The following is a 111,708-nucleotide window of genomic DNA, read 5'->3' as shown; positions in this document are numbered from 1 at the left end:
CCCAGTAGTGATGAAGACTGACGTTGTGTATTCCTTCTTTGAAAGCTCATTAGCTGTCGAGAGAACCTTGTCCGGCTCGGTGTCTACGCCTACAAGAGCAACACCGTTGTAGCCCACCTTCTTTGGCTCGACTACTATCGTGTATTTTTTGATTATTCCGTCTTTTTCAAGCTTCTTTATTCTCTTTTTCACCGCTACATCTGTTATGCCTACTTTCTCGGCTATCTTGGTTAAAGGCAATCTCGCATTCTCGATTAGCAGGCGTAATATTGTGATGTCCTTTTCGTCCATTTTAAACCTCTACCTCCTACAAGAAATAGAATAAAAGCATTGCTTTATAAAGATGCTTTAGAATTCAACTTGTAAAATTTAAGGTAAACTTTTTAAGAAAATTTTCTATGGTACAGCCTTTTCAATTTCTAAAATCAAACCCATTGTTATGTCTTCAAATACTGAACCTTTAGCCTCCTCTATTGCCTTGCTACGCATTGATTGTGCTATTTCCTCGACACGTGGATAACTGTTACGCATGTACCTAAGAGCTTGAAGATAAGTGGCAACCGCGTCTGCCACATGTGCGATTCTAGACTCGATTGATCTTTTACTCAACCACTCCTCAATAATCTCTTTAACTTCTAAATCCACCTGTAGTTCCCTGAGCGCCTTCCTCTCGAGATCGTTTTTGACTTCTCCTAGAAGGCTTCCTACGTATCTTGGTATATCCCCTATAATACCTTCAAGGAGGTCATGAAAAAGCGCTATGGTGGCAGCTCTGTAAGGGTTTACTTCCACTCCTCTACTTTTCGTCCTAGAGGCTATGAGGAATGCGATAACAGCAGCCTCCCACGAGTGTTGTGAGACTGTTTCAGCGTCTGAGCCGGGAATACCGCGCATCATCCAACCTGTACGCGTTAACCATTTAGCAGCCTCCAGTGTATCCCACAAGCTCACGGGGTAAAAGGACTCATATGGATATTTAAGCATGAGGCTGTATAAAAGAAAAAACATATAGTTTTCTATATCATTCTTTCCGTGTGCCTGTCCTGGTTAGCTTTTGGGGGAAGGGGGGCGTAGGGAAAACAACCATCTCGTCGGCTTTCGCATTAAGACTGGCACAAAAGGGCTTCAGAGTTTATCTCATTTCGACAGACTTTGTACCCTCGTTATCAGATGTACTGGACGTGGATCTCTCAGATGGCCCAAAGGAGGTTTCCAGGGGACTTATAGTTGAACAGCTAACAGAGGAAAAAATTGTTGAACTATGGAAGGAAAGGTTCGGAGAAGAGGTATACAGGGTTGCCTCCAGCATATTCCCTGTGGATCGCGAAATAATTGATTACGTTGCTAGGGCGCCAGGAATAGTTGAAGAGTTCACCCTGTACTATGTATGGCATAGATTCTCAACGATGAACGTCGATGTTGTAGTCTGGGATACGATGGCAACAGGGGGTGGTATCAGAATGCTCAGAATCGAGAAAGAATTCTATGACCATCTTGGCGAGGCTGCTAAGCTATACCTGAAAGTAAAGGGTGTATTAGACAAGATAAGGAGGGGGGAAAGCGAGCCTCTCGTACTCATTGAGTCCTGGAGGAGGCTTGCCGAAGACGTTTTTAGCTTCCTTCGCAGCAAGGAACATAGGGCTGTCCTCGTCTCAAGACCCTTACGTATAGATTTAAACGTAGCAAGGAAGATATATGCTGAGCTTAAAGACACAGGAATTCCTTTAAAGGCGCTCATAGTAAACATGGTGAGCAATCAAAACAAGGACATCCTTCTAAGCTTTGAGGAAGAGTTCAAAAGTAAATTGGGCTTGATCACAATACCTCAAAGGGATTCCTCACCTCTAGGGCTAGACGCATTGAGCCAACTATTCTCTCCCGAAGTCTGGAATATGCTCCAAGAGTTGGTCCTATTTTCTTGAATAGTTTTTAACCCCTAGAATAGCCGCTACTCCACCCAGATAGTCGAACAGAATCCTAACCTTTACTAGGGATATCCGTTGCGCGTACAAAATTGAAACTGTTAGGCTTAGAGTCACCCTTATATCTATACCCTTCACCTTCTTGTCGTACCCCAATGTCCAGTGAAAAAAATTGGCACTCGATGCCAGTTGAAGAAGTCTTCAAGATGCTAGATACTTCTCCTAGTGGACTTTCACAGGAAGAGGCCCGCAGAAGGCTGGAAGTTTACGGTTATAACAGGCTCGAGGAGGAGAAAAAGGTAAGCCCTTTAAAGCTATTCATTGAGCAATTTAAGAATCCTCTCACGGCTCTATTACTTTTTGCTACAATTCTATCCCTCCTTATAGGGGAGACGCTTGACGCCGTGGTCATAATTGTCCTAGTGCTTGCCGGGGCGCTATTAGGGTTTTACCAGGAATATAGGGCGGAAAGAGCCCTGGAAGCGTTGAAAAAGATGTCTTCCCCCCAGGCAACAGTAATAAGAGATGGCGTGATCAAGGTGGTTAGCTCCGAGGAAGTTGTCCCCGGAGACATCATAGTTTTAAGCGCTGGAGACAAGATAGCAGCGGATGCAAGGCTAATAGAAACTGTGGATCTACGCGTGGATGAGGCAATTCTGACCGGCGAGTCTGCTCCTGTCGACAAGGAAACTGGGATCTTGGAGGTTGATACTCCTCTAGCTGAAAGGACTAACATGGTTTTCGCAGGGACGGCTGTCGTCTACGGGAAGGGGAAGGGTGTTGTTGTAGCAACAGGCACAAACACTGAGCTAGGGAAGATAGCTGAGTCTCTTCAAGAAGTAAAAACTGAGAAAACCCCTCTAGAAAAACAGCTTGACATGCTTGGTAAAGTCCTCCTGATATTAATGGTGATCGTCGCAACCATAGTATCACTCGTGGGGATGTTTTACTGGAAAATGAGACTCATAGACTTAATTCTCTGGGCTGTAAGCCTAGCTGTGGCCGCTGTCCCAGAGGCCTTACCCGTAATCGTGACAGGTTCTCTAGCCATTGGAGTTTACAAGATGGCTAAGAGGAAAGCCATAGTACGCAAGCTCCCGGCAGTCGAAACACTAGGCTCAACAACCTACATTTGCAGCGACAAAACCGGCACAATGACGAAGGGAGAAATGACCGTTGTTAAAGCCTGGATATTCGATCAGGAAATCGAGGTTACCGGTACGGGATACCAGCCTGTTGGCAAACTCTTGAGCAACAAAGAGCCCGTTAACATTTCAGAAAACAAGGCTTTGGAGCTTCTCCTACTTAATGCATTTAACAATAATGATGCACAGCTAGTCCAGGAAGACTCCAAGTGGACATTAAGGGGGGATACTACGGAAGGCGCTCTGAAGGTTTTTGCTCTTAAGGCTGGCATTAACCAGAGCCTTGAACGTATAGGCGAGATCCCCTTCTCGTCTGAGAGAAAGAGAATGAGCACCCTACATCCATGGAGAGAGTTCAACGTGATGTTTGTCAAGGGTGCGACTGAAATTATACTTCAGCTCTCATCAAAAATAATGTTGCCAAGTGGTAAGCTCTTTGACATCAATGAGGATATTCGTGAGAGGATAATGAAGGTAAACGATGATTTTGCAAGGCAAGGATTAAGAAACATTGCTTTTGCCGTGAAGTTCTTCCCATCCGAGAAGAATGTGATAAAGGAGGAGGATGAAGGGGATCTCATATTTTTAGGTATTGCCGCCCTTATTGATCCTCCACGCCCCGAAGTCTATCCGGCTCTTGAAACGTGCCGAAGAGCCGGTATCAAAGTAGCTATGATAACCGGTGATCATAAGCTCACAGCCGTCACCGTCGCGAAGCAGCTTGGTTTGCTCGATGAGGGCGATGTGGTGATTACTGGAACTGAACTCGAGAAACTCAACGACAATGATCTTGAGAACATGGTTGAGAAGATAAGGGTGTTTGCCCGAGTTTCCCCCGAGCATAAATTAAGGATAGTTAGAGCACTGAAGAAAAAGAATCACGTTGTAGCCATGACGGGTGACGGTGTGAACGACGCCCCCGCTTTAAAGGCTGCCGATGTAGGAATCGCTATGGGTATCACAGGCAGTGAGGTTGCGAAGGAGGCAGCAGCTATGGTCTTAGCCGATGATAATTTTGCAACAATTGTAGAGGCTATTAAGCTAGGACGCGAGATATTCGAGAACATAAGAAAATATCTAATATACTTATTATCCGCTAACATAGCCGAGTTGCTGACACCATTATTTGCAACTTTCCTAGGTCTCCCCATACCCTTCACAGCGACACAACTGCTCTGGATTAATTTGATTACAGATGGCGCACCCGCAATAGCGTTAAGCCTCGAGCCGGGCGAGCCCGACTTATTAGAGAGAAAGCCCCGTAAGCCCAACTCTCCTATCTTTACGCGAGAAGAAATCATCGGTTTTCTGGTAACCACACCGTTGATTCTAACCATCAGTCTGACATTGTTGTTCAAGAACCTCATAGATCTTGGTATCCCCGAAGTAGAGGCCCGCACAACGCTCTTCACAACCATGATCCTAACAGAGTTATTGCTAGCTTATCTCTTAAGATCCCTGCGTAGACCAATATATGAGCTCTCGCCGCTCCGCAATAAGACTCTAATCTTAGTCTTGATACTGTCCTTCGTTATACAACTCGGGATGCTCAGCATTCCTATTGTACAAGCAGCCTTAAACATCTCGAAGATCTCAATTGATGACTTTGAAAAAGCCCTAATTGTCTTAGCTTTAATATTTGTCACCGTGGAGACTTCCAAGGCAATTATTAGGATTTTGGAAAAAAGACAATATCCGTGAAATTTATCGGCTTCGCCTAAAACAAATCTCGCAATCTATTCTGAGAATTTTGAAGAAAATATATTAGAATAGTTTCTTTCTTGAAGTTTATTGTAAGGAATTTTTATAAGTATCCTATTCAGTAATAATACTAAGTATGAAAATTACTGTATCCCTTATAAAGGCGGATATCGGCGGCATGGCAGGACACATAACTGTACATCCTGGACACGAAGAACTAGCAAAGAAGAAGCTCGCCGAAGCAAAAGAAACCGGGTTAATACGGGATTTCTATGTCTTTCACGTAGGAGACGACCTTCAGCTTTTAATGACTCATACTAGGGGTGAGAATAATCCTGAGATACACAAGCTTGCTTGGGACGTTTTTGTAGAAGCTACTGAGAAAATTAGCAAGCCACTTAAGCTCTACGGGGCTGGACAGGATCTTCTCAGTGATACGTTCTCGGGCAACGTGCGTGGGCTTGGACCCGGCGTCGCTGAGATGGAATTTGAGGAAAGGAGAAGCGAGCCGTTACTAGTGTTTGCGGCTGACAAGACGGAGCCGGGGGCCTGGAACCTCAAGCTGTATAAAATCTTTGCTGATCCCTTCAATACGGCGGGTTTGGTTATCGACCCAACGATGCATGAAGGTTTCATCTTTGAAGTCCTGGATCTTATTGAACACAAAGCCGTCAAGCTGAAAGCCCCAGAGGAACTCTATGATCTCTTGGCACTCATCGGTACACCAGGTAGGTATGTTATTAGGAGGATATGGCGGAAAAGCGATAACGAGGTGGCTGCCACAGCTAGTGTTACTAGATTATCGCTAATTGCTGGAAGATATGTGGGAAAGGATGACCCCGTCCTGGTAGTAAGGGCACAACATGGGTTCCCAGCTACAGGCGAGGTCCTCGAGGCTTTTGCTTTTCCTCATCTCGTATCAGGGTGGATGAGGGGATCGCATACAGGACCCTTGATGCCTGTGAGTCTTCGCGATGCCAAGTGTACACGCTTCGACGGTCCTCCCAGGTTGGTTGGGTTAGGTTTTCAGCTTCATGATGGTTACCTAGAGGGCCCTGTTGATTTATTCGATGATCCAGCCTTTGAGCACACAAGGAGGTTGGCCACTGAAATTGCAGAGTATATGAGAAGACATGGTCCATTCATGCCACACAGGCTTGGGCCAGAGGAAATGGAATACACAACCCTTCCACAAGTATTGAAAAAACTGCAAGATAGATTCGTGCCAGCGGAGTAGAAGGTCTTGAAGAATACCTATCGCTGCATAAAGTAACTTATAAGCTCCACTTTTCGAGCCCAGCCTCCTCCTCAAAGGACAATGGGTTCACTTTCTGGCTGCCTATTAGCCACAGTCTGTTATCGATTCTCTCTACGGGTGTTAAGACACTGACTCGCTTTTCCCGCGCGTTGAACCCTGTTATTATTCCTATGCCTTCACAGTACCGCTCTTTACTCATGAAACCCACGACGCTGTGTAACAGCTCATATCCCTGAAGGAGCCTAAAATGCCTTACAGAGAATGCGTTTTTTGCAAAGTCAAGGGCCTGTGGTATCGGAGAAGACCCTACAATGGCGCCTAGGTAGTCATCCGCTTTTTCAGCATATAGTACTTCTACGCCCAAAATACTCTGGAGCTTGAAGGTTTCCTCAGAATCTAGAGGCCTCCCGCTAAGGAAATATGAATAAGCGGTCCTTATATTGTTCAAGCTGATACTTTTAACACTGGCACCTGTAAAATAGCGGCTATACATGTATCGTCGGTACTCCTTCCTATCCTGTTTATCCCTGCTAGCTATAAAGGCAGGCTTAGGTACTCTAACAATCTCGACTAGAGCCTCCAGCTCACGTTCTATCTGTACGAGTTGAGAGGGGGCTCCTACAAGAACTACGAGATCGGGTTCCGTTATAAGGGTCTTGAAGAACTTGAGCTCTCGACCTTCTCCTTCAGTCACCCACCCCGTAGAGTCTATTATTAGCCTGTCCACCAACTTTTCAGCTTTTCTAGCGAGAAGAGCGGCTCCAACTATACTCCTGTGAATAACCGATGCTGGAGAGTTGGAGCCGGTAAAGAATGCGTCGTAAAGCGGGATACTAGAGAGAGAGTACACGCTTTTCTCGGTGACACCTAGACCAATTGTTCCTGGAGGACCTATGCTTTTTTGGCCAACATCCGCGTCGATGACTGCGACTTTATTCCCCCTGTTTGCAAGCACGTTCACTAGTAGAGTCACAAGGGACGTTTTCCCGCTATCGACGTCTCCGATTACGAGAACACGCCTTATATTGCTGCTGGCAAGCTTCTCGGCGAGCTCGTACCACTCCCCAGGAGTGGTATCTCCAATATGAAAGGTGAAGCTACCATACTCAACGTTGATAACAGCATTTTGATGCGCGTAGAGGGGAAGGGCTCTGGTGGGTTCCACGTTAAACTCTTGTCCATCGCTAAACTCTGCCCCGAAAACCCTTAGTACTCCTTCGAGCACCTTAAGTTTGGCAGGACCATAGACTATCAGGGTGTAACCCTCAGGTATTTTAATCTCTGGCAAGCCCAACCCCATGTTTTTAACCTCTAAAAATTAAATAATACTGTATGCCGCAAAGGGTCTTCCATATTAACGGAATCACGGTAGAATTATGTGAGGGCGACCTTACTGAGGTCGTGGCTGACGCCATCGTAAACGCCGCTAATAGCTTCTTGAAGCATGGAGGCGGCGTGGCACTCGCAATAGTGAGAAAAGGGGGTGAGGAGATACAACGTGAGAGTGACGAGTACGTGAAAAGACATGGTCCAGTGCCGACAGGTCAGGTTGCAGTCACGGGGGCCGGAAAGCTAAAGGCTAGATTCGTAATACACGCTGTGGGCCCGAGGTTCGGAGAGGAAAATGGGGACGCAAAGCTAGCATCCGCATTTAGAAATGCCTTGCTCAAAGCCGAAGAACTCCGGCTGCAAAGTATAGCTTTCCCTGCAATTTCAACTGGTATTTACGGGTATCCCTATGAGAAGTGTGCCATGATAGCTGTTAAGACACTCAAGGAAATGTATACCTCGCTTAAGAACGTGAAGAGAATAATCTTTTGTCTGTATGGTTCCGAGGCCTATACAACTTTTCAAGAGGTATTCCAAAAGGAGTTAGGGCATTAAACTTCATCTCCTTGAGTCGAAGCCTGCACTCTCCGCGCAATGACCCATGCCGCGAACAATGAGGCAAAGACTGCTATATAGAGTATAAGCCTGATATCCGAGACCATTTTTAGCTCCATCGTAATTATCTCTCTAATAATGAATATTAGGGCCGCCTCAAGTACGACAATCACAGAGATTTTCTTCTCGATGATGCCTCCAACCAGTGTACGCATTAGATCTACCGCTACTATCATTAGCAGGGATTCATCGAGAAAAGTCACGAAGTGCTGTCTATCGAAGACTGCCTCCGTGGCCAGCTTGGCGGCCTCGCCGATAAGCTTTGTCAGCGATAAAATAACGGCTAAGGCTAAGAGAAGCGCAATAAAGACCTCCAGGATAACTATAAGGCCTCCAGCTGCCTTCTCTACGTATCGCTCCACACTTTTTGTCGGTATTGTGATATTTTAAATATAACTGTTTATTTGTCATGCAGAAAGGTGCCTTGGGTGGAGGTTGCTCTACTTGCAGGCGGCTTCGCGAAAAGACTGGGAGGCATGTATAAGCCATTGATACGAATTTGCGATAAACCTGTTCTCGCAGCATTAGCCATGCGTCTCAGCTCAGCCTTCGAGAAAATCATCGTCGTTGTACACACAAAGGAGCAGGAAGAACTTGTTTCCTCGGCGTTGGCAAATATCCCGGGGGAGATTATTATAGCAGTGGATGAAATAAGGGAGACCGCCCCCATTGTGGGCTTGTACACTGCTGCGAGAAACTCCACTACCAGCGCGTTTGCCGTTCTCCCCGCGGATGCTCCGTTCTTAAAAGCAGAAACAATTTTAAATATTCTAAAACATCTCGAGACATTTTATGATGCTGTCGTACCTAAATGGCCTAACGGATACCTGGAACCTCTAATAGCGTCTTACAGGCGTGAAGCTCTAATACGAGCGTTGAACGGGCTTGACAATTATGGGAAGAGCGTCACCTGGCTCCTAGCCAAAATCAGGACAAAATATGTGGATATCAACGCTTTAACTCCACACCCTAATTTGGAGTTCTTTAACCTTAATACTCCTGAGGATCTTGCCAAGGCAGAAGAAATTTGTAGAAGACTAGACTATTACTAGGTCTATTTCCCGCAGCTGCAAGTCATAAGTCCACGCCCTGATGCCTTTTGGGGAAACTATGATCCAGACCTCTCCGGGACACTCAGACATCCTCAAGGTGTCTAGTGGCGAGGGTATGGGACGACCATAGCTATGACTATGCAGAATTCCAATGTATTTCAATCCTCTAATCTTGAAGCTTTGTACAGCTTCATACCATTCCCGAAAATCTATTCGAAAAGTACCAGCTGAATAGATTCCCTTAATCTCTTTAACCTCATTAACTAGCGTCTCTTCATCCTTGATATCTCCTCCTAGAACAGCAAGCCTCTCTTCCTCTATTACCTGGAAACTCTTGAGTATATGGGAGGAAATCACAACCCTACGTATCGGGGACTCTGGACCTATAATGCTGGAGGATGTATGCATCGTTTCACACAGGGAAAGGATCACTAATAATCTCTTTTAAAGCCTGAACCGTGAAATCTATATCGGATTTAAGGGCCATAGAGACGGGGGCATGTATGTATCTAACTGGAACAGAAACAGCAGTTACCTCTGCCCCCCAAAGGAGGAAACTACCGCTGTCCGTGGCACTGTAGGGTGAAAGTTGTAGTTGGAAAGGAATATCCTTCTTTGCTAAAAGCTTCTTGATGTGATTGAGAAGCCTTTGGGAACCTATGATGCTTCTGTCCATGACCCTTATAGCAGGGCCTGCTCCCAGTCTTGTCACCACTTTGTCTGGCGAGGATAACGGCACGTCATTGGCAATCGTTCCCTCAACGGCTATTGCGAAGTTTGGCTCAAGATTTTTTGCCAGGACAGATGCCCCACGCAACCCAACTTCCTCCTGTACTGTAAACGCCACTACTACTGAACCATGGTCTGGCGGTGAGACAGCTTCGACAGCTTTAAGCATGGCATAGCAACCCACTCTATCATCAAGCGCTTTACCAAAGACGTGTTTCTTTGTTTCTTTGAAGTTCCCGGGGAATGTTCCGGGTGTACCGGGTGATATCCCGTAGTCCAAAACCTCTTGACGCGAGGACGCTCCGATATCGATGAACAGATCCTCTATTGTGGGAGCGGTAGGAGCCTGCTGCCCCTGTATATGTGGTGGGTTGGATCCTATCACTCCTGGAATCATGTCTTCTCCAGCCAGGAGGATCACTTCATGGCCTATTATTGAAAGCGGGTTTAGGCCTCCGAGAGCTGTGAATCTGATGAAACCATTATCGTCTATGTAGCGTACCATGACACCTACTTCGTCCATGTGGGCTGCCAGGATTAGGGAGGGTTTGTCTTCACCAAGAATAACATATACGTTCCCGATATTGTCAATCAGGGGTTCTAGCCCTAGTGAGCGTAGACGCTTCACAATCAACGAGCGTACCCTCTCTTCAAAGCCTGAGGGTGAGGGCGCGTTCACAAGCTCTGCGAGAAGTCCTGAGTCAAGCATATGCGATCCGTTTAGAATACCATACCAGGGTTAAGTATTTTGTGGAAACTATGACTTTAGAAATATATAATTTTTATTCGATATTTTTATTTAAAAATATCGTAAAGTATTTATTGTACATTTGTAAAAATAGTAATGACTAAGATGAAAGGAGGATACATAGGCAAAATTCTTTTTGTAAACTTAACGGATAAAACAATTCGAACAGAACCCATCGACCCCCAGGTGGCTGAGAAATACATAGGAGGTAAGGGATACGCGCTCTATCTTCTCTACTACAGGTACCTGAAGGAATACATGGCAAAAGGCATGTCCCCAAAGGACGTCAATCCCTTAGGGCCAGAAAACGTACTTATCTTCGCCACGGGACCTATCACCGGGGTTGCCGGAGTACCTTCACCTGGAAGATACCACGTCATGGCTCTCAGATCCCCATTAACCGGATCTGTAGGAAGTGCTAATAGTGGAGGCGAGTTCGGACCCTACATGAAGTTCGCAGGTTACGACATGATAGTGGTCGAGGGAGCCTCAGAGAAACCAGTATACTTAGAGGTCGTCAACGGACATGCAGAGATCAAAGATGCCTCAGATATCTGGGGTAGAAATGTCTTTGATACGACACGTGTCTTGAAGAACAGGGTGAAAGCTAAGAATGTCAGCGTTGCTTGCATAGGTCCCGCTGGAGAAAACCTCGTTTTGATGGCTAATATAATGAACGATGATCATAGGGCGGCCGGTAGAACGGGTCTTGGAGCTGTTATGGGGAGCAAGAAATTAAAGGCAATCGTCGTCGCTGGTGAGGAGAAACCCCAGGTTGCTAAGCCGGATGAGTTTAGAGAGCTATCAAGGAATCTGATAGAACGAATGAAAAAGAATCCCGTGACGGGTGAGGGACTACCCACTTATGGTACAGCCGTGCTGGTGAATATCATAAACCAGGCTGGAATGCTCCCGTATAAGAACTGGCAGTTCGGCTACAACCCTGAGGCAGACAAGATAAGCGGTGAAACACTTGCGAAAACCTTTCTCATAAAAAGGCGTCCATGCTGGGGATGCCAGATAGGATGCGGCCGAGTGGTTAAGGTCGAGAGCGGCCCCTACCAGATTCTCTACAGTGAAGGACCTGAATACGAATCCATCTGGGCTCTCGGCAACACTACAGGTGTAATGGACTTGGCTGCTGTCATCAAGGCGAACCACCTCTGCGACGAGCTGGGAATGGATCCTATATCGCTTGGCTCAACGATAGCCTGTGCAATGGAGTTACGTGAGAAGGGCTATATCCCTGAAGAAGACCTGCAAGGCATTGATCTAAGGTTCGGGAATGCTGCAGCCTTAGTGGAATCTATATGGAGAACGGCTTATAAGTCCGGCTTCGGGGCGAAGCTAGCACTCGGAAGCAAGAGACTAGCCGAGATGTATGGTGCTCCCGAGCTATCAATGAGCGTAAAGGGACTTGAAATGCCTGCCTATGATCCTCGTGGTGCTAAGGGTATAGGTCTGAATTATGCAACTGCCAATAGGGGTGGCTGCCACGTCACGGGATACACGATATCCCCCGAGATACTCGGCTTGCCGCAGAAAATCGACCCATTAACTCCGGAGGGTAAGGCGCAATGGGTAAAGATATTCCAGGATCTTACAGACGTTGTTAACAGCGCCGTCAACTGTTTGTTTGTAACATTCGCTCTGGGGGCTCAAGACTACGCCGACCTCTTCAACACGGTGGCCGGCTTCAACTTTACAACAGATGATGTTATGACTATTGGGGAAAGGATATACAACCTAGAGCGTTACATAATGTCCTATTACGGGTTCTCAGCCAAAGATGATACTCTGCCTAAACGCCTGACTCATGAGCCGATGCCCGAGGGTCCGGTGAAAGGACAAGTCGTTGAGCTAGACAAGATGCTCGCCGAGTACTACAAGCTACGCGGATGGGTTGACGGCGTCCCCACCAAGGAGAAATTAAAACAGCTTGGTATCGAACCTTAAAAGAAAAATTATAACTTTTTTACCCAGTAGTTTATCTTGATGTTTTATGCCACGGGTTAAGATTTTACTTTTCGCCTCTCTACGCGATAAGTACGGCGTAAAAGAGATTGAAGTCGACACAGATGGCAGTCTACGCAACGCGGTGGAAAACGCTTCAAAACAGCTTGGACGTGAATTTATAGACGAGTTCTTCGAAAACAGTAGTTACAGATCAGATAGGCTAATACTTGTTAATGGAAGGCATATTCAATTCCTAGGAGAAGTGCAGTTGAAGGACGGGGACATTATAGCAATATTTCCACCAATAGCGGGCGGGTAAGGATTCAATAGTAACATTGCGGGGGGTCGAGGACAACTGTCCTAAAAAAAGTTTGATTATAGATCGAATATTTTAAATGAAACCATGATATACCGTTTTTTATTCCTTGGTATTCTTTTTATGCTGTGTGTATTTTCCCGATTATTATTTATAGTCTCTATATATATAATGGCTTCAAAAGGAATATATGTGGAAAAAGTCATAGTTATAGCTTTAGGTGGTAACGCTCTCATAAGAAAAGGGCAGCGCGGAACTTTCCAAGAGCAGGTTGAAAACCTTATACGTATTACTCCTGAAATAGCGCGAGCATCGCGTAGCTACAGGATTGTACTTACTCACGGCAACGGTCCCCAGGTGGGAAACCTTTACCTTCAACAGGAACATACCAGAGACGTGCCACCAATGCCTTTACATGCATGTGTCGCCATGACGCAGAGCCTCATCGGTTACATGATACAGACGGCTTTTAGCAAATGCTGCCCCGAGCTCAGAGTCAATGTTGTGCCAACTCGAGTGATTGTCGACCCGGGTGACCTCGCTTTTTTGAACCCTACGAAACCTATTGGTCCTTACTATGATGGGGCACAGGTGGAAGACTTGAAAAAGAAGGGATGGAGCCTTGTTATGGTTCCCGGAAGAGGGTGGAGGCGCGTAGTGCCTTCTCCCAAACCCCGGGAGATCGTGGAACTTGAGCAGATACGGACGTCGGTCGAGAGGTTTGAAGTTACGGTGGCCGTGGGCGGCGGTGGGGTACCGGTTGTAAAACAAAATGGCTCCTTGGTGGGAGTGGACGCGGTTATCGATAAGGATCTTGCATCTTCAGTGCTAGCGGTCTCCCTTAATGCGGAGTCCTTCCTGATTCTAACAGATGTTGAAGGCGTCTATCTGGACTATGGTTCGGAGAAGCAGCAGCTCATCCGGGAGATCAGATTGCGGGAGGCACAGGAGCTGCTAGAAAAAGGATACTTTCCTCCGGGAAGCATGGGGCCCAAGGTGGAGGCTGTAATCGAGTTTGTCAGGGCTACGGGGAGAAAAGCGATTATAGGCCATCTTGACAAGTTGGAAGAGATTATACGTGGCGTGTCAGGAACTATATTTAAACCCTAGGAGGCTATTACTTATCACGTATATTGAAAAGCTGCGGGAATCCTTTACTCTGATGCTCATATAGAGGGACTTGAAGCTAAAACTCGGGGCGCGATAGCATTAATATTAACCCCCGCAGTTTTGTTCCCAGGTGCGTGTTTTGTTCAGGAAAGTTTGCTTGCTGATACTTCTATTAGTACTAGTAATACCTAGGCTTGAAGTTGGGATCAGTGAAACTGGATTAAAGGAGTCTTCTAAAGTAACTTATACTATCACGGGACGATTCCTACTCATGAACAATAACAATGTATCCGTTAACGATTATGTTTACATCTCCCTACCACAGAATACCACGTTTCAGAGAAGCTTTGTAATGAACATTGAACCCAAGCCCATCAGATTCCAGGTAGATGAGGATGGGAACGTTTTCGCTGTAACCTATATAGTAGCCAAGCCAGGGGAAAAAATATGGATAAACGTGACGTACAGGGTCACAGTCACTGGTTACTCAATAGACCCCTCAGCAAGCAGGGGTGTATGGCCGAACTTTAATATTCTTAAAAGGTATACAAGGTCCACCAGATACTGGGACATCTACAACACGACAATTGTAAAGTTAGCTTACGACGCGGCTTATAGTGACACCCCCCTAAAAACAGTCCAGAGGCTTGCAAGCTGGGTTGTGAGTAGAGTTAACTATCAGGTGAACCTTGGAAGGAGTGGCAGCGACCACGCATTAATTTACACGCCGAGAGGTTACAGGATTCAGGGCGACTGTGTAGAGGTTGCCGACGTCTTCATTACCATGGCTAGATCACTGGGAATTCCCGCTAGGGGCGCCTACGGCTTCCTGCTAACAAGCTACAAGGAGCACATGTGGCTCAACATGAGTACAGTTGCTGAGGAGGGAGACGCTATTCTAAACCATTGGGGTGGTCACATGTGGCCCGAGGTCTACGTGGAACCTTATGGATGGATAGATGTGGATATGCTTGACGGAATGACTACAAACGTGGGGTTGTTCAGTGCAAGACACGTAATCTTCGGCTTCGAGGAAACTAAATACTATGGCGCTACGCTGACGAGTAGCTGTATACCGAGCTATATGAGCTTGGAGTATATCGATTATGTATTCGATGGTGAGCTAGGATGAGGAATACATTTGCGTTTATATTATTGATACTTGTATCGTTGCTAGCCCTGCACGGAAACTATAGCAATGGACAGCCATCCTACTGGATAGCCCTCAACTTCAAAGTGACTTTTAATGGAGATGGCACTGTAGTCGTTGAGGCAAAGCTACACCCATTTACTGTCGAAGGTAAAAGCCTCTTCGGAGACAAGAGTGTTGAGAGCAGGATAAAAAACGAGTCGGCGCAGACTCTAGGATACATACTCTTAATGTTCTCGGATAACCCTCGCCTTCTCAGTTTCAGGGTTCTCGCAGATATGGAGAAGAGATATGGAGAAAGCGTTTTGTGCGACGTGGCTGGCACGGGTAAGATGACAAAATTTGACGGGGCTTATGTTTACTCTGTTATGGTTTACCTTAACACTAGCAATTATGTCAGCCTTATCAATGACTCTGTTTACCTAGTTAAGGTTAGGGACAGTTTTACAAGTACAGATCCTAGAAGCTGGATAGACGTCATAGAGTTCACTTTTAATGGGAGTGATCTCTTGGGGCTAGACTGGGAGCCAAAGTTTGCTCAGGGACCTACGTCGAGAAGTCTAAAAAGCCTTTTATGGATCAACTATAACGAGCAGGAAGCACCGGACATGTATATTTTCGAGGTTAAAATGCCCGGCCTCAAGCTTGTTGGTGAACCCCCAGAGGTCAAAGCTACAATAAAAGAGGTTGTTCTTGAGGGAACCCAGCTACGCGTCACAGTCCAAAACCTTGAATCTCCCAGCGGTTACGTGTACATTGTGGTTAAAGGTACTAATACTCAGGCAAGAAAGGTCTATCTCTTTAGTCGAGAGGTAAAGGAGGTTGTATTCCCATATGTGACGGATAGAAACGTTACGGTACTCCTTTATTCGGGAGATAAACTACTTGAAAATAGGATCGTTGAGGCTGCAGCTGAGCCCTCTCTTCCAGCGTTACGCAAGTATCCTAATGTGAATGGAGTGTACATAACGATAATAGCTATTGTTATTTTCACAGTTTTCGCGATATGGCTTGCGAGAAGAGGCATCAAAAAATAAAAAATTTAAAGGAAAAGATTTACGCTGTATGCTTGCTTGTCCCGAGATCCTTTACAAGGATATAGGGAGTTCTAGTTGGGGTATCGACCTCCCACCAGTACATGTCGTACTGGGTGTCCCCGAGAGCAATAATGTTTTGAAGTAACCGCGGGAACGAGTCAGCTATCCTCATCTTCTTGGCTGCTCCCACTATTTCTCCATTTTTGACTATGAATATGGCGTCCCGGGTTATGGTAGAAAAGATTCCTTCAACATAATTCTGTAATCGCGTATACCAGTTGTTCGTAACTATTAGACCGTTCTTCATCTCACTGAGAAGCTCCTCGAACTTGTAATCGCCCCTGTGAACTGTAAGCGACCATAGACGCGGGAATATTAAACCAGCGTTCCCAGTGGTCTGAGACCCGAACTTCGCGGCAGTCTTCGTATTATGTAAGAGTGTCTTCAGAACACCCTTCTCGATTATTGGCTTATCATAGGTGGGTATACCCTCATCGTCAAACGAGGTAGACCCAGGAAGCTCGGCATTCCGTGGAGTATCCTCGATGGTCAGTTTCTCAGCTGCTACTTTGTCTCCAGGCTTGGAGTTCATGAAGATAGAACTTCCCATCAACACACTGTGAGCTAGAGCCATGTCAGCTATGTAGTTGAAGAAATTTCCAGCCACCATGGGCGAAAGGAGGATGTTATATCTTCCTGGTGGGACCTCCTCCTGAACTCGTGACCGGAACGCAAAGTCTGCAGCGGTTTCTGCGACGTGCTCGACTTCCTTTATCTTCAGCTTCCGCGAGCCGAGAGACCATTGACCTGAGCCCTCACCCGCAAATGCCCGGATGTACATTTTCATGAATGTTCCCTCCTCGAAGAGCTCTGCGCCCTTGCTATTCACAAGTGCCCTCCTTTCGTGGGTAGCCTGAAACATGCCTGCAAAGCTGTCGATCTTGTATCTATTTACGGCCTCCACAATAGCTTCTGAGACATTTGAAGGCTCATTTATGGCGTCTATCAAGTGCTTATCTACAAGACCTGGAAGAGGATCAGGCTTCTTGGGCTCGGGTAGAGGTGCATACAGCATGCTTTGCGGCAACTGTGTATGCATAGTGTAAAGATTCGAGAGTATCTTGTATGCGTCGTCGAGGGAGCTTACGGGTGCACTCGTCCCTAGGATTCTCTGATTCTTTGTTACATAAACCCCTATCTCCGTGGAGCCCCAATTCTGGATTACACTCGGCTCACTATTAGCGAATTTAACCATTAGGCTGTCTGTAGACCTTACGTCAACGGCTGCTTCATCAAATCCCATTGACAAAGCTTTCTCAACAACTTTTTTCCCTATCTCTAACAGCTGTTCTTTCATCAGGCTATCACCCTTAACAAGACATTCCTAATTCTAACATTCGGTCCTCCAAACCAAACTGGTACGCCCTGCATGGGCTCTCCCTTCCCACATGTGCCGGCGTAGAACTCTAGGTTCTTGTCCGCAGCGTCTACACTGCTGTAAAAGGTTTTTGTCGTCAACTCGAGAACAGGATTCTTAACTAGGTGCCTCAACTCACCGTTCTCGATGAGGTAGGCTTCAAGGCCGCCATACCTTTGGCTCCACCTCTCGTCATCGATGTTCCACTCCATGTAGCTCTTTATGTAAACGCCAAACTTCACCCCCTCCACGAGCTCCTCAAACGTGTGGTCTCCCGGCTTAAAGTAAGTATTGGCCATTCTTATGATAGGTTCGCTCTCATAGTTCATCGCCCTTGCGGCGGCATTACTACTAACTCCGAAAACCTTGGCTGTCCACCTGTTGTGGAGAAATTCGTTTATCTTTCCCTCCTTGTAAAGATAACGTGGTCTGGCGGGAACACCTTCATCGTCATACAGGTAGAATCCATTGCTACCCGGTATTGTAGGGTCGTCTATCACAGTAGCATACTCGCTCCCTATTCTCTCACCTATCATGTTCGGCTTTATGAAGCTCTTACCCGCCTGTGCAGCCTCCCTACCCAGGATCCTGTCAGCCTCGCTTGGGTGCCCGGAGCTCTCGTGGACCATGAGGCCTACGATCTCGCTCCCCACCACCACGTCGACAGGTTTATCTGTTGGAGGAGACTTAGCCTCCAAGATTATCTGCTCAAACTTCCTTGTATCTTCTGGTAGATATCCTATCACGTTCCACTTCTTGAGAAGCTCGTATCCCCCTGAGCCAGCATGGGAGAAAAACCTTTGAATAGTGCCCTTCGAGGGTAGAGTGACAACAATATTGTAACCGAGTGACAGTCGGGGAATCCTGCTCCTTATAAAAGCACCGTCGCTATTTGCTATAACTTTCTCCTCCAGGCTTTCGCCAATCCATGTAGTTAGAGTTGCAACACGCGCAGTAGAGATAGATGAGCTCACTTGTTTCCATAGGTCTTTAATATAGGATACTTTTTCTTCGACAGAGGTGTTCTCGAAGGGCACAAGCTCATTTACCTCATAAGTGGCTCGTCCAAGCCTCTCGTGAGAATACTCAACAGGGTTCTTCATAAGCTTGGAGTGTGCCTGGGCCTTCCGTACAGCTTTTTGCACGGCATCTTGAACCCCCTCCCTGGTAAGCACGTTTGTAGAGGCAAAGCCCAGCGCGCCCCCCGCAATTACACGTACGGCTACTCCCTCACTGACCGAGGATTCCGCGCCTATTATCTCTCCGTTTCTCGCGGCAAGGCTGCTTCGTGAATGCTTGTGATACCGCGCCTCAACGTATTGAGCGCCTAGAGAAGAGCCTTTTTCAACAGCCAAGAGAACGAGATCCTCGTACTTCCACGTCATTCGTGTCGCGTTAATAAGCCCTTCTTCAATAAATTTTTAACTCTTTAAAGCTCTTTAATCGACAACGTGGTCTAGATGAAACTCGTATTCATAGGGCCTCCGGGTGTCGGCAAAGGAACATACGCAAATGCTGTTCGTGAGAAGTATGGAATACCACATATTTCAACCGGCGATATATTTCGAGAGGAGGTGAAGAAGGGCTCTGAGCTGGGTCTTAAAGTCAAGGAATATCTCGATAAGGGTCTCCTTGTTCCGGATGACCTGGTGATCGAGGTTGTGAAGAAGAGGCTTCAAGAGGAAGATTGTAGGAAGGGTTTTATATTGGACGGCTTTCCAAGAACGGTAGTCCAGGCAGTGGCACTTGAAAAGTTCGCGCCGCCGGACTTGGTAATTAATTTTGTAGCGAAGCCTGAGGTAATTATAGAGAGAGTAAGCGGTAGACGAGTCTGCTCCGTTTGCGGCGCTATATACCACGTAAAGTATATGCCACCAAAGGTACCAGGTGTATGCGACAAGTGCGGTGGACCACTAATACAGCGCAGGGACGATAAACCAGAGGTTGTTAGGGAGAGGTTAAAGATATTTGAGGAGCAGTTCACGCCCATCATACGCTTCTACTCTGAGAAAGGGAGGCTGGTCACCATCGAGGCGAATGAGCAGGCCGATGTCGTGATCCCGAGGATCCTCGAAATCCTCAAGAAGTATTTCTAGACGAGAGGTTGAGAAAGCGTGTAACCACGTAGAGGATGCCTGCTATAGTTACAGTTATCAAAGTTGCCGGTAGAAGATCCGACACATAGTTAGACAGAGCTCGTTGCATGTAGAGTCCCAGAAAAGATATCAATAGAGAAGCTACATATAACGGTATATACCAGTTCATCACGTACCATGTTCCTGAAAGCTTGCCGTCCTTGAGTACGTGCAGTGCGTCACGCGTCACTAGGAGGTACGCGTTTAATAGTAGAATAGTTGGCAGCAGGTCACGGTCAGACACGACGAGAACTGCAGATAAAAAGTAGATTGCCACGAAGGCCGACTCAATCAAAACATCTCGCAGATAAAGAAAACCCATGGCCATGACAAGGTTAAGTAATAGAATAACAGCCTTTGAAAAAATGGGTATGCTGGCTGCCAGATAAGAGACGCAGTTGAAAAGTATAAGAGTTATTCCCATGATTCTCTCATTTATCACGTGGACTCCACCAGGACGAGTTTCCTCCTCCTATCAGATAGCAGCTTCAAGACTCCCTTCTTCCAGGACTCCGTTAACAGTTGGTTAAGCTGTTGGTCTCGTGTCCATCTTATTGAAAAAGGATTCACCGCGACACAGGTTACCGGGTACCCCATGCTCTCAGCGAAGGACACAGTATCGTAGATTTCCTTCTCGGCGAAGGGAGATATGATTACAACAGAGGATCCAAGGGGACTAATAAGTAGAGAGATTCTCTTGAAGACCTCCTCGTATTCTATTATCTGTTTCGTGGATAGATATCTTACATCCGCCAGAGATGTCAACAGTCTAAACAACTGTTTTTTACCTGCACCCGGCCTAATCCAGTCTCTGTAGTTGCCAACTACGAGTAAGGCCACGTTATTGCCCGCACTTATAAAGGAGTATACTATCGAGGCGGCTATCCGCACAAGCTCATCTATAAAATCATCTATAACTTCTCCCAAAAGCCTTTTACCACTTACATCGAGAATAACCAGTATACTGGTTAGCCTTTCACCCTCGAAGGCGTTGATCATCCAGTGTCGGGTTCTCGCAGTTGCTTTCCAATTTACGCGTCGAAGTATGTACTCCTGGGCCTCCCGAACTTCAAGGAAGTCTCCACCATCGCCCGCTTGTTTTGAAGCTATTTCTCCCGGACGGGGCATCGTAAAGCGAGAAGTCACAGCTATACGATATTTTCTCAGGATGCGTGGAAAAACAGCTATCTCGTCTGGCTCCAGGGCGAATATCTCTTCTCGACGGAGTAGAAAAGGGTCGTAGGCTTCGACTCTCGTAGGGCCTAAATTAAAGTGGCCTCTCCTCTTGGCCGACACCTTATAGGAGAGTTTTCCTTCTTCTCCTTGTTTAAGCACGAAAAAGCCTCTTAAGCTTCCATCTATGACTTCTAAAGGAGGTTCGATTTCTTCCAGAATCCTTAAAAACAAAAGCCTCCCACTATCGTTCTTGATCAATAGAGTAACCGTAACGGTATCCCCTTCAACGACCCTTTTCCTCGAGACTTCTCTCCTAACCTTAACCCCGTATACTCTCAACAGTGGAAAAGCCATGCTTAACAGCAACGGGTAGAGCAAGGGCAGCTCTAACAAAAGCAAAATCCACGTCTGCGTTAACACAGCTATAAGTGACAGAACAAGAACTGTTAGACCAGTGACCAATCCCTTCATTGTAAGCACTCTTAACCCCTAAAACCACGCGGCACTTCTACCTTCTCTAATACATGTCTTATGATTTCTTCAGCCGTAGAGCCCCGCACAACACTCTCAACCCGTAGAACAAGCCGGTGCGCCAAGACTGGAATAGCGAGCTCTTTCACATCGTCAGGTATAACGTAGTCTCGGCCGCGTATCAATGCAAGTGCGCGTGAAGCCTTTAGTAACGCCTCTGAGCCTCTCGGGCTTACCCCTACTTCCGCCTCCTTTGCCTCTCTAGTCATCGAGGCTATCCTCACGATATAATCGAGAATAGCGTCGTCAACGTACACATCTTCAACCTTCCTTTGCATTGCAAGAATCTGGTCCCGACCCAGAACCTTGTTTATCTTGGGCTTATCGGATCTCCTTTCAATCCTTTTTCTAAGGATCAGCCTCTCTTCGGCAGGATCCGGGTAGCCCATCCGCGTCTTGATGATGAAGCGGTCGAGCTGTGCCTCGGGCAGGGGATAAGTTCCCTCGTATTCGATAGGGTTGAGGGTCGCTATAACCATGAAAGGCTCATTCAAGGGTATCGTGTTTCCCTCGATCGTAACTTGCCGCTCCTGCATAGCCTCGAGGAGCGCGCTCTGAGTCTTCGGGGGCGCCCTATTTATCTCGTCAGCCAGCAGTATGTTGGTAAATATTGGCCCCTTTCTAAGCTTAAACTCGCCGCTCTTCACATCCCAATAGTATCCTCCAGTGATGTCTTGAGGGAGCAAGTCCGGCGTGAACTGTATCCTCTTGAATTCGAGATCAAGAGCTGCCGCAAATGAAGAAGCTAATAGAGTCTTAGCCATGCCAGGGTAGTCCTCGATAAGAAGGTGCCCCTGCGCTAGAAACGAGACCAGGACCTTCTCGATCACGTCTTTTTTCCCGACTATGGCTTTTGCCAGCTCCTCGAATAGCCCATCAAAGGGAGACCCCTCGCTCATATCCGTTTAGCAAACAACCCGAGGCTAATATTTATTTGGTGGCAAAGTAGAAAATCCTCCGCTCTAATTCCTCGCTCTTCACGGTTTCCCCTCTACGTAGACGTCTACGAGTCTCCTCAAGTAAGCCCTCATAAGATTCCTCGGGCGCCTCTTCTGCGGGAGCCTTCCCTTTCCCTATCACGTTAGAGACTGCTTCCAGTAGAGTCATGGACACCAGTATCACGAGAAAAATTAATGATAGAGACCAGAGAAAGTAAACGTTGAACGTGTCATGAAACAGCGCTGATAAGCCTGCCAAGGCCAGGAGGCCTAAACGCAGGAGTTTATTTTTCTCAATTCGCACCATACCGCGCACCGCTCTCAAGTGAGCTAATGATCTGAAGGAGAGACCTCTCAGCCCTCACCTTGTCCTCGTCAAACATCTCATGATTGCTGTAGAGGGCTTTCTCAAAAAGATATGTTAACTCTACAAGAGGCTCGACTGGAACATGGGGGGCCAGGTTCATCGTTTCCCTCATTATTTCCCTTGCAGTCATTTCGCCGCTTATAGGAATCTTGCTTTTTTCCAGCTCTCGACAAAGAGAGTTGTACAACTCCACTATTATTTCCCTTAAATTCCTATTAGACTTCAAGCTTAGAAGCGCGTTCCTGCTCTCACGAAGCATATGAGCTTGAAAAGCACGAACCTCTTCCTTACCATTTTCCACGTCTTTCTCGCGGAACGCGAGGAGCACTGTGATCACTGTTATAGCCAGTATGGCAGCTAGTATTGCCGGTGTAAACTTGTAGAGGGTACCTTGCGTGGATGATATGTGACCCGCAGTCTGCTCGACCGAAACAGACGTAATGGAAGTATTAAGGAGCACTGGAGACTGATTCATAGTGGATCCTTCGCGTAGCATAATCCTTGAATTCTCGCCACTGGAGCCACGGTTGAAAATAAGGAAAACAATCAACAATAGGATAAGGTTGAATAGTATTGAGGATAGGAAGTTCCTGCTACGACCTTGAAGTTTTCTCTCATCTCTCCTTAGAAGTTCCCTAATCAACTCTACTATCTCGTGTCTCATAATGATGATATTGAAGGCCAGAAAGGACACAAGCAAGAGGAAAATTACTGCAAAAAAATCATCCCCAGCAAACGCAGGGAGAACGAGCTCTCTAGGAGAGGAAGACGCCGATAATAAGATGGCCAGTGTTAGTATTGGTATCAAGGGGATTTCAGGCCTAAGACGCAATTGACTTCACTAATTCACGTCTGCTTGTACGGGCAAAAATACTTTTCCTGTAGATTTAGATTGCGAGGCAACGCTTTTAACGCGAGTGACCATCAATATAAAACGTGTACTGCAAAACGTTCCGTTATAAGCTCAAACCCGACAAGCTCTCGTCTGTCATAGAGATCTCGAAAAGAATAGACTCCCAGATGAGGAGCTTCTCAGAGGACTTTCAAAAATACACTCTGATCCGTGAAATCCAGGATCACTTAGAAATACTGGAACTATACTTCTTCGAGGACTGGGACAGCTGGCGCCGCCTAATGGAGAAAACCTCAAGCGATTCAAGGCTCGAGGAGCTATGGGAAAACTTTGAAAGGCTTATAGAGGGCGAGGTCTCCGAGGAGGACTGGGAGCTCTTAGAGTAAAGCCTTAAACATACCAGCTCGGCAGGCCCTCGCTCTTCTCCCTCACTTTCTCCTCAACGCCGCTAAGCTCTCTCTCAAGTTCACGTCTCTTTGCCCGCTCCTCCTCTATCATCTTGTCTAGGCTTTCAAGGCTGATCTCTATCCCAAGAAGCTTTGAGACTATCCTTATTACTTCTCTTGAAGACTCAAAGTTAGGCTCGGGTGTAGTAGTACTCCCCATTATGACGATGCCCTCAAGCCCGTTGAGAGATGCCAGCGTTGGGAGGAGACCGCAAGCCCCGGTTATTGTACCCCCAATGCTCCTCCTCAGCCCGAGCGACTCAAGCTCGCCCAGTCTCATGGACTTGGCTACAGCATAGACCACCTCTATCTCAGGGGTCTCCGAGCTAGTGCCACATAAGCTGATCACGGACGAGCCTCCCACTGACCTAAAGAACTCTAGAACCACCTCCGCGACCTCATACTGGGCCCAGACTGCTGGCTGAACCTCGCTCGTCAGGAAGACTATGTCTCTAGAGGCTCCCTGGAACAAGTAAAACTTATAGGATGGAAGCTGCATTTGACCTGTCTGGTCTACGAATACCCCTGCGTTACCGACAGGTAGAAGTAGTCCCGGACCTATAAGCTCGGCGACCTTCTCAAGCTTAAGGGTACTCACGAGGTAGTCCACCGCTATCTTCCCCACGAGCCCTATGCCTGGTAGCCCCTGGACGAGGATACCCTCACGTGTCTTAAACTCCTTGTAAAGGAAGAGCTTATAACTCCCGTACTCTAACGTTTTCACAAGTCTTGTAATCCAGCGCGGGTTAAATTTCTTGCCAGCCTCAACACCCACCGCTACCCTAACAGAAAGAGATATAGTACCAGCATCAGACTCTCATACAGAGTTGATGAGCATCTGCGACTCTGAAAAGTGATGAGTACCAAACCGGCTGAAAATTCAGCAGGGTAAGTTTTCCTCACCCCTCAGGGCCGGGAGCACTCATCAACGCTCATGCAAGACGGACCCCTAATATAACCTTAACGCTCCCATCTTCACATCACATGAGAACCTCTAGCCGGAAAAACGTCAATAGTTAAACTAGAACAGCATATGACCGTTACCCGTTATTATTATAATGCCTTGAAAACCAGGAATGAAGTTAGGCTTGGGAAGTTTGCCTGTTTAAAGGAATGATGGGGGCTGGTTACGTGTTGACGAAAAGGGTTTAGTGTTTCTGGAATAGAGTTGTGATATTCTTGTGGATTTCCTGTGTGAGTTTTCCTTCCTCTATTCTCTTGAGGTTTGAGATGAGTTTTACTAGTCCTGGTATTAGGAGTGGTGATAGGTTGAGCCCTCTGTATGAGTATGGACCGTCGCTTTCCGTGAGGAGTAGGTGTAGTGGTGTGTTGCGGGCTATGTTTTTAGACTTTTCTTGGATGCTTGCAGAGGCATTGATGCTTATGTATAAGCCCTTCTCGGTTATCTCCTGTAGTAAGCTAATCGGCCCCGTGTACCAGTGAAATATTGCCTTCTTGGCCCCTCTCTGGACGAGCATCTCGAAGACTTGGCTCCAAGCGCCGGCGGCGTGCAGGTTTAGTGGTAGGGAGTGGCTTACAGCCATGTCGAGTAGGGCTTGGAATACCTGCTTTTGGAGGTTGAATGTGGTTGGGGTGAACTTTAAGTCTAGCCCTACCTCGCCTACGCAGTCAGCTTCTTTGAGAAGCCCGTTGATCTGTTCTAGTTGTCTGAGAGCGTCGGCTTCCTGTTTCACATTCCAGGGATGTAGGCCGACGCACGCCCTTACGTTCTCGGGGAATTCATCGCGTAGCTCGAGGTTTCGTATAGAGGAGTCGTAGTCCTCGGCGACTGCGACTAGTAGCATGTTTGAGCTTATGAAATCCTCTATTTCCTTGCGGTTGAACTCGTAGAGATGCACGTGTGCGTCTACGAGTGACGTCAAGGCTGCTTCACCAAGAGTATCTCTTCGGGGTTAAAGCCGAAGGTTTCCTTGAAGAGCCCATGGAGTTCGGCTCCGAGTTGATGTGTGGAGGAGGCTAATATTAGGAGTCTTTCTCGGAGGGATAGGGCTACCTTCTCGTTTTTGGACCCTCTTGTCTTTACCCAGGCGCCGGCTTCTCTTGCGATAAGGTATGCTGCGGCTATGTCTATGACCCTCATTGTGCCCCAGTAGTCTATGTACGCGTCTGCCCCGCCGGAGGCGACAAAGGACAGCTCTAGACTCGCGCTACCCAGGCTTCTAACGATGGCTCCCCTTGAGACAAGGTTTAGGGTGTATGTGTGGGGTAGGAAGACGGCCTTTGGGGAGGAGCCCACGAATACTATGCCGTCCTTTAGCGTGGTGTGCGTGGTCACGTGTATGAGGTTGCCGTTGAGGAATGCTCCTTTGCCTTTAAGGGCTGTGAACTCTAGGTTTAGGAGGGGCGCGTATATGGCTGCCGCAACGACGTCCTCTAGGGTTTCTCCCCTTGCTATGGCCACCGAGACCGCAAAGAATGGAAGACCCCGTTTATAGTTTCGGCTCCCATCTATAGGGTCTATTATGGCTGTTAACTCGGCTTCACCGTTATGCCGTCTTTCACCCATTTCCTCGCTGACTATCCTTATGGTTCCTAGATCCTCTAAGAGAGAATCCAGTATCATTTTCTCGGACTCGACGTCGCCTCTGAGAGAGTAGTCGCCTCCCTCTCCTCTACCAACGACGCTGGAACCCACTCCTTCCCTTATCGCCTTGACGGCTGCCTCTCCTCCGCGCCTGGCGGCCTTCCGTGCGGCTTCGAGAAGTAGGCTAGGATCCAATCAAGCTACACCTCTACAAGATCCACGCTGAACCGCTCCAGGTCTATGAGGGCAAACGTTCTCGTGCCTGCGAGGTAGCCTGAAAGTGTGCCGGGGTTTACTACGAGTGTGTTTCCGATCTTCCTGACGTCGGCTTTATGTGTATGCCCGTAGACTACTATGTCGAAGTCTCCGCTCTTGGCGAGGGCTTGGACTAAACGCTCGGTCTTCTCGGGCGTGGAAGCCCCGTGAATGACTGCTAATCGCTTATTACTGATCGTCGTGAACAGTGGTGGCTCCTCTAGTACTATACCGATGTCGTCAGCGACCTTCTTTAGTAAAAGTTTTTCACCATCGTTGTTTCCGTAGACAGCATATACCTTGTAGCCGTTGAGGGCTCTAAGAGTGAATGGGGAGACTATGTCGCCCGCATGTATTATAGTGTCTACTCTCCCCCTTATTTTTCCGATAAATGCTTGAAGAGCTTCCAGGTTGTCATGCGTGTCGGAGATTATTGCTACATGCATATAGCATCAAGATTAATAAACGAGAGTACATTAAAATTTAGCGTAATGTCAGGGAGTAATGCTTCGAAAATCGATGGTGTAGTGCGACAGAAAGAGATACCAATGGACAGTATTATAGCCAGGGCAGCATGGCTTCTAGCCGAGGGGCGCGTGGTAAAGGTGAGTCCCTACCTTTACTACGTCATGGGTCGCGTTGGGAAGCACCTGGTAAGGGTTGAGGGTGGAAAGCTTACGTGTACGTGTAAAGGCTTCCAGGAGAAGGGTATATGTTCTCACGTTGTTGCTGTGTCGACTTTACTGGAGTTGAAAGACGTTGACGCCTTTCTAGATGAACGAGTGAGGGAGAGGGTTAGGAGAGAGTTAAGGGAGAGGTTTAACAAGACATAGAAAAATCGTATTGGCTAGGAGAATAGCGGCAGTGAGAAACCATACTGTTTCACGATACTCCTTATGGTTTCTTTCAGTTCCTCAAAGTTCTTTTTTGAAAACAGTTTCTTCCCGTAGTAAAGACCTATCGGGTAAATCATGGACAAGGTTACTAGTATTGTTATACCTCGTCCTAGGAATGCTGCTGCGACAGCCTTCTCCTTTGGAACCCCGAGTAGTAAGTATAGAGTTATCAGTGCTACGTCTACGCTGCCAACCATGAATGGGACGCCTATAGATGCTAGCGAGAAAATCGTGAGAATAGTGTATCCAGGCGCTATGAGAATGGGGTTTATTTTTACGCCTATGCTTCTCAGCGAGTAATACGGTGTAAGCACACCACTTATCCACTGGCCCATTAGGGAAAGGACCGCCGCCCAGAGGTTCGGGCTGTACGGTGAGAAGTCCCGCGCGGTATCAGAGACATATTGGAGAAACTTTTCTGTCTCTCTCTCAAGGGCTTCTTTCCTCTTAACTGGTAGCTTCTCTATGAGCCACCGCGCGAAGCGCAGCGTCCTGTTAGCATCAAATATAAAAACGGCTATCAGGGCTGCGCTGAGAAATGCGAGTAGAACAGTTATGCCGTATATGAGGAGATAGTTCATAATGGACGTGCTGAGGTTCACGGCCAAGACCGCGGTTATCATTATAAATAAGGCTAGTGTAGTGTTGAGTAGAAACCTGAAGAATAGGTTATAGCTTATAGCCGAAGCCCAGTCTCCGTACTGCCTCAGGAAAACGATTCTAACTATGTCTCCCTCGATGAATGCAGATGGTAGAATCAGGTCTACTAGCCATGCAAGCATTGTTCCTCCTACCGCTTCTCTCAGCTTTAGCCTGAACCTCTTGTACGTGAGGAACCAATAGGATAGGGCGTGTAAGAAGTAGTATAGGATCTCGAAGATGACCAGGTATAATATGAACTGTTTATCTATCTGAGTTAAAGTTTGGATAAACTCGCCTAGCTTAAAGTCTTGGATAATGTATAGCCCAAGTGCGATTATGAAAATCGCCTGGACAACATATATGACGTGTTTTCTGATCCATCGTTTTGCGACATCATTCATAATCAAGACACAAAGGGATTGAGAGCCTCTGTATTTTATATTTTCCCAAGCGTTAAGCCTGAAGAAACGGAAATGTGAAAAAATATTAGTGGCTTTAAAGGTCTTTGGGTATGTCTCTTGACGGGAGTTACCCCAAGGTAAGCGTAATCGTTGTAAACTATAAATCCTATGACTTGCTCCGAGAATGTCTGAGCAGTTTGCTGGAGAGTGATTATCCCTCATTCGAAGTAATCGTCGTCGATAGTTTAACCCCACATATTCGCGAAAACATAGAGAAGGACTTCAAGGACAACAGAATAAAGGTCATTCACTTCGATTCGAACATTGGCGCCGCGGCATCCCATAACATAGGCGCTATCGCGAGCGACCCTTCGTCGAAATACCTGGTTTTTATGGATAACGACGTACTCGTTACCAAAGACTCCTTGCGAGCACTGGTAGATTCTATGGAGCGAGATCCACAGATGGGCGTTATCCAAGCCAAGGTAGTCTCGCTAAGCAATAAGGGCAGGATGGATCATATGGGACTAGGACTCGACCTAGCTGGAACCTGGCTCACAACGTATGGCCAGAGGGCTGAGATTCTAAACACTTCCATGGAGATCTTTGCCGCCTCCTCATCGATGATGATTACGAGAAGGGATCTGTATTTTGAGGCCTTAGGCTTCGACGACACTTATTTCATTTATGACGATGACACGGATTATAGTTGGAGGGTAAGACTTTTAGGCTATAGTATAGGATTTGAGCCCAGAGCGGTTGTTTACCATGGGGATAAGTTTTCCGTCAGGCTTAGACACGACAAACTTTACTTCGGGTTTCGGAACCGCTTACTAAACATTTTCAAGAACATGGAGGCCGAAAACCTGGCTCTAAGCATGATTATTACCCTTTACCTTGGATACCTTAACGTTGTTCTGCTAGCACTTGCGTTTAAAGGCAGGGAGGTTCTCGCATACGCTAAGGCCAGCATCAACGTGGTTAAGACACTTCCTCTGCGAAGCATTCATAGAAAAATTATTCAAAGACGAAGAAAAGTCAAGGACAGCTTCTTCTACCGTAGAGGGTTCCTTCGAAGAGATCTACTGGGAACTATAGTTATGATGCGGGAACTCCTAATTAGATATTATCACAGTCTCCGGGAAAAATAGAGGAAAACCAACACATATATAACTGGGCGTAACCTTCTGGCATTGCGCCTAAAAAGGCGACTCGAGAGAGACAAATGTATAATGTAGGAGAAACAAGAGAAGTAAAAATTGCAGACATAACTCCTAGTACTAGAAGGTTCTCCGTGACCTTCAAGGTTCTTAACGTTGGAGAGGAAAAACAGATTACCTCGAGACGTGATGGTTCCGAGCACCGAGTGGCTGATGTACTGGTCGGCGACGAGACAGGCGTTGCAGTATTGACTGCGTGGGACAACGAGATCGACCAGTTTAAAGGGATGGTTGGCGAAACAGTGACGCTTAACAACGGTTATGTCTCGCTGTATCAGGGTAAGCTAAGACTAGGGCTCGGGCGCTTTGGATCTATAAAACCTTCTGAGGAAAAAATCGAGGAAGTAAATTCTGAGATGAATATTTCTGAAAAAGAGTTTGAAGATACTGGATTCAGAGGAAGAAGGGGCGGTAGACGCCGCTTCTAAGCCATCTATTACTATCTTTTTACTCTAAATTTTTTCTCTTAATTTGTTCTGAGAAAAAGTATTGATAGTGACTAGTCTACTTGATTTATGACTGCTATCACGAAGTCGTTGACATTTGTCCCTGTGTAGCCTGTTTTAACATGACCTCCCAACGCTTTGAAGAAGTTGTAACTATCATTGTTCGTGAGGAAGTCTTCCGGCTTTAGGCCTTGCCGGAGAGCCAGCTCGTATGTGTTTCCGTCGACAACCGCCCCGGCGGCATCTGTTGGTCCGTCTCTCCCGTCGCTGCCTATACATGCTACGGCTACGCCCTTTAACCCCCTTATTCCTATCGCTATGCTTAATGCCATTTCTTGATTCCTGCCGCCTATTCCGTTGCCCCTAACTGTGACCGTTGTCTCGCCTCCGAGAAGAAGTACAGCTGGTGGTTTGACGGGAATCCCTGACCTTTTAACCTCTTTTATTAGCGAGACTATGACTCTTCCAACTTCACGCGCTTCGCCTTCAAGCATAGACGTGAGGATTAATGGGTTGTAGCCCAGCTCTCCAGCTTTCCTCGCCATCGCTTCCAGCGATATCATGTTACTGGCTATGATCACGTTTTTCACCTTCGAGAAAAGAGGATCCCCCGGCTTTGGAGTTTCAGGAACCTCGCCTTTTAAGCCCCTCTCAATGTGATCCTTTATAGATTCGGGGACCTCTTCCCATAGCCTGTATTTGACCAGGATGTCGCGTGCATCCTTGAATGTTGTGGGGTCGGGTACTGTTGGACCAGAGGCTATAGTGTCCATTCGGTCACCAATAACGTCTGATATCATTAGAGCTACTAGACGCGCAGGCTGGGCGTGGCGTGCAAGCCAGCCGCCCTTGATCATGGAAAGATGTTTTCTAACAGTATTAAGCTCGAAGATGTCTGCTCCGCGCCTCATAAGCTTTAAGCTGATATCGCTTATCTCCTCGATACTGACTCCCTGGACAGGATATTCGAGTAATGCGGAGCCTCCCCCAGAAAACAAAGCCACGACAAGATCTTCGGGTTTAAGATTAGATATAGTCTCAAGCACTAGACGGCCAGCGTTAACGCTCTTCTCAGAGGCTTTAGGATGAGTAGCACCCACCAGTTTTATTCTTTTAAGCTTGTAACGGTCAACTATCTCTTCGGGAACCGAGACTACTCCCTCCTTTATTTTCTCACCTAGAACGGACTCTAATCCTAGCGCCATTCCACCAGAGGCTTTCCCAGCACCGACGACATACACATTTCCTGCTACATTAATGGCATGCCCATCCTTTAGAAGGAGGGTGTCCCCTTCGAGGGAAATCCATTGCTTTACAGCTTTTTCAGGGTCAGCGGCATTGATTCCCTCTAGTGCTATCGTCAGTGCATCTATTCTAGGTTTTTCGTTCTCGTTTTCCATAATCTCATGTAGTATGAAATTGGATAGGATTAAATCTATTCCTGTAATAAGGCCTAGGTAAGGGTTGCTATAGTTATTGATCCGATCTTCACTTCTAATCGAGTAGAATCTCCGTGCGGAGTGTATACAGGTATCTTTCTGAGTGTTTTAGGCTTAAGAGTGATTCTCGACTCGTTCCTGTAGTTCCTTGCTTCCAAAGTCAAGGTAATGTTCAGAGGGAGGGATCCGTGATTCTCCAACTGTATTATGACGTGACTCTTCCCACGCTCAACAACCACAACCTTGAGGTTGTTACTCAGGAACGTGTCGACTATCCTCATGGCCTCGTCGGCCCATGTCTCCACGAACCTAGCTTCTCTTTCGATCTCGCCGTACCAGTAGAAATCACTGTCGAAGGCTATTGAAACTGCTCTCATGGCCTTGTAGAGTTCGGAGCTGGGGTCGTGGGATATTTTCCAGGCGTCCTCCCCGATCGAAAAGTATAATGATAGAACTTTTGCGAGAGCTGTGAAAGCCTTTTCCCACAACTTGTCCTTAACAGGACCCGTCCATTGGCGATCACTAAGGTTTATCCAGGAGCCGTATGGAATATATGTGAGGATTCTCGTGGGGGTATGTGACTCTAGATAGTCCTTCAATGTAGTCATTTTTATCACGGTACTGTTCTCGATGTATTTTACTATCTGGGAGAGGAAATAGGGTGCATAGGTTCGATAAGAGGGCATAATCATCCAGTTTTCACCGTCGAGTGCAATAACTACTACTCCTCCGGGAGCATTTTCCCGCCTCTTTGCTAGTTCAACGACAAATCTCCTGGCTGCCTGGTCTGCATCCTGCTCGTCCTTAAAGTCCACATTAAAGCTTATCCAGTTGCTAAGTGTGAGGTCTCGGAAAAAGACAATGAGTTGGCTGGATGAGACTGGATCTACTACGAGGTAAGGGTCGTATATGGAGTTTTTATCCCCACCGGACCTTGAGAAGTGTTGCTCGCAAAGGACGGTGTACTTGATGCCCATCTGGCTGTATATGTTTACGAGCTCCATGCTCCAGAACATCTCGGGGGTCCAGAAGCCTATAGGACGAATGCCCGTGACACGCTCAACTATTTCCAGGCCCCGAGCGATCTCCCATTTTATTAGAGTCTTGGCCTCCTCTACGAGTCCCTTCTCGTATGCCTTTCGCAGTATAAAACCTAGGATTGTATGCGCGTATACGCTTCCAAGGATCTCAATCACACCCTTCTGGGCTAGAGACCGAATTTGCGCAAGCAGGTTCTCGAACTCATTTTTTCTTGTGTTCACCTCGCCTGGGAGGTTTTCCCCTCGGGTAATTGCGTACTCCCATTGCTCGAGGAGTGAAGGGGAGAAATGATCCACGTCTTTAAAGGTGGGGTGTCGTTCGTGAATGTTCATGTGAATCGCATAAGGACCTCCCTTGAAAGAATAGAAGCTGCCTTCCAGTACGTGTTTGTAGGCCCAGAGATCCTTGAATGTTCCGTCAGGGTAAAACTGTGGGGCTTGATGATGATGCCACACGAAGGCAACGTATATAGCGTCTCCCTTTCTAGCAACGTAGATGGGGTACTCCAGGGATGAGATTACTTTTCCCTCTACTTCGAAATATACACCTAAAATTCCCTCTCCCCAGGACGTGGGGACTTTTATTTCCGCTTTAAACTCGTTCGTCTGTCCTGGTTGGAGCTTTAAGCTGTCGAAGACAATGTATATCTCCTCCTTTCCCTTCACTCTGAGTAGAATGTACGGCTTACCTGTAATTTCACTTGAAGCCTCATTTGTTAAATTAAAAGTTATTTGAAGATTTTCACCTTCAAGAATGACAACTTTGTCTATGTTCGCTTTTATTCGAATCATGTCAAACACTTTTTAAATATAGAGTTAGAGAAAGAAAAACTTGGATGCCCAGCGTTTTAAGCGGTTTTCACAATCTCAATCTCTATAGTTGACACGGTGCGCTCCTTGCCGGGCTCTCCGACTTTCTCGCTGCCAATCTTTATGTTTCCATAGCTGACGTTGCCGCCTAGAAAGCGCTTTACAAGCTCGGCAGCGTCTACAGCCCTGGAGATTGCTCGGCCTCTCGCCTTTAGGACTACGCGCTTGCTTCCACTGCTGAACTGTGTAACTGCTGCTAGGACGTAGCTGCTTACTGGCTTGTTGCCTACAAAGATAACTCCTGCCTCAGCCATACTCATCGCCTTAGGGTTTTTACGCAGAATGAACAATTACTGGATAGTTTATAAATCTTTTCTTTCTTTTCTACTGCTTTCTTGATTACAAAAAAAAGTGATACTCTTCGTTGATGTTTCATTTTTCTTGGGAGTTCTCAGATTCCTTCTCCTGCATTACAACGTAATAGTACTCTTTGAGAACTTCTTTTTGGTATCTATCCATCCAAGAGCCCGGCTTATTTATCCTGGGCCTCTTCGTGTCAGGATCACGCCTGAATGTTAATGACATATCTTTAAGGAATAGGTTCATGCCTTTCCTCATATCCATTGGAGACGACGCCTCTCCTTGTTTGCCTGGAATGCCTCGGAACACCATAAGCGTCATTGCAAGGAAATCTATCGCTACGATGTCGTGCTCGACAACTATGGTTGAAACACCCTTCTCTGCAGTGAGCCTCTTGATAACTTTCGCTACAGCGTATCTCTGCTCCACGTCCAGGTAAGCCATAGGCTCGTCGAGGAGATAGATGTCAGCCTCCCTTCCCAGGGCAGCCACGATAAGGACTCTTTGTAGTTCACCACCACTCAGGTCTTGCATGTAATGGTCTAGCAGAGAGTGAACCCGGAGAGGCTTCATGAGCTCGGCCTGAATCGTAGGAGAAGATGTATCGACCTCGGATGACCGTAAAAACTCTCTTACCGTTCCCTCAAACTTGACCTCGCCGAGAAACTGGGGCTTGTAGCTTAACCGGACATTCTGTACCCTCTCAACCCAGCCCTCGTCGGGCTCGATCTCCCCCGCTAGAATCCTAACAAAGGTTGTCTTACCTATTCCATTCGGACCGAGAACCCCTACGACTTCCCCGCGGTGAACCCTTCCCTCTTCAACTCGCAGAGTGAATTCACCAAGGCTTTTATGAATTGTGCCCCATTTGACCAGAACGCTTTCGCTAGGCCACTCTACAGGTGGGGGCCTCTCGTGAAACTCTATCGGGTACTCTCGGAATCGTATGTTTTCCTCCCTGATGTACCCTTGGATGTAGGAGTTTATGCCTGCCCTTACACCCTTAACTATGCCTACAATTCCATACACGCCTGGCTCGCCGTAGATAATGGAGACCAGGTCGCTTACGTAGTCTAGAACCGCAAGGTCGTGCTCAACTATTATTACGTATTTTCCCGGCCTTACCTGTTCTTTTATTAGGTTTGCAACGCGAAGCCTTTCCCTTATGTCCAGGTAGCTTGAAGGCTCGTCGAGGAGATAGACGTCGGCGTCCTTGGAGAGAGCAGCCGCAATAGCTACTTTCTGAAGCTCGCCCCCGCTTAATTGTTTGAGCAGTCTATCTTTGAGGCTTGATAAATTAAGGTAATCAGCAAGCTCTCTTGAAACATTTCTCTCGTCAGCTCTTTGCAGTGCTTCCCCAACCCTTAGATCGTATTTTCGAAGAGAGTCGACGGCTTGAGGCTTATAGGAAACCCTGAGCCTTCCATTAGCCATTTTTTCGAAATATGGTTGTAGCTCTGAACCCTTGAAGAAGTCTATTATTTCGTCCCAGTCGGGTGGACTCTCAAATCTTCCCAGGTTGGGCTTGAGAACCCCAGCAAGGATTTTTAAAGATGTTGACTTGCCTACACCGTTGCTTCCAAGTATGCCTAGCGAGCGCCCCTCCTTGGGGGTTGGGAGGCGGAAGAGTTCGAAGGCGTTTGGACCATACCTGTGTACCAGGCTTTTAGACAGTTTTTCTGGAAGATTAATGATCGATATCGCAGAGTAGGGACACTTTTTAATACATATGCCGCAGCCGACACAGAGCTCCTCCGATATTCTAGCCTTCTTCTCCGTTTCATCTATCCATACACACTTCGATCCCGACCTGTTTACCGGGCAGAACCGGACGCACTCGAGGCTGCACTTGCTTGGCCTGCAAAGAGCCTTGTCTACGACGGCTACCCTCATCCAAGCCAGCCTTGAACAGTCTACTCTTCACCAGTCTCTTCTTCCTCTGCTAGCGTCTCGAGAAATACCTCATATATCTCTCGAAGCTGGCTACGCTCCTCCTCATCCGCTCTGGCCCCCTTCACATCGAAGACTGAAACCTTTGTCTTCTTTTCCTCCGAGACACTTTCACGCGTAGAATAGCCCTTTGTGTCCTTTGCTTTCACTTCGTAACCGCAATTAGGGCAAACTAGGTAGACACCATCTTTTTTCTTCTTTGGAACCATGAGGGTACCGCATTTAGGGCAAAACTCCATTATATTCACCGATTCAAGCTAAACGCTAACCCCCCACAACATGTATATATAGATTGTCCCCTTTTCGGATTACACGCTTTGGTTAGAGGTAGCTGAAAATGCTCGATGACTTCAATCTTATAGTTTCAACCTACCGAGCACGTGAAAACGATTGTATCTCTGAGCTGTGGTTTTTCGCTAGCGAGCTAGGCGATAGGGGCTTGGATGCTAGTAAGACGGGACTACCATCCCTGATTGTAGCAAAGACACAGAAAGATCCTGAAGAGTTTGTAAGTAAGATGCGTGAAAAAATATTAGAGAATCCCTACTATTTCCGATACATTCTAAAAGTTGTCCCCATTCAGGTTGTTGTCCCTGCCTCCTTACAGGACATAAGAGACACGGCACTAAAGCTAGCTAATGCTGGTCTGGAGCCCAATGAGAGTTTCAAGGTTGAAGTACGCGTACGCTTATCCGATCTAAAACGCGAGGACATAATTGAGGCTATTGCAGGGAACATAAAGAATAAGGTAAACCTTGAGACCCCTGACAAGGTGATCGTGGTCGAAATTATAGGTGATAAAGCTGGTATCAGCATCCTGAAGCCCTCGAGTATAATATCTGTCGAAAAACTTAGGCGAGAGGCTAGAGCGATGAGGAGAAGGCCTTCCTCAGGCGGAGAGCTCGAGAAGAGCGGCTCTGGCCCTCAAGATCTTGGTTAAGACATCCTTATCAGCGGGTGCCTTGAGAAAATCGGAATATACTGGAACCCAGCAGTCCTCGTCGTATGATGCCTCCTCGAGCTGGTGAGCTTCTCTAAATCTCTTGAAGGTATCATAGAGCACTGTTTCACCTTTCAACGAGATTCCTATTAGTCCTATTTGTTTACTGTTTCCTTCGAAGAAGAAGCCTTGAAGATTTTTTATGTTTCTATCCCCTATCAGGTAAAGTAACAGTTCAAGCACAAGGGTTCTTGAAATCATTTTATTCTCCAGGTAGTTTTTAATGGAGTATAGCAGACCTGTTTTTAGGACTTTCCATGACGGGAGCTTACAGCAATCATTGGTTAATATGAGCCATAAGCCTTCACTTGTATTTTCCTTAACCCATCTAATTAGTTCTTGGAGGCCAGACCCCTGACTCCGTTCTAGGCACGCTAGGATTATTTCAGCTTTAGAGCCTGAGACCTGTAGCTGCTCTCTTATCATGTTTATATGGCTTCAAAGACGCTCTTTTATAAAGGGTTTTTCCAAGATCCTAAAGAAAGAGACCTCCTATTCATCGAGGAGACTTTCAAGCATGTTCCTATGCTCCCCCTGCTCCCCAAGTGTCGCATCGATGCTGTCAAGCACTACCCTGCAGTCTGGAGGATGTCAGCGTAGATCCTGTGGGAGGCGATGCGTGTGCGTCGAATGTTTACCTCCTCGACCGCCTCCGTCAGGGCGTGATACGCCCTCCCTGCATGGTCAACCTGAAAAGCCTGCATAGCCCTGGACTCCCCCGGGTTAATGTTGAGGCCACCGGCGAGGGACAACGCCCGGCTGTAAGCGTCCAACGCCCCCCCCCGGTGCGGCCCGCCCTCGAGTATCCTGGCGAGCCTCCCGTCGCCGACCCGTTGAAGGACTCGTAGCAGGTCCTCCGCGTCCCTGACAGCCCTCCAATCACCCCTTGCAAGCCTGTCAAGGACTACACGCAGATCCCCATACTGCCCCCCTCCAGCCCGTGTTGCCTGCTAAGCAGGACGAATTGCCTAGCACTGGCACGCTTCACGGCGGGGAAAAGCACGCCTGAGGACAGGGCACTCCTAGCACAGCTCAAGGCAAGGGAGGGGGGCAGGCTCACAAGGCTTGGAGAAGCATTACTAGAGCTGTGCAGGCAAGCATACGCTAAAAAGCATTAAACAGGAACATTAAAAAGGTAAACAATTAGTCTTTTTATACCTGAATAATAATATTAATCATACCGGCCGCCGCAAGGCCCTCAACAATGGCCCTCAACCCCCGACAAGGGGGGATGAGCGGGCACACGGCCTCGACGGCTACACAGTGCTTCCCCGAGAAAACTGGGGCACACACGCCCCTGCACTCTCGGGGAAAAGAAAGCAGGCAGGGCGGGAGAGGGGCAAAGCACAGCACGCACAAAGCACAGCAAATACCATGGGCCGAAACCAGACCCCCTCAAAACATAAGCCTTTTTTAATCCTCCGCCTCCACCTTTAGTGGTGGCGCCCCCTTGTGAGGGGGTGGAGGGTCCTGTGAGGGCCTCGCCGGCCCCGTGGGCCGCCTGGCCCGAGGGGCGCCCACCCGGAGTAGCCCGAGGCGAAACGGGGGCGCCGGGGCATGGCTCCCGGGTAACCATGTATCAGAAAAGAATGAATTGAAAATAAAAACATAACATTATGAAGGGTAACTCGGGGGCCATGCCCCAGTAACGCATGGCAGTTGATGGGATTACTAACCTTCGTTAAGGGTGAACGTGATGGGTATTATCGCCTTCATGTCGGATTTCGGCTTAGAGGATTACTATGTTGGGGCTGTTAAAGCTGTGATTAAGAGGGTCTGCCCCTCAAGTGAAGTGATTGATATTACTCACGCGGTAGCCCCGTGGTCGCTTCTCGAAGCGGATTACTTATTGTCATGCTGCTACGATGATTTTCCTTCTGGCACAATTTTCCTCGTCGTTGTTGATCCTGGAGTGGGTACGTCTCGCAGAGCCCTGATAGCTAAGACCAGGGATTATTGGTTTATTGGGCCAGATAATGGCGTCTTTTCAGGGGTTTTGGAAAAGAGTTCAAACCTAGAATTGTGGAGTATCCGTAGTGTCCCCCATAAACATAAAAGCTCTACGACGTTTCACGGACGGGATGTTTTCGCACCTGTCGCAGCGCATATCTCCTGCGGGGGTAGAGTAGAAGATGTTGGTGAGCGAGTAACTGACTATGTGCGTCTCAATAAACCTCCAACTAGATTAGAAGGTGATATACTTACCGGGTATGTCGCCCATATTGACAGGTTTGGAAACGTTGCTACGAGCATAGATAAGGGACTCCTTGAGGACGCTGGTATAGAGGCCGGCTCGATGGTTGGGGTTTGGGTTGGAAACCGTTACTTCGAGCTGAGTGTGTTAAGGACATTCGGAGAGGCAGGTGAAGGCGAGCTTTTCGCTTTGATCAATAGTTGTGAGAAACTTGAGTTTGCTGTTAATAAGGGAAGAGCATCCGATAAGCTATCAGTGAGAGTTGGCGACACTCTGAGAGTAAAACGATTGTAGAAGTCTCTATCTCTTTGGAGTGAAACCTATACCCCTCACGGTTATCTTAAATTTGTTTTCTTCCTCATCAATCTTATAATGAGCGCCTAGTATATTCTTACACAGCTCAAGCGCTGTTTCAAGATGCAAGGTTAGCTGTGAAGTATAGAACATTGATTCTCCCTCCGCTAACGACAAATAGATTACAAGGTTATCGGCTGCATGGGGATCCACAGGAACCTGGGCCTCCAGGCTTTTTAGAATATTCTCCGCTGCCTCCCTACCAACGACCTCGGCAGGCTTGCCCTTTTCACCAATGGAATCCCCTCCCACTATCCCATCTCCAACAAACGACCATAGGACGATACCTGTTCCCTTGCCAATCGCTGGCGTTTCACAGTCCAGTCGTATTTGCGAAACTTGGTAGCCTCTCTGAGACAGGAGCTGAGTAGCGGATACTGCTTGTCGCTTGGCGATATTGCATGGGAGATTCGCAGAGTAAGATATGCCTTCTACAGGTGTAGCTCTAGGCCCCCCGGTGAGTTTTATACTTTTAAGAGGGTAGGACGGTTCCGTCTTTACAGCTACAATACCTCCTCCCTCGGGGTAGAAGCCGTGCCTTATGAGTCTTGATGATGCTTTTACACCTATTTTACTAAACAATCGTAGTAGGATATTCTCGAAGTAGTGGTAAGGGGGGCTCCAGCGAACACTCGTACCGCCCTTTACCTGCATACTTAGGCTACCGCTCGCCGCTATAAGCACAGGAAGAGTTGCCTGTAGAAAGAGGGTTACTGATCCAGCTGTCCCTATATCTACACTGTAGGTCCCACTAGGTAGTTGCTTGAGCGTTGGCTTGAAAATAATTTCGGTCGACCCCACTCTTAGACCCTCCACCTCCGCGCGAACAAGATCCGCAATGAACTTCACCGCTGCGAGGTGTTGTGGTCTTAGTCCAGGGTTATCCCTTTTTGCCCTAATGTTATATATACGGAGAGGCTCCCCCGTTAGAGCCGCGAGCGCTACACTGTACCTTAAAAGTTGACCTCCACCCTCGCCGAAAGAGCCATCTATCTCTATCATCATGCATCACCTAACATCTTGTAGACATGTAGTGCTCGTTGGAGGACAGTTAGATATGTGAGAACCAGCAGTCCAGCGAAGATTATCCTTGCTACAGTCAAACTAAGGGGCGCTGTAATTAGCGCCAGAAAGGTGAGAATTAGCCTTTCGGCTCGCTCAGCAACACCGATGCCCATCATTTCAACACCAAGAGACTCGGCTCGCGAGCGAGTATAACTCACCAGGAAAGCTCCAATCATAGCTATAAGTAACTCCTCGACACCTACGATGCGGAGTAAATAGAGCAGGTAGTATGATAAGGCATCTTCAACACGGTCTATTGTCGAGTCAAGAAAAGCCCCAAATTTTGTAACCTTCCCAATGGCACGGGCAACTTGGCCGTCGATAGCGTCGCTTAGTATCATTAAAATAAAAAACAGAATCATTAATGGATAATGAGCGTAGGCTAGCACTGATAGAAACCCGAAGAGCAGCCCTGTAAGGGTTATCAGGTTTGGATCAATGCGTAAGTAGACGAGGGGGGCAGCTATATACCTTAAATATACTTGTAGCTTTGCGCGAATCCTGTTAAGCATTGACTCCTCATCCCCTTTCATATAGAGATTATAAGTTTAAGAAACCTATCATTGGTTCAGATTTCCTCTACCAATTAAATCGGTATAAACCCAACCAAATTTCCCGCGGTAGGACACGCCTGGAGTTAAGTGAGCCCCCGGGCATTATACCTTGCTGGAGCGTAACGAGAGTATCGCCTTGGCTATGTCGCCTCCGCTCTCAATTAGAGCCTTCTTAGCCTCCTCGCGTGTTGCTCCTGTCTGAGCGACTATAAGATCAATGTCCTCCTCTGAGACCTCGAGCTGTTGGGAGCTGGGTGCCACTGTTAGTGGGCTTTCCTCCTCAACACCGCTGATCTGATAGATTTTGCCGCTTCCTTTAACCTCAAGCACTTGTACAACCGGGTTTTTAATCGTGATGATCTTGTCCCTTAGTTTTATCTGAACTTCCTCTACTCCTTCTATATCCTTTAAGCTCAAACCCATTCTTTCGAGTAGTCTTCGCTGCTCGCGTGGGCTTAGCCTTTTCATATGTTATACCCTTTGCCATATATTGCTTTAAAACTATCTCTCAAGGGAGAACAGGTATATGTGTAATACGCTTAGTCCGGGGGTGGGTCGACTGGCTTCTAGCCATCTATTCATTAAGCCTCCAAAGCGTGAATCAAGGCCTCCTTGAGATCCTTGGTGTTCGATATTCGTCCCTGGAAAAGATCTTTCACGCCTCCACCACGCCCGCCTAGCTTGTCACAAAGCCTTCGACCTATTTCACGCGCATCGTACTTGTCGAGTAATTTGTCGTTTACTTTCAGTGCAACCCGCCCGTCTGAGCTATAGGCTAAAACTATGGCGTTGCTTTTTGACTTTCCTAGGGTGGTCGCAACCTCTCTTGGATCCATATCTGATGACTCGACGAGATATACCTCGACATCACCCTTCCTGTAGACGGGTGAGATTGTTTGTTGGTATGAACCTGTTAGGATCTGTTCTCGTAGGCGTTTGACCTCTTTCTCAAGGACTTCCACATTCCTTACCAGTTCTCGAGCCTTCTCGACAACCAACTCATCTGTAGCTTGCAGGATTTCCTTTAGAGATTGTATTTTTGCTTCTTGTTCCTGAATGTGCTTTAGAGCGGGTTCACCTGCTTTAAAGACGACCCTTACAACGCCGTCTTGTATCTTCTCAAAGCCTAATATCTTAATTATTCCTATTTCTCCAGTGTTGTCTACATGGGTTCCCCCGCAGGCTTCGGCGTCCCAACCCTCTATCTCCACTATTCTAAGGATTTTCTCGGGGACAGCGCCACCCTGATAGAGTGTAAAGCCATACTTCTGCTCAGCCTGGGTTCTCTCTAGTAGATATTTGCGGACGGGCCTGTTTGACCACACTACACTGTTCGCTAAGTATTCAATCATACGCGCCTGTTCCGGAGTGATGGACTTGTGGTGCGTGAAATCAAACCGTACATATTCCTCCGTTTTAAGAGCCCCCGCCTGCCATACGTGTCTTCCAAGAACTCGCCTAAGGGCTCCCAGGACGACGTGAGTGGCTGTGTGATGCCTCATAAGGTTGAGTCGTCTTTTGATATCGATGTATCCGTTGACGGTCAATCCTTTCTCGGGTATTTTCCCGCGGCATTGGTGGAGAATCACGTCGCCCACCTTTATAACTCTTTCAACCTCACAAGTCTGGCCGTTGAATTCCAATCTACCTACGTCTGTTAGCTGTCCACCCCCCTCTGGATAAAACGCTGTTTTGTCGAGTATAACGTATTTCCCGTCTAGGACGCCCAGAACCGTTGCTGTGAAATTCGCTAGTTTTTCGTCCTCGTAATATAATTTTCGAGTTGGCGGGAAGTCCTTGACTTGGTTTGGATCTATCGCTATACTTAGGGCTTCTTTCTGGCCTTGTTGCGATCTGCTTCTGAGTTCTGCTAAGCGAGAATAAAATCCAACAGTGTTTACTTTGAGGTTATATTTAGCAGCTTTTTCCTCTAGAACTTCTGGCGGTATTCCATGGGATTCGTACAATGTTACAAGCGTATCGCTGGGAATCTCGCTTGCTCCACTGCTTAAAACATTACTTATCACTTCAGATATTATCTTATCACCTCTCTGGAGGGTTTCTCGGAATCTGTTTTCCTCCTCGTCTATAATGTCTAGTATCTCGTCTTGTATCTCGAAGTATTCTGGGAAATCCGACTTCCACTTCTCTATCTGTTTCGAGATGACCTCGGCGAGCCTCACTTGAAGCCCAAGCCTCCACATATATCTGAGGCTGCGGCGGATCAGGAGTCTTGCAAGGTAGCCTGCACCAGTGTTGCTTGGTACTATACCGTCACCAATCATCCATAGAAGCGAACGGGTGTGGTCTGCTATAGCATAGATGGATTCGTGTGGCTCGACGTGTTTTCTGAGCTCTTCTAAGCTCATGCCTAGTGATTTTGAAATTGCTGTGAGGGTCTCATAGGCCTCTATTGGTTTTTTGTAGTCGAGCCTGCCGCTTAATCTGGCGATTTGAGCCATGATATGGGGGTCAGGGAGGCCTACCCCTGACTGGTTTCTAAGGTATTCTATTATTTCAGGGAAAACAGCCTCATAAACGTTGTATTTGCCTGTCAAGAGCCAATATATTCTTTCCAAACCATAGCCCGTGTCTACAATTCTATTCTGTATCGGGACGAGCTCTCCGTTTTCTCGTGTCTTGTAATGCATAAATACTAGGGTTGCCACCTCCAAGCCTCGAACAAGAACCTCGTAGTCTTCTCCAGCGTTCCCTCCCCCACTCCACATATCATATACAAATGTTATCTCATCTGGCCTTATACCGTATACCCTGGTGAAAAGATTAAAGGCATATTCTACGGTCTCGTTAGCCCAATAAACACTTTTCCCGGGAAAGTTGAACGCGTGATGCGCCATCATTTCGAAGCCGGTTAGGTGTCTGCTAGTCTTTCCTACGTTATCCACGTCTGTCAGCCTGATGCTCGGCTGAGAGATTACGAGTGGGTTAGCTGGGGGAGAGACTAACCCCTCGGTGACCCATGGCTGAAAATCATAGATCGAGGCTCCTACAAGGTAGACGTCCTCGCGCCACCTAGCTACCACAGGATATCTTTTGACCGGCGTGTGACCCCTTTCTTCGAAAAATCTTATAAAACTGCTTCGTACCTCGGTGATGCTTTCCACATGTTTTCCTACCTTCTCGCCTATGAAAGAGTAGGGTTCACAAGGTTGATCCCCGCATGTTTCTCGATTTGGGTTTAAGGTCCAGAAAACTCTGCCGCAGTAGGGACACTTCTTTTTAATCCATCCATTCTCGAGGAAGAATGGAAGATTCTCAAAGTCCTCCATGACGCCTCATAATAAGCAGGCTTGGGATAATATTTAGTCTTCGCTGTTCAAAAACAGGTGAGTTTGAGCATCAGAGGGCTTTAACAGCGATGCTTTAATGGTGAAATAAACTAGGCTGCTCGGTAATAATCAAAAAATGGACCATGCTTATACTGTAAGTTTTAGATGTTTGGGTTCTTAGATTTTAGTAAGTTATAAAGTGCTTGTGCCTCAGCAACCGCCTTGGATATAGCGTAGGGTAGGACTTCTTTGTCTGGAATACCTGCCTCTACCGCTACCGACAAAGCCTCCCTGTAAGCCTTAGCTACAAGTATACTCATCACTTCTGGGAGCGGTAAGGCCGCGTTAACAGACAAGTTGAAGGCCTGGGAGTGCGCACTCTTGATTCTATCAATGTATAATTGCGGGCTCAGCTCAACGTCTTCAGGCTTCACCATTCGTCCGTCAATGAAGATTAGCTTAACGTTTAGCTTGCTCTCAATGGGCTTCATTCCAAGCTTGCTTAAAAGGTCTGCTAGCTCGGGGGATATTGTATCTCCGGGCTTTGCCACTACTGTATCCTTGGCGATCCATATACTTCCCTCCTGAACTCGCATGGGGATGTTAAGTTTGTTAAACAGACTTATAGCGGGACCCGGAGGTATTCCTGTATTACCAGCAGGAACAACTATTTCACTTGTTGCCACGTCACCCGGGCGTGCTGGCCTCATGATCTTCTGCTTGTCCAGGAAGATTAGCACTTCGAAAGGATTAGAGTTGGTGAACACTACAGCGTTTTGTCCTCTTAAAGCCTGTTTAAATTCATCGGAATATCTTCCAGCCTGTCTTAAAGCAATCAGGAAGAGGGTGTTCTTCACTACTTTTAGTACAGAGTCTTTTTGCCTTAGCAGATCTCGACTACCCTTTACGACGGAAGAGGGGAGTCCGGTAATCCCGGCAACCATGAAGTATTTATACCTTTTCAGGTATTCTACCAGCTCTTCAACAGCTTTGGCTTTACGCATTCGCGCCGGATTCATTCTCCCAGTGGAAACAACAGCTAGACTGCTCACTTCTCAACACCTGCCTTTTCAACCTTGACAGGACTACCCATTGTTAGCTTAATGTATATGTTCTTAATATTATTGATAGTGAACTTCTTGAGAATCTCGTCTAGAACTGCCTTAGCATTTGCAGCAAGCTGCTCAACAGGCTGATCTTCTGTGCCTATCCTGCACATAACAACGGGGTCTTCCCTAATACGTATCCTTATCGATCTTCTCAACCTTTCCACTATGGGAGCTATAGGGGCATTGGGCGGTAGGGGTTGAGGCATCTTACCCCTTGGACCCAAATACTTTCCAAGAACACGTCCTACTTGTACCATTAGATCTGTCTGGGCTAGGAAGAAATCATATCTCTTAGCAAGTTTCTTTAGTGTTTTCTTCTCGTTAGCCATCTTCTGTAGCTCGTCCCTATCAATTACCAGGTCTACGCCCGCCTCCCTGGCCTTGAGAAGAGTGTCTCCCGAGGCTATGACAACTATCTTTGAAAGTTTTTTGGGTGGAGGGTTCGGTAGAGCCACCACAGTGTTTATCCTGTTTTCGGGCTTTTTCAAGTCAACATCCTTTAAGGTTATTATCATTTCTACACTTTGAACAAAGCGGCGTTTCTTGTTAGAAGCCTTAAGAGCTTTTTCAATGGCTTCCGTAATGTTCCCAAAGGCACTTGTGGCTACTTGGCTCATGCAGCTTCACCCTCATATTTTCTGATAATCTCGTCGTAAACCCCTCTATTAACATCTTCAATAAACTGTTTGGGTTGCTTACCATCAATTGTTATACCCATGCTCTGACAGGTCCCAGCCACAGTTTTCACGGCTGCCTTCAGACTCTTTGCCCCCATCTCCTTTATCTTGATTTTAGCAATCTTAACCACCTGTTCAACAGTAAGGTTCCCAACCCATTCTTTGGTACTTTGGTGAGCCCCCTTCTCCAATTTTAGTTCCTTCACTATGAGTGCGGCAGTGGTAGGCGTCCCAACCTCTACTTCGAAGGTCTTGTTCTCAGTATTAACTATCACCTTAACCGGAACGCGCATTCCGGCATACTCTTGGGTAAGCTCGTTTATTTTCTTGACAACTTGCATCACGTTTAAACCTAATGGTCCGAGGGCTGGACCTATCGGGGGGCCTGCCGTTGCTTTACCTCCTTCAACAAGAAAACTAAGAGTCTTAATGTTTTGAGACAAGACATCCCACCTACTTGAGAGCTACAAACATGGAGGATCTCGTAGCCTTTAAGCCAGGCTCTCCATGTTCAACCTTCTTGGTTGTTGGGACGAATTCCCCAAGGTAATGTCCTATTCGGTCCGGTGTTATTTCGACTGGAACGAATTCTTTGCCGTTATGCACGTGGATAGTTAAACCTATCATCTCAGGGAGGATTATGAAGTCTCTAAGATGGGTACGTATGACGGGTTGTTTCTTTCCCTGGACAACAAGCCTCTTGGCGCGGCGGATCTTCTCCAATAGCTTTAAGTGCTCTTCACTAGTCCCTCTCTTTAGAACTCTATACAAGGATCTACGCTGGCGAGAGGGCAGTAGTTCGATGAACTTCTCTAGAGGCATTTTTTCAAGTTCCTCTAGAGTATACCCCCTGTAGGTGAACTTACTCGCTGACTCCATCTAGTACACCTGGCTTCCATACTCTCCCATAGATTTAAGCTTTTTCACTCACCTATCAGCGTTTTTATTCTTTTTGGCCCTTTTCTACATTAGGACTTAACTGAATGGTCTGGAAAAATGTTAGTCGAGAATTATAGTTAGGGGTAAAACCTAATCATAGTAAAGAATCTGAAAGGATATTAAACTATACTCTGCTTATCGTCTTCAGAATAGTACTCTCGAGACTTGTGGCTATCCCTCCTCCAACTTTACCTTTAATGTCACGCATAACAATATTTTCTATGAGCATTTTACTTATATATGCTGTCCTACCGAATAGGATCTTGCTTTCCCAAACCATCACGGCCTTGTTGAACCCTACGGAGCAGAGTGATTTAGGTCTCGAGTTTAAGAAAATAGGCCTGTGTACATAAGAGGGCTCGAGCCCCTGAAGCTGTCTCATAATATTTTTCGCAGCTGTCTTGCCTTGGAGTATTGCTTCCTCAGCCATTTTCATTGCGCAGTCAGAGTTCCATGCGAAATACGTAATGTCTCCCACTGCATACACGTTGTCTACCCCCTTCACGGTTAGATTTGGATTCACAGCTATCCAACCTCTACCCGAAGTCTCAACGGGCAAATCGAACTTTAACCTCGGAGCTCGAATGCCTACAGACCATATGACGGCGTCAAATTCTAGACTTTGCCCGCTTTCAAGCGTAACAGTGCTTCCTTCCACCTTCTTGACGCCATCCCCTTTGACAATGTTAACTCCGATAGATTTGAGGAAATTCTCTACCGCTAAAGAGGCTTTTTGGTGGTTGAGTGTCGGTAGAAGATACGGCATCTTTTCTATAATGGTGATTTTTTCACCGCCTAGTCTCTCAGCTAGCTCACCGGCGATCTCAACCCCTGTTAGTCCACCTCCAACGATGCCTATTTTGATGTCGTTTTTTGATGCTATTATTTTTTGCATCTCAAGATAATGTTCAAGCCTCCATGAAGGTATCGTGTTCTCGGCACCCGGAATCCCGAAATACTCTATTTGGGCCCCTATAGCAATGATGAGATAGTCGTATTCTATAACATCATTATCCCTTAGGAAAATCTGTTTATCTTTAAAGGAAATTCCTGTGACTTCACCCTTCCTGAATTCTATCCCTAGTCTCTTAGATATTTTGTCGAAGGGCTCTGTTATGTCTTCCACAGTCTTCTTTCCAGAAAGTAAGTATGGGAGCGAAGGCAGGTAAACGAATTTATCGCTACTGTCGAGTAGTACTATCTCATGTTGTGATCCTAGCTCGGCTCCACTCAGAGTTTTGAGTGCGTAAAAACCTCCGAAGCCTCCTCCTGCTACAACAATTTTCTTAGCCATCAGAATATATAATAACTTTGATAACTTATAATTTTGTAAGTAAACATTGTTGTTATTTATGTAGGAGTACCAGCGGAATAGGAACAAACAAGAAGTTTATCACTATATGATGATGTTAAAGTTCAATATTTGAGGAGAGAATTCTTTAGAGTAAACTAGTACTACCTTTGAGTCTTAGACGCGCCTTTCTTTCTTCCTGTTCTCCTAGCCGCTATGTGTCCAACTTTCCTCCCGGGGGGTGCGTTACGGGGAGCTGGAGTAAGCCCTTTGGGGTGTTGTCCTCCACCGGCTGGATGTGCATATGGCGACATTGCTTTGCCACGAACCGTTGGATACTTGAATGACTTGGCTCTAGACCAGTAATACTTTTTCCCAGCCTTGAGAAAAGGTTTCTCAGTTCTACCTCCTGCCGCTACTATTCCGACAGTCGCCCGAGCATTGCCATCTATTTCCTTTACCTTTTTTGAGGGAAGCTGTATGAGAGTCTTGTTCCTCGAGTGTGCCAGTATTATAGCGTAGGCTCCACTACTCCTTGCAAGCTTGCCACCGTCTCCGGGCCGTAATTCGATGTTGGATACAATTGTTCCCTCAGGAGCACTACCTAGTTCAATGATGCTTCCAAGAGCAATAGGCGCCTTAGCGCCGTAGTAGATTTTCTGGCCGACTGCGAGACCTTCAGGCGGTATCATTATCATTTCCCGGCCATCTTCAAATCGCACGATAGCGAGGGGGGTACCGCGGCCAGGTTCATGTACAAGCTCCTTGACATACCCTTCAAGTACCTTGTTTTTGAATTCCTCGGCGTTATATTCTATGTAGCGTGCCGGGCCTATCTTCTTCCACTTTGGGTTCCTAAATACTGATCCTCCACGACCTCTTCTCTGAACCAGTAATCTTTTTCCCATCTAGCTCACCCTTATACAAGACCCATCCTGGTAGCCACATCTGAAGCGGAATACTCCTTAGATAGTCTTACATAAGCTTTTTTGTTGCCGTCCATTGTGTTAAGAGTATTAACCTTTTCCACTTTCACGTTGAACGTTTTCTCCACTTCTTCCTTGATTTGTTTCTTCGTTGCCCGACGATCAACTATGAATGTCAATGTATTTGCCTCCTCGATAAGCCTTAACGTCTTTTCTGTTAGATGGGGCCTTATGATGACACTACTATTTTTTCCGCTCATCCACGCATCACCTTTAGCTTAGAAAGTCTAGTCTCTAGTGTTTTAAGTGCACCTTCCGTATATATTGTGAGCCGGCCAGGAACTCCTCCCGGGGCTAGATGAAGCACTGAAAGTTGCATCGCATTGACAACTTCGACTCCTGGGATGTTTCTAGCAGCCTTGGAAATTTCCCTGTGATCATTGACTACTATTAGAACACTCTTAGGCTTTTTATACTTCCTACCTCTAGTCTTTCCCCTGCCTGCCCTGACCCTAATCCCTTCTGCAGCCCGCTCCACGTCAGGCCATACTCCTAGCTTCTTAAGTATCTCGCGAAGCTTTGAAGCTGTGTTCACCTTCTCGATATCATCCAAGGTAACGAGAGGCAACGGCTTCTCAGGAACCTTGTGGCCTCTACGTTTTACAAGATCGAGAATAGCCGTAGCGCTGATAGCGGAGGCAAGGGCAAGTAATCTCTCCTTCTTGTTTATTCTCTCAACCAGTATCTTCTCAACTTTAGGAGGATGAGCGCGCCTACCTTTAACGGCTTGAGGCACTCTAGCTGCACGCATTCCTCCTTTGATCCTTGCAACTCGGGCAATACCGAGTCCTACACCCAGGCTCTCAGCCGTTGTCCTCAGGCCTGCCAGAACGTCTGTCCCCTTTGGTTGTAGTCTGGCTGTGAATGCTGCCAGGTAGGCTCTACGTATGAGGTCTGTTCTTATAGGGGCCTTGAAGAACACTGGTAGGGGTATCTTCTTCTGTTCGTTTCCATCCATGTCGTAAACGGTTATTTCCTTAACAACTGTCTCGATGCTGCTCATCAAGCTCACCCACTAACTTGAGAGAATTGTTGTGTGCTAATATAAACTACTTTGGGGGCTTCTAAGGGTTTTAGCAACCTTATCGGGTATCTGAGCTTCACAAGCCTCTTAATGGCTCCAGGTACACTGCCTTCTATAAGTATAAATTTCGTACGGACTAGACCATAGTGAGGCCAGCCGCCCGCAGGGTTAATGTTCTCCTTTGCCACTTCTCCAATCTTTATAATTCTTTTATTGTATTCTGTTCTCTGATGGAATCCCGTTTGTCCAGCGAAGGGAGTGTAAAACATTATGGAGGGGCCTTGAGGTCCGACGCTTCCTATTCTACGGTGACCCTTACGATGCTTGTGCCATCGCGGCATCTCCTTTACACCATATCTCTTTACTACGCCCTGGAATCCCTTTCCTTTAGTCACAGAGATGACGTCGACATAGTCTCCTTCTTTGAAGACCTCGCTTATATCGATCTCTTTACCAAGCTTCCCAAGGGCATACTCTAGAGCTTCTTTTGGAGAACCACCAATTGCGATCTCGAATACTTCAGGCTTTTTCTTCCCTAGACCGCTCTTCCGGGGCTGTGTAGCAACTATGAGCCTAACTTCTTTAACTTTTTCAATTTTCTCGAGGATTTTCTTCTGCTCTTCAGAATAGTTTTCCTTCTTTGGTATCGTGAAGACCCTTTTAAGGTCTTCCGGCAGCTGAGGACTCCATATCTCGCTTAAGGTTTTCAGACCATAAACACCCGAGGAGTACAGTCGGACTCCAACAACTAGTAAAGGTGGCACCTCAAGAACCGTAGCCGCGTATATCCTTTCCTGACCATAGAATGGACTGTTTTTATTCATCTCGATGCCCACAATATGCAACATTCCAACCTTGTAGCCGGCAAAGCCTAAAGGGACAACCTTGTCTACTTTGGGCCACCGTCGAATCCTAGCTACGATGCTTCGAGCACGCTTTCTGGGATAATAGGCTCTAGACCCTCTACGAGGTTTGTGACCTTTAGCCATTCAACGCCACCACTACTTCTAGGATGCACCGGTTCGATTCAACAATGATAGAGCTTATTAAATTTACGGCATGATCAAAGGCATACAGGAATAATCGTTAATCCAAGAAAATGTTGAAGACCGAGAGAGTGGCAAGAACGGCTTCCTCGGTTCTGACGCTCCGTGTACCCTGACAGGGAAGCGTATTCAGAATATAGTCGGATAACTCTTGAAGCGACTGGTTATGCTCACTCGCTATCTCGAAGAGGCCTTTCCTCCAACTCCCAAAAAGGAAAAGAACTCCCTTCGACCCTCTCTTTATCAATTCCCCCTTTATCGAGTTAAGCTTTTCATAGGTTAATCCCTCCCCCCTCCTAGAAGTCGCTACAATCAAGAAATCTTTTTTCCTATACGTCTCGACCACGGACAATAGATCCTTGAAACAACTAATTCGAAAATTCCAGTAGATGTTTAAATCACTCGGCTGAACAAGAGACCATCCGTTTAATTCTCTTCTAATTGTTACTCGTTTACCTACTGCGGCATTTCCCTCTACCAAAAGAGGCTTCTCAAGACCCGCATCAATAAGAAGTGACTTTCCATGTCTTGCTATGACTACTCCCTCTCTTAAATCATAGTCATCCCTTCTAAGCTGATGGGGTGGGATTGCGAGCGGAGGGACTAACCCTATGTACTTTAACTCTTTTTTAATCGGTATTAACCTCCTCCTAAGGTACTGAGGAGTTTCAAGAGCCTTTAAAACTTCGGCTACCTTTCCACACGGATGGCCTTCATGTCTGAAAATCGCGACTTCCTCCACGCGAAATATCCCTAGAGTCCTTGCCAGGAATGCTATATGAAAGGTACGAGCAGGCTCCGATAAATTCGAAAAGTTTGAAGAGGGGAGGGCAACAACACGCTTAATAAAAGGTTTAGGCGGCGGAAATGTACATTCACTCATTTAAAATTCCGTTATCTCTTTACTTCCCACTGGATTTCTCCTTTGATTTTGCTGCTTGTGACTTCTCTTTTGTTAACTCTCTCTTTCTTTCAATGAAAAGAGAGGTTCTCTGTCTTCCACCCATCCGTTGCGCACCCGAATGGAAATGTAACTGTGAGTATTTAAAGGCTACGCATGTTGAGCCGCTGTGCTCGACTCAAGGAATATTATTCAACGGCAACCCAGTAAGCCATTTTACCTCTTCTCTCCTCGCGAACCTTGCCCTCGCGGAGAAGCAGGCGAAGAATGTAAAACACTTGGCTGTGGGAGAGGCCTAAATCCTTGACGATCTCAACAGTAGGTATTGGTCCATGCTTTTTAAGATACTCATGAATAAGCTTTTTACGTTCTATTATTTTGTCGGTTATCTTTCGCGGCATTCAGCCTCACCAACTTTAATTTTTGTTTAAGTATTAAAATTTTATTTTAACATACAATTTATAAATTTTTTTATTTTCTAATAACCATTTGGAGATTTTTCACAAGGAACAAGACTTGAGAGAAAAGAAAGCTACTCGCCGAGGAGCTTTGATAGAGATGGATACATTTCAAGTGCACGCTCACTGGCAAGTATAGAGTAGTATTGTATTGTTATTCCTACAAGTAAAAGTATACCCGTGCCTCCTCCCATGGCTCTTAGTAAGTCGCTTATAACCGCGATAATACCTATTAGGATACTGCTCAGTATTGTGAGGCTCCATATATATCTTCTAAGCATATTAGCGATTATCTTTTCGCTTTTCCTGAAACCCGGTATTTGTAGCTGTGCCTTTACCAGTTGCTCCGCCTGGCTTTCAGGATCCATTCCCGAGGTTATTATCCAGGCAACACCGAAGAGCACAGCTAATACTATGTAGAGCAAAGCATACACAGCCACGTGTACGGGATCAATCAATATTGAGTACAATGATCGGGGCGGCGTTATATAGTAAATAAGACTGCCCGGCATTGGAACAGGCCCATTAGGCGTATAGTTAAATTTAGCAATAACGTTCAGATACGGGTTAGTGTTCCCAGGGTTTACTCGAGGCCATAAGGCCTGTGTAATCATGTAGAAGTTAGCATATAAAGCTCCCACAAGGATAACAGGCATAACGGACACATAGAGTAGTTTTAAGGGTATTCTCGTCCGCATACCACTAAACCTGGCGCTTGAAACTGGAATTGTAACTTTTGTACTCTCCATGTAGGCAAGGATTAGTAAAAGGAATAACATTGAAATAAAGCTAACAAGATCAGGGTAACCAGTCGGCCTTAGAATTGAGTATCTGAGTAGCGTTGAGTTACCGGTTGTTACAAATGTTGATATGCCAATGGCTAGGGAGGGGATAAAGCCATAGTACAAACCATCAGCTAGGGGACCTATGGGTGCAAACATCTCCCAGAATATCTGCTGGGCCACCCCTGCAGCAATGAAGAGACTGACTGCGCTCCCGATACCCCAGCCCTTCTCAAGCATATCGTTCATTAGGATGACAAATATGCTTGCAATGAAAAGCTGTATAAAAACTAGGTATTGCTGCTGTACGCTTAAAGGACCGTAAACGCCACCGTAGATGTAGGCGAATGCCTCAAGGGCAGCGAACAGTATAGATGTAAGCTTTTGTAGCCCTGCAAAGGTTTTTCTACCCTCAGCAGACGTAAGGTCAAGATTAACGATTTTACTTCCTACAAGAAGCTCCCATATAATGCCGGCGGTCACTATTGGGCCTATTCCTAACTCGATCAAGGTTCCACGCTTAGAAGCCATCACTATACGGAGGAACTCTAGTGCGCCAATTGTTCCACCTGTCTGTCTAGGTATCCCGTATAGCGGTATTTGACCCATCAGAAAATAAGCTATGAGTATCAGGGCGGTCCAAAAAAGCCTTTCACTTAGCCCGGGACGCCTAGGCGGACGTTCAACCTCGGGAAGTATTCTGAAGATCGTTGAAAGCCTGTCGTATACGCTCAATTTTCGTCACCTGGAATTAAAACATCTCCACCGGCTTCTTTTATCTTCTGTAAAGCCTTATCAGTAGCCTTCGCGACAGTTACGACAACTTTTTTGCTGATCCTCCCGGAGCCTGTTAGCTTGTTTATCCCCAGCTTTGACAGATCAACAAAGTATTTATCTCCACTTTTTGAGGCTAAACCTGCTTCAACCAACTTTTCTAGCCGCTCATCCAAAACGCCAACGTTAATCGTAGCGTATTGGACAACGATCGAAGGGTGGCGCTTGAAGCCATAAGACCCGTAAAGGTCTGGAGCATACTTCACAGTCCAACTCCACTTATGTTTGTGATACCCGACGAAGCCACGCCCACCCTTTCTTCCACTACGACGGTGCTGGGCCACCCTACCCCATCCGTGAGTTCGGCTTCCACGGAAATACTTGCTTTTCCTCTCTTTTCGTCTGACCAATTTAACGCACCTCATAGCAAAAGTCTAAGAGCTTTTAAAATTTTGCCGGGTTAGGAGTAGGAAGAGACGGCCTTTACACTAATAAGGCAATAAAGCTAGGAACCAATACCATGGTGTAAAGTTTAACAGCCTTGTATTGTTCACTACAGTACCCTGAATTATCCTTTTCAAAGAATAAGCTAAAATATATTCAAGAAAAGCACTTTAGTGTTACACCTGTCTGTCCACGTAAGGAATAAAACGTATATACTCTTCATTATTGAAATAATGAATGCTCCTTGGATTTTCACCTGGAGAGAGCAAGGGATTTTAAAGGAGAGGAGAACAAAATTGTTTATAAAATTTTCAGGAGAAGGTTGTTTATCTCTTCCCCCATGTAGCCCGTTACTCCCCTAGCTTTGAAATTCTTTTTAATAGTTCCTCGGAAGCCACCTGAGGGTGGATGTAGCCTGAAGACGGGTTTAAGACCTGGTATTTCCTCGAACTTAACCTTACCCTCTATTAGTGCACTGGCAAGCGTCTCAAAGCTGTCGTAGCCTATTGATTTGAGGTATTCCTCTGTAAGCCTTTTATTGCCTTCGAGTCTTCCGTATTTCTTCAGTAACTGAGCTAGAACCTCGTGGCGGATCTCTCCATACGTAACCACGCTGTTGAGACTTTTTTCAAGCATGCCTCTAATTGAAGGAGTATCCTGGACAAGTGTTGCATGCCATGTTTTGTGAAGCCTTAATAGTTCCAGTGCCTTCTCCTCGTCCGGAGTTCTATCAGGTTTGCCCCTAATTCTCAAGACGAACAGCAGGGTCATTGTATTCACCACATATCAGGGGTGTGAACCTTATAGGTTGCCTTGAGAGCCTCATATACCGCCTTTGCCATGTTGTGAGTTGTTCGCGTCTCGCCGAAGGACCTTGACCATACATCGTTTATACCGGCTAGCCTTAAAACCGTCTTCGCCACGTCAGAGGCAACTATACCTACACCCTTAGGTGCAGGTAATAGCACAACTCTGACACTCCCACTCTTACCCTCAACCTTGAAGGGCACGCTATGGGGCTGACCGCAAAGACACTCCCAGCTCCCACAGCCCCTTCTTACTGGAATTAGGTTGAGCTTGGCCCTTTTTACCGCCTTGTCTATGGCAGTGCCTATATGCTTAGATTTGCCCATTCCAATACCAACATAACCATTCTCGTTTCCCACCGCTACTGTAACCTGGTACTGGCTAACCTCACCCGAGTCTGTCTGGCGTTGGACGAAGTTGACATTTAGTACTTCAAACTTTAGATCAGGTAGTAGAGCGTCAATTATTTCAACTTCCCTTATAGGTAGATTCCTTGAAAAAATCTCATCTATGGATTTTATTTTACCCTCCGCTACGAGTCTTCCAACATAGGTTCGAGGAACCCAACTCCCTAGCGACATAGCATCCACCCTTCCATGCTACCATATGTGCATTAAATACTTTTACCCTCTTTGAACGTCTTCAAGATGCTGTTTTTGATTTCCTCGAAGTGCTCTGGAATGTTCTCAGGTTCGAGGCCTTGGGAGAGGTATTCCGAAAAGCGTGCCTTGTAGAGCTCTGGATTCTTTTCTTTGAGATCTTTGGCATAGCTTGCTATGTGCTCTCCTTTTATACGACTCTCGTCAGGGAAAATTTCGTTGTCTGCGGGGATCTTCAGCCCGCCATCGATCGCTCCCTTCGCGACGGCGAAAACACGCGCACCTTTAACAGGTCTATGTAGTCCTATGTCGAGGACTGCCTCTTTGATGCCTTTTTGCTGGGCCTTTAGGGCCGCAAGGAAACCTAAAAGATAAGCTGCAGGAGTGTTCTTTGAGCCTCCCTTCCACCCGTACCTTAACAGTTCTTTCGAGTGAGATGATACAAGCGTTATATCACCTTTCGGATGCACCTTTACCAGTTGGACGATTATAGTCCTCGACAAAACTCTTACAACCAACCGTGGCTTCTTGGAAAGTATTAACTTTCTACGTTTATAGTAATTTGTAATTCCCAGCCTACGTCTTTTCAATGGTAACCTGTATGTTGAGGTTTTAGGCACTTTCTTTCACCTTTACCAATTTATGCTCAGAAAGGTAGAGCTTAAGATGGGATAGACTCCTGAAAGTTCCACCCTTTACTAGCTTGTAAACCCTCCAAAAACTCTTCCTATCTATTAGTCCTTTAGCTTTTAACGCCTTGAGATACCTTCTCTGCGATCGTACACGCGCTATCCAAACAGCCTTTTCATCTATGCGTGGACCCTTTTTGCTTCCAGGACCCTTTCCTCTTTTCTTTGATTTGCGGATTCTCAAGCGTCCTCTAGAAGGAGTTGATGGCGGTAGAGCCTTTATAACTCCGTCTTTTATTAGCCGACGAACATCTTCTCGAGTTATAGCCGCTGAAACTTCCTCTAACCTCTCTGGGTCAATCCATACCCTGCTTTCCCCTACTTTGAGAACTGAAGCGGCTAACCTTCGAGCCACACTTACATCCATTATTCAACACCTCCTGCGTTGAGTATACGGATTCCCTTCTCTTCAGCCTTTTTAATTATTTCGATTCGTTTACGTCTACCTACTGTGGATGCGATTCTTACAGCTTGGGTACTAGGATCTATCCCTTCGAGTTCCTGAGGATTATGGACTATGATCTCCTTGAAGCCCGAAGGATGAAGGTTCCGTACAGAGAAGGGCCCCCTATATCCGATTTTAACAAGTGGAGGGAAGCCCTTCCTTTGAAGTCTTATTTTGTTGTCTAGACTCCTGCGGGGGCTTCTCCATGAGTCGTCTAGCCTTTTAATTATCCAAGAGTTCATCCTGATGAAACGAGGTCTTTTGGCCGATAGTATCGACCTAAGCTTTAAGCTCTTTATTGTTTCTTTATCTAGCCTTGGTTTAATCCTGGTTTTCTCTTTTTTCTTCTCTTTCCCTTCGACATTTTCACTGCTCATTTTGAACCCACCACCTAATAGACGAAAGCTAATAAGATCCCTCCAAGATTCTTAGCTTGTGCTTCTCGATGACTCATGACGCCGTAGGGTGTGGACACGACGAGAATTCCAATGTCTCTCGAGGGTAAATACTCCTGCTCCCATTTCGTGTACTCGTCCTTTTTAACAGAGAACCTGGGTTTGATTGCTCCACACTTGTTTATACGACCATTGAGTTTAACAATGAACTTTCCTCCGCGACCATCATTAATGTATTCGAAGTCCTCGATATAGCCGTTCTGCTTCAAAACATTTAAAACTCGTGCAATAAGTTTGGATGAAGGATATATAACGCATTCCTTATGACCTCTAGCTTCATTGTTTTGTATTGTTGCAAGAGCATTAGCCAGCGTATCCATTATCATGTGTAATCACCCCTAAGAGTACTTCTTAAAGCCGATTTCTTCTGCTACTTCCCGGAAACAACGTCGACACAGGTTAAGACCGTACATGCGTATCACTGCTTCGTGTGTTCCGCAGCGCACGCACATCCTGCTACCCTTTCCATATTTGCGCTTCTTAGGTGGATGTAGTTTCGCCAATTGCATCACCTCTTTGTTCGTATAACCTGAACGCCTAAAACTTTTTCTAAAAAGGCTATCGTCTCTTCCTTTGTGACGTAATGGTTTCTTCCAATTTTGGATTTCTTTCTTCTTCTCCGCTTTACACGATAACCGGGGCGCTCCATTCCAACAATGACGTCGAATCCGAATATTCCTACTTCAGGATCATACTTCACGCCAGGGACAAGTATGTGCTCTCGAACACCAAAGGCGAAATTACCGTGACGATCAATGCTTGACTCGCTTATCCTGTTCTCAACAGCCGCAAAAGCCTTCTTCAAGAAACTTATCGCTTTTTCACCTCTTAGCGTAACCATCGCGGCTATATTCTCGCCTTTCCTGACACCGAAATCCTTTATGCTTTTTCTGGCCCGACGTAGCGAGGGCTTTTGTCCCGTGAGCTCTTCTAGGAGCTTAGCTGCCTTAGCAAGCCTCTCTCCACCTTCTCCAACTCCTATGTTGACAACTACTTTAGCTATGAAAATCCTGCGCATTGGGTGACCCGTTTCCATAACTGGGACTCCTTTCATCCTCCATTCACCTTATCGTGATCAAAGGCTTGTCTTGACCTACAGGTAGGATGTATTCAAGAATAGTCCTAATTTCTTCCCCATTCTCGCCTTTCAGAACCACTATGGACTTCCTCCTTTTGAACACCTGCTGAATTGTCTGAACCCTGCCGATAAAGCCGGTATGTCTTCCCTCCGTTACAACTGCCATCACACCCTCTTTTAATGGGATATGACTAACTAGAGATTGGTTAGGAACGGTAATCAGGACGGAATCTAGGACCCTCAGGCTTCTAGATTGATCGTTGTTTGCCAGCAAGAGGTTCCTGCCATCGTGAAGTGTGATCTGTATCCCCCCACCTTTTACTGTTTGCTTTCTAATAATCCGGGCCAACTTGTGCCCAGCCTCATCCTTGGAAACCTCAACGAGCTTGAACATGTTTGTCTTATCGGGAACAACCCTATAGTATTTGTCCTCCGGGATAATATGTATCAAATCCATTAATCCTATAGGGAACTTATAATCCGTAACAATCCTCCCATCGACAGATATTTTCCTTTCCCCCAGAACCCTCCTAGCCTCTTTCATTGTAGTTACATAGCCAAGGAAATCCCTCAATACGATTCCCAGAGGAATGCTCTTATTAATAGCATGAGGGCCCGGCTTAGGCTTCACAGTCCAGACATACTCTTTTCTCTTAATTGGCCAAAAAGGCGGTGCAACCGACCTTCTCAAATGTCTCAAGCTACTCTTTATCTTCCTCGTCATGAGCCACCACCAGAGGCACCTTTGCCGAAAAGCTCCTTTCTACGTTTGTCGGACAGGTCAAGCTCGATTATAATGACCTTGGAGGGATGAATAGGAAACGGAACCTCTGTGCCGTCGGCTTTCCGCAGAACCGCGCCTTCGACGTAAATACGTTCTTTTTTTATGTTAACCCGTACAACCTTCCCTTCATGTCCTTTAAAAGACCCACGAACTATCAAAACCCTGTCTCCCTTTCTAACACGTACTCTTCGAACACCTAGTTTCTCACGTAACTCCTTAGAGAGAGGTGCTATAATACGTTTAGACCGTACATGCAGTGGAGCAGTATAGACTTCTCTCTTCCGCACCTTAGTTGGTTTTGACGAGACTGCACGTTGCATATCAACCCTGCTAGCCTTTGTTTAATTTGTTTATAAACTCTGCGTTAGCAGACCAGTTCGATGCGGGGAGTAAGTACTAATCACTATATATAAGATGGAGTGTTAAGGGGGAATGCATGGCTAGAAGTTGATAGCGAGAATTATTCCTGGCTTTTGGGGGACTGCCCAAATGAATAGCCTTAGGGTTGTGTAACTAGTAATTCCTCGGTTGTGGCTACTTTAGCATGTTTATCCTTTTCTCTGTTCTTGAGGTTATTTTTCCTGACTTCCTGGAGAAATTCTTTGGGAGAGAAGAAGCTTTGAGCCTCGACTTCCACTATGGGGATGATGAGGAATTTGCTATCCGAGACCCACTTATTGGAAAGGATTATCTCGCCTGAAAAATTATTGAAGAGTATATAGACTCCTTGCAATGGCTGGGGGGACTCATAGTAATAAATTACGCTAGGTTCTCCTCCGAGATTAACCGGGACAAAGTATATGTGCATCGACTCTAGCGTGTAGTGGTGAATTAAGGGTAACGGGCTCACGTTTAGGACGTGCACCAGATCTATCAGGCGCTTGAGTCGTATGAGCTTTGCAGACATCGACTTTCATTGTTAAGAATAAGCTGTGGTTAAAAAGACCCACGGTTTTCAGAAAAATAGAAAAGATAACCCTCTTATACTTAAATCTAGATCACAAAACAAAGGTTAAACGCGTTGGAGAGTCCTTGGTATATTTTTCTCGTAAGGAGGATAGATTATACCGGCTTCCGTTATTATCCCGGTTATAAGCTGTGGTGGCGTTAGATCAAAGGCATAGTATATAGCATTTACGCCCTCGGGCGCTATTCTGGTCCCCTTCCAGTATAATACCTCAGACGGGTCGCGTTTTTCGATCTCGAAGTCCGTAGGATCCTTTGACTTTAAGTCCAGGGTACTTGTAGGCGCTGCTACGTAGAACGGAATATTGTGAACACGGGATACTAGTGCTAGAGGATATGTTCCCAGCTTGTTGGCGACCCATCCTATGCGTGTCACCCTGTCTGCTCCAACGATGGCTAGGGAAATCTTTTCCCTCATGGCAAGAATCCCAATGCTATTATCCGTAGCTATGACAACGTCGATTCCTGCCTGGCTAAGTTCCCATGCGGTTAATCTAGCTCCCTGGAGATAGGGACGCGTCTCAAGCGCAATTACCCTTATATTTTTACCTTGCTCTCTAGCAACGTACATCGGAGCTGTAGCGGTACCCCAGTAACTGGTAGCAAGCGATCCAGCATTGCAAACCGTAATAATGGTGTCTCCATCCTCTATTAGCTCCGCTCCTATCTCGCCTATACGTCGGTTGGCCCGCTCATCCTCTTTATGGATGTTTATCGCCTCCTCGATGATTGATCTTCTAGCCTCGTCAATGCTCGAGACCTGGCTTGCCTTACTTAATATTCGCTCCACAGCCCAGAAGAGATTAACAGCTGTAGGACGGGTTTTCTTAACTTCCTCAGCCGCCTGGAATAGCTCACGTTTGAAAGATTCGAGGGACTCTCCCCGCCAGTGGTATGCAAAAAGAGCCAGTGCGTAGCCTGCAGCAACACCTATTGCTGGTGCACCTCGTATTTCCATGTCCTTTATAGCTTTGGCAACCCTTCTCCAGTCAGAGGTCTCGATATAGATGAGCCTATCCGGTAATTCCTTTTGGTTTATTAGTCTCACTATACCGTCTTTCCACTCAATAGTTCTTGGGAGTCTTAGCATTGAGAAATTTTATGAGGCACCAAAATATATTCCTTCAGTTTACGTAAAGATTTATTCGTTTAAAAACGAGGGGTCGTTGGAATTCAAAAACTCGTGAACAGTACGTGCTAGACTCTGAGCTAATCGCAAAGGTTCAGGTATTTTGCCGTGCAGAGTAACCAGGTTTAGTACTTCTCTTGTCTCGCTCTCATCTAGGCCTACTGACCGGACATACACGTAGCTTCTAGTCCTTCGAATATAGACTAGTTTTCTTTCACCAAGTTTATAATACATCTGTAGCCTTTCTTCGTCTCCTGGGAAATAATCTCTCAGATACCGTTCTAAACCCTCAGATTCTTCATAACTGAGGCATAGAACGGGTAAGCTCAGTTCCTCGTAAACGCGATATATGTCAACGATGTTGAACCAACTTATAATGCAACCATTAAGCATTATAAGGTTAAAGTCCCTTCTTCCTGTGCTTTTAACAAGTTGAATTATCTTCTCGGTTGCATCAAGACCACCTACCCTAGTCCATGTTAGATAGAACCCGTCGATTATTCCGTCACGCCTGTACGATACGGCAGCCTGAACAGACTTCTTCTGCCTTTTATTGAAGCACTCGGCAACACCGAGAACCCGAAAAGCTGGTTTGGTCAGATGAATCATATAGCCCTAAATAATGTAATCTTTCGGGAAATAAGTTAAGAGTTCGGTGCCCTCTTCTTTAACTAAAATCATGTCTTCTATACGCACACCGAGATAACCAGCCATGTAGACTCCAGGCTCTACGGTTACGATGTCTCCTACAAGCAACTCAGCCTCAGTCTCAGCATTTAGATAAGGCTCTTCATGTATCTCAATGCCCACACCATGCCCTAAGCCATGATTAAAATAGTTGTGAAGCCCCTCCTCTTTCAAGATCCTATAGGCTTCCATGTGCACTTCTCTAGCCCTCACACCGGCTCGCAAAGCTTCAATTGCCCTCTCCTGAGCTCTATGAACAGCTTTTATTATCCTTTCCTGTTTAGTAGATACTCTTCCAAAGATCACGGTTCTTGTCATATCGCTACAGTATCCTTGCACACGTGCCCCCAGATCGATTTTAACGACATCACCCTCCTGGAGTTCTCTCCTACTTGGCTTTGCGTGAGGATGAGATGCATGCTCACCAAAGGCGACTATAGGGTCAAAGGAGGGGGTTGCATTATTTCTATGAATGGCATACAGCACCTCTGCTACAACCTCATATTCCGTTACGCCTTTCTCGAGCGCATTAAGAGCCTTAGACATCGCATATTCGCCGATTCTTATAGCCGACTTGATCCGCTCAAGCTCGTCTAAGTCTTTTTGTCTGCGTAGGAGGGAAACTTCTCTTGAAAGATCTTGAAAGCCTGGGCCTATCTTCTCGGTGAGCTTTTGCCTGAGATCAGCGCTACCCCCCACAACGCCTATTCGCTCAGGCGTCATTCCTTCCAATAATTTCTTGATGGATTCGTAGAGATCACCCTGTATAATCTTTTCGTATTCGGCAACCTCAGTAGCTCGGGAAAAGGCATACACCTCTCCTATCAAGTGTTCCTCGACAGCTCTGAGATATTCCAGCCTGCTTGAAATAGAAACAACACGCGAATCCTCGAATATCAAAGTTGCGGAGGGAGCATCTGTCCCAGTGAAGTAAAAGATATTCGCTGGATTAAATACCAAAGCAGCTTTGAGGTTTTTATCGGTGAGAATTTTCAGGAGTTTTTCAACGTGCCTCTTATAAGTTTCCATGGGAGAGCTAAATTTAGACTATAATAAATTGTTTTCCTTTACGTCCACTGGTAGCTCAACCAGATAAAGCGGCGGTCTCTAGTGAGAGGCTGAGGCTCCAGACGCGTAAGTCAGGGGTTCAAATCCCCCAGCCCACTCTCTATAGTCTCAGAGGGGGTTCTAGCATGTCTTCTCTGCTTCCAATCCTCGAGGAGACGCGTGATGTGGTAGGGGTCGTTCTTCACCTCCGCGCTGAAGGTGTATCCCGTCCCATCGCCGTACTTGTCCACGGCGGCCTTCTCGCTTTTCCTGGTGTCTTCAGCGCTGAGCGCCGGCGCCTGCGCCGCGGCCAACGCGAGTACTAGCACTGCTAGCGCTAGCAAGGCCCTAGGCTTCACGGTAATAATTGTGGAAAAAAGGGGTTAATATACCGTGCTACTCCAGTATCTCGATCTTTATCCAGGCCTCCCCGCTACCATCGAATTCCAGGTCTCCCTGGGAGACCCAGCTGGGCCTGATTTTCGTGCTCGGGCCGGCCATCGTCTTGCCGGGGCTGCACTGGTAGTTCTCGACGAGGTTGTAGCAGAGGAAGTACTTTTGGAACTCCCGCTCGTACCCGAAGAACACGTCCATGGCCCTCCTGTCATAGTTGTACTGCTTCAGCGCGGCGTCGTACACCTCCACTATCCTCCTGTCGATCGTGAAGGCGGTGAGCGGGATCGAGCCGTAAGCCGTGCCGATGTCCAGGTAGACAGGGCCGTTGCAGACCACCACCGCGATGCGGCCTACTATCTCTCCTCCCCCCCTCTGCACCGCGGTGTAGTTCACGTAGACCCTTATCCTCCTCCAAGGCGGCATCTTGATGTAGAAGCCCCAGTCGTCCCCCTTCACGTGGAACCAGCCGTTGCCCACGTACTCGTACTCCGCCCTGAAGGGCACGACCATCAGCGAGGCGGCCGGCCAAGCAATCGTCTTCACCGTGGTGTTGCCGACGAGGACCTCTATCACGGCGGCGTCGTAGCTTGCCTTCGTGTAGACTTGGAGCTGATCGAAGACCTCGTCGCCCGTCAAGTTCACGTAGAGGTACCTCACCCTCAGCGTCTCGTTGGTGGACCTCCTCAGCCAGCCGTGGAGGCACACCTTATGCGTCTGGTTGAACGGCGCGCAGCCCGCGTCGTCGACGCCGTAGGGCTCCACGGCGACGGTGTGGGACCGGTTGAAGGCTAGGGTGAAGTTGCCCGCGTAGACCCTGCCCGTGGCGTTCACCTTGACGGGGACGAGGACGTTGAGGAAGCGGGCCACGAACCTGACCTTCCTGTAGGCGAGCCTAACCTCCACGTCTCCCAGAGCCCTGAGCGTCACCGTGCCGTTGAGCGCCTCGTAGCCCTCCACGGGGGCCTGCTCCACCACCAGCACGCTTCCCCACGGGACCTCAAGCTCAGCGGGCAACGCTACGCTGGACCCGTTGACCACCGCTCTAGCACCCTCTAAATCCGAGTAGACCACGACCTTTACCGGCACGTGCTCGAAGACAACAGCGATGCTCGTGTTGCCCCTGATCCTTAGCCAGTCAGCCACCCCGGGCGAGCCGTTGACGAGGAGCTGCTTGAGCCTCCACCCGCTTGCAGGCCTGGCCTCCAAGCTGACGACGCCGGGCCTCAGGAGCAGGGTGCTGTTCGAGACTGGCGTGCCGTTGAGGGCAAGGCTACCCTGCCCCAGCACGGTGGCCGAGACGAGGACCTGCCTGGGCGCCTCCACTCCACCGCCCTGCAGGCCGTGTTGCCCACCGCTCTGCCTCGACGGCGGGAAGACGAGCAACACGGCTAGCACTGCCAGGACAGCCGCCACGAGGGCTGCCAGCCTCCAGCCCATCAACTGGAACACTCAAAGCGGCGAAAAAAGCTTTACTGCGGGCTTCACGACGCGCAGCGGTGTTGAGGGGGACAGGCCGGGTGGCAGGATGCTTGTGAAACACTTTTTTATTACGACAGTGATGGTGGTGGATAGGCGTCTATAGTGGCTGCAATAAAACAACGACTCCTGGCCCTCTCTAGTGTTGCGGTCACTATTTTTGCTTACGCGAACCTTTTTCCATCGATAATGGGTGAAAGCTATTTGTGGATTATTCCGTTGCTAGCTAGTGTCGTTAATCCGGCCTCAGCGCTTCCGGCATTCCTCTTAGTGTTTTTTCTCGAACTCTACAGATCCAGTAAACTCTTTCTTCTCTTGGCTGTGCTCCCCTTTATGCTCCTGTACCTCGTAAAAAACGTGCACGATTGGAGGAGTGCGCTTGCCCTCCTAATGTTTCCACCCATTGTTATTCTATTTCCTTGGAGTATGGGAGTTGTATTAGGGCTCTTGTATTACTTGTCATCTAAGGAAAAGGTTCATGAGTCGTTTTTCTCGGCTGCTATTTTTCTCATCAACCTGACTGTTATGTCTTTACTTTTCGTTAGATCATCCATTTTTTGGAGCCCGCCTTTGGTTTTCCCCGGCGGGTTCCCTAGGAGCAGCAGGGGGGAAATCGTAGACGCGGTTTCATTTTATTCTAGCCTTGTTAACCTCTTCTGGTCCAACATAGTATTCTTGGTGGAGTTCTTTGTATTTGTTCTGAGTATGATAGTGTCCTCTTTGTCGGAGGAGCCTAGACTCATAAAAATTGTGATGCCACAACTTTTACTGATACTAATACCCATCCTCGCAAATGTAAGTATTACCCAGCGTGATCTTCTCGCTATTCTAGCCTCCCTCAGTACAACGACCTCGGCATACTATCTTGACAGGATAAGCTTTAAAATTCCTTCTTTATTTTTTAAACTAAAAAGAGGCTTTCTCAGAGAAAACAGAAGTAGGCGCGAACTAGATGACTTACAGATAATATTCTCTGATTTGAACGAAATAATTTCTCAGATTATCCTCTTATGCAATGAGTCGAATCCAAATAAGAAGATAGTAATACTGGGTTTAACATATGACGAGGAAGAGTCGTTCCTCCGATATTTAATGCTAGGAAGAAAGTGTAAAGCAAAGATTCTCTTATACCACAGGTTAGGTTTGGATGGACTCCGATCCCTTAATCCAAGCGATACTCTAATAGTGTACATAAGGGTTATAGATATAGCATCAGCACTAGCGATACTATCAAAGATAACAGGTTTCGATATAGAAACACTTGAGAAGCTATCATTACCTTACCGTAAAATTCTAACACGTCTCAGCAGGACAACTCTCCTTCGATTAGGCAGAACGATTGATGAGAAAATTAGACAAGGAGCTTCGGCTCGGAAGGCCTTTGACTCAACATTTAGACGTGCAGTCCCAGAATTAAACGAAGATCATATCAAGACTCTTGAGCAAGTTTTTATGGATTTTGAGGTTATAGGCTTTACGCGGTGAAAAAGTTGTCGCAAGGTGTCAAAGCCTACATGAGGTTGGAGGAAATACCTTTCATGCATTGGGGAGTGATTTCTCGGTACAACTTCTCAGAGGACAAGATCCACCTCATCCCTCGAAAAAAATGGGACCCGTTATCTGCCGCGCCAATAATGCTTCAAGATGCTTCTGGGAGACTTGTACCTATAGGTAAATGGAAGGGTCATTTCTCGTATATTAGTCCAATAAGGGGATCTAGACCGGGTGGAGAAGAAAGAAGAGAAGGTAGCACCAGTGATGTCTTTAGAGAAATCATCGAAGGGAGAGACTACGCAATATTTGTAACTGTTGATGCTAATCGATTTGATGGAGTATTCAGTACTGAACCAGTTATGAACGAGATTAAAGATGCATATGCCGCTACAATTGTTAACAGATACCCTGCTATGGTTAGAGTTATTGATAGCGAACTAGAGAGAACTCTTAGGATGCGAATTGAAGACGAGTATACCCGAATCGCCCATGGTATAAATCTTGTCACTTTCCCTGTATCTAAGTACTATGAGACATTCAGTGAGGCCAGCGTTGAATCACTAACATGGTTGTTCCTCTCTCTAATTGAAGCTATCAAAACTGGTGTGGACGATGCTCGAAAAAGGGGTTTTTCTTTAATACCCACATACGTGTTCTTCAACATTGGATCCCTGGCAGGTGGTACACAGCCACGTCTCCACGCGCAAACATACATCGACCTGAACCAAGATGGTCATGGAGCATACATGGAGAACGTATTACAGGCTTTTGATACGATGAAGGGGAAGTGCCACATATGCACTTCGAGACACGATAACAGAATAATCTTCGAAAATAATACTTGGATTTCGTGGGCTACATCTGCTCCTCGGAGAAACTTTCACGTGAGAATTGCTCCTAAGAGACACGTAGAGCGCATCACAGAGCTAGATAGAATTGAAATTACGGGTCTTGCTGAAACACTAATTAGGATATCTAGGGGCATGGACAAGGCTGGGGTAGCACATGATAGGTATGTTTTAATTTATAGTAACCCATTTGGCTATAACTCATTCTTTCACCTGTTTATAGATTTCGTGCCCTTTGAAAAAATAGGAGGCATAGAGGTGCTCGATTCAGTAAGGGTTGCCCGTATAGCTCCGGAGGAGGTGGCTAGAATACTCAGGTCAGCAATGAGCGACGGATAGTATCGAATATTTTTATATTGGTGTGCAATGGAGACTTGAATTAGAGCAGACATGTTTTATTATACTTTGACAAACACATTAGCACAGTTATCAGCTGTTGATATTATAACCCCCCTTGTCTTCCTGGCGTTTTTAGCGCTTGGAATATCCCTTGGAGTGCTGATAGCCTTCATGTATTTTCTACATGTGTTTAGGAGAGATTTGCTAAAGCCTCCTCAGACAGAGAGTCTTAGTACTACTAGGGAAAAAATTAATACCATTGAATCTGCCCAGCAGAGCCTGTCAGCCAGTATCGAGGAGTTAAGAAACTCTTTGAAGATGATTCAAGATAACACCCTGCGTTTAGAAGCCAAGATTACAAGCTTAGAGGGTAGAATGCTAACCCTGGAGAGGAGGAGGCCTGCCGAGGCTGTTCGCACAGGCGTTTATCCGAAGCCTACTCGTGAAACTCTCAAAGAGGTAGCGGCCCTTAAAGACATTGGAGAAATCGCTCTCTACTTTCCTGAGGTACGTTATGCAGGAATAATAACATCACAAGGGTATATAGTGAAACAATACGGCCAGTGCAGTGAGGAGCCACCAAAGCTTCTAGAGATCCTGAGACTGTCAAACATGGATAAAACATCGCTTATTAAAGGTAACAGGCGTATCGATCTCTTTAGGCTAGGGGAGGTGAAAGATTTGACTGTTTTTGGTATTATAGAAGTCGATAATCTTCTTGAAGTGGACGAGAATCGCATCGGAGAAATTAGGGAAACGATAAGCAAATATTATAGAGACGTGATAGCTAAAACAATGTAAGTATTTGAGGTGTTAAAGTTGAGTTCCGAGAAGGAAGTCGAGCTTAGAGGGGTCCTTGCGAAGATAATAAAAGAAACGCACGATATGGTATCCTCTATCGTCTTCGCCTGGCGAGACGGAATCCCAGTATCCTATATTTCCTCAGAACAACCACAAGCAGAGTTTCTTGCTGTAGCTTCAGCTGCAGCACTCGGCTCGCTTGATGCTTTGGGAGATATATTTGGTAGCCGCGTAAAGAGAGTTGATGTAGAATTCGAGAACGGTGAGCATGTTATTATCTCGACGATCGACGGCTCGTTCATCGCTTTGTCTTCAACTCCACGTCCCAACCTTGGGTTGATCCACCTCGTGTTGAGAAAATACGAAGACGAAGTAATAAAGATCGCAGGGGTGGGACAGGTAGATGCAAAGAGACTACCTAAAAATACTGGTTAGTGGCCCCTACGCTAGTGGTAAAACGACGTTTGTGAAAACAATTTCTTCTGGTAAAGTTTTGACTACAGAAGTTCCAGTGTCGACACTGTATGAATCCCAGATAAAACAATATACCACTGTAGCTTTTGATTACTGTAGAGTCAACCTGGATGGAACAGACGTGTACGTTTTTGGTACTCCTGGTCAGACAAGGCTACAGTTTATGTGGCGTGTACTCGCGGTTGGCATGCATGGTTATATCTTTATCGTGGATGGTTCATCGATGCTTAACGTCATGCGTTCTCGGACGGTGTATGAGTACATGAAAAATCTTGGGGATTATCCTCACGTGATAGCTGTGAACAAACAGGACCTCCCAAATAGTATTAAGCCATCTACCGTGGCTCAGGTTTTTGGAGTGAATAACGACATCGTTGTCCCTTTAGTAGCGTTAAAGAAAGAGTCTGCAATTAGCGTCCTACAACGCGCCGTTGAACTTATTCGAGCTCAAAAGCCTAAATATAGAGCAGAATAGGCTTGTACCACTTATACTAACCGGCGTGCTATTTTACACTACCATCTTCGACCCTTACATTGGCTGTCTTGTAGATTTTTCAATCTTAATAACTAGTTAATGGTATAATTAAAAATGTTAAAAATATATTTTAGATACCTCAATTAAAACTGGTGTTAGGATGAGTCTGAATCTAGAGGCTTTGAGACGTCTCATAGAGCCCGTAACAAAGGTAGCTGGCTTTGAAGGCTTCGTAGTCGCAACTAGTGACGGACTTCCACTTGTTAGCAGTATCACTGACAAGGATTTAGAAGAAAAGGTTGCTGCTTTAACAGCCGTACTTTCAGAGGTTGGAAATAGGGCTAGCACAGAATTGGGTAAAGGCGAGGCTGACTGGATTACTGTAAACGCTCCTGACGGGTCTGGAATAATTTACATTAAGCTAGGCGATATAGGCTATATGGCTGTACTGTTCAGTAAGGATACAAGGCTTGGTGTACTGCTTTATACCTTGAGAGACATAAAAAAGAAAATATTAGAGTCTAGGATAACGCCTTAGAGATAGCTGGAAATATAAGCACTTATCCTCTTCATACCCTCCTCTATTCTTTCTTCGGGTTCGCTTACAAAAGTCATTCTTACGTGTCCCAAACCCATTTCGCCGAAATATTTACCCGGTATAACAACGACACTTTTCCGGTAAAGGAGTCTGTTCGAGAACTCCTCGTCGTCTCTTCCCATCGCTTCGAGATATCTACGCATGTCCACGAAGAAGTAAAATGCACCCTCGGGGAGAGTGGTTCTTGCTTCTGGTAGGTATTCCTTTATAAGCTTATACATTAGATCTCTCCTTTTCCGGTAAGTGGGGATGACTATCTCGTTCAGGTATCGTTCCTTTATTCCGCTCTCATAGAATTTGATCATAGCTATTTGTCCAGGCGTGTCCGGAGCAAGCGAGACATATTGTTTAATTTTCTCCATACTTTCTATAACCTCCGCTGGTCCCGTCACGTATCCTAGCCGGAAACCCGGTATAGAGGCCTCTTTGCTGAAACTGTTGATTGTTATTGTCCTCTCCCTAGCTCCTGGAAAGGCGTCCACCCAGGGAGTCGGACGTCCATAACTAATGTGTTTGTAGACGGCATCAAAGATTATCCAGAAATCATATTCTCGGGCCAATTTGACGAGATCACGGACAAACTCCTCTGTAACAATCCGTCCCGTAGGGTTGTCTGGAGACAAAAGTACGAAGGCTTTAGTCAAAGGAGATACAACCTTCTTAACATCCTCTATATTAGGCTGATAGTCTTCCTCGACTTTAACAGGCACATAACGAACCCTGCCTCCAAGAAGCCGAACGGGTTCAGCGTATCCGACATAAGTGGGATCAATTAAGACGACCTCGTCTCCCGGCTCAAGTATGGCACCCAGGGCGAGGTAAATGCCCTCAGTACCTCCGTTGACAATCATTATCTCTTCTTTAGGATCATATGACACGTTCCAATATTTCTTAAGATCCTCGGCAATTAATTCTCTTAGCTCTATCATTCCTCTCGTGGCACCGTAAGCAACTGTTTTCTGGGGGGCTTTCCTGAGAAAATCTGCTAGGTAATCTACTACTTCTTGAGGTGGTGGAAGACTGGGAGCCCCTCCTCCGAAGCTAATAATATCTCCTTTTCGTCGAGCCTCATCGAGTAAGGTTGCAATTCTTCGAATAGGAGAGCCAACAATCGCTTGAGTTCTTGAAGATAGTCTAGGCATCGAGAAATATTCCTCCCTTTCATATATTTATTCTTATCCTAATGTTTTTTAATAATTATCAATTATGCAAGTTGATTATTATTTTAGTTTTTTCTCAAGATCCTCAAGAATATTCTTTAGCTCAGTTCGAGAACCTGCAGTGCTCTTATAGACCTCCAAATATTCTTTAAGAGTGTTGTATATCTCTCTTAACTGGGAAGGAGGTAGTTTGTTCAAGAATTCCTTCAACTCATCAAACATCTGATTCTCTGCAAGAAAGACCGTAAACCTTGACAGGCTCATAGACGTTAATTTTCCGTCGTAAAGACAAAAAACTATCTTGGTTTCAGGGTCAATCTCATACTCTATCCGAGTGCTTTTTCTGCCTTCATCTCGTGTTTTCTTCCCTAGTCTTTCTCGAAGCTCCTCGCTCAGAATTCTTTTTTCTCCATACACGGCTATGGCTTTCTCTATTTTTTCCTTTACTCTTTTATCGATAATCATAAGGTTGAGAATATCTTCTTCTTTTAACGGCAAGTCGAACGCACGCCCACCTATAATAATCTGTCCCTTCAAACCCCTAACTTTTGATGTTGGCATCTTCACATCAAGAAAACCATCATAGGTATAGATGGGAACAATATATGATTCCCCCGTGGGCATGACCACTTTAGCGGCTTCGTCCCATAGTTTTGCAGACACTTCACCGAGAACTAGGTGAGGGCCAGCTTCAAGGGCGGGGCAATTAAAGGTCTCGGAGAGAAGCTCTGCTACTCCTTCTGCAAATCCGATGACTTCATATATAATAAACTTCATCCATGACTCCTTTACGAATAATTCAATAGCAAACTTTCTTGCAACAGTGTATCCATACTCTTTTAGTAGACTTTCGACCCCCTCTGAGGAACATGAGGATTCTAGTCCAATCCAAGGCAATATATACCCACCTAGTTTATTCTATGAAATTAGGGTTAATCCCAGATAAAAAATATAGCGTGTGCTTATTGCTTATCAGTTGAAGCAATATTAGTATGTGATTTATAAAATCTTACAAAAAATTCTAAAGGGTTGACTCAATAAAGAAATTGAAATGATGACCCATTGCAGCTCGGAAAAATGAAGAGAAGGTTTCCGGTCTGATCCGGCTTATACTCTTCGACCTCTGCGGCCTCCAGGCTTTCTTATAGAGTCCGTGGGTAGTGGAGTGACATCCTCGATGCGATCAACCATGAGTCCAGCTCTAACGAGAGCTCTTATAGCAGGTCCAGCTCCCGGACCAGGAGTCTTTGCACCGTAGCCTCCTGGGGCTTTGACCTTAACGTGTACCACCCTAATTCCCTTGTCAAGAGCTATTTTTGCAGCTTTAACGGCGGCTTGCATGGCCGCCCAGGGAGAAGGTTTGTCGCGATCCGCTTTTGCTATTTGTCCACCTGATGCTATGGCAATAGTCTCGGCGCCAGAGATGTCCGTTATATGGATAATAGTGTTATTGTAGCTTGCATATATCCATGCTATCCCTACGTCGCTCTTAGCCTTTGCCTCCTTTTGTTGCTGTTCTTTCGGTTTAGCTTCCTCTGCCATATTCACTCACCCTTTTCTGCAACTTGAGAAGCCTTTACAAGAGGAGACAACGGGTAATATCCTACGAGATCCTCCTCGTGCCTTTGGACGAGATAGCCAGGGCTATTAACACGTCTGCCTCCTATTGCGATATGTCCATGAGTGATGAGTTGTCTGGCGTGATACATGCTTGAAGCAAGTCCTTTCCTATAAACAATGGTTTGTAGCCTTCGTTCAAGAATTTGACGAACTGTAAGGCTTAAAATCTCGTCCAGAGTGGATTGTTCACTCGGGAGGATACCGAGCTTGTATAGCCTGGAAACAAGAGGCTTCTCCAGAGGTAACCTTTCTTCTTCTGGTAAGGCTAAAAGCCTTCTAGCCCTGGCTCTTATATCCCTAAGGAGGGACTCCGCAATCCATAATTCGCGTTTATTCCTTAGGCCATACTCTCCTAGAAGTCTCATTTCCTCTTCTAGAACATCTTTCCTCCAGGGATGACCCGGACCTTGCCATTTTCTACGAGATTTCTTGGGATCTCCCATTTAACCACCTTTTTTAGCTTCCTGTTGTTTTGCGGCACCCCTCTTAACGCCTAAGGTGAGGCCTGTACGGCCTGTTGTCCTGGTTCTCTGCCCTCTAACTTTAAGTCCGTACATGTGTCTGACACCCCTGTAGCTTTTGATCTTTTTCTCATTTTCAATGTCTCCACGCACAGCTAATAAGAGGTCAGAGGTTATTAGGTGCTTGTCAGCCCCCGTTGCAGGCTCTTTGCGTCTATTGAGAATCCAGGATGGCAAGCCAAGAGACTCAATGTTCCTCAAAGCCGTAGATATTTTTTCCACATCTTCCTCCGTCAACGTCCCCAACAGTCTATGCGGATCGTAGCCTAGCTTCCTTAGAATAACGTAAGCTGTATTGACGCCGATTCCCTTTATCTCAGCCAAAGCATACGCTAAGGCTTTGTCGCCTGGTAAGTCTACTCCCGCTATTCTCACTATATATTGAAACTCGCTAGACATATTGCCTGAAGCCTAAAGAAAAACCCAATAAATATCTTTTTCGCAGAGATATGTTGGCGCCGGGGCCGGGATTTGAACCCGGGCGCCCTTGCGGGCAACGGATTTCCTGCAAAGGCTCAATTGCGGCACGATTGTGTCCGCCGCCTTGGTCCACTCGGCCACCCCGGCTCATGATGCTAAAAAGCTCATGTGAATATAAAAGCTTCGCCTGTAAAGGAGCCGAGTAACTATTAATAGAGGAATTAGAGAGTACATAACGGAAAAATTCATGAAGCTGAAAGATGTTCTCTTTACTGCTCCTGAGAATTTTGAACAATTATCAGAGATCCGAGAAGTTATGCGGGAAGCCTGGGGTATGCAAGACTACGGTGAAACGCTACCTGTACATGTCATGAAAGCGATAATGGATAACGGTGGCTTCCTAGAGGTTGCAATTCTGAACGGGAGAGTAATAGGATTCGCGGTAGGGTTTATTGGTTATTCCCTTGATTATGGCTACTATTTATACTCCCATATGCTTGGAGTCAGGAGAGAGTACAGGGGTAAAGATGTTGCTCTCATGATTAAACTAAGCCAGCGAGACTGGAGTATTAGAAGAGGTTATAGACTCGTTGTTTGGACGTACGACCCGCATCAAGGCTTAAATGCAAGGTTTAATTTCGGTAAGCTAGGGGTTATCTCTAGACAATTCCACGAAAACTATTATGGGGAGATTCGGGATGAGTTGAATACTGGGCTTCCAACTGACAGATTCAAGGTTGAATGGTGGGTTCTAAGCAAGCGAGTTGAGGACCGTCTCAATGGTCGTGATAAACCTCCAAGTTTTGATGATATAAAGGATGAGGCAACATTGGCCCTGGAGTCAAAGGCTGAAAGGGGATGCAGGATCCCCATAAGACACTCTCTAGAAAATTCTAATGAACTCGTACTTGTCGAGTTCCCAGGAGATATAAACGTACTACGCGCGTCGTGTCCAGAAAGCGCTTTGACCTGGAAGCTCATGTTCAGAGACGTAATTAAAGACCTACTGGCGAAGGGGTACATTATTGTTGAACATATTCCCTTGATAGAAGAAGAAAGAAGAAATTTCTACCTCGTGGTAAAGAGTAACATTGATGACTTGCTGGAGGGCGAGTATCCTTGGAAATAAGGAAAATTGATCTTTTCTTCTTAGAATTGAGGCTTTCTGAAGAGTTCAGAACAAGTTTCGGCTCATTACAGGCTAGACCCGTGGTGCTCGTTCGCGTTGAAGAAAAAGGAGGCGAGGAGGGATGGGGTGAACTTGTCGCAGAATGGGGTCCCTGGTATAGTTATGAAACATACGAGGTATCACTTCTGATGTTGAAAAAGTTTCTCATACCGATGCTCTTAGAGTCCAAGCTAGAGAAACCACATGATTTCAGGAAAATAGTTGCACGGGTTAGAGGTTACCCGATGGCGAAAACAGCGTTAGAGGAGGCATTAACCGACTTATATGCTCGTTTAAACGGCGTCTCAGTTTATAAACTACTAGGAGGGGCTAAAAGAGAAATTGTTTCGGGTGTTAGCATAGGAATCAAGCCTACTATAGATGAGCTCTTGAGAGAGATTCACTTGAGACTAGAGGAAGGATATGCTCGTATAAAGATAAAAGTCGAGCCAGGATTCGATGTTAGGCCCGTCGAAAGAATTAGGAATGAGCTTGGAGATATACCTTTACAGGTAGACGCGAATGGAGCATATGATCTGAGCTCCCTAAGGACGTTTCAGGAACTCGACAAATTTCAGCTCTTGATGATAGAGCAGCCCTTGCATTGGGACGACCTAATAGAACATAGTATACTCTCTAGGAAGATCTCAACCCCCATATGTTTAGATGAGAGCATCACGAACATGCAAGATCTAGTTTTAGGCTGGAGACTGGGCTCACTAGAAGTAGTAAACGTGAAGCCTGCTAGAGTGGGAGGTGTCTGGAATGCTAAGGAGATGCTCGAGCTTTCAGAAAAGCTTGGAATCGGTGCATGGATAGGGGGGATGCTGGAAACCGGTATAGGTAGATCCTTCCTGGTGGCTCTGGCCTCACACGAGTCCGTGAAATATCCTAACGATATCTCGGCCAGCAACAGATACTGGTTAGAAGATATTGTTGAGCCCCCCTGGACAATAACGTCCAAGGGGACAATGTATGTCCCTGATAAGAAAGGAATAGGAGTAGAAGTTTTATTTGATAAGATTGAGAGATACAGCCGGGAGAGATGGAGCACAGTGAAATAAATTGCAACTTGATTATAGCATGTAGAAAAGGACATGAGAAAGCAGTATTGAGGGATGTGATGGACCTATTATTTCCAAGTGATCCAAAGGTTAGGGGAAGTATTCTATCAAGCGGGAAGCTTTGCGTTGAGACAACACTAGACTTAAAGAGTCTCGGGAAGCTCTTTCGCCAGTATCCTATCAGAAACTTATTATCTATTCGTGCAGTTATAAGAAGCATAGAGTTTCCAGGCGACATAATAACTGGTATAAGGGAACTTCTAAAGCAGACGTGCAAGGATGCAGTAAGGTTTCGCAGAATTACGATAAAAATCAGAGCCAGCGAGGGGTGGAGACAGGAGTACTTTGCCCGTATTGCTGAAACCTTAAGAGAGTGTTACGGAGGGTATTTTGAGGGGGTTATCGAGAAAGAAGGTTCCCTTCTACTTTTAGAGATAAAAATCCCTTTAAAGTGAGGAAATGTAGCCTATTACCCTGAAAAGTAACACTTATCTTATAGATAAGCGATCATACTAGTACTCTCGATTTAGAGGTATCTTCATGGAGTTAGAGGGCTCTAAGTTTCCTCTGCGCAGGATAGTGCTAGATCACCGTAAGATGAGCAGCGAGTATGTACCATTATTTCTACCTCATCGCGAGGAAGAGTTGAGGGAAACACTGAGTTATTTTCAGACGATAATAAGGGGGGAGAAGGGCTTAACGAGAATCTTGATTTTCGATGGGCCAACAGGAACCGGAAAGACAGCACTTGCAAGGAGGATTTCGCTGGTTCTTAAAGAACAGGCCTCAGTTGGAAAGATACCTCCGATAATCACCAGTTACGTGAACGCTTATGAGCTTAGAACCAAGTTCATGATTTTCAGAAAGATAGGAGAGGATGCTGGCTTAAAATTTCCAAGAAAAGGTTTTTCAACCCATGAAATAATACAGTATACTATTCAATCGCTTCAGAGAGTTGATGCTAATTTATTACTAGTGGTAGACGAAACGGATGTTCTTATACGACAGGAGGAAGGTGAAGATGTTCTATATACGCTCACTCGTCTCCAGGAAGTGCTTCCAGAATCCAACATCAGCATTGGAATTATAGCGATCTTCAAAAACTTCCGTGTAAGCGTGGAAAATATTGCTAACGCCGGTGTTAGGAGCTCTCTATCTTCAAAGGTTGTGAGGTTTAACCCATATTCATCTAAACAGCTTAGGGATATACTCTGGTACCGTGTTGAAAAGGAGGGTGCCATAAGAGAGGAAGCTGTTAGCGAGGAAGTGATTGGAATGATATCCGATATTTTCGGTTATGAGGATGGACGGGGTTGGGGTGATGCAAGGATGGCTCTAAAGACTCTATATTATGCAGCTCTACGTGCCGAAAGTAATGACCGCGACCATATAATTCCTGAGGATGTTCGCGAAGTATTAAACCAGGGTATCCTGCCGACACCTTTTGATGAGGAAGAGATCACACGTTTACAATTACATGAAAAGCTTCTGCTGCTTGCAATCACGAACATCTTAATGCTTGAACGTGACAAGGCATACGTGAGCACGGGCGATGTAGAGTTCGAGTACGAAGATTTATGCAACGAGTATGACGTTAAGCCTTTAAAGCATACGAGTATCTGGGAAAAAATCCAGATACTGGAAAGCAAGGGACTCATAGACACTCGTGTCAGCACTAAAAGCGGGAAAGGTAGAACAACCCAGATAGCTATGCCTCAAGTACCAGAAACCAGGTACATAGGAATTAATAGAATCCCCCTTGAAATACTGCAAAAGGTTTTACGAGAGGCTATCAAGAGGGATATTGAAGCCTCTAAATCCCTTTAATATTCGAGAACATATTTCGCGTTTTCGTCCTCTATACCCAGCGATGAGAGTATCTTCATTGCGTAGTCTTTATCGTATGTGTATATCAGACGGATGTATGGAAGTATCTCCGACCTGAACATGGAGGTTGAGACATGCAAAAGAGTTGCTGCTCTCTTACTAGCCTGGATAAACTTCTCACGCTTTGTTTTTAAACGGGATAGAAGCCTAAGTTTCTCGGGGAAACTATATTTAACAAATTTAAACGGAGGTTTCTCCCGAACACCAGAAACACCGGCAGTTATTAGTTCCATTACGTAGGGCAGAAGAGCCCACATCTGTTTCCGCTTCATCCTGGAGAGGTTGACATCAGCTAGCGATAAAGCATCATATGCATCTGCAATTGCTCTAAGACTAGGTGAATACTGTGCTATAATGTTCTCGTTGAGCCACTCTATAAGCATCTCATAATCAAGAGAGGGCAATCTTGTGACTGACAAAGCTCCCTCAGGAGTCTTAGATGTTAAGACAATCCTAACTACCTCGAACATGTTTTCTTGGGCTGCTCTCTCGCCTAAAACCTGGAGATCTGCAAGAGTTATAGTGTCTTTTCCCATCGCTACGGATTGCAAATCGTTTATGGCTGCCCGTAGATCCCCTTTAGCGTTTTCAGCTATAGCAGATAAAACATCTCTATCACATGTTATCCCTTCCTTTGAACATATATCCCCTAAGACCCGCATGATATCTCTCTTGCCTATTTTTTTAAACTCGATCAACTTGCATAGATCCCGAAGATCCCTAAGCTTTGGATCCCAGGGGTCATTAGCTGTTAGAACCAGAGGATATGTAGTCGTGTTAATGAGCTCTATAAGTGCATCTAGCCCTCCAACGTCCTCTTTAGTCCAAACGCCGTCTACCTCGTCAATCAATATTATTTTACCGGTATGACCGTATACGGAGCGGGTTTGTAGTGCTGGATAGACCCTGCTAAAGATAGCTTCACGAGACCTAACGTCGCTGGCATTTATCTCGATAAGTTCCCAGTTGAACTCAGATGCTGTAGCATGAACAATGCTGGTTTTCCCACTCCCAGGAGGACCATAGAGAAGCGCAGCCTTTCGAGAAGGAGATCCCCTAACCCACGAGTTAATCCAGGCTATATACTCTTTTTTCGCCTCCTCATTGCCCACTACGTCAACTATCCTCTTAGGCCTGTATTTTTCAACCCAGGGTAGTTGTCGAGAAGAAGACATTACTTTCCTCCCGATCCCTTACCTTGAGAGTAAAGTGCAAGCTTCGAGAGCAACGCCATTAGCTGTATCTCGTCATCAGCCCCCTCCACGATGCGATAATTGGCCTCGGCGACAAGTGCTATGAGTTCAGCCATCGTGGCGTTGTCCGGCTTGATGGTTTTTCCAAGTGAGAAAATATCACGATGTATGTATCTCACTATATCTAAGCCTGAAAGCCCATAATTGTACAGTAGAACCCTTAGCTTTTCACGAGACGTTAGAAGGTCTCCTTTGAGTGCACTTTGAATCATCTCTTCAACCTCCTTAGGCCTAACCTTTCCAAGTGCTTCATAAACGACCTCGGCAGTGACATTCTTTGCTATTGCGCTAGCAGCCTGGAGGGTGTTTATAGCCTTTCGGAGGTCTCCCTGACTTTCCTCCCATATTACATCTAAAGCTTCCTCATCGACCTTAATCCCTTCCTTGGACGCGATAAATTTCAACCTATCGATGGCAGACCCTTTAGGCAGTGGCTGAAAACGGAAAACTGCACAGCGTGATTGGATCGGTTCTATTATCTTTGAAACATAATTCGCTATTAGAATGAATCTTGTATTACGGCTGAACAGCTCCATAGTTCTCCTCAAAGCCTGTTGGGCATCACTAGTCATATTGTCTGCCTCGTCCAGAATAACCAATTTAAACGGTATTTCTCCTATTGGAAGCGTTCTCGCATAATCCTTTATTCGACTTCTTATTACATCGATTCCCCTCTCGTCTGATGCGTTCAACTCTAGCGTGTTCTCCCGCCAATTCTCCCCATAAAGGTCATGCGCTAATGCCAATGCCGCGGTAGTCTTACCTGTACCAGGTGGACCACCGAATAAGAGATGCGGTAGGCTTTTAGTCTTGACGAATTCCTTTAAACGCTTAACGATCTCTTCTTGATCTACTATCTCATCCAAGGAGCGGGGTCTATACTTTTCAACCCATAACTCAGTGGAAGACATCTTAATACCCTTTATTTGAGGATAAACACGCAATTAAGCGTAGCGGACAAGAATATTCTAGCGTCTATCTGGAAGCCAACGCTATTCTCTCGATCTCTTCCTTCTTTCTAAGCGCATAACTGTTCGCATCTCCATAAGCGGCTGCTACAATCTCGTCGGCAAGACATTCCTCGATTGTTTTGGGATTGTTCATTGAGCATTGGCGAGCCCCTTCTGTTATAAACCTTAACGCCAAATCCACACGTCTTTGAGGAGAAACATCTACTGAAACATGGTATAAGATACCACCATAGATAACTCTTGTAGTCTCTTCGCGGGGGGAAGCATTTTCGATAGCCCAGACGAGAACCTGTATAGGATTCTTTCCAGTCTTTAGCTCAACGATCTGAAATGCCCTTTTCACGATATTAATTGCCAGCATTTTTTTCCCAGCGTTACGGCCGGGCCGCATCATCTCGTTTATCAAACGCTCTACGATCGACACATTAGCCTTGCCAAACCTTTTCTTGGCGTGACGCCCCTCGGAGTGAGGAATAAGAACAGGCTTCAATGAGATATACCTTCGAAGACTTTGATCCCTTATCTCGACTTCCTGTAAACTCCACTTCCCAAAGACTTTGATCTCCTCACCGCTGAGTGTCTTTAGAGTAGCTTCACCACTTCCCTCTGACATACTTCGATCACCTTGCAGAAACTCTTAATAAATATTTCTTTTTACAGCAACACCTAGCCCTTAACAACTGCTATTGGAACCATTCGTACAACTTTCTTTGCTATTCCCACAGCATCTGCCACGAGCACGACTCGATCCACATCTTTGTATGCGTCTGGAGCCTCCTCAGCCACAACCGCAAGACTGGCAGCTCTTACCACTATCCCCCTGTTTTCGAGCTCGTTTTTTATTTCCTGCCCGCGCACGCTTCGGCGCGCCTCAGCCCTGCTCTGCATACGGCCTGCCCCATGCGGTGAAGACCCGAAAGTCATCTCCATAGCCTTGGTTGTACCCACCAGAATGTAGCTGGCGGTCCCCATCGATCCAGGTATAAGCACGGGCTGACCGATCGATTTATAGTCTGCAGGTATCTCAGGGTGCCCCGGCGGAAAAGCCCTGGTCGCCCCTTTTCTATGCACGTAGACCTTCACTCTCTTTCCATCCACTACGTGTTCTTCCAACTTCGCAATGTTATGAGCTACGTCATAAATTATTCTTAGACCTAGTGCATCAGGGTCTCTCTTAAACACTGAGCGAAAACTCTCGCGAACCTGGTGAGTAATTATTTGTCTATTCGTCCATGCAAAATTGGCAGCTGCCTTCATCGCAGAGAAATATCTTTGGGCTTCATCGCTGGTGGCAGGAACGGACACTAACTCCCGGTCTGGGAGAGGAAGCTTATACTTGGGGATAAGCCTCTCCATAATCTTGAGGTAATCGCTGGCAACTTGGTGTCCTAATCCCCTGCTACCGGTGTGTATCATGACTGTTATTTGGCCCTCTCGCTCTATCCCTAAAACCTTGGCGATATCAGGGTCGTAGATCTTATCGACCTTTTGTACCTCTAGGAAATGATTACCGCTTCCTAGAGTTCCAAGTTGGTTCCTGCCTCTTTGTTTGGCTTCCCGTGAAACAGCATTTGCATCGGCTCCTTCCATATGGCCCCGCTCTTCTATATGTAATGGATCGTCTTTCCAGCCATAGCCGTGTGAGATAGCCCACGATACTCCTTCCTCCAGGACTTTATCTAACTCGGAGAAGCTTAATTCTAGACCACTTGTGCTTCCGAGACCTGATGGAACCTTTCTGAAGAGAGTCTCAGCTAACTCTCTAAGTCTAGGCCTGACTTCTTGCTCACTTAAATCTGTTCTAAGTACGCGAACACCACAGTTTATGTCGTAGCCAACGCCTCCCGGACTTAACACTCCTTCTTCAGAGTCAAAAGCGGCAACACCACCGATGGGAAATCCATATCCCTGATGGCCGTCAGGCAGTACAATAGAATATTTGTAGATGCCAGGGAGAAACGCAACATTTGCTACCTGTTCTAGGGTTAAATCCTCCTTCATTTTTGCAATCAGAACTTCATCCGCGATGACAAGCCCTGGGACACGCATCCCATGCTTGTAAGTGGGGGGTATTTCCCAGAGATATTCTGTTATCTTCCTTAATGGAGGAACCATAGAGATCCGTGTGAGAAAAAATCAAAAGTTTGTAATAAACCTTTTTATCCATTCATGATAAATTTATCTTTTGATGATAAAAATAATCGCAGAGAAATACCTTACAACAGAGGAACTTATCAGGATGAAGGAGACAAATGGACAGCTGAAAAAAGCATACCTAGCCTATGAGGAGGAGGGAGACGAGATCGAGGCCTGGACCAGAGTCGAGATTCCGATTACGGCTGCTAGAAGAATTTTAAGTAATAAGATGATGGAGCTCTTGTATGTCCTTCTCGAAAGAAAAGAGTATAGCATTTCAGAGTTAGCAAAAAACCTACATAGATCTGTCCCAAACGTTTATCGAGACCTTTCTTTCTTAGAACGCTACGGGCTTATAACCTACTTAGATAAGGGAAGGAAGAAAATCCCAGTCTTCCTTGCCCGTAAAATTATAGTCGAGTTTCATATGGAGAAGAACAAGTAACCTATAGCCGTGAATTAGATATCTACGACGTATTGAATAAACCACTTGCCATTTTCCGTCCATATTCTCATAAGGTGATATGTAGCCGCCTTTATGAGAACCCTTGATTCATGTTTCTCAGGATTATAAGTCTCGCCTAGCAGTGATACAAGAACCTGCTTTGAATCACCGGTTTCACTCAAAACAATCTTGTCAACCCTCGAGGCTAGAAAGGATGTTTCATCGAATAGTATTATGAGTGCTTCGATCAGGTTGTAGAGAAGGCTTTCAAGGTCGAAACCCGACGCCGTTACGGTCTGGTTCTGGAGAGGCTGTACTTTCGAGGTATCCGTCATCACCTCGTAGAAGCCCATTATGGCCGCTGCAAGGGCATCTTCGAAGGTGTAACCGCTGGCTTTTATCAAAACGTCAGCAGTGTGAGGCAGGATTTCAAACTCTCCCATCCTGCCACCCTGGAACCTTCAACTTTCTCTGACGAATCCATTCCAGGAGCCTCCCATCTATAAAAATCGGAGAGTTTTTGAGGTCTTCTAACGTAACTCCACCTGTTAGAAATATGGCTGTTCTAAGCTCCCTCAAGATTCTGCTTATAAACCTCTCAGCTTTCTCAACCCCTCCGTTGTATAGCTCCTTGAGAACTAATCTAGCAATACCCGCGAAGTCTGCGCCTAACCTGAGGGATTTGGCAACGTCAACGCCCGTTCTAATCCCCCCTGTTGCTATCAATAAGATGTCGGGCAAGACCTCTCTAACCTCTAGTATGCTGGCTGCTGTTGGGATCCCCCAGTTCGAGAATGTGCCGGCTGCCTCGAATAGCTCAGCGAGGCCGGCCGACCTTGCACGTAAACCCTCTATCACCGCAAAGGACGTTCCTCCAAGTCCACCGACATCTATTCCTTTCACGCCTGTATCCTTTAGTTTAGATGCTGATTCGCGTGAAACCCCTTCACCAGTCTGTTTCACTATTACTGGTACAGGAGCCTCACGCACAAAATACCTTAGCTTTTCAAGGAAACCCTTGAAGTCAGGCTCTCCTTCGGGCTGAAGGGACTCCTGGAGCGGATTTAAATGCACCGCGATTGCGTTTGCATCTATCATCTCTACCAGGTAGAGTATGTCCTCCTGATTAAGGCCTGTAGTTATCTGACTCATACCTATGTTTGCAATCACCGGGACTTCCGGGGCGTTTTCTCTTACGACAGTATAGGTGTGGGCCAATGAGCGGTCTTCAAGAGCTGCGCGCTGACTACCGACGCCAATAGGTATGTTAAACTTATGGGCAATCTGGGCGAGGGCTGAGTTGACCTTTTTTGCAAGCTCAGTGCCTCCGGTCATACCGCTTATAATAATAGGCGCGTCGACGATTACCCCGAAAAACTTTGTCTCAAGGGATACGTCGCTTAGGGAAGAATCGAGTATTGTTTGATGGATGAGCTTTACATGTTCAAACCATGTCGTTTCCCGTGCTGAGACGTCTTCGAGAACAGAGAGTATTATATGGCTATCCTTCCTAGAAGTGATCTTGAAATCCAAGCATACCACCTATGATCTGAAAGCCACTGAAAGATAGGCTACGACTTCGCTTTTGTCTCCTGTTATGTCTCCACTGTCGGCATACTTCAAAACATCTACTCTTCTGTGCCCTGTAAGCTTAGCCGTTTCCATAAGGGTCATAACTGGGCCATAACCGCACATCGATATATCTTCTTCGATAATGACTGAATAGAGTCCCTCTGAGTCCAGCGTCTTTATCTTCTCTATGGCTAACGCGTCTTTCTTAGAGGCTACTTTTGAGTCTACATAGTGGCTCATGTCAGAGCTTGCTACCAGGTAGAGTCTAAGCCCATGGTCACGCTTTACTTTCACTATGGCGTTTGCAATCCTGCGCGCAGCCTCTGGGGTTTGAAGCATCATAGAGATCGGCACTAGCTTAAACTCGTTCCCGAATACAAACTGTAGAAAAGGTATCTGTACTTCAATTGAATGTTCATACATGTGCGCTGCAAGATCAAACCGGAAGAGCGGCTCTATGCTTGTCAACTCTTTCATCAGCTCCATGTCCAGCGCAATTTCTCCGAGCGGCGTTAGCCAATACTCGTTTTCATCAAAAGCAACAGGTGCACCGAGAGCATGATGATTTGGACCAATCACAACGATAACGTCAGGAGCCCCGCCCTCGGCTAGAGCTAGGTATGAATGCGCTGCTACGTGGCCTGAATACACATAGCCCGCGTGTGGCGATATGACTCCTATAATATTCCCGGAAAACCCGGATGGCTTCGAGGGGAGCCTCTGGGGGCCAAGATGATGCAGAAAAGATTGCCTTATTGCCTCCTTTAATTCTTCAGGATCCTTAGGATAAAAATAGCCCGAGTGCGCCGGATATCTCCTGGAAGCCATTTGTATCTGATATGAGGAGTGGATGAGAATATAAAAATGTTAATGAGCCGGCCCCCGTGACGCAGCCTCCGGCTACACTACTTCGCCGGTTGTAAGAATCCTAGCCTCGAAATCAGACAGAGGAACTGCTAGCTCGCCAGTGGGAGGAATGTCTCCGCGTGCCCTTAGAACCTCTCGCGCAAGTAGCCAATAAATGAGGGCGAGAGCTTTCCTCCCTCTATTGTTTGTTGGTATAACGAGGTCAACGTTAGTTATAGGTGAGTCGCTATCACATAGAGCAATGACGGGAATGCCCACCATACCGGCTTCAATTATGGCCTGCTCATCTACCCTTGGGTCTGTCACGATCATTAAGTCGGCTTCAGTGTAGTGATCCAATGCTGGATTCGTAAAGGTTCCGGGTAAAACTCTCCCCACGATAGGTTTACAGCCAGTGACTCCACAGAACTTGCGTACAGGTCTAAAACCGTATTGTCTCCCGGATACGGCCACAACCCTGCTGGGTTCATATCGTGCAATAAAACGCGCTGCAATTCTTATCCTTTCATCGGTCTTTTTGACGTCTAGGAGATATAAGCCATCGGGTCTAGCTGCGTATATATACGGCTCCATGAACTTGCTCTTCATCCTAGTACCTATACGCACGCCTGCCGTTAAGTACATCTCAAGAGGGATTAGTAGTTCCCCCTCGGATATTTTCAACTCGTCTAGGCTCAAAGTCTACACCTCCCACTCCGAAAGCTAAATCTTAACGTACTGTTAATTTTTAAAGGTTTTGCACTTATCGTACGGTTTGACGGGAGCTTTCAGCGATCAAAAATGAAGGACTTTGACCATTCGGGAAGGTAGTTAGCAAACAGCTGGATGATTTATGTTCCCAGATAAGGTAAAAAATAAATATTCACCAGTAACTCTTATGGGTGCAGGGCCCGTCGTCTAGTGGCTAGTACAGGGTTAACCTGTAGCTTCGATGCCACCCTGACATGGGGGAGATCCTTCAGAGCGGTGGTGGTCCCGGGTTCAAATCCCGGCGGGCCCACTCGGAGTTTTAGCGAGTATACGCTGAGCACCGAGATAATACAAAGAGAATAAGGAGGAATAAAATTTCACTCCAGAAATATTATTGAAAGCACGGATCTAGGGAAACCCAAAACTTTACTTATCATGTTTGCGTTGAACCGTTGACTTGGACAATCGAATAATACTAGAACAGGTCTTCTCGTATAGTATTCTATATGAATCGCTTGAAGTAATAGAGCGGCCGTTATATCGTCTGGGGGACAAGAAATAACATTGACCATACTCTCCCCAGATTTACTCAAGCCTCGGTAGTTTCTCAAAACATAATCAACAGCCTTGTATACTGTCGCTCTTTGCTTGTCGGGAATCTCCATAGTTAGAGTATAATACATTTCCGATAAGCCTGTAGCTTTGTTCTCTTGTTTGACATGGCTAATTATTTTTTCGAGAAGCGGATCAATTTCCGTAAGAATCCCCCTAAAAGCCTTAGCAATAGCTTCTTCTGAAAGTTGGAGAGAGGTATTTGATTCTAGCTCATCTGAAAAAACTAATAAGGCTAGTCCTCTTTTGTAGGCAAATCCAAAGATCTCTGCGCGTAACTTGGCCCTGTCTTCATGGGACGTGATAACAAGAATAGTAGGCCTTTGGGTGGCTTCATAAAGTGTGGACAAGAGCTTACTTCTATGCCTCATATATCTCTTTATTTTAATAAAATAAAAAGAAGTATAAAAAACAGTGTAATTTTTGAATAGAGAAGGAGTAACATCTGTAGTGAGTAAACTTTTTAACTACTCCTCCATGTGAAGTTTTGGTGGAAACTTAGTGTTGTTTCCGGTACGATGCTTTACATGTGGCAGCTTGATTGGTGATAAATGGTACGAATTTGCTTCACGTGTCAAAAATGGGGAAGATCCCGAGAAAGTTTTAAACGACCTAGGAGTAAAGAGGTATTGCTGCCGTAGAATGTTTCTATCCCACGTAGACCTGGTCGACCGAATCCTAGAATATGAAAGAATTGAAGAGATATACCTGACTTATACTAGATGATCTAAGTTTACCTATAACTCTTCTGCCTCTTAGCCCGTGCAGAGCGCCCATGCGGTTTCTTGGGCTCGGTCTGTCTTGGATCCTCGACGAGAAGACGCCTATCGTATTGTAGGTAGATTTTCTTCAACTCCTCATTTCCGCTCCATTCTAGGATAGCCCTAGCAATAGCTGTACGTATAGCTGAAGCCTGACCTATTATGCCACCGCCCTTAGCCTCAGCAAAAATGTCTATCGTCTTAACCAGGTCGCCTGCAAGGACAATTGGTTCCATGATCTTTAGCCTTACAACTTCAGGTTCGAGAACCTCGAGAGGAGTTCCGTTGATAAAAATCCTTCCCTTGCCATCTCTCACTATAACTCTAGCCCTAGCTGTTTTACGTCGAGCGGAAGCTAGAACAACTCTCACTCGGCACCACCCATAAGCACTTTATTAGAGAGCCTAGCGTATAGTTCCCCAAGTGTTATAGATGGAACAAGGGGGTTTTTAAATAAGGCCTCTTCCACTTTAACCATCTTTGCCTCCTTGAACTCCTCGGGGACTCCTACATAAACCTTTAGTCTTTTGAGGGCTTCACGCCCCTTCGGTTTATCGTGAGGAAGCATGCCCCGCACCATTCGTTTGAAGAGCCTATCTGGCGTCCTATGATACTTTGGGCCCCGCTTCTCGGGGTTGTAGTAGGTCTTCCATTCCAGCCATCTTTTCAAGTATGTCGCAGTTATAGATTCAGGCTTGCCTGTTATGATGATCTTATCCGCGTTTACAACAACGATATTTTTGCCCTCGAGAAGTTTTTTAGCGATAACACTGGCAAGCCTTCCAGCAATGTGATTGGAACCATCTATTACTATTATGTTATCCATACGTATCCCCCCTAGACTCAGGTGATAATCTTAATATTCTTACCCTCTGGCCTTCGCTCTAAGAGCTCTTCTATAGAAATAGCTTCGCCAACACTTTTTATCTTTTGATAGGCTTGCTCAGAGAACCTCCATGCTGCAACGGTAACTTTTTTCTCTAATACTCCACTACCCAAGACCTTCCCTGGAACTACGATGATATCTCCGTCATCTGCATTCCTGTTTATCCTACTTAGATTCACCTCTACGCGTTTACGGCGAGGGTTTGATAGATATGCTGCAACGTCCCTCCATATCGACGCCTCGTTTTGTCTACTTTGTTTCTTTAAGAAGTGTATTAGCCTCCTGAGATGAATGTTTGTAGACATTGTACGACGCATATTTAGACCCCTCTCTCTATGTCTTTACGGGTTAAAAACTTTGCCCGCCACCAGAGGGCGCTTCTGGAGGGGCAGGGGCTAGGAAGGCGTTTAAGGCGTCAGATATCTTGTCGTGGAGCGCGCTTAGCCTTTCGTCTAACACTTCAAGCGCGACTTCAAGGAGTTTACGTGGTGGCAGGCCCCCCAGCGTCTCTATGGTTAGTATAATTTTAGATGGATCTCCCTCGACGCGCACTATATCGGGATATTTTTCAACACATTCGCGGCAGAGGGAACAAGCATTCTCATTTATGACAACTATACGCCCCTGAGTATACCCGAAGACCCTTCTAGGACAGATATTTATCAAATTGTTAGCCTTCTCCTCGGGCACCTCAGGGTTTAAGACCTTAACAATAGGCTTGTACTTGTACCCCACAGCCGTGACAGGCTGCCATTTAGCATGATTCTTGCCGACACCCATCCTTGCAATGGCGGTTAAAGCTATTTTTTGTCCCTTGTTGAGTTTCACTATCGGAATATACTTGGAGACTGGTTCAACTATTACCTCATTTCTCTCTTTCTCGAAGATTATCCCTTCGATTCCCTCAAACCTAAGATGTCCGCTAAAAACGGTTTTTGGTCTTTCCAGTGCCTCTTCATTAAGAGAGAAAACTACTTGACAATCATTTCCATGATTCTGGTAGCAATCTCTTAGAGCATCGTACAAATCCTCGCTCATTTTAAAGGGGATTAAACCTAGCCTATGAGCTATGTACTCGTCCCAAAACCCACTCGTGTTCTCGGTAAAAATAACCTCATCTATAGCAAGCGTCGGAACCTCGGATATTAAAGCTCGTCTGATACTATTAGCAAAAGCAGGCGTGACGTTCTCAAGGGAAACAACAAGTAATTTATCCTTCCCTTCCAAAACGTGGAGAGTGGGTTTTGACGACATAAAATTACCTCGTTGGTTTTTGTTTACGCCCGCGTAGAATCTCTTTGAGAGAAACCCCATTTACCTTTATAACCTTCCATCTGACTCCCGGTAGGTCACCATAAGCCCTGCCTTCCGGTCCACCTATTCCCTCAATTACTACCTCGTCATGTTCGTTAATAAATAGGAGGGCGCCGTCTCCGGGCAAAAACGCTGTGACTACTTTCCCGTTCTTTATGAGTTGAACCCTTACACATTTGCGTACAGCGCTGTTAGGTTGACGGCTTTCAATGCCAACCTTCTCGATGACTATTCCTCGGGCCATTGGCGCACCTTCAAGAGGGTCGACCTTCTTCTTAAGCTGTAACATTCTACGCTTGTACTCCAGATCGCTCCAGCGGAGCTTCTTCCTTTTAAGCTCTAGCTTGCGTGCTGCAAACATGCCCATTGGAGACTTACTGCCAGGCATAAACTTCAGCTTGTTCTCACTTTTCAAGGTTTAAAAAGTTTTATGTCTAAAGCTACGCCAACTTGAGTTATGGTTGATTACGCGGCTCCGCTAAGCCAGGATTAAACTCGACCACCCGAAGGTCGCTTATTCCAAAGTATCTTGAGAGTAATAGCTTCGCTCTATAAGCATTCCTACCTTGCCTTCCTATCGCTATTCCCAATTGACCCGGGGCAGCACGAGCTACTACTATTTTTCGGCCACCCTCCTCCTTAACCTCAACCTGAACTATTTTTGCAGGGTAAAGAGTGCTCTTTGCAAGCTCCTCGATAGTTTCTCCATCCTCGACTACCTCCACATCACGTTTAAAGACATCTCTCAGCATTCGAATCTTCGACCCGTTTTTTCCTACAGCGAGACCCGCAAGACCCTTATCGACGACGAAAATTAAGCGGTTGTATTGAGTGTCTACAACACAATCCTTGGGCGGAACCTTGGTTATGTTTTCAAATAGACCCATCATTTGAAGCTCTTCATTGCCGAGTCGGCGTCCACTCGAAGCCAGGCTCATGTAACTCCCTGTGTTAACATTAAGATGTTACTCTCGCCCGGATCAAGTATGGCAATAGCTGATACCAAATAGGGCTTGTTGCATGCAGCTCCTAGTTCTCTGCTACTCCCGTTGAAGACGTATACTGGTATTTGCGATAGAGAAGCGTAATACTTTATCTCCTCACTTATGTGACTGGGCGCGTTCCGGGCGAGAATAACGAGTTTTGCCTGAGCGTTGATTATCGCCTTAATTGTCCTCCTATATCCTAGGAAAGCTTTTCCTGTCTTTAACACCGTCTGTAATTCTCTAATTAGATCACTACTACTCATTTACCCTCACCTTCACCAACACTGCGCTGATACTTCATTTTAAGCTTTACAGCGCCTGTTCCTACAGGGATAGGTTTACTCTCTATTATAACGTTTTCTATAACCCCTTTGAGTTCATCAATCTCGCCTCGCATGGCAGCCTCAATCAAATTCTTAACCGTAACCTCGAAGCTTGCACGGGCAAGTATACTTCCTTTCTCGCCGGCAACTCCATGCCTACCCACCTGCCTAACTTTCCCTGTATAGGTCATTGCGTCAGCAACCATGAGGATGTGCCTGTAATCTACGTCTAATCCGTGTTCGTCGAGAACCTTCTTTATCTCTTTTATAATTGCAGCCCTTGCGGCCTCTATTCCTAAAACTTCGTATATTTCTATGATGTTATTGGTTACAGTCCTTCGAGGATCGACTCCCTCTATATTCAAAACAGCCTGGAGGTTACTACCCTCGGTTAGAATAACATATTCCTTTAGATTGCCGTTATCGTCCCTAATTGGTTTCACAATTGCATGTCTGATGCCTTTAATTCCTTTTACGCGCAAGTCGAGAATCCTGTCATACATTCTCCTAAACTTGATAAGATCCTCGAGCTCCGTGTAGAATATTATCGTGGAGTTATCTTCCGACACCTCTATTTTTCCTTTCTTACCCTTAACCCGGTTTAAGGCCTTAACTATATCATCAACAGTAACGCCGCGGTTCTCCATCATTTCAGGGTCCAACTCGAGGATGATGCTTTTTTCATAAAAGTCCATTACAATACTCTTGCTCAAGGTCTCGACTGTTGTTAGTTCTATCTCCCTGGCTATTCTGAGTGCCTCCTGCTCGTTCGTAGCTATTTCTGGTTCCAGGTAAATCTCCATCATAGGTGTTGAAGGCTCTCTTCTAAGATCCACTATCTCGATCAGTCTTGGTAGACCCAGAGTTACGTTTAACTCGCGTACACCAGCAAAGTGGAAAGTTCTGAGCGTCATCTGGGTTGCAGGCTCGCCAAGAGACTGAGCTGCAACCATTCCGACTGCTTCTCCTGGAGCTACAAGGCTTGACAGATATCTGCGTACGGCCTCCTCCAATACTTGAAGAGCTTCACCTCGAGTAAGCTTGTACTCGAGTATCTTTTCGTATAATTCCCTCCTTAGTGAAAGCGGCAACATGTCGTGGTATTTCTCAATCTCGCTCCATAACTCTTCTGGACTTATGGGTTCTCTCATCATGCTTCACCTCTCAAAGCGATAATCTTCTTAACCAATTTTTCGACATCAACGGGTTTACCGTGATCACTTCTCGCGGGATCAACACCGTCTTCACCGTAGCGGAATTGTATTATCATCCCTTCACTGTTGCGAACCGTCCCGTCATATGCCACGTAAAAGTCTTGAATGGCGCTTTGTAAACGCCTATACATGTAACCGCTCTGAGCAGTGCGTACAGCAGTGTCTACAAGTCCCTCTCTTCCGGATATAGCATGGAAGAAGAACTCCACGGGAGATAGGCCTCGACGGAAGCTGCTGTAAACAAATCCTTTCGAGGCAGGGGAAAGCTCTCCTTTATCGAAATGTGACAGTGTTCGCTCGGTGAAGCCACGCTCGATCCTCTTCCCTCTAACAGACTGTTGTCCCACGGTGGCAGCCATTTGCGTCAGGTTCAGCATGCTACCTCTAGCCCCCGTCCTGGCCATTATGACCGCGTGATTCATTAGACCGAGATACGCTCCAGCTATTTCTCCCGCCCGGCTACGTGCCTCCGCTAGAACGTTCATTATTAGATCTTCCAACGTTTCTTTCCTCGTTTTTCCTGGCATTGGCTGTAGCTCGCCCCGCTTATATTGCTCTATAAGCTCCATGACCCTTTGTTCCGCTTCACGTAAAACCTTCTCAATGTCCCTCTGCGCCTCATCCGGGATCTCGATACTGTCAACACCCATCGTGAAGCCATGCATATCGAGGTAAATGATAAACATCTTGTATAACCCGTCCATGATTTCCTTAGCCTTCCCGACGCCATACTCCCTTATTATCTCATGGAGTACGGTGCCGTGTTTTTCTGCACCTATAGCCTGCTTATCGAAGACGCCCAGTAAGAGTTTTCCGTTCTTTATGAGGATATAGCCGTCATTTTCACAAAACTCCTGGTCACATTTCCCGGAAGATGGCGCTACGGCAGCCCTGCCCACGTAGTCCATGTCTGGGGGCAAGAAAACGCTGACTAGCTGTTTCCCAGTCCAGTAGGGGCCTGGTTTTAGAATGGCAGGTTCGGGTAGTGATCCTTTGTAATTTGCATTATACAGCAGAGTTGTGGCTTTATGCTTGTCAAAAAGTGAATCCTTTCTGGTTAACAGGTACGCACCCGTTATATAATCGTGGATTGCTCCAATGATGGGTGCCCCATACCTGGGAGTCATTATATGCTCCTGGACCAGCATCAATGTTCTTGCCTCGGCCCGTGCTTCCTCGTTTTGAGGCACATGGAGGTTCATCTCGTCTCCGTCAAAGTCAGCATTATAGGGTATCGTGACTAGGAGGTTCAGCCTGAATGACTTGTAAGGCAATACTTTGACTATGTGAGCCATTATAGACATACGATGAAGTGAAGGTTGCCTATTGAAGAGAACTACATCCCCATCCTGGAGATGTCTCTCAACTATAAACCCGGGCTTCAAGGTTTGAGCGACTTCTTCACGATGCTTTACGTATCTAAGATCTATGCGCGAGCCATCAGGCCTTATGATATAATTTGCGCCAGGCCATTTTTCAGGCCCGTTAATTACGAGCCTTCGTAGTTTCTCTATGTTCCAACTGGTCACTTTTTCTGGTACTGTTAATACTTTAGCTACGTCCTCGGGTACGCCCACCTCATTTATACTCAGGTTGGGGTCCGGGGACACAACCGTTCGTGCCGAGAAATCCACTCTTTTTCCAGCTAAGCTACCTCTAAATCTACCCTCTTTACCCTTTAGACGTTGCGCAAGTGTCCTTAAGGGTCTGCCTGATCTATGCTTCGCTGCAGGAACCCCTGGGAGCTCATTATTGAAATATGTGGCTACATGATATTGAAGCAATCCCCATAGGTCCTCTATTATTAGCGGCGGCGATCCAGCCTCTATACTCTCTTTTAGTCTCTGATTCACTCGTACAATATCCACTAACTTATGGGTGAGGTCATCCTCGCTCCTGTCACCTGACTCCAGCGTGATAGACGGCCTCACGCTTGGAGGCACAACGGGAAGCACTCTTAGAACCATCCATTCAGGCCGGGCCTCTTTAGGATCCAACCCTAGAAGTTCAAGGTCTTGGTCTGGGATTCTCTCGAGTCTTTCGCGGATCTCTAGAGGTGTAAGTTTTATAAGCCCGCCTTCTCGCTCCTCATAAAAAGTATAAGGTTTCTCAAGCTTAATCTTGTATTGAGGACTACCGCAATGGGGGCATTTTTGAACCTTTGAAGCTTCCTTAATAATCGCTTGTGCATATTTGTATTTAAGCGGAGGCCAGTGTTTCGCCACCGCGTTTATTCTTTTCTTCCATGTCTCGATCCTATCCTGCGGTAGCTTTACTCTTCCACAGTATCTACAAGTAGCCTTAAGGAGGTTAGCGATATATGGTGAGAACTCGGGGTGAATAACAGGTCTGGCCAGTTCGATGTATCCGAAGTGGCCTGGGCAGTTTACAGCTCTATTACCGCATGTCTGACACGTAGTGCCTGGTTCGATCGATCCAAGCCTACGATCCATTAAGCCTCCAGGTATCGGTAGTCCCTCCTCGTCATAAAGCTCGGAGGTCTCAACACGCATTACCGAGATTTTCCTGATAAGGTCAGGTGATAGAATTCCGAACTTAACACCAGCAACAATTTTATGCGAATTACTCATGTGAACCACCTCATATCGAAATCTTGTCTTTTAACAGTAGCTTGACAGATATTCCTAGGCCAGTAAGTTCCTGTAAAAGCAATTTGAAGGCGTAGGAGACTTCGACTGGATGAAGCTTTCCCTTCTCTTCGCCACATACAGGGCATACGGGAATATTTTTCTTGGCATCAAACCATCCGGTGTAGCCGCAGTTCTCGCAAACCCAGATTGTGGTTTTATCGGAGCTTTCTAGGAGCCTCTCGCGCAGTAGGAGAGCTGCACCGTGCCCTACGAGACAATCTTTCTCCATCTCACCAAACCTTAGTCCTCCTTCTCTAGCTCTTCCCTCTGTTGGCTGCCTGGTGAGTATCTGCACTCTGCCACGCGCCCTAGCGTGCATCTTGTCCGCAACAAGGTGGTGTAGCTTTTCGTAAAAGACAACTCCTATAAATATCTCGGCTTCAAGCTTTTCGCCTGTTATCCCATTATAAAGAACCTCTCTGCCATCGCTCCTAAATCCATAGCTTCTAAGCAATTCCCTAATGTCGTCTACGCTAGGAGCCTCGAAAGCCGTAGCATCTATGCGTTTTCCTGAGAGAGCTGCGACCTTGCCTGTTATAGCCTCGAGGAGTTGTCCAACAGTCATTCTGGAAGGTATCGCGTGAGGGTTGATGATTAGGTCAGGTGTTATTCCCTCTTCCGTGAATGGCATGTCTTCCTGAGGGACTAGAAGCCCGACAACGCCTTTCTGACCATGTCTCGACGCAAACTTGTCCCCAACCTCTGTGGGTCTCAGATCCCTGACTCTAACCTTTACGAGCTTTACACCTTCTGGGCTCTCCACAAGTACTACTTTGTCCACTATGCCGCGCTCGCCGTGCCTGAGAATTATCGAAGTATCCTTTCTCCTAGAAATCGTTCTAGGTTCGTAGGTCCCAGTATAGAACCTGGGGGGACTGGTACGCCCTATTACTACTTGTCCTCCTTTTAATTCGCTCTCTACGTGTGCTATTCCATCGACCTCGTCGAGTGCTTCATAAGCTTCTATTGGTTTAAGATCCAGGAGCTCCTCCTCAGGCCTCGGCTTTTCGAATTTGTCTTCCATGCCGCCTGGATACCTGCGCTCCTCGGCCTCGTAGGTTCGTAAGAAGACTGATCTCGTCATTCCCCGCTCAATGGAGGCTTTATTGATTATGACCGCGTCCTGTATGTTATAACCGCCGCCTGTCAATACAGCCACAACCATGTTTGTTCCATAGGGCAGAGAGTCTATAGGGAGAAGGTCAAAAATCCTAGTCTTAACTAATGGCTTCTGTGGATAATACATAATATGCATTCGGGGATCCATTCTAAGCTTGAAGTTGAGAGTCGGTATTCCTAGTGACTGCTTAGCCATAGCTGCTTGGTAAGAGTTTCGGGGAGATTGATTGTACTCGATGAAGGGTATGGTCATCGCTATTACGCCTAGGATAGCAGAAGGAACTATTTCGAGGTGTGTGTGCTTCGGAGTCAGTTTTTCTGGGGAGTCAGCTATAAGCGCGTTTTCCTCTTCCTCAGCATCCAAGTACTCTATAATACCGTTCTGAATTAAGTCGCTCCATGTCCATGCCCCCTCGCGTATCATCTTGATATGCGATGGCTTTAGCTTCGGTTGGGCATTCTCGACAATTATCAAGGGTCTTCGCAATCTCCCAGCATCACAATTCACGTAAACTTCCTCGATGCGTCCTTGTTTGTATATCGCTACGTTAACCTCATGGCTAATCCTACCCTGTCTCCGCAAACTTCTTATGGTTGAGACTAGAACGTCACCGTCCTCTACAAATCCTATAAGCCTACCGTTGAGATAAACCCGGGCTCCCGACACGTTTAAACCAACACTCCTCTCTAGGGGTATAACGTTGAGGCGAGTTACGAGTAACTCATAGATTTCCCTCTCATTATACCCGTTGGAAAGGGTTGCGAGCAAAGCCAGGTTCTTAACTAGGCCACAGTTCTGTCCTTCAGGGCTTTCAACTGGGCAAAGCCTCCCCCATTGTGTAGCGTGTAATTCTCGCGCTTCAAAGTGAGGCTGAGTTCTTGAGAGAGGAGAAACAACCCTTCTAAGATGAGATAGTGTAGAGAGGTAGTTTGTCCTATCGAGTATCTGGCTTACTCCTGTTCTTCCACCCACCCAGTTTCCAGTGGCAAGAGCATGACGCAGTTTATCGGTTATAATGTCAGGTCTAACTATACTGATTATGTTGATATCCCGTCCTTTTGTCATGTGACGCTCCAGCGTGTATGTCATCTCTCGAACTAGCTGCTTAAAGGCTACCCTGAATACCTGCCCTATAAGCTCCCCGGCATGTCTTAATCTCTTGTTCGCAAGGTGATCCTTGTCATCGGGTCCGCGAAGCCCTATCTTTAGCTCTAGTAGCCGGGCTACCATCTGTCCTACGAAATAAGCTTTTGCCAATCTTGCAGACTTTGTTCGACCAACGTGAGGTAGAAAGTTTTCGTCTAAAATCTGTTCAGCTCTCTCGATTCTAACGTTCCGTGGTTGTCCTGTGGCTACTCTTGAACCAATATAGTCTAGCGCGTCCTCTACTGTTGATGCAATCTTTGATTGTTCAAGAAGGATTGGAAAGAACTCTTGCTGTATTTCAGGATTATTGCTAATCGCATAGACAATGTCTCTATCCTTCTGGAGCCCTAATGCTCTTAGAACAACAACAACGGGAATTCTCTGAGGTACATGTGGAAAACTTATGTAAATCATTCCGTCCTTCATTCTCTCCACGGTAATGGGTACCTTGTATCCCGCCGCCACCGAGAAAACCTTCGCTGTGTGAGTTACAGACGTCCCTGTACCGCCGTAGTCGACCAGAACCCTGTTTACCGATAGATCCTCCTGCATTACTACTACTCTTTCAGAGCCGTTAACTATGAAATAGCCGCCAGGGTCGTAGGGATCCTCTCCTAGTTTTATTAGATCCTCTTCTGAGCTTATGCGGGATAGAATACACTTGTTGCTTCTAACCATTATAGGCAGCATTCCTATGAAGACTCTCTCGGTTTTTCTTTCTTCACCGTCCACATATAGTGTCATGTTTAGGTAGACGGGAGCAGCATAAGTGATATTTCGCAGACGTGCTATCATCGGGGTTAGAGTGATCTCAGAGCCGTCAGCCTCCTTGAATATTGGTTCCCCCACCTCTATCCTACCAAACTTTATCTCAACACCATGAGCCTCCAGTTTTATACCACCAATCTCATCCACGATTTCCTGTAATCCTTTTTCTAGGAGTATGTTGAAAGAGTCCAGGTGTTGTCTCACAAGACCTAATTCCTTGACATATGCTTTGACAACCTCCCAGCGATCCTCTCTAGTTAATACCTTGCTCTCCATAGACATCACCCTGGCACTACAAGACGAAATGCCACCGACTCTCCAGCGGTTGGGCTTTGCCTTATAAACATAATAACGTCGCCGGGCTTAGCGCCCAAGGCCTTTGCCACAGGATCCGTTGAGAAAATCCAGGGCAACTCTGTCTTTTTTAAACCCATTATTTTGAGTATACGCTTCGCTTCGTCACGTGAAAGTAAAACAGACTTCGGTACAAGCTCATGCTCAAGAACATTAAGTTTACGAGGCATAATCAACCTCACTTTTAGACTAGTTGATAGCGTTAAGAGTCCTGTTTTTAAACATTTCGTTAGGACTGCCCTTGAGACTCTTACCCTGAAAAGAGGCTGTTCTTAAATTAGAGAACTTACCAACAGTGAAACCAGAAGCTTAAATACATGTCTCTTTGAAGCTATTCCGGATCGGGGATGAACGCTGAGGGAGACAGGAATCCCAGAGCAGTTTCATTAGATGAGCTCACTGAGCTATGTGTAAGACGTGGCTTCTTTTATCCTACAGGGAAGATATATGGAGGGCTAAGCGGCTTTTACGATTATGGACCGTTAGGAGTAGACCTAATGAGAAATATCCTAAACGATTGGTGGTGGTTTTTTGTCGAAAAAAGAGAAGACATCTATGGCATATATGGCAGCATAATAACTCATCCAAGGACGTGGGAGGCTAGCGGTCACGTTGAGAGCTTCATAGACTACATCGTTACTTGTAAGAGGTGTGGAGCCGAGTACCGAGCCGATCATTTGTTAGAGGATCTGGGAATTAAGGTAGTTGATTATTCAATTGAGAGCCTAAAGAAATTGATTCATGAGAACAATATCAGATGCCCCTTATGCGGAGGCGAACTCACAGATCCTCGAACTTTCAACCTGATGTTTGCAACAGCACTCGGTCCGAAAAAGGACCCCCCTTTCACGGTTTATCTAAGGCCAGAGACAGCCCAGCTTATCTTCGTTAATTTCAAGAATATAGTTTTCACAATGGGGGCTACGCTTCCATTCGGAATAGCGCAATATGGAAAGGCTTTCAGGAACGAGATCTCTCCGAGAAACTTTCTTTTCAGGCTACGAGAATTCATTCAGATGGAGATTGAATACTTTGTAAATCCAAGGAAACTCGATGAATGCCCATATTTTGACTCGATACGACATCTCAAGATTAACCTCTTAACCGCTGAGGATCAAGAGAAAGGTACAGATTCAGCTAAAAAGATCACGATAGGTGATGCAGTCCAGAACGGTCTTATAGGCTCTAAGTGGCACGCGTATTGGATAGCAGAGTCCCTCAAATGGCTTTGGCGTATAGGCCTTTCACCTGACAACCTGCGTGTACGAGAACACGTGAAAACAGAGCTCGCACACTATGCAGTCCAGACATTTGACATTGAGTATTACTTCCCCTTCATGGGCTGGAAGGAGATTGAGGGTATTTCAAATAGAGGGGACTACGACCTGAGAAGGCACCAGGAATTTAGTGGGGAATCTCTCCACATAGTCGACGGAGATGAAAAAGTTATTCCTTATGTGATAGAGCCGTCTTTCGGCTTGGAAAGAGTAATTCTAGCCCTGTTGACCGAAGCCTATGTTAAGGAGGAAAAACGAGTATATTTAAAAATAAAACCTTCAATAGCACCGTTCAAGGCTGCTATATTTCCTCTTGTCAAGCGAGACAATATTGATGTCCTGGCAAGAGAGATCTATGAGGAACTTCGCGAACACATCAGAGTTTATTATGACGAGGATGGAAGCATTGGGAAACGTTATGCAAAAGCTGATGAGGTCGGAGTCCCCTACTGCATCACAGTTGACGGTCAGAGCCTGGAAGATGGTACAGTCACAGTCAGATACAGAGACACCAGACAACAAGAAAGGGTGCATAGGGAGAAACTACTCGAATTTTTATCTCTGAAAACGCGACCTTAAGAGAAAAATTAATATCCTATATCATATTGCTACAAATACGGGCAGGGCCGGTAGCTCAGCTAGGAAGAGCGACGGTTTGCCTAGTCCTCCTAGGCAGGTTGAGGCTTTTAACCCGTAGGACCCGGGTTCAAATCCCGGCCGGCCCGTAATCTTACAGTTTAAAACGCTATCTCTCGGAAAAGCCAGTACATCAATCATTTACTTGAAAGAACGATCACCCTCTAGGAAAGCTAATGGTTTTATATTTTTGTCAGAGGTGTAAAAATGATGATGAGTGACTTGCCGTCTGAATAGGAATGAGGAACGGCACACGAAGGCTGAAAAAACTTTTAACCTGGACTTTTGTGAATTATTTTTGTCAGGGGCCCGTAGTCTAGCGGTAGGATGTCGCCCTTGCGCAGCGAGTCGCGCGGCGAGCACAAGGAATTCGTATATGGGGTTCGCCGGAGATCGGCGGAGGTCCCGGGTTCAAATCCCGGCGGGCCCACCAGGCTATAATCTTGGGGGTTCTAGTGTGTCTTCCCCGCTTCTTATTCCTCGAGGATGCTTTCAAGAGTGTCTCTGTGCTCTTCTAGCTCTCTGAGCATCGCGTCCATGCTGTTGAGTGTCTTCCTGTATTCTGGGGGGATGTCCGCGTAAATCCTTAGAGAGGCTATGCGTGTGCGTCGAAGGTTTACCTCCTCGACCGCCTCGCTTAGGGCGTGGTACGCCCTCCCCGCGTGGTCAACCTGCCAGGCCTGCATAGCCCTGGACTCCCCCGGGTTAATGTTGAGGGCACCGGCGAGGGGGAAACGCCCGGCTGTAAGCGTCCAACGCCTCCCCGTGCCCCCGGTGCGGCCTCGAGGCCAACGCGGACATCAACGCATGCTTAAACATCGCCAGGAAGGCAGGATACACCCCGCCAACACCGACCAGAATCGAGACCTACACCCCCACACACCAAGGAGTCACACCACTAAACGAGAAGGAAAAAAGTACCAGGCCAGAAACAATAACCCCTAAGAGGGGTAACCGGGAGCCACCCCCCAGTGGCGCAGGGCGGCTGGATGGTGTTAAATATCTAATATACTTCAGGATTGTATCCGAGACGTCGATGAAAACAAGTGCGAAAACAATAAATTTACCCCTAAATGCCTTGAGACTTGGTAAGCCCCGGTAGCTCAGACTGGTGGAGCGTCGGCCTTGTAAGGCCCTAGAGAGGGGGGTTCGAGGGAGCCGAAGGTCCCGGGTTCAAATCCCGGCCGGGGCTTCTTGGATTCTGTTCTCATGTTAACCACATGACGTATTTTAACCATATCACATGAGAAATTTTGATTTCACATTCCACTGCAAAAAACATAATTAGAGCTCGGATAATGGGATTACACATGTCTGAAATATCTGTTAGGTTTAAAGCAAAGGTCTCTAATATCTCTCTTTTTGACGCTCCCTTTGGAGAGAGAATGGTGAAATTGGAACTAACAGAGGAAAGAGAAATGCCCGAGCCCATGTTTGTGAGATCTCCGGATAGCGAGATAAGTCGTGAAATAGCCCCAATAATATCGCAAATCATGAGAATGTTTCCCGGAGCTTCGCCCGGAGTTATGCGTGTTCCAAGAGTTACATTGGTATTAACCGAAGATGAATGGGAAAAGTTCGTTACGAAGCCTAGCATTGGAGACTTCTTTGAGATTACGATCTCAAATGAAAAAATAGAATTGAAGCGAGAGGGTTAGGGTGGACTAAGCTTTAAGAACTTTAATGGTATGTCCTGGACTCTTCCCTCTGGTGTCCAACGTACTATGACTATTGGTAAAACGCCCATCTCAAGCTCTCTCTCGGCTATTTTTATAGCGTCTATATTCTCAGACTCCTCAACTGGGATCAAGACGGGCGCCCCAAAGGAGATCTGAAGGGCTCTTATACCAAGAATCCGGGCTTTCTCAAACCTTGTCAGCCAGGGTGGACCAATCTTGACTTGAAATTTAGACGATGAGGTATTACCTTTTGAAATATTACCCTCGAACATAAACGAGTTAGACAAGAAAAACAATATTTAAATCTTTTTAAAGTCTAATCTTTGTTTAATCGGTTTCGAATTCTCCGGAAGGTGTTTTCTCCTTCTCCTTCTCTTTCCCTTTCGGAGGCTGAGCTGCGATGATATCGTCAATTCTCATTATCATTATTGCTGCCTCTGTAGCCGACTTTAAGACTTGTTTCTTGACAATTGCTGGCTCAAGTATTCCAGCCTTGTAAGCATCCTCAACCTTGCCTGTGTAAGCATTAATACCAGCCCATTTTTCGCCCCTTGCGTGTAGACGCTTGAGCTCTGTTAACACGTCTATGGGCTCAGCTCCCGCGTTCTGCGCAAGTATTGCGACTATGTTCTCGAGAGCTTCGGCATACTTTTCAACCGCTAATTTCTCCTTGCTTGGCAGAGTGTTAGCAAATTCCCTTAATTTCATAGCCAACTCTATCTCAACTGCGCCTCCACCCGCTACTATCTTCGGATCCTCTATGACATTTCGGACAACACTGAGAGCATCATGAATCGCTCGCTCAGCCTCGTCGACAATATGTTCAGCACCGCCTCGGACGAGTATTGTCACGCTCTTGGGGTTGGGGCAGCCTTCAACGAAGACCATCTTCTCGTCCGCGACCTTCCTCTCCTCCACGAGCCTTGCATTGCCGAGAGCCTCTGGAGAAATATCCTCAACCCTTGTAAGTATCTTAGCACCAGTAGCACGGGCAAGCTTCTCCATATCACTCTTCTTAACACGCCTCACAGCAAGAATACCAGCCCTGGCAAGATAATACTGAGCAACATCATCAATACCCTTCTGACAGAAAACAACATTAGCACCACTCTCCTTAATCTTCTCTACTTTCCTGCGTAGTATTTCGGCCTCCTGGTCGAGGAACATTTTCAGCTGCTCAGGCGTGGTTACGTTAATTTTTGCGGTCCACTCAGGCTTCTCGATCTCTAGTGGAGCGTCTAGAAGCGCTATTTTCGCGTTCTCAACCCTCTTAGGCATGGCTGGATGTACAACCTCCTTGTCTAGAACAATACCCTTCACAAGCGTAGTCTCTGTTATACTTTCACCCTTCTTCTTCTCAACCTTTATGTCATCCAGACTGAGCTTGTATCCACCGTCCCTTTTTTCTGCTACTTGGAGGGCTGCTTCAACTACTATCTTTGATAGAAACTCTTTATACTCGGCTACAACTTTGCTTGAAAGAGCTGTTTGCGAAATCTTCTCGAGGATATTTCTGTCCAACGGGTCTACTTTTACCGCCATCTCGTCAATTTTCTTCGTCGCTTCTACGAGAGCCTTCTCGAAGCCCTCGGTGATAATAGTTGGGTGGATGTCTTGATCTATCAATTCTTCAGCCGCTGTGAGTAGTTGTCCGGCAAGTACAACAACGCTAGTTGTGCCGTCACCAACCTCGTCGTCTTGAGCCTTTGCCACCTCGACAAGCATCTTGGCCGCGGGATGCTGAACCTCCATTTCCTTAAGAATTGTAGCTCCATCACCGGTAATTGTGGCGTTTCCAAAGGAGCCTACCAGTAGCTTGTCCATTCCGCGTGGACCTAGAGAGCTTGCTAGGGCTTCAGCTATAACCCTGGCAGCATAAATGTTGGCTTTTCTAGCATCACGCCCGGTCGTTCGCTGAGTACCTTCTTTCAATATCAAAACAGGAATCTGGCCTGAAGGCTGAGCCATGGAATTCACCCTTAGCATTTCCAGAAAAACATCACTTCTATAAAAACTTTTCTTTATTTTTCCATCCCTCAAGAAAGAATTATATATCTCCGTCAAATGCGTGAAGATGCGTGGATGAGGTTAAACAAAAAAGAAACAAAATTATCGAACACGCGATGTTAATTTCTACTCTTCTAGTAGCCGTCGCTCTTATTTTTTCCCTCGGGTACCTGTTACACACGCAAGTCCCCCTAGCCGTGGTATCGAGCTGGTCAATGGAGCCCACCCTTCACGTTGGAGACATAGTGGTTGTTTATGGCGCCAGCCAGTACTCTATAGGAGATATTGTGGTTTACGAGTCTCCTTCTGGTCTAATTGTTCACAGGATTGTCGGCGTTAACGGTGATAAATTCATTACTAAAGGAGATGCGAACCCTTACCCCGACAGCATCCATCCTGATAAGTTTACGATAAAGGGCAGAGTAATTTTCGTGATTCCGTATATAGGTAACCTTAAATTAATCTTCGAAAGATTAATTTCACATTAAATCTTCAACATACTTTATTCCTTACTCCTCCTATGGGTAAGTATTTATATATCTCTTCAAGATATTTATAAACCCGTAAGGGGTGGTCAACATACCTGAACCAACCTATGAGATTCAAAACGTTGTTGCCTCTGTAACCCTCAACCAACGTTTAGATCTAGAGCGTATAGCTGAACGAATACCTCACGCCGAGTATAGTCCGGAACATCCCAGGTCTCCGGACCTGGGATCCGAGAGTTTCCGGGTCTAGTGCTTAGACTAAACAGACCGAAAACAGCAACGCTAATATTCTCCAGCGGGAAAATGGTATGTACAGGAGCAAAGTCAGAGACGGAGGTCAAGAAGGCTGTTGGAAGCATTATCAAACTCTTAAAGCAGCACGGAATAGACATTAGAAATGAGCCCATAGTTGAGATACAGAACATAGTGGCGAGCGCTAACCTCAAGGCGGCTGTTGACCTTGAACGGGCTGCCTTCCTACTAGAAAACGCTATGTATGAGCCTGAACAATTTCCTGGACTAATCTATCGTATGAACGAGCCGAAGGTCGTCTTACTGATCTTCAGCAGTGGCAAAGTTGTGTGCACAGGGGCTAAAAAAGAAGAAGAGGTAAAAAACGCCGTAAACAAAATCTATGCTATACTCAAAGAGCAAGGAGTTTTAATAGAAGACTAGACAAAAAATAAAAGCTGAAATTGTTTTCTCTCCTCGTTCGAGAGGTGTCTACCACGTCTAGAAAAGATTTCATCATTAGAGAGGTTAGACACGAAGAGTTAGGTGAAGTCATAAGGATAAATAAGGAAGTATTGCCTGAAAACTATCCTGTATTTTACTTCGAAATGCATTACAGAAATTTCGGGAAAGCCTTCTTAGTCGCGGAGCTAGATGGGCGCATAGTGGGCTATATTATGTGCAGAGTAGAGTATGACACGCTCTACACTAACCCTAACAAAATAGGGAAACGAGGACACATAATTTCTATTGCTGTACTCCCCTTTGCTCAAGGACGTGGTATAGGAACTGAGCTTATGATCAGAGCCTTGGAGAACATGAAGAAATACTATGGTGCAGAGGAATACTATCTAGAGGTTAGAGTTAGTAATGAAATAGCTATAAGACTTTACAAAAAACTGGGCTTTAACGTTGTAAAGGTCTTGCCAGGGTACTATCTTGATGGCGAAGACGCATACTTGATGGCTCGTCCTGCTTAGACTCTTGTCACTTGGTCTGTAATTGAATTGTACACCGCAATTTGAGTCCAGTTATACCCATTCGGTGTTTGCACTACTGTCCAAATAGCGTAGTCTCCCGCTGATCTGTCTCCGTTTTGGTCTAGTGCTGTGTTTCCTGTTACTCCGTAGTAGTGTTGTGCTATTGTTGGTAGTGCTTTTGCTATTGTTTCGCCGTTGTATTGTCCTGTCGTCATTACTGCTAGGGCTATTAGCCAGGCAGCATCATAAGCATTCATAGCATATGAGTGTGGATACTCATTCATCTTCTTCAAGAATGCTTCGACAAACCTGCTTTGCTGAGGGTTCCCAGCCGGCTGGAAGATTGTACATGGAAGTCCTCCCAATGCGACCAGTTGTGCACCTACCTGATCTGTGAGCTTGGTAGAGAGCGCTACTCCATCTGTTCCGAACCATTTGAGGTGGGCTAGCGTGGGGTTTTGTGCTGCAGCCTGTATCACCCTTATCCCGTCGTCCTCGAAGCTCACGAGCACAACTGCCGTGTCAGGGCCTAGGGCCGCGGCCTGCTGCGCGAGCCTCGCAGCCTCCCCTGAGAGGTCCTGGGCGTTGGGGTCGTAGGGTATGCCTGCAACCCTCCCGCCGAGCTCCTGGAACCTAGCAGTGAAGGAGTCGTAAAGCCCCTTGCCCCAGGCGTCGTTCCTGTATATGACGACCGCAGACCTGAAGCCACTACTCCACACAAGCCTGGCCAGGGCCCTACCCTGATAGTTATCATTGGGAACCACCCTGAAGATATAGTCACCCGGAATAGCTAGAGATGCAGCGGTGGATCCCACACTGATCACGACTATCTTGTTGGCGTCTGCGAACTGTTTAACGCTGCTCACCTCGCTACTCGCCTCAAGACCTATAATAGCCTGGACGCCTTGAGCAGCTAGAACCTGTATCTTGGCCCTAGCCTGCTCAGGGCTAGTAGCAGTATCCTCGACTAAAAGCTTGAAACGGAAAGGAGACCCAACACTCTCAGCAAAAGCATTAATGTCCTGAACAGCGAGCTCGAGGGCTACTTGGTCTCTCTTACCATAAGACTCTAAGTCGCCGGTAAGCTCTAGGAGCGCGCCTATGGGAACCGTTATTGTCTGCTGAGTGTTTTGGGTAGATCTATTCCATAGTAGAGAGCTCATTAATGCTCCTAGGATTAAGCCTATTAGGAGAGCGCCAACTGCTAGGATGAACACGTTTGTCCTTGCTATGGATTTTAAACTAGAGGTTTTTTCCATGATCACAGGGAGGGCTAACTAGAATAGTGTTTTTAAAGATGGTGATCCTATTGAATCTCTAAGCGAAGACTTATCAGTACATGTATATTTGTCTTTCATAGTTATCTTTATATTTTAGCAGATTCTGAGGCGTTGACAAAAAGTTTTAAAGCGATCGTCTATTCGATAGCCAAGGGGTAAGTTATGCCTATAAGAGATCCCGAGAAACTACAGTTAGCCTTGGACTACCACTTTAAAGTTAAGATTTGTAGGAGGTGTAATGCGAGGAACCCATGGGACGCGGAGAGGTGCAGGCGTTGCCATAGCCGTGATTTGAGACCTAAGCGATACAAGAAGTAATATCTAACTTTATACGCTTTCTATTTATCTGTGGTTTGTTTTTTAGTATTGTGGGTATTCCATGGGACGTGTTGACAAGGGAGTGAAATGTTCCGTTGAGGGTTGTGACAACGATGCAGTGAGATCAATATCGCTTGAAAACTATAAACGGAGTGGGGTCAATCTTAAGCTTAAAGAGGGGACGAAACGGGTATACCTATGCCGTGAGCATTATAAAGAGTATAAGAAAAACTATAGGAGAAACGTTTGGAGAGTAGAGAGGTTTACGCGGTGAGTCTTATTGCTTTACTTGTTCTCAGTAAGGTACTCGGGGAGCGATGGCCGAGCAGTCCTCTACTTTTATGACGACGAAGAACATAAAATAGTAAAGATTCCGGACTACAGCGGACACAAGCCTTACCTTCTAACTGACCTTACACCCGACGAGATCATTGAGAAATTCCCTGAAGTTATAAAGCATCCGGGGTTCAACAAGCTTGATATTGTCGAGAAATACGATGCACTTAACGATCGTTGGATTAGGATGACCAAAGTGGAAGCCAACGATCCACTATCTATAGGTGGTTCTGGGAAAAGTATTCGTGAACTCTTAAAGGATCACTCATGGGAAGCTAAAATAAAATATCATCACTGCTACATATACGATAGACAAATCATTCCAGGAATGCCCTATAAGTATGAGGACGGGGAACCCAAAATAGTGGAGACTAGTGTCCCTGAAGGCATACGTAAACTTGTAGAAGGCCTTGTAGAGGATAAAATCCAAGCTGCAGAAATGATAGAGTGGGCGAAACTCCTAAGCGCCCCTATTCCCAAGATTAAAAGAGTTGCGATAGACATAGAAGTGGAGTCTGAGGCTCTTAGAGTACCCAGTCCGAAGCTCGCAGAGGACAAGGTAATAGCCGTTTCGTATTACTCATCCGATGGCAGAAAAGGAGTATACCTTTTAGAGAGAGAGGAAAAACATGGGAACACACAAATCTCGCTGGGAGACGCTAGGATAACTTTCTTTAAGGATGAAAAAGAGCTTCTACTTGCAACTTTCAAGTTGATCGAAGAGTATCCTCTCTTAGTCACCTTTAACGGTGATAGTTTTGACCTACCTTACCTCTACAATAGAGCCTTAAAGCTAGGATTCAAGAAAGAAGAGATACCAATCTCATGGAAAGAAAGAGACGAGTACCCCGAACTACGAAACTCTATTCACATTGACCTCTACAAGTTCTTCACAAATAAGTCCATGCGTGTCTATGCTTTTGGAAACAAATACAGGGAAGGAAACACTTTGGACGAAATAGCTTCAGCCCTCCTCGGAAAAGGCAAGGTAAGACACGAGGAGTTGATTTCAGAGATGACCTATCAGCGTCTAGCAGAGTACAGCTTTCGTGATGCCGAGCTCACCTACGAGTTAACAGCTTTCAACGACGACCTTGTTATCAAACTCATCATACTTATGATGAGAATATCTAAACTACCAATGGAAGACCTAACACGTCACAACATCTCGGCATGGATCCGAAATATGTTCTACTACGAGCATAGGCAGAGGGGCTGGCTCATACCCAACCCTGAGGATATCAAGAGAATTAAAGGTGATACTTCAACCCGCGCAATAATTAAGGGGAAGAAATATCTTGGAGCAATAGTTATCGACCCCTTACCCGGAATGTACTTCAACGTGCTTGTAGTTGACTTCGCTAGCCTATATCCGAGCGTAATCAAAACTGGCAACCTGAGCTACGAAACAGTTCGATGCCCCCACGAGGAATGTAAAAGGAACATAGTCCCAGGAACACCCCACTGGGTTTGCACACGTCGAAGAGGAATGATGGCTTCCATTATCGGGATCCTAAGGGATCTCCGCGTATACGTTTACAAGAAGGCGGCAAAAGAGGTAAAGTCTGAAGACGAGAAGCAACACTACGATGTGATCCAGTCTGCACTCAAAGTTTTTCTAAACGCAAGTTACGGTGTCTTCGGTTCCGAAGCATTCCCACTATACTGTCCCCCGGTAGCGGAAAGCACAACAGCCCTTGGAAGATACGCTATCTTGAAGACCATGAGGAAGGCTGTAGATCTAGGCATTCCTGTTCTTTACGGAGACACTGACAGCCTCTTCCTCTGGAATCCAAGCCGCGATAAATTAGAAAAACTGCTACAGTCAGTTCTCGATGATTTAAAAATAGACCTCAGTGTTGACAAAGAGTACAAGTGGGTTGTTTTCAGTGAAAGGAAAAAGAACTACCTCGGAGCGTTAAAGGATGGAAAAATAGACGTAAAGGGTCTTGTCGGAAAGAAAAGAAACACCCCCGAATTCATAAAGAAGCTGTTCACAGATGTTGTAACAACACTTTCAAAAGCGGACACCATTACCTCGTTTGAAGAAGCTATCGAACAAGTAAAGGATGATATCAGAGAATCAATTATGCGCTTGAAAAATAATCAGATTTCATTGGATCAACTGGCATTTAACGTGGTATTAACGAAGGACCTACAAGAATATGTCGAAACAACCCCTCAACACAAGAAGGCTGCACAACAGTTATTGCGAGAATACAAGAAGCTCTATGGCAGTACTCCAGTAAACATTATGAAGGGTAGTGTCGTTAGCTATGTGAAGACAAGGGATAGGGAAGGTGTAAAGCATGTACAACTTGCACGAATAGATGAAATAGACACTGAGAAGTATCTAGACATAATGAAGACCACATTGGAACAGGTTCTCGATGCTCTTGGAATAAGTTTTGACGAGCTCCTTGGAATACAATCCATTGATGATTTTCTGCAAATTAAGTCAAAGAAATAACCCGGAACCTAACTCAAAGCTTCCTCTATCTTACGCCTCGCAGCCTCGAAGTCGGGTTTTGTCCCGACGATAGGTACTTTCGTGAGGACGTGTTTTATCTTTCCGTTGTCGTATACCACGAATACTTGCGGAATGTCAGCCCCTCCGAACTCGTCCTTCTCGCCATACTTTGTTAGAAAAACGTAGTCCTCTTGCTTTTCCTCAAACTCTAAACCTTTGCTTTTAGCCACCTCCTGGCTTATGCTTTTTAGCTCCTTGTTAAAGTCGGCCCACGATGCCCCGACGAAAATTATCTTTACGGGCTTAGGCATCCGAATCCCCAGGCATGAGACAATTTCATCCCCTTTATTTATTTTTATATGTGCCTCGAATATGTATCCTCAGAGAAACACATGTTGAATCAAGTTTCATCAAATCCTATTCCTCTTTTAAGACATCACTTATCGATTTGTATTCTCTGCCCTTCTTATAGACGATTTTCGTCTCAAGACGAATTGGAAGCCCAATCTCATAAAAAATCCAATATACAGCCTCTGCATTTAGCTTTTCCCGTAGCCTGCCTGAATAAAATAATTTACCAAGCTTTTCTCCTATCTTCTTGGCAGTATCACTATATTGCTCGACAGCCTTCTCAAACATGATCCTGCCATCATCAGTTAAGTATTTGAGAAAAATACTGTAGTAGTCTGGTTCAGCCTTTTTAAGTTCTTTTTCGAGCATTTTTCTTTGCATTTCAAGCAGCATTCTCTTCTTTATTATTTCAAGGTCGCTTCCCTCACCCATTACACAACACCGTGTTTGAAAAAATACACAATGCTAATTTAACCCTTTGCCTCAATTTATTCATGACCCGGGTGACTATTGGTCGCCGCTCGAGGCGCCTTCGCGCCAGCAATGAAAAGCGGCAACCCACACCCGGGACACTGCTTCTTATTTTCCAGTCATTGTCGTTGTAAGTCTCTAAAATAAGATCAGAAGCGGCCTAGCGCCGACTGCTGCCCTGCGTCACTGGGGGTGGCTCCAGGGTTACCCTTCTAGGGATTAGTGTATTGCTCTTGGTGTATTTTTCTCTTTTTCTCGTTGAGTGGTATGACTCCGCTATGTGTCGACACGAAGGCTTTGACCTCGTTTGGTGTGGGCGGGCTGTATCGTGTCTTGTGAGTGATGTTCAAGCATGCGTTGATGTCCGCGTTTACTTCGAGGACCCCCAAGTCCTGCACACACATCGCCCCTCTCAGGGCCTACGCCGACATTCTGCCAGACCCAAGGAAAATACTCGACGACATAGATGCAATGCTCAGGGAGCTAGAAGAACATCAAAGCAGGATCGAAGGACTCTCAGAGGAATGGGAAGCTGAGAAGACATACTAGACCCCCCAAGATTATAAAGAGTGGGCCGGCCGGGATTTGAACCCGGGACCCCCCGGTCTCTGGAAGAGGCGCCAGAGGGGCGCGCTCGTTTATCAGCTTCACCGCGCTATAGGAAGCGCTCGGATGCTCTACCTGGCTGAGCCACCGGCCCTCCGCGCGGCATTAGAACAAAGATTAGGATAAATATATTGCTTACGCATCTCTATCCCCTTAAAGCCTTTTCATACTGTTAAAAGGTGTAATGCTAAGTGCGGGGCCGCGTTATAATCGATCGCGGAGCGAAAAAAACATAAAGCCCTTTCCTATTGTGATTTGC

General features: G+C 46.2%; 127 protein-coding genes, 6 tRNA genes and 2 pseudogenes (1 of these 135 only partly in view). 43 read left to right on the top strand and 92 right to left on the bottom strand.

Annotation, left to right across the window (positions count from 1 at the left end; all coding sequences use genetic code 11):
- Positions 1 to 291, bottom strand: partial view of an Lrp/AsnC family transcriptional regulator gene (locus MA03_RS00640; RefSeq protein WP_052883422.1) — the 5' portion only. 129 nt of this gene lie to the left of the window's left edge; only the first 291 of its 420 coding nucleotides appear in the window; it begins with the start codon at positions 289 to 291; its stop codon lies beyond the left edge, outside the window.
- A gap of 105 nt (positions 292 to 396) precedes the next feature.
- Entirely contained in the window at positions 397 to 951 is a 555-nt protein-coding gene (locus tag MA03_RS00635; protein WP_191118606.1) for an HD domain-containing protein, read from the bottom strand.
- A gap of 83 nt (positions 952 to 1,034) precedes the next feature.
- On the opposite strand from MA03_RS00635, the gene MA03_RS00630 reads away from it, so the two are divergent.
- On the top strand, positions 1,035 to 1,922 hold the full coding sequence (locus tag MA03_RS00630; protein WP_052883420.1) for an ArsA family ATPase: 888 nt from the start codon (positions 1,035 to 1,037) through the stop codon (positions 1,920 to 1,922).
- On the opposite strand, the gene MA03_RS08525 is transcribed toward MA03_RS00630, so the two are convergent.
- The gene (locus tag MA03_RS08525; RefSeq protein ID WP_191118605.1) at positions 1,911 to 2,060 is read right to left on the bottom strand and encodes a hypothetical protein; all 150 of its coding nucleotides are present in this window, start codon (positions 2,058 to 2,060) and stop codon (positions 1,911 to 1,913) included. The two genes, MA03_RS00630 and MA03_RS08525, sit on opposite strands and share 12 nt — an antisense overlap.
- Before the next feature lie 17 nt (positions 2,061 to 2,077).
- Here MA03_RS08525 and MA03_RS00625 point away from each other — a divergent pair, with 17 nt between their 5' ends.
- The gene (locus tag MA03_RS00625) at positions 2,078 to 4,768 is read left to right on the top strand and encodes a cation-translocating P-type ATPase (RefSeq protein ID WP_052883419.1); all 2,691 of its coding nucleotides are present in this window, start codon (positions 2,078 to 2,080) and stop codon (positions 4,766 to 4,768) included.
- 136 nt (positions 4,769 to 4,904) lie between these two features.
- Positions 4,905 to 6,005: a fructose-1,6-bisphosphate aldolase/phosphatase gene (gene fbp, locus MA03_RS00620; protein WP_052883418.1), complete on the top strand. Its 1,101-nt coding sequence runs from the start codon at positions 4,905 to 4,907 to the stop codon at positions 6,003 to 6,005.
- A 37-nt stretch (positions 6,006 to 6,042) separates the two neighbouring features.
- On the opposite strand, the gene MA03_RS00615 is transcribed toward fbp, so the two are convergent.
- On the bottom strand, positions 6,043 to 7,326 hold the full coding sequence (locus MA03_RS00615) for a Clp1/GlmU family protein (RefSeq protein ID WP_052883417.1): 1,284 nt from the start codon (positions 7,324 to 7,326) through the stop codon (positions 6,043 to 6,045).
- A gap of 32 nt (positions 7,327 to 7,358) precedes the next feature.
- On the opposite strand from MA03_RS00615, the gene MA03_RS00610 reads away from it, so the two are divergent.
- On the top strand, positions 7,359 to 7,910 hold the full coding sequence (locus tag MA03_RS00610) for an ADP-ribose-binding protein (protein WP_052883416.1): 552 nt from the start codon (positions 7,359 to 7,361) through the stop codon (positions 7,908 to 7,910).
- On the opposite strand, the gene MA03_RS00605 is transcribed toward MA03_RS00610, so the two are convergent.
- Entirely contained in the window at positions 7,907 to 8,332 is a 426-nt protein-coding gene (locus MA03_RS00605; RefSeq protein WP_052883415.1) for a phosphate-starvation-inducible PsiE family protein, read from the bottom strand. The genes MA03_RS00610 and MA03_RS00605 overlap by 4 nt on opposite strands.
- A 57-nt stretch (positions 8,333 to 8,389) precedes the next feature.
- Here MA03_RS00605 and mobA point away from each other — a divergent pair, with 57 nt between their 5' ends.
- Positions 8,390 to 9,022 carry a molybdenum cofactor guanylyltransferase gene (gene mobA, locus MA03_RS00600; RefSeq protein ID WP_052883414.1) on the top strand — a complete coding sequence of 211 codons (633 nt, stop codon included), beginning with the start codon at positions 8,390 to 8,392 and terminating at the stop codon, positions 9,020 to 9,022.
- Here the strand turns inward: mobA and MA03_RS00595 are convergent.
- The gene (locus MA03_RS00595) at positions 9,008 to 9,430 is read right to left on the bottom strand and encodes a Mov34/MPN/PAD-1 family protein (protein WP_052883413.1); all 423 of its coding nucleotides are present in this window, start codon (positions 9,428 to 9,430) and stop codon (positions 9,008 to 9,010) included. The two genes, mobA and MA03_RS00595, sit on opposite strands and share 15 nt — an antisense overlap.
- Positions 9,431 to 9,434: 4 nt before the next feature.
- Positions 9,435 to 10,460 carry a M42 family metallopeptidase gene (locus tag MA03_RS00590; protein ID WP_052883412.1) on the bottom strand — a complete coding sequence of 342 codons (1,026 nt, stop codon included), beginning with the start codon at positions 10,458 to 10,460 and terminating at the stop codon, positions 9,435 to 9,437.
- Positions 10,461 to 10,604: 144 nt separating this feature from the next.
- On the opposite strand from MA03_RS00590, the gene MA03_RS00585 reads away from it, so the two are divergent.
- The 5 genes from MA03_RS00585 (at position 10,605) to MA03_RS00565 (ending at position 16,068) form a co-directional block, all read left to right on the top strand.
- The gene (locus tag MA03_RS00585) at positions 10,605 to 12,455 is read left to right on the top strand and encodes an aldehyde ferredoxin oxidoreductase family protein (RefSeq protein WP_052884840.1); all 1,851 of its coding nucleotides are present in this window, start codon (positions 10,605 to 10,607) and stop codon (positions 12,453 to 12,455) included.
- Positions 12,456 to 12,501: 46 nt separating this feature from the next.
- Positions 12,502 to 12,774, top strand: a complete 273-nt coding sequence (locus MA03_RS00580; protein WP_052883411.1) for a MoaD/ThiS family protein — start codon at positions 12,502 to 12,504, stop codon at positions 12,772 to 12,774.
- A 168-nt stretch (positions 12,775 to 12,942) separates the two neighbouring features.
- On the top strand, positions 12,943 to 13,881 hold the full coding sequence (gene arcC, locus MA03_RS00575) for a carbamate kinase (RefSeq protein WP_052884839.1): 939 nt from the start codon (positions 12,943 to 12,945) through the stop codon (positions 13,879 to 13,881).
- Positions 13,882 to 14,020: 139 nt separating this feature from the next.
- Positions 14,021 to 15,013: a transglutaminase-like domain-containing protein gene (locus tag MA03_RS00570; protein ID WP_191118603.1), complete on the top strand. Its 993-nt coding sequence runs from the start codon at positions 14,021 to 14,023 to the stop codon at positions 15,011 to 15,013.
- On the top strand, positions 15,010 to 16,068 hold the full coding sequence (locus MA03_RS00565; RefSeq protein ID WP_052883409.1) for a hypothetical protein: 1,059 nt from the start codon (positions 15,010 to 15,012) through the stop codon (positions 16,066 to 16,068). The genes MA03_RS00570 and MA03_RS00565 overlap by 4 nt, the downstream gene beginning before the upstream one ends.
- Before the next feature lie 19 nt (positions 16,069 to 16,087).
- Here MA03_RS00565 and MA03_RS00560 read toward each other — a convergent pair whose 3' ends face one another.
- Entirely contained in the window at positions 16,088 to 17,425 is a 1,338-nt protein-coding gene (locus tag MA03_RS00560) for a TldD/PmbA family protein (RefSeq protein ID WP_052883408.1), read from the bottom strand.
- Complete coding sequence (locus MA03_RS00555; RefSeq protein WP_052883407.1) at positions 17,425 to 18,870, bottom strand: TldD/PmbA family protein; 1,446 nt, start codon at positions 18,868 to 18,870, stop codon at positions 17,425 to 17,427. Before MA03_RS00555 ends, MA03_RS00560 begins: the two co-directional genes overlap by 1 nt.
- Positions 18,871 to 18,945: 75 nt before the next feature.
- On the opposite strand from MA03_RS00555, the gene MA03_RS00550 reads away from it, so the two are divergent.
- On the top strand, positions 18,946 to 19,581 hold the full coding sequence (locus tag MA03_RS00550; RefSeq protein ID WP_052883406.1) for an adenylate kinase: 636 nt from the start codon (positions 18,946 to 18,948) through the stop codon (positions 19,579 to 19,581).
- Here MA03_RS00550 and MA03_RS00545 read toward each other — a convergent pair.
- From MA03_RS00545 to MA03_RS00525, 5 genes are read right to left on the bottom strand one after another with little or no spacing between them, the layout of a single operon-like run.
- Positions 19,565 to 20,062, bottom strand: a complete 498-nt coding sequence (locus MA03_RS00545) for a hypothetical protein (RefSeq protein WP_052883405.1) — start codon at positions 20,060 to 20,062, stop codon at positions 19,565 to 19,567. The two genes, MA03_RS00550 and MA03_RS00545, sit on opposite strands and share 17 nt — an antisense overlap.
- Positions 20,059 to 21,267, bottom strand: coding sequence for a DUF58 domain-containing protein (locus MA03_RS00540; RefSeq protein ID WP_191118602.1), 1,209 nt, complete (start codon positions 21,265 to 21,267; stop codon positions 20,059 to 20,061). The genes MA03_RS00545 and MA03_RS00540 overlap by 4 nt, the downstream gene beginning before the upstream one ends.
- An 11-nt stretch (positions 21,268 to 21,278) precedes the next feature.
- Positions 21,279 to 22,226, bottom strand: coding sequence for an AAA family ATPase (locus MA03_RS00535; protein WP_052883403.1), 948 nt, complete (start codon positions 22,224 to 22,226; stop codon positions 21,279 to 21,281).
- Between the two features lie 31 nt (positions 22,227 to 22,257).
- The gene (locus tag MA03_RS00530; protein WP_052883402.1) at positions 22,258 to 22,572 is read right to left on the bottom strand and encodes a hypothetical protein; all 315 of its coding nucleotides are present in this window, start codon (positions 22,570 to 22,572) and stop codon (positions 22,258 to 22,260) included.
- Positions 22,559 to 23,464 carry a DUF4129 domain-containing protein gene (locus MA03_RS00525; RefSeq protein ID WP_052883401.1) on the bottom strand — a complete coding sequence of 302 codons (906 nt, stop codon included), beginning with the start codon at positions 23,462 to 23,464 and terminating at the stop codon, positions 22,559 to 22,561. The genes MA03_RS00530 and MA03_RS00525 overlap by 14 nt, the downstream gene beginning before the upstream one ends.
- 104 nt (positions 23,465 to 23,568) lie before the next feature.
- Here MA03_RS00525 and MA03_RS00520 point away from each other — a divergent pair, with 104 nt between their 5' ends.
- On the top strand, positions 23,569 to 23,871 hold the full coding sequence (locus MA03_RS00520) for a hypothetical protein (RefSeq protein WP_052883400.1): 303 nt from the start codon (positions 23,569 to 23,571) through the stop codon (positions 23,869 to 23,871).
- Between the two features lie 4 nt (positions 23,872 to 23,875).
- Here the strand turns inward: MA03_RS00520 and MA03_RS00515 are convergent, their stop codons facing one another.
- From MA03_RS00515 to MA03_RS00500, 4 genes are all read right to left on the bottom strand, one after another.
- Complete coding sequence (locus MA03_RS00515) at positions 23,876 to 24,706, bottom strand: PAC2 family protein (protein WP_052883399.1); 831 nt, start codon at positions 24,704 to 24,706, stop codon at positions 23,876 to 23,878.
- A gap of 373 nt (positions 24,707 to 25,079) precedes the next feature.
- Complete coding sequence (locus MA03_RS00510; RefSeq protein ID WP_191118601.1) at positions 25,080 to 25,814, bottom strand: TatD family hydrolase; 735 nt, start codon at positions 25,812 to 25,814, stop codon at positions 25,080 to 25,082.
- Complete coding sequence (locus MA03_RS00505) at positions 25,811 to 26,671, bottom strand: inositol monophosphatase family protein (protein ID WP_052883397.1); 861 nt, start codon at positions 26,669 to 26,671, stop codon at positions 25,811 to 25,813. The genes MA03_RS00510 and MA03_RS00505 overlap by 4 nt, the downstream gene beginning before the upstream one ends.
- 5 nt (positions 26,672 to 26,676) lie before the next feature.
- Positions 26,677 to 27,177, bottom strand: a complete 501-nt coding sequence (locus MA03_RS00500) for a metallophosphoesterase (RefSeq protein WP_052883396.1) — start codon at positions 27,175 to 27,177, stop codon at positions 26,677 to 26,679.
- Between the two features lie 45 nt (positions 27,178 to 27,222).
- Between MA03_RS00500 and MA03_RS00495 the strand changes: the two genes are divergently transcribed.
- Positions 27,223 to 27,564 (top strand): SWIM zinc finger family protein, encoded by a 342-nt coding sequence (locus MA03_RS00495; RefSeq protein ID WP_052883395.1) that lies wholly within the window; start codon positions 27,223 to 27,225, stop codon positions 27,562 to 27,564.
- A gap of 14 nt (positions 27,565 to 27,578) precedes the next feature.
- Here the strand turns inward: MA03_RS00495 and MA03_RS00490 are convergent, their stop codons facing one another.
- The gene (locus MA03_RS00490; protein WP_052883394.1) at positions 27,579 to 28,670 is read right to left on the bottom strand and encodes a lysylphosphatidylglycerol synthase transmembrane domain-containing protein; all 1,092 of its coding nucleotides are present in this window, start codon (positions 28,668 to 28,670) and stop codon (positions 27,579 to 27,581) included.
- A gap of 110 nt (positions 28,671 to 28,780) precedes the next feature.
- Between MA03_RS00490 and MA03_RS00485 the strand changes: the two genes are divergently transcribed.
- Positions 28,781 to 29,821 (top strand): glycosyltransferase family 2 protein, encoded by a 1,041-nt coding sequence (locus MA03_RS00485; protein WP_052883393.1) that lies wholly within the window; start codon positions 28,781 to 28,783, stop codon positions 29,819 to 29,821.
- A gap of 74 nt (positions 29,822 to 29,895) precedes the next feature.
- Positions 29,896 to 30,318: a single stranded DNA-binding domain-containing protein gene (locus MA03_RS00480; protein ID WP_052883392.1), complete on the top strand. Its 423-nt coding sequence runs from the start codon at positions 29,896 to 29,898 to the stop codon at positions 30,316 to 30,318.
- A gap of 71 nt (positions 30,319 to 30,389) precedes the next feature.
- Here MA03_RS00480 and MA03_RS00475 read toward each other — a convergent pair whose 3' ends face one another.
- The 5 genes from MA03_RS00475 to MA03_RS00455 all read right to left on the bottom strand — a co-directional run bounded on the left by MA03_RS00475 (position 30,390) and on the right by MA03_RS00455 (position 36,174).
- Positions 30,390 to 31,736: a glycerate kinase type-2 family protein gene (locus tag MA03_RS00475; RefSeq protein ID WP_052883391.1), complete on the bottom strand. Its 1,347-nt coding sequence runs from the start codon at positions 31,734 to 31,736 to the stop codon at positions 30,390 to 30,392.
- A 53-nt stretch (positions 31,737 to 31,789) separates the two neighbouring features.
- The gene (locus MA03_RS00470) at positions 31,790 to 33,607 is read right to left on the bottom strand and encodes a glycoside hydrolase family 57 protein (RefSeq protein ID WP_052883390.1); all 1,818 of its coding nucleotides are present in this window, start codon (positions 33,605 to 33,607) and stop codon (positions 31,790 to 31,792) included.
- Positions 33,608 to 33,663: 56 nt separating this feature from the next.
- Complete coding sequence (gene albA / locus MA03_RS00465; RefSeq protein WP_052883389.1) at positions 33,664 to 33,939, bottom strand: DNA-binding protein Alba; 276 nt, start codon at positions 33,937 to 33,939, stop codon at positions 33,664 to 33,666.
- Between the two features lie 118 nt (positions 33,940 to 34,057).
- A complete protein-coding gene (locus tag MA03_RS00460; RefSeq protein WP_052883388.1) occupies positions 34,058 to 35,878 on the bottom strand; it encodes a ribosome biogenesis/translation initiation ATPase RLI in 1,821 nt (606 codons plus the stop codon).
- 20 nt (positions 35,879 to 35,898) lie between these two features.
- Positions 35,899 to 36,174: a hypothetical protein gene (locus MA03_RS00455; protein WP_236944887.1), complete on the bottom strand. Its 276-nt coding sequence runs from the start codon at positions 36,172 to 36,174 to the stop codon at positions 35,899 to 35,901.
- A 98-nt stretch (positions 36,175 to 36,272) separates the two neighbouring features.
- On the opposite strand from MA03_RS00455, the gene MA03_RS00450 reads away from it, so the two are divergent.
- Positions 36,273 to 36,875: a THUMP domain-containing protein gene (locus MA03_RS00450; protein WP_052883386.1), complete on the top strand. Its 603-nt coding sequence runs from the start codon at positions 36,273 to 36,275 to the stop codon at positions 36,873 to 36,875.
- On the opposite strand, the gene MA03_RS00445 is transcribed toward MA03_RS00450, so the two are convergent.
- Complete coding sequence (locus MA03_RS00445; protein ID WP_052883385.1) at positions 36,825 to 37,361, bottom strand: hypothetical protein; 537 nt, start codon at positions 37,359 to 37,361, stop codon at positions 36,825 to 36,827. The two genes, MA03_RS00450 and MA03_RS00445, sit on opposite strands and share 51 nt — an antisense overlap.
- 143 nt (positions 37,362 to 37,504) lie before the next feature.
- Positions 37,505 to 37,708 (bottom strand): hypothetical protein, encoded by a 204-nt coding sequence (locus MA03_RS08520; protein ID WP_191118600.1) that lies wholly within the window; start codon positions 37,706 to 37,708, stop codon positions 37,505 to 37,507.
- 923 nt (positions 37,709 to 38,631) lie between these two features.
- Here MA03_RS08520 and MA03_RS00440 point away from each other — a divergent pair.
- Positions 38,632 to 39,423 carry an SAM hydrolase/SAM-dependent halogenase family protein gene (locus MA03_RS00440; RefSeq protein WP_052883384.1) on the top strand — a complete coding sequence of 264 codons (792 nt, stop codon included), beginning with the start codon at positions 38,632 to 38,634 and terminating at the stop codon, positions 39,421 to 39,423.
- 6 nt (positions 39,424 to 39,429) lie between these two features.
- Here the strand turns inward: MA03_RS00440 and rtcA are convergent, their stop codons facing one another.
- From rtcA to MA03_RS00280, 33 genes are all read right to left on the bottom strand, one after another.
- Complete coding sequence (gene rtcA / locus MA03_RS00435) at positions 39,430 to 40,485, bottom strand: RNA 3'-terminal phosphate cyclase (protein ID WP_052883383.1); 1,056 nt, start codon at positions 40,483 to 40,485, stop codon at positions 39,430 to 39,432.
- Positions 40,485 to 41,081 carry an archaetidylinositol phosphate synthase gene (pgsA, locus tag MA03_RS00430; RefSeq protein WP_052883382.1) on the bottom strand — a complete coding sequence of 199 codons (597 nt, stop codon included), beginning with the start codon at positions 41,079 to 41,081 and terminating at the stop codon, positions 40,485 to 40,487. Before pgsA ends, rtcA begins: the two co-directional genes overlap by 1 nt.
- A gap of 123 nt (positions 41,082 to 41,204) precedes the next feature.
- The gene (locus tag MA03_RS00425; protein WP_052883381.1) at positions 41,205 to 41,570 is read right to left on the bottom strand and encodes a nascent polypeptide-associated complex protein; all 366 of its coding nucleotides are present in this window, start codon (positions 41,568 to 41,570) and stop codon (positions 41,205 to 41,207) included.
- Positions 41,571 to 41,683: 113 nt separating this feature from the next.
- On the bottom strand, positions 41,684 to 44,392 hold the full coding sequence (alaS, locus tag MA03_RS00420) for an alanine--tRNA ligase (RefSeq protein ID WP_052883380.1): 2,709 nt from the start codon (positions 44,390 to 44,392) through the stop codon (positions 41,684 to 41,686).
- Positions 44,393 to 44,553: 161 nt separating this feature from the next.
- Complete coding sequence (locus MA03_RS00415; protein WP_052883379.1) at positions 44,554 to 45,444, bottom strand: 50S ribosomal protein L10; 891 nt, start codon at positions 45,442 to 45,444, stop codon at positions 44,554 to 44,556.
- Positions 45,441 to 46,118, bottom strand: a complete 678-nt coding sequence (locus tag MA03_RS00410) for a 50S ribosomal protein L1 (RefSeq protein WP_052883378.1) — start codon at positions 46,116 to 46,118, stop codon at positions 45,441 to 45,443. Before MA03_RS00410 ends, MA03_RS00415 begins: the two co-directional genes overlap by 4 nt.
- Positions 46,115 to 46,621 (bottom strand): 50S ribosomal protein L11, encoded by a 507-nt coding sequence (locus tag MA03_RS00405; RefSeq protein ID WP_191118599.1) that lies wholly within the window; start codon positions 46,619 to 46,621, stop codon positions 46,115 to 46,117. Before MA03_RS00405 ends, MA03_RS00410 begins: the two co-directional genes overlap by 4 nt.
- A gap of 10 nt (positions 46,622 to 46,631) precedes the next feature.
- Positions 46,632 to 47,057 carry a 30S ribosomal protein S19 gene (locus MA03_RS00400; protein WP_052883377.1) on the bottom strand — a complete coding sequence of 142 codons (426 nt, stop codon included), beginning with the start codon at positions 47,055 to 47,057 and terminating at the stop codon, positions 46,632 to 46,634.
- 184 nt (positions 47,058 to 47,241) lie between these two features.
- On the bottom strand, positions 47,242 to 48,411 hold the full coding sequence (locus MA03_RS00395; RefSeq protein WP_052883376.1) for an NAD(P)/FAD-dependent oxidoreductase: 1,170 nt from the start codon (positions 48,409 to 48,411) through the stop codon (positions 47,242 to 47,244).
- Positions 48,412 to 48,572: 161 nt separating this feature from the next.
- Positions 48,573 to 49,316 carry a 50S ribosomal protein L2 gene (locus tag MA03_RS00390; protein WP_052883375.1) on the bottom strand — a complete coding sequence of 248 codons (744 nt, stop codon included), beginning with the start codon at positions 49,314 to 49,316 and terminating at the stop codon, positions 48,573 to 48,575.
- 11 nt (positions 49,317 to 49,327) lie between these two features.
- Complete coding sequence (locus MA03_RS00385) at positions 49,328 to 49,594, bottom strand: 50S ribosomal protein L23 (RefSeq protein WP_052883374.1); 267 nt, start codon at positions 49,592 to 49,594, stop codon at positions 49,328 to 49,330.
- The gene (rpl4p, locus tag MA03_RS00380; RefSeq protein WP_052884837.1) at positions 49,591 to 50,397 is read right to left on the bottom strand and encodes a 50S ribosomal protein L4; all 807 of its coding nucleotides are present in this window, start codon (positions 50,395 to 50,397) and stop codon (positions 49,591 to 49,593) included. The genes MA03_RS00385 and rpl4p overlap by 4 nt, the downstream gene beginning before the upstream one ends.
- 5 nt (positions 50,398 to 50,402) lie before the next feature.
- Positions 50,403 to 51,407, bottom strand: coding sequence for a 50S ribosomal protein L3 (locus tag MA03_RS00375; protein WP_052883373.1), 1,005 nt, complete (start codon positions 51,405 to 51,407; stop codon positions 50,403 to 50,405).
- A 97-nt stretch (positions 51,408 to 51,504) separates the two neighbouring features.
- Positions 51,505 to 52,347, bottom strand: coding sequence for a putative RNA uridine N3 methyltransferase (locus MA03_RS00370; RefSeq protein WP_052883372.1), 843 nt, complete (start codon positions 52,345 to 52,347; stop codon positions 51,505 to 51,507).
- A 206-nt stretch (positions 52,348 to 52,553) separates the two neighbouring features.
- Positions 52,554 to 52,766, bottom strand: a complete 213-nt coding sequence (locus tag MA03_RS00365) for a FaeA/PapI family transcriptional regulator (protein ID WP_052883371.1) — start codon at positions 52,764 to 52,766, stop codon at positions 52,554 to 52,556.
- Positions 52,767 to 52,897: 131 nt separating this feature from the next.
- Complete coding sequence (secY, locus tag MA03_RS00360; RefSeq protein ID WP_052883370.1) at positions 52,898 to 54,340, bottom strand: preprotein translocase subunit SecY; 1,443 nt, start codon at positions 54,338 to 54,340, stop codon at positions 52,898 to 52,900.
- Positions 54,337 to 54,789, bottom strand: a complete 453-nt coding sequence (locus MA03_RS00355) for an uL15m family ribosomal protein (protein ID WP_052884836.1) — start codon at positions 54,787 to 54,789, stop codon at positions 54,337 to 54,339. Before MA03_RS00355 ends, secY begins: the two co-directional genes overlap by 4 nt.
- A gap of 334 nt (positions 54,790 to 55,123) precedes the next feature.
- Complete coding sequence (locus MA03_RS00350; protein WP_052883369.1) at positions 55,124 to 55,594, bottom strand: 50S ribosomal protein L30; 471 nt, start codon at positions 55,592 to 55,594, stop codon at positions 55,124 to 55,126.
- A 5-nt stretch (positions 55,595 to 55,599) separates the two neighbouring features.
- Positions 55,600 to 56,211: a 30S ribosomal protein S5 gene (locus MA03_RS00345; protein ID WP_052884835.1), complete on the bottom strand. Its 612-nt coding sequence runs from the start codon at positions 56,209 to 56,211 to the stop codon at positions 55,600 to 55,602.
- Between the two features lie 32 nt (positions 56,212 to 56,243).
- Complete coding sequence (locus MA03_RS00340) at positions 56,244 to 56,849, bottom strand: 50S ribosomal protein L18 (protein ID WP_052883368.1); 606 nt, start codon at positions 56,847 to 56,849, stop codon at positions 56,244 to 56,246.
- Positions 56,842 to 57,285 (bottom strand): 50S ribosomal protein L19e, encoded by a 444-nt coding sequence (locus MA03_RS00335; RefSeq protein WP_052883367.1) that lies wholly within the window; start codon positions 57,283 to 57,285, stop codon positions 56,842 to 56,844. Before MA03_RS00335 ends, MA03_RS00340 begins: the two co-directional genes overlap by 8 nt.
- Entirely contained in the window at positions 57,285 to 57,740 is a 456-nt protein-coding gene (locus tag MA03_RS00330) for a 50S ribosomal protein L32e (protein ID WP_052883366.1), read from the bottom strand. Before MA03_RS00330 ends, MA03_RS00335 begins: the two co-directional genes overlap by 1 nt.
- A gap of 14 nt (positions 57,741 to 57,754) precedes the next feature.
- Positions 57,755 to 58,144, bottom strand: coding sequence for a 30S ribosomal protein S8 (locus MA03_RS00325; RefSeq protein WP_191118598.1), 390 nt, complete (start codon positions 58,142 to 58,144; stop codon positions 57,755 to 57,757).
- Positions 58,145 to 58,156: 12 nt separating this feature from the next.
- A complete protein-coding gene (locus MA03_RS08515; protein WP_236944945.1) occupies positions 58,157 to 58,327 on the bottom strand; it encodes a 30S ribosomal protein S14 in 171 nt (56 codons plus the stop codon).
- Positions 58,327 to 58,872 (bottom strand): 50S ribosomal protein L5, encoded by a 546-nt coding sequence (locus tag MA03_RS00320; protein ID WP_052883365.1) that lies wholly within the window; start codon positions 58,870 to 58,872, stop codon positions 58,327 to 58,329. Before MA03_RS00320 ends, MA03_RS08515 begins: the two co-directional genes overlap by 1 nt.
- A 7-nt stretch (positions 58,873 to 58,879) precedes the next feature.
- Positions 58,880 to 59,620 carry a 30S ribosomal protein S4e gene (locus tag MA03_RS00315; protein ID WP_052883364.1) on the bottom strand — a complete coding sequence of 247 codons (741 nt, stop codon included), beginning with the start codon at positions 59,618 to 59,620 and terminating at the stop codon, positions 58,880 to 58,882.
- Positions 59,617 to 60,000 carry a 50S ribosomal protein L24 gene (gene rplX, locus MA03_RS00310; protein ID WP_052883363.1) on the bottom strand — a complete coding sequence of 128 codons (384 nt, stop codon included), beginning with the start codon at positions 59,998 to 60,000 and terminating at the stop codon, positions 59,617 to 59,619. Before rplX ends, MA03_RS00315 begins: the two co-directional genes overlap by 4 nt.
- Positions 60,001 to 60,179: 179 nt before the next feature.
- Positions 60,180 to 60,587 carry a hypothetical protein gene (locus MA03_RS00305; protein ID WP_052883362.1) on the bottom strand — a complete coding sequence of 136 codons (408 nt, stop codon included), beginning with the start codon at positions 60,585 to 60,587 and terminating at the stop codon, positions 60,180 to 60,182.
- 105 nt (positions 60,588 to 60,692) lie between these two features.
- Entirely contained in the window at positions 60,693 to 61,736 is a 1,044-nt protein-coding gene (mtnA, locus tag MA03_RS00300) for an S-methyl-5-thioribose-1-phosphate isomerase (protein WP_052883361.1), read from the bottom strand.
- A 51-nt stretch (positions 61,737 to 61,787) separates the two neighbouring features.
- On the bottom strand, positions 61,788 to 62,384 hold the full coding sequence (locus MA03_RS00295; protein WP_236944886.1) for an endonuclease dU: 597 nt from the start codon (positions 62,382 to 62,384) through the stop codon (positions 61,788 to 61,790).
- A 6-nt stretch (positions 62,385 to 62,390) separates the two neighbouring features.
- A complete protein-coding gene (locus MA03_RS00290) occupies positions 62,391 to 63,491 on the bottom strand; it encodes a M24 family metallopeptidase (RefSeq protein WP_052883360.1) in 1,101 nt (366 codons plus the stop codon).
- 110 nt (positions 63,492 to 63,601) lie between these two features.
- Entirely contained in the window at positions 63,602 to 63,868 is a 267-nt protein-coding gene (locus MA03_RS00285; protein ID WP_052883359.1) for a hypothetical protein, read from the bottom strand.
- A 37-nt stretch (positions 63,869 to 63,905) separates the two neighbouring features.
- Positions 63,906 to 65,048, bottom strand: a complete 1,143-nt coding sequence (locus MA03_RS00280; RefSeq protein WP_219731639.1) for a peptidase associated/transthyretin-like domain-containing protein — start codon at positions 65,046 to 65,048, stop codon at positions 63,906 to 63,908.
- Between the two features lie 13 nt (positions 65,049 to 65,061).
- Here MA03_RS00280 and MA03_RS08510 point away from each other — a divergent pair, with 13 nt between their 5' ends.
- The 7 genes from MA03_RS08510 (at position 65,062) to MA03_RS00250 (ending at position 70,350) form a co-directional block, all read left to right on the top strand.
- The gene (locus MA03_RS08510; protein ID WP_219731638.1) at positions 65,062 to 65,487 is read left to right on the top strand and encodes a hypothetical protein; all 426 of its coding nucleotides are present in this window, start codon (positions 65,062 to 65,064) and stop codon (positions 65,485 to 65,487) included.
- Complete coding sequence (locus MA03_RS00275; RefSeq protein ID WP_052883357.1) at positions 65,487 to 66,866, top strand: hypothetical protein; 1,380 nt, start codon at positions 65,487 to 65,489, stop codon at positions 66,864 to 66,866. The genes MA03_RS08510 and MA03_RS00275 overlap by 1 nt, the downstream gene beginning before the upstream one ends.
- Before the next feature lie 5 nt (positions 66,867 to 66,871).
- Positions 66,872 to 68,062 carry an HIT domain-containing protein gene (locus MA03_RS00270; RefSeq protein ID WP_191118594.1) on the top strand — a complete coding sequence of 397 codons (1,191 nt, stop codon included), beginning with the start codon at positions 66,872 to 66,874 and terminating at the stop codon, positions 68,060 to 68,062.
- Positions 68,063 to 68,113: 51 nt separating this feature from the next.
- Positions 68,114 to 68,863 carry a hypothetical protein gene (locus MA03_RS00265; protein WP_052883355.1) on the top strand — a complete coding sequence of 250 codons (750 nt, stop codon included), beginning with the start codon at positions 68,114 to 68,116 and terminating at the stop codon, positions 68,861 to 68,863.
- A gap of 18 nt (positions 68,864 to 68,881) precedes the next feature.
- The gene (locus MA03_RS00260) at positions 68,882 to 69,298 is read left to right on the top strand and encodes a roadblock/LC7 domain-containing protein (RefSeq protein ID WP_191118593.1); all 417 of its coding nucleotides are present in this window, start codon (positions 68,882 to 68,884) and stop codon (positions 69,296 to 69,298) included.
- A complete protein-coding gene (locus tag MA03_RS00255; RefSeq protein ID WP_052883353.1) occupies positions 69,267 to 69,812 on the top strand; it encodes a GTP-binding protein in 546 nt (181 codons plus the stop codon). Before MA03_RS00260 ends, MA03_RS00255 begins: the two co-directional genes overlap by 32 nt.
- 160 nt (positions 69,813 to 69,972) lie before the next feature.
- Positions 69,973 to 70,350, top strand: coding sequence for a roadblock/LC7 domain-containing protein (locus MA03_RS00250; RefSeq protein ID WP_052883352.1), 378 nt, complete (start codon positions 69,973 to 69,975; stop codon positions 70,348 to 70,350).
- On the opposite strand, the gene MA03_RS00245 is transcribed toward MA03_RS00250, so the two are convergent.
- The 6 genes from MA03_RS00245 to MA03_RS00220 all read right to left on the bottom strand — a co-directional run bounded on the left by MA03_RS00245 (position 70,347) and on the right by MA03_RS00220 (position 74,278).
- Positions 70,347 to 71,552, bottom strand: a complete 1,206-nt coding sequence (locus MA03_RS00245; RefSeq protein ID WP_052883351.1) for a pyridoxal phosphate-dependent aminotransferase — start codon at positions 71,550 to 71,552, stop codon at positions 70,347 to 70,349. The genes MA03_RS00250 and MA03_RS00245 overlap by 4 nt on opposite strands.
- Positions 71,553 to 71,630: 78 nt before the next feature.
- Entirely contained in the window at positions 71,631 to 72,467 is an 837-nt protein-coding gene (locus MA03_RS00240) for a hypothetical protein (protein WP_052883350.1), read from the bottom strand.
- Between the two features lie 210 nt (positions 72,468 to 72,677).
- Positions 72,678 to 73,112, bottom strand: coding sequence for a 30S ribosomal protein S11 (locus tag MA03_RS00235; RefSeq protein WP_191118592.1), 435 nt, complete (start codon positions 73,110 to 73,112; stop codon positions 72,678 to 72,680).
- A gap of 2 nt (positions 73,113 to 73,114) precedes the next feature.
- Positions 73,115 to 73,633, bottom strand: a complete 519-nt coding sequence (locus tag MA03_RS00230; protein WP_052883349.1) for a 30S ribosomal protein S4 — start codon at positions 73,631 to 73,633, stop codon at positions 73,115 to 73,117.
- Positions 73,634 to 74,110: a 30S ribosomal protein S13 gene (locus MA03_RS00225; protein ID WP_052883348.1), complete on the bottom strand. Its 477-nt coding sequence runs from the start codon at positions 74,108 to 74,110 to the stop codon at positions 73,634 to 73,636.
- A gap of 54 nt (positions 74,111 to 74,164) precedes the next feature.
- A tRNA-Ser gene (locus MA03_RS00220) sits at positions 74,165 to 74,278 on the bottom strand.
- Positions 74,279 to 74,378: 100 nt separating this feature from the next.
- On the opposite strand from MA03_RS00220, the gene MA03_RS00215 reads away from it, so the two are divergent.
- The 4 genes from MA03_RS00215 (at position 74,379) to MA03_RS00200 (ending at position 78,190) form a co-directional block, all read left to right on the top strand.
- On the top strand, positions 74,379 to 75,260 hold the full coding sequence (locus MA03_RS00215) for a GNAT family N-acetyltransferase (protein ID WP_052883347.1): 882 nt from the start codon (positions 74,379 to 74,381) through the stop codon (positions 75,258 to 75,260).
- Entirely contained in the window at positions 75,251 to 76,363 is a 1,113-nt protein-coding gene (menC, locus tag MA03_RS00210; protein WP_052883346.1) for an o-succinylbenzoate synthase, read from the top strand. Before MA03_RS00215 ends, menC begins: the two co-directional genes overlap by 10 nt.
- The gene (locus MA03_RS00205) at positions 76,345 to 76,818 is read left to right on the top strand and encodes a hypothetical protein (protein ID WP_052883345.1); all 474 of its coding nucleotides are present in this window, start codon (positions 76,345 to 76,347) and stop codon (positions 76,816 to 76,818) included. The genes menC and MA03_RS00205 overlap by 19 nt, the downstream gene beginning before the upstream one ends.
- Before the next feature lie 85 nt (positions 76,819 to 76,903).
- The gene (locus MA03_RS00200; protein WP_052883344.1) at positions 76,904 to 78,190 is read left to right on the top strand and encodes a Cdc6/Cdc18 family protein; all 1,287 of its coding nucleotides are present in this window, start codon (positions 76,904 to 76,906) and stop codon (positions 78,188 to 78,190) included.
- Here MA03_RS00200 and MA03_RS00195 read toward each other — a convergent pair.
- The 4 genes from MA03_RS00195 to MA03_RS00180 form a co-directional block, all read right to left on the bottom strand.
- The gene (locus MA03_RS00195; protein WP_052883343.1) at positions 78,187 to 79,425 is read right to left on the bottom strand and encodes a replication factor C large subunit; all 1,239 of its coding nucleotides are present in this window, start codon (positions 79,423 to 79,425) and stop codon (positions 78,187 to 78,189) included. The genes MA03_RS00200 and MA03_RS00195 overlap by 4 nt on opposite strands.
- The gene (locus MA03_RS00190; RefSeq protein WP_052883342.1) at positions 79,425 to 80,414 is read right to left on the bottom strand and encodes a replication factor C small subunit; all 990 of its coding nucleotides are present in this window, start codon (positions 80,412 to 80,414) and stop codon (positions 79,425 to 79,427) included. Before MA03_RS00190 ends, MA03_RS00195 begins: the two co-directional genes overlap by 1 nt.
- A 64-nt stretch (positions 80,415 to 80,478) precedes the next feature.
- The gene (locus MA03_RS00185; RefSeq protein WP_052883341.1) at positions 80,479 to 81,087 is read right to left on the bottom strand and encodes a 30S ribosomal protein S7; all 609 of its coding nucleotides are present in this window, start codon (positions 81,085 to 81,087) and stop codon (positions 80,479 to 80,481) included.
- A gap of 53 nt (positions 81,088 to 81,140) precedes the next feature.
- Positions 81,141 to 82,589, bottom strand: a complete 1,449-nt coding sequence (locus MA03_RS00180; RefSeq protein WP_052883340.1) for an RtcB family protein — start codon at positions 82,587 to 82,589, stop codon at positions 81,141 to 81,143.
- Positions 82,590 to 82,662: 73 nt separating this feature from the next.
- Between MA03_RS00180 and MA03_RS00175 the strand changes: the two genes are divergently transcribed.
- The gene (locus MA03_RS00175; protein ID WP_052883339.1) at positions 82,663 to 83,055 is read left to right on the top strand and encodes an HVO_A0114 family putative DNA-binding protein; all 393 of its coding nucleotides are present in this window, start codon (positions 82,663 to 82,665) and stop codon (positions 83,053 to 83,055) included.
- 14 nt (positions 83,056 to 83,069) lie between these two features.
- Here MA03_RS00175 and MA03_RS00170 read toward each other — a convergent pair whose 3' ends face one another.
- From MA03_RS00170 to rpsB, 4 genes are all read right to left on the bottom strand, one after another.
- The gene (locus tag MA03_RS00170; RefSeq protein ID WP_052883338.1) at positions 83,070 to 83,498 is read right to left on the bottom strand and encodes an archease; all 429 of its coding nucleotides are present in this window, start codon (positions 83,496 to 83,498) and stop codon (positions 83,070 to 83,072) included.
- The gene (gene fni, locus MA03_RS00165; protein WP_191118591.1) at positions 83,485 to 84,588 is read right to left on the bottom strand and encodes a type 2 isopentenyl-diphosphate Delta-isomerase; all 1,104 of its coding nucleotides are present in this window, start codon (positions 84,586 to 84,588) and stop codon (positions 83,485 to 83,487) included. The genes MA03_RS00170 and fni overlap by 14 nt, the downstream gene beginning before the upstream one ends.
- 9 nt (positions 84,589 to 84,597) lie before the next feature.
- Positions 84,598 to 85,455, bottom strand: coding sequence for an AmmeMemoRadiSam system protein B (gene amrB / locus MA03_RS00160; RefSeq protein ID WP_052883336.1), 858 nt, complete (start codon positions 85,453 to 85,455; stop codon positions 84,598 to 84,600).
- Between the two features lie 72 nt (positions 85,456 to 85,527).
- Complete coding sequence (rpsB, locus tag MA03_RS00155; protein WP_191118590.1) at positions 85,528 to 86,172, bottom strand: 30S ribosomal protein S2; 645 nt, start codon at positions 86,170 to 86,172, stop codon at positions 85,528 to 85,530.
- A 208-nt stretch (positions 86,173 to 86,380) separates the two neighbouring features.
- On the opposite strand from rpsB, the gene MA03_RS00150 reads away from it, so the two are divergent.
- Positions 86,381 to 86,494 (top strand) — tRNA-Val (locus tag MA03_RS00150).
- Between the two features lie 67 nt (positions 86,495 to 86,561).
- On the opposite strand, the gene MA03_RS00145 is transcribed toward MA03_RS00150, so the two are convergent.
- Positions 86,562 to 87,167, bottom strand: coding sequence for a hypothetical protein (locus MA03_RS00145; RefSeq protein WP_052883335.1), 606 nt, complete (start codon positions 87,165 to 87,167; stop codon positions 86,562 to 86,564).
- A 130-nt stretch (positions 87,168 to 87,297) separates the two neighbouring features.
- On the opposite strand from MA03_RS00145, the gene MA03_RS08505 reads away from it, so the two are divergent.
- Positions 87,298 to 87,522, top strand: coding sequence for a DNA-directed RNA polymerase subunit N (locus tag MA03_RS08505; RefSeq protein WP_191118589.1), 225 nt, complete (start codon positions 87,298 to 87,300; stop codon positions 87,520 to 87,522).
- Positions 87,523 to 87,529: 7 nt separating this feature from the next.
- Here MA03_RS08505 and MA03_RS00140 read toward each other — a convergent pair whose 3' ends face one another.
- From MA03_RS00140 to MA03_RS00090, 11 genes and pseudogenes are all read right to left on the bottom strand, one after another.
- On the bottom strand, positions 87,530 to 87,928 hold the full coding sequence (locus tag MA03_RS00140; RefSeq protein WP_052883334.1) for a 30S ribosomal protein S9: 399 nt from the start codon (positions 87,926 to 87,928) through the stop codon (positions 87,530 to 87,532).
- Positions 87,925 to 88,383 (bottom strand): 50S ribosomal protein L13, encoded by a 459-nt coding sequence (locus MA03_RS00135; RefSeq protein WP_236944885.1) that lies wholly within the window; start codon positions 88,381 to 88,383, stop codon positions 87,925 to 87,927. The genes MA03_RS00140 and MA03_RS00135 overlap by 4 nt, the downstream gene beginning before the upstream one ends.
- 17 nt (positions 88,384 to 88,400) lie before the next feature.
- Positions 88,401 to 88,778, bottom strand: a pseudogene (locus MA03_RS00130) (50S ribosomal protein L18e); the annotation flags it as partial.
- A 13-nt stretch (positions 88,779 to 88,791) separates the two neighbouring features.
- Complete coding sequence (locus tag MA03_RS00125) at positions 88,792 to 89,697, bottom strand: DNA-directed RNA polymerase subunit D (protein WP_052883332.1); 906 nt, start codon at positions 89,695 to 89,697, stop codon at positions 88,792 to 88,794.
- A gap of 4 nt (positions 89,698 to 89,701) precedes the next feature.
- A complete protein-coding gene (locus MA03_RS00120; RefSeq protein ID WP_052884829.1) occupies positions 89,702 to 90,145 on the bottom strand; it encodes a 30S ribosomal protein S12 in 444 nt (147 codons plus the stop codon).
- Positions 90,146 to 90,212: 67 nt separating this feature from the next.
- A complete protein-coding gene (locus MA03_RS00115) occupies positions 90,213 to 90,695 on the bottom strand; it encodes a NusA-like transcription termination signal-binding factor (RefSeq protein ID WP_052883331.1) in 483 nt (160 codons plus the stop codon).
- Positions 90,692 to 91,006: a 50S ribosomal protein L30e gene (locus MA03_RS00110; RefSeq protein ID WP_052883330.1), complete on the bottom strand. Its 315-nt coding sequence runs from the start codon at positions 91,004 to 91,006 to the stop codon at positions 90,692 to 90,694. Before MA03_RS00110 ends, MA03_RS00115 begins: the two co-directional genes overlap by 4 nt.
- Entirely contained in the window at positions 91,003 to 92,205 is a 1,203-nt protein-coding gene (gene rpoA2, locus MA03_RS00105) for a DNA-directed RNA polymerase subunit A'' (RefSeq protein WP_394326351.1), read from the bottom strand. Before rpoA2 ends, MA03_RS00110 begins: the two co-directional genes overlap by 4 nt.
- 11 nt (positions 92,206 to 92,216) lie before the next feature.
- On the bottom strand, positions 92,217 to 94,871 hold the full coding sequence (gene rpoA1 / locus MA03_RS00100) for a DNA-directed RNA polymerase subunit A' (protein ID WP_052884827.1): 2,655 nt from the start codon (positions 94,869 to 94,871) through the stop codon (positions 92,217 to 92,219).
- 10 nt (positions 94,872 to 94,881) lie between these two features.
- Complete coding sequence (locus MA03_RS00095; protein ID WP_052883329.1) at positions 94,882 to 98,247, bottom strand: DNA-directed RNA polymerase subunit B; 3,366 nt, start codon at positions 98,245 to 98,247, stop codon at positions 94,882 to 94,884.
- Complete coding sequence (locus MA03_RS00090) at positions 98,247 to 98,489, bottom strand: DNA-directed RNA polymerase subunit H (protein WP_052884826.1); 243 nt, start codon at positions 98,487 to 98,489, stop codon at positions 98,247 to 98,249. Before MA03_RS00090 ends, MA03_RS00095 begins: the two co-directional genes overlap by 1 nt.
- Positions 98,490 to 98,666: 177 nt before the next feature.
- Between MA03_RS00090 and MA03_RS00085 the strand changes: the two genes are divergently transcribed.
- The 3 genes from MA03_RS00085 to MA03_RS00075 all read left to right on the top strand — a co-directional run bounded on the left by MA03_RS00085 (position 98,667) and on the right by MA03_RS00075 (position 100,665).
- Positions 98,667 to 100,175, top strand: a complete 1,509-nt coding sequence (locus tag MA03_RS00085) for a glycine--tRNA ligase (protein ID WP_052883328.1) — start codon at positions 98,667 to 98,669, stop codon at positions 100,173 to 100,175.
- 44 nt (positions 100,176 to 100,219) lie between these two features.
- Positions 100,220 to 100,321, top strand: a tRNA-Lys gene (locus MA03_RS00080).
- Positions 100,322 to 100,537: 216 nt separating this feature from the next.
- Positions 100,538 to 100,665: transfer RNA gene (locus MA03_RS00075), tRNA-Val, on the top strand.
- Positions 100,666 to 100,705: 40 nt separating this feature from the next.
- Here the strand turns inward: MA03_RS00075 and MA03_RS00070 are convergent.
- Positions 100,706 to 100,918 carry a hypothetical protein gene (locus MA03_RS00070; RefSeq protein WP_052883327.1) on the bottom strand — a complete coding sequence of 71 codons (213 nt, stop codon included), beginning with the start codon at positions 100,916 to 100,918 and terminating at the stop codon, positions 100,706 to 100,708.
- Positions 100,919 to 101,324: 406 nt separating this feature from the next.
- Here MA03_RS00070 and MA03_RS00065 point away from each other — a divergent pair.
- Positions 101,325 to 101,424 (top strand) — tRNA-Thr (locus MA03_RS00065).
- A gap of 118 nt (positions 101,425 to 101,542) precedes the next feature.
- Positions 101,543 to 101,890 (top strand): arcadin 1, encoded by a 348-nt coding sequence (locus MA03_RS00060; protein ID WP_052883326.1) that lies wholly within the window; start codon positions 101,543 to 101,545, stop codon positions 101,888 to 101,890.
- On the opposite strand, the gene MA03_RS00055 is transcribed toward MA03_RS00060, so the two are convergent.
- Complete coding sequence (locus MA03_RS00055; RefSeq protein ID WP_052883325.1) at positions 101,887 to 102,183, bottom strand: DNA-directed RNA polymerase subunit K; 297 nt, start codon at positions 102,181 to 102,183, stop codon at positions 101,887 to 101,889. The genes MA03_RS00060 and MA03_RS00055 overlap by 4 nt on opposite strands.
- Positions 102,184 to 102,238: 55 nt before the next feature.
- On the bottom strand, positions 102,239 to 103,879 hold the full coding sequence (gene thsA, locus MA03_RS00050; RefSeq protein WP_052884825.1) for a thermosome subunit alpha: 1,641 nt from the start codon (positions 103,877 to 103,879) through the stop codon (positions 102,239 to 102,241).
- Positions 103,880 to 103,989: 110 nt separating this feature from the next.
- On the opposite strand from thsA, the gene MA03_RS00045 reads away from it, so the two are divergent.
- From MA03_RS00045 to rimI, 3 genes and pseudogenes are all read left to right on the top strand, one after another.
- On the top strand, positions 103,990 to 104,406 hold the full coding sequence (locus MA03_RS00045) for a signal peptidase I (RefSeq protein ID WP_052883324.1): 417 nt from the start codon (positions 103,990 to 103,992) through the stop codon (positions 104,404 to 104,406).
- Between the two features lie 91 nt (positions 104,407 to 104,497).
- Positions 104,498 to 105,081 (top strand): annotated as a pseudogene (locus MA03_RS00040) (TATA-box-binding protein).
- 20 nt (positions 105,082 to 105,101) lie between these two features.
- Positions 105,102 to 105,617: a ribosomal protein S18-alanine N-acetyltransferase gene (gene rimI, locus MA03_RS00035; RefSeq protein WP_236944883.1), complete on the top strand. Its 516-nt coding sequence runs from the start codon at positions 105,102 to 105,104 to the stop codon at positions 105,615 to 105,617.
- Here rimI and MA03_RS00030 read toward each other — a convergent pair.
- A complete protein-coding gene (locus MA03_RS00030) occupies positions 105,614 to 106,876 on the bottom strand; it encodes an ABC transporter substrate-binding protein (RefSeq protein ID WP_052883322.1) in 1,263 nt (420 codons plus the stop codon). The genes rimI and MA03_RS00030 overlap by 4 nt on opposite strands.
- Before the next feature lie 183 nt (positions 106,877 to 107,059).
- Here MA03_RS00030 and MA03_RS08495 point away from each other — a divergent pair, with 183 nt between their 5' ends.
- The 3 genes from MA03_RS08495 (at position 107,060) to MA03_RS00025 (ending at position 110,021) form a co-directional block, all read left to right on the top strand.
- Entirely contained in the window at positions 107,060 to 107,215 is a 156-nt protein-coding gene (locus MA03_RS08495) for a 50S ribosomal protein L40e (RefSeq protein ID WP_191118586.1), read from the top strand.
- 61 nt (positions 107,216 to 107,276) lie between these two features.
- A complete protein-coding gene (locus tag MA03_RS08490; RefSeq protein WP_191118585.1) occupies positions 107,277 to 107,489 on the top strand; it encodes a hypothetical protein in 213 nt (70 codons plus the stop codon).
- A gap of 6 nt (positions 107,490 to 107,495) precedes the next feature.
- Entirely contained in the window at positions 107,496 to 110,021 is a 2,526-nt protein-coding gene (locus MA03_RS00025; RefSeq protein ID WP_052883321.1) for a DNA-directed DNA polymerase I, read from the top strand.
- An 8-nt stretch (positions 110,022 to 110,029) separates the two neighbouring features.
- Here the strand turns inward: MA03_RS00025 and MA03_RS00020 are convergent, their stop codons facing one another.
- Together MA03_RS00020 and MA03_RS00015 are read right to left on the bottom strand one after the other, a co-directional pair.
- On the bottom strand, positions 110,030 to 110,332 hold the full coding sequence (locus MA03_RS00020; RefSeq protein ID WP_052883320.1) for a hypothetical protein: 303 nt from the start codon (positions 110,330 to 110,332) through the stop codon (positions 110,030 to 110,032).
- A gap of 106 nt (positions 110,333 to 110,438) precedes the next feature.
- Positions 110,439 to 110,804 (bottom strand): hypothetical protein, encoded by a 366-nt coding sequence (locus tag MA03_RS00015; protein ID WP_052883319.1) that lies wholly within the window; start codon positions 110,802 to 110,804, stop codon positions 110,439 to 110,441.
- Positions 110,805 to 111,182: 378 nt separating this feature from the next.
- Here MA03_RS00015 and MA03_RS00010 point away from each other — a divergent pair, with 378 nt between their 5' ends.
- Complete coding sequence (locus MA03_RS00010; RefSeq protein WP_191118584.1) at positions 111,183 to 111,392, top strand: hypothetical protein; 210 nt, start codon at positions 111,183 to 111,185, stop codon at positions 111,390 to 111,392.
- Positions 111,393 to 111,413: 21 nt separating this feature from the next.
- On the opposite strand, the gene MA03_RS00005 is transcribed toward MA03_RS00010, so the two are convergent.
- A tRNA-Ile gene (locus MA03_RS00005) sits at positions 111,414 to 111,543 on the bottom strand.
- Between the last annotated feature and the right edge of the window lie 165 nt (positions 111,544 to 111,708).

The organism is Thermofilum uzonense (assembly GCF_000993805.1).
Classification (GTDB): domain Archaea; phylum Thermoproteota; class Thermoprotei; order Thermofilales; family Thermofilaceae; genus Thermofilum; species Thermofilum uzonense.
This window is presented reverse-complemented; position numbering and strand designations above follow the sequence as displayed.

Coding starts and splice junctions, on each gene's coding strand:
- MA03_RS00625 (WP_052883419.1), top strand. CDS start 2,078: ATGTCCAGTGAAAAAAATTGGCACTCGATGCCAGTTGAAGAAGTCTTC.
- fbp (WP_052883418.1), top strand. CDS start 4,905: ATGAAAATTACTGTATCCCTTATAAAGGCGGATATCGGCGGCATGGCA.
- MA03_RS00615 (WP_052883417.1), bottom strand. CDS start 7,326: ATGGGGTTGGGCTTGCCAGAGATTAAAATACCTGAGGGTTACACCCTG.
- MA03_RS00610 (WP_052883416.1), top strand. CDS start 7,359: ATGCCGCAAAGGGTCTTCCATATTAACGGAATCACGGTAGAATTATGT.
- MA03_RS00595 (WP_052883413.1), bottom strand. CDS start 9,430: ATGCATACATCCTCCAGCATTATAGGTCCAGAGTCCCCGATACGTAGG.
- MA03_RS00590 (WP_052883412.1), bottom strand. CDS start 10,460: ATGCTTGACTCAGGACTTCTCGCAGAGCTTGTGAACGCGCCCTCACCC.
- MA03_RS00585 (WP_052884840.1), top strand. CDS start 10,605: ATGAAAGGAGGATACATAGGCAAAATTCTTTTTGTAAACTTAACGGAT.
- MA03_RS00580 (WP_052883411.1), top strand. CDS start 12,502: ATGCCACGGGTTAAGATTTTACTTTTCGCCTCTCTACGCGATAAGTAC.
- arcC (WP_052884839.1), top strand. CDS start 12,943: ATGGCTTCAAAAGGAATATATGTGGAAAAAGTCATAGTTATAGCTTTA.
- MA03_RS00565 (WP_052883409.1), top strand. CDS start 15,010: ATGAGGAATACATTTGCGTTTATATTATTGATACTTGTATCGTTGCTA.
- MA03_RS00560 (WP_052883408.1), bottom strand. CDS start 17,425: ATGAAAGAACAGCTGTTAGAGATAGGGAAAAAAGTTGTTGAGAAAGCT.
- MA03_RS00555 (WP_052883407.1), bottom strand. CDS start 18,870: ATGACGTGGAAGTACGAGGATCTCGTTCTCTTGGCTGTTGAAAAAGGC.
- MA03_RS00550 (WP_052883406.1), top strand. CDS start 18,946: ATGAAACTCGTATTCATAGGGCCTCCGGGTGTCGGCAAAGGAACATAC.
- MA03_RS00540 (WP_191118602.1), bottom strand. CDS start 21,267: ATGAAGGGATTGGTCACTGGTCTAACAGTTCTTGTTCTGTCACTTATA.
- MA03_RS00535 (WP_052883403.1), bottom strand. CDS start 22,226: ATGAGCGAGGGGTCTCCCTTTGATGGGCTATTCGAGGAGCTGGCAAAA.
- MA03_RS00530 (WP_052883402.1), bottom strand. CDS start 22,572: ATGGTGCGAATTGAGAAAAATAAACTCCTGCGTTTAGGCCTCCTGGCC.
- MA03_RS00500 (WP_052883396.1), bottom strand. CDS start 27,177: ATGCATGTAGCAATAATCTCCGACACGCATGACAACCTGGAAGCTCTT.
- MA03_RS00495 (WP_052883395.1), top strand. CDS start 27,223: ATGTCAGGGAGTAATGCTTCGAAAATCGATGGTGTAGTGCGACAGAAA.
- MA03_RS00490 (WP_052883394.1), bottom strand. CDS start 28,670: ATGAATGATGTCGCAAAACGATGGATCAGAAAACACGTCATATATGTT.
- MA03_RS00485 (WP_052883393.1), top strand. CDS start 28,781: ATGTCTCTTGACGGGAGTTACCCCAAGGTAAGCGTAATCGTTGTAAAC.
- MA03_RS00480 (WP_052883392.1), top strand. CDS start 29,896: ATGTATAATGTAGGAGAAACAAGAGAAGTAAAAATTGCAGACATAACT.
- MA03_RS00475 (WP_052883391.1), bottom strand. CDS start 31,736: ATGGAAAACGAGAACGAAAAACCTAGAATAGATGCACTGACGATAGCA.
- MA03_RS00470 (WP_052883390.1), bottom strand. CDS start 33,607: ATGATTCGAATAAAAGCGAACATAGACAAAGTTGTCATTCTTGAAGGT.
- albA (WP_052883389.1), bottom strand. CDS start 33,939: ATGGCTGAGGCAGGAGTTATCTTTGTAGGCAACAAGCCAGTAAGCAGC.
- MA03_RS00460 (WP_052883388.1), bottom strand. CDS start 35,878: ATGAGGGTAGCCGTCGTAGACAAGGCTCTTTGCAGGCCAAGCAAGTGC.
- MA03_RS00455 (WP_236944887.1), bottom strand. CDS start 36,174: ATGGAGTTTTGCCCTAAATGCGGTACCCTCATGGTTCCAAAGAAGAAA.
- MA03_RS00450 (WP_052883386.1), top strand. CDS start 36,273: ATGCTCGATGACTTCAATCTTATAGTTTCAACCTACCGAGCACGTGAA.
- MA03_RS00445 (WP_052883385.1), bottom strand. CDS start 37,361: ATGATAAGAGAGCAGCTACAGGTCTCAGGCTCTAAAGCTGAAATAATC.
- MA03_RS00440 (WP_052883384.1), top strand. CDS start 38,632: ATGGGTATTATCGCCTTCATGTCGGATTTCGGCTTAGAGGATTACTAT.
- rtcA (WP_052883383.1), bottom strand. CDS start 40,485: ATGATAGAGATAGATGGCTCTTTCGGCGAGGGTGGAGGTCAACTTTTA.
- pgsA (WP_052883382.1), bottom strand. CDS start 41,081: ATGAAAGGGGATGAGGAGTCAATGCTTAACAGGATTCGCGCAAAGCTA.
- MA03_RS00425 (WP_052883381.1), bottom strand. CDS start 41,570: ATGAAAAGGCTAAGCCCACGCGAGCAGCGAAGACTACTCGAAAGAATG.
- alaS (WP_052883380.1), bottom strand. CDS start 44,392: ATGGAGGACTTTGAGAATCTTCCATTCTTCCTCGAGAATGGATGGATT.
- MA03_RS00410 (WP_052883378.1), bottom strand. CDS start 46,118: ATGAGCCAAGTAGCCACAAGTGCCTTTGGGAACATTACGGAAGCCATT.
- MA03_RS00400 (WP_052883377.1), bottom strand. CDS start 47,057: ATGGAGTCAGCGAGTAAGTTCACCTACAGGGGGTATACTCTAGAGGAA.
- MA03_RS00395 (WP_052883376.1), bottom strand. CDS start 48,411: ATGGCTAAGAAAATTGTTGTAGCAGGAGGAGGCTTCGGAGGTTTTTAC.
- MA03_RS00390 (WP_052883375.1), bottom strand. CDS start 49,316: ATGGGAAAAAGATTACTGGTTCAGAGAAGAGGTCGTGGAGGATCAGTA.
- MA03_RS00385 (WP_052883374.1), bottom strand. CDS start 49,594: ATGAGCGGAAAAAATAGTAGTGTCATCATAAGGCCCCATCTAACAGAA.
- rpl4p (WP_052884837.1), bottom strand. CDS start 50,397: ATGAGCAGCATCGAGACAGTTGTTAAGGAAATAACCGTTTACGACATG.
- MA03_RS00375 (WP_052883373.1), bottom strand. CDS start 51,407: ATGGCTAAAGGTCACAAACCTCGTAGAGGGTCTAGAGCCTATTATCCC.
- MA03_RS00370 (WP_052883372.1), bottom strand. CDS start 52,347: ATGAGTGAATGTACATTTCCGCCGCCTAAACCTTTTATTAAGCGTGTT.
- MA03_RS00365 (WP_052883371.1), bottom strand. CDS start 52,766: ATGCCGCGAAAGATAACCGACAAAATAATAGAACGTAAAAAGCTTATT.
- MA03_RS00350 (WP_052883369.1), bottom strand. CDS start 55,594: ATGACCCTGCTGTTCGTCTTGAGAATTAGGGGCAAACCTGATAGAACT.
- MA03_RS00345 (WP_052884835.1), bottom strand. CDS start 56,211: ATGTCGCTAGGGAGTTGGGTTCCTCGAACCTATGTTGGAAGACTCGTA.
- MA03_RS00335 (WP_052883367.1), bottom strand. CDS start 57,285: ATGGATGTAAGTGTGGCTCGAAGGTTAGCCGCTTCAGTTCTCAAAGTA.
- MA03_RS00330 (WP_052883366.1), bottom strand. CDS start 57,740: ATGAGCAGTGAAAATGTCGAAGGGAAAGAGAAGAAAAAAGAGAAAACC.
- MA03_RS00325 (WP_191118598.1), bottom strand. CDS start 58,144: ATGATAATGGATACGCTGGCTAATGCTCTTGCAACAATACAAAACAAT.
- MA03_RS08515 (WP_236944945.1), bottom strand. CDS start 58,327: ATGCAATTGGCGAAACTACATCCACCTAAGAAGCGCAAATATGGAAAG.
- MA03_RS00320 (WP_052883365.1), bottom strand. CDS start 58,872: ATGAAAGGAGTCCCAGTTATGGAAACGGGTCACCCAATGCGCAGGATT.
- MA03_RS00315 (WP_052883364.1), bottom strand. CDS start 59,620: ATGACGAGGAAGATAAAGAGTAGCTTGAGACATTTGAGAAGGTCGGTT.
- rplX (WP_052883363.1), bottom strand. CDS start 60,000: ATGCAACGTGCAGTCTCGTCAAAACCAACTAAGGTGCGGAAGAGAGAA.
- MA03_RS00305 (WP_052883362.1), bottom strand. CDS start 60,587: ATGTCTGCAAAGCTCATACGACTCAAGCGCCTGATAGATCTGGTGCAC.
- mtnA (WP_052883361.1), bottom strand. CDS start 61,736: ATGCTAAGACTCCCAAGAACTATTGAGTGGAAAGACGGTATAGTGAGA.
- MA03_RS00295 (WP_236944886.1), bottom strand. CDS start 62,384: ATGATTCATCTGACCAAACCAGCTTTTCGGGTTCTCGGTGTTGCCGAG.
- MA03_RS00290 (WP_052883360.1), bottom strand. CDS start 63,491: ATGGAAACTTATAAGAGGCACGTTGAAAAACTCCTGAAAATTCTCACC.
- MA03_RS00265 (WP_052883355.1), top strand. CDS start 68,114: ATGTTTTATTATACTTTGACAAACACATTAGCACAGTTATCAGCTGTT.
- MA03_RS00255 (WP_052883353.1), top strand. CDS start 69,267: ATGCAAAGAGACTACCTAAAAATACTGGTTAGTGGCCCCTACGCTAGT.
- MA03_RS00250 (WP_052883352.1), top strand. CDS start 69,973: ATGAGTCTGAATCTAGAGGCTTTGAGACGTCTCATAGAGCCCGTAACA.
- MA03_RS00245 (WP_052883351.1), bottom strand. CDS start 71,552: ATGCCTAGACTATCTTCAAGAACTCAAGCGATTGTTGGCTCTCCTATT.
- MA03_RS00235 (WP_191118592.1), bottom strand. CDS start 73,112: ATGGCAGAGGAAGCTAAACCGAAAGAACAGCAACAAAAGGAGGCAAAG.
- MA03_RS00230 (WP_052883349.1), bottom strand. CDS start 73,633: ATGGGAGATCCCAAGAAATCTCGTAGAAAATGGCAAGGTCCGGGTCAT.
- MA03_RS00225 (WP_052883348.1), bottom strand. CDS start 74,110: ATGTCTAGCGAGTTTCAATATATAGTGAGAATAGCGGGAGTAGACTTA.
- MA03_RS00215 (WP_052883347.1), top strand. CDS start 74,379: ATGAAGCTGAAAGATGTTCTCTTTACTGCTCCTGAGAATTTTGAACAA.
- MA03_RS00205 (WP_052883345.1), top strand. CDS start 76,345: ATGGAGCACAGTGAAATAAATTGCAACTTGATTATAGCATGTAGAAAA.
- MA03_RS00200 (WP_052883344.1), top strand. CDS start 76,904: ATGGAGTTAGAGGGCTCTAAGTTTCCTCTGCGCAGGATAGTGCTAGAT.
- MA03_RS00195 (WP_052883343.1), bottom strand. CDS start 79,425: ATGTCTTCTTCTCGACAACTACCCTGGGTTGAAAAATACAGGCCTAAG.
- MA03_RS00190 (WP_052883342.1), bottom strand. CDS start 80,414: ATGTCTTCCACTGAGTTATGGGTTGAAAAGTATAGACCCCGCTCCTTG.
- MA03_RS00185 (WP_052883341.1), bottom strand. CDS start 81,087: ATGTCAGAGGGAAGTGGTGAAGCTACTCTAAAGACACTCAGCGGTGAG.
- MA03_RS00180 (WP_052883340.1), bottom strand. CDS start 82,589: ATGGTTCCTCCATTAAGGAAGATAACAGAATATCTCTGGGAAATACCC.
- MA03_RS00175 (WP_052883339.1), top strand. CDS start 82,663: ATGATAAAAATAATCGCAGAGAAATACCTTACAACAGAGGAACTTATC.
- MA03_RS00170 (WP_052883338.1), bottom strand. CDS start 83,498: ATGGGAGAGTTTGAAATCCTGCCTCACACTGCTGACGTTTTGATAAAA.
- amrB (WP_052883336.1), bottom strand. CDS start 85,455: ATGGCTTCCAGGAGATATCCGGCGCACTCGGGCTATTTTTATCCTAAG.
- MA03_RS00145 (WP_052883335.1), bottom strand. CDS start 87,167: ATGAGGCATAGAAGTAAGCTCTTGTCCACACTTTATGAAGCCACCCAA.
- MA03_RS00135 (WP_236944885.1), bottom strand. CDS start 88,383: ATGGATAACATAATAGTAATAGATGGTTCCAATCACATTGCTGGAAGG.
- MA03_RS00125 (WP_052883332.1), bottom strand. CDS start 89,697: ATGTCGTCAAAACCCACTCTCCACGTTTTGGAAGGGAAGGATAAATTA.
- MA03_RS00120 (WP_052884829.1), bottom strand. CDS start 90,145: ATGCCTGGCAGTAAGTCTCCAATGGGCATGTTTGCAGCACGCAAGCTA.
- MA03_RS00115 (WP_052883331.1), bottom strand. CDS start 90,695: ATGAGCCTGGCTTCGAGTGGACGCCGACTCGGCAATGAAGAGCTTCAA.
- MA03_RS00110 (WP_052883330.1), bottom strand. CDS start 91,006: ATGAGTAGTAGTGATCTAATTAGAGAATTACAGACGGTGTTAAAGACA.
- rpoA1 (WP_052884827.1), bottom strand. CDS start 94,871: ATGAGTAATTCGCATAAAATTGTTGCTGGTGTTAAGTTCGGAATTCTA.
- MA03_RS00095 (WP_052883329.1), bottom strand. CDS start 98,247: ATGTCTATGGAGAGCAAGGTATTAACTAGAGAGGATCGCTGGGAGGTT.
- MA03_RS00090 (WP_052884826.1), bottom strand. CDS start 98,489: ATGCCTCGTAAACTTAATGTTCTTGAGCATGAGCTTGTACCGAAGTCT.
- MA03_RS00085 (WP_052883328.1), top strand. CDS start 98,667: ATGAACGCTGAGGGAGACAGGAATCCCAGAGCAGTTTCATTAGATGAG.
- MA03_RS00070 (WP_052883327.1), bottom strand. CDS start 100,918: ATGCAGGCCTGGCAGGTTGACCACGCGGGGAGGGCGTACCACGCCCTA.
- MA03_RS00060 (WP_052883326.1), top strand. CDS start 101,543: ATGTCTGAAATATCTGTTAGGTTTAAAGCAAAGGTCTCTAATATCTCT.
- MA03_RS00055 (WP_052883325.1), bottom strand. CDS start 102,183: ATGTTCGAGGGTAATATTTCAAAAGGTAATACCTCATCGTCTAAATTT.
- thsA (WP_052884825.1), bottom strand. CDS start 103,879: ATGGCTCAGCCTTCAGGCCAGATTCCTGTTTTGATATTGAAAGAAGGT.
- MA03_RS00030 (WP_052883322.1), bottom strand. CDS start 106,876: ATGGAAAAAACCTCTAGTTTAAAATCCATAGCAAGGACAAACGTGTTC.
- MA03_RS08495 (WP_191118586.1), top strand. CDS start 107,060: ATGCCTATAAGAGATCCCGAGAAACTACAGTTAGCCTTGGACTACCAC.
- MA03_RS08490 (WP_191118585.1), top strand. CDS start 107,277: ATGGGACGTGTTGACAAGGGAGTGAAATGTTCCGTTGAGGGTTGTGAC.
- MA03_RS00020 (WP_052883320.1), bottom strand. CDS start 110,332: ATGCCTAAGCCCGTAAAGATAATTTTCGTCGGGGCATCGTGGGCCGAC.
- MA03_RS00015 (WP_052883319.1), bottom strand. CDS start 110,804: ATGGGTGAGGGAAGCGACCTTGAAATAATAAAGAAGAGAATGCTGCTT.